The organism is Mycobacterium sp. Panama NTM2, from assembly GCF_054355555.1.
Window position 1 is genome coordinate 2676123 of the sequence record NZ_CM135953.1, and the last position, 115343, is coordinate 2791465.

Below are 115343 nucleotides of genomic sequence, written 5' to 3' on the forward strand. Positions count from 1 at the left end.
CCAGCAGCGTCTCTTCCCCGCGGAAGTGGATGATCGGCGAGAACCCGCCGACCGCCTCGAACGCCGAGGCCCGCACGATCGCCGAGCACGCCAGGAAGCCCAGGATCGACGGGCCCGGCAGCGCCGGATCGTGGCCCAGTGGACTTGAGGCGAGCTCGGCCACGATCGGGTCCTCGCGACCGCTCGGCATGACCAGCGTGCGCGCCGCGAGCACCGCGAGCGTGGGATACGCGTCGAAGAGCTCCTCCGCGAGGCCGATCGACGCCGCATCCCACCAGGAGTCGTCGTCGCAGAACGCCACGTACGGGGTCGATGCCTCGACCGCGCGGGTCACACCGACGTTGCGGCCGACGGCGCCGAGGTTCTCGGCGAGCTCCACGACGGTCAGCCGTCCGTCGGCCTCGTCGGCGAGGTGGCGCGCCTTCTGCACCGAGTCGTCCTCAGAGCCGTTGTCCACCAGAATGATCGGAGAATTTGTCGTGTCGAGCAGTCGCCGCAGCACCGCGGCGAGTTCGTCGGATCGGTTGCGGCTGGCGATGACGAACGAGGTGCGGGCACCAGGTGAGCGCGAAACCATGAGCGGTGGTGCTACCCCGGGAACCGAGCCCCAAACCGTGGCAGCACAGGTGCTGGTCACCGGCGGCGAAGGATTCCTCGGTCGGCATCTGTGTGCCCGCCTGGCCGCAGACGGCGCCGACGTGGTGGCCGTCGACAATCTCTCGACCAGTGCTGCGCGCAACACGGACCGGCCCGCCGGGGTGCACTTCGTCGCGCACGACATCATCGATCCGCTGCCGGAAGCGTTGGCGTATCGGCATTTCGACATGATCTTCCATCTGGCGTGCCCCGCGTCGCCGCCGGACTACCTGCGGTTACCGCTGCAGACCCTGCGGGCCGGCGCGCTGGGCACCGCGACGGTGCTCGACCTGGCCCGCCGCTGCGGCGCCCGGGTGGTCCTCGCGTCGACCAGCGAGGTGTACGGCGACCCGCTCGAGCATCCGCAGCACGAAAGTTACTGGGGCAACGTCAATCCGATCGGTCCGCGCAGCGTGTACGACGAGGCCAAGCGCTACGCCGAAGCGCTCGCGTTCGCGCACCACCGCGAGCTCGGCACCGACATCGGGGTGGCGCGGATCTTCAACACCTACGGACCGGGCATGCGCCCCGACGACGGGCGCGCGGTGCCCACGTTCTGCCATCAGGCGCTGCAGGGTCGCCCGCTCACCGTGGCGGGGGACGGCACCCAGACACGATCGCTGTGCTACGTCGACGACACCGTCGCCGGTCTGATCGCCCTGGCCCGGCACCCGGTCGCCGGACCCGTGAACATCGGCAACCCGGTGGAGCTCGCGGTCCTGCGGATCGCCGAGATCGTCCGCGATCTCGCCGGTGCCGACGTGCCGATCGATCACGGACCGGCCGCCGCCGACGATCCCCGGCGCCGCTGCCCGGACATCACCACCGCCCGCGAGCTGCTCGGCTGGTCTCCGACCGTGAGCTACGAAGACGGCCTGGCGCGGACCCTCGACTGGTTCCGCACCGCGCTGGCCTCCCACAGCAGCGATGCCGCGCTGCCCGCTGCCCAGGCCAGGTGAAGGAGACAACTCATGCGAATCCTCGGTATCAACGCGGTGTTCCACGATCCCGCCGCCGCCCTGGTGATCGACGGCCGGATCGTCGCCGCCGCGGAGGAGGAACGGTTCTCCCGCCGCAAACACGGCAAGCAGGCCGTACCGTTCTCCACCTGGGAGCTGCCCGTTGCCGCCGCGCGGTGGTGCCTGGCCGAGGCCGGCATCGACGCGGCCGACATCGACGCGGTCGGCTACTCCTACGATCCGGCGCTGATGGCCGACGAATCGGGCCAGACCGATGGCCTCGACCGCGACTGGGAGTACCTGCGCACGCTGTATGCACAGCGCGCCGCCCGCTTCCTCGCCACCGCGCTGCCGGGCCTCGACCCCGCCGTGGTGCGCCATGTCCGCCACCACGTCGCCCACGCCGCGTCCACCGCGCTGGCCTCGCCGCACCCCGACAGCGCGGTGCTCGTCGTCGACGGCCGCGGGGAGCGCACCTCGATGCTCGCCGGTGTCTACCGCGACCACAAGCTCGACGTGCTGGCCACCCAGGAGCTTCCGCACTCGCTGGGCCTGCTCTACGAAAGCCTCACCGAACACCTGGGTTTCGCGCGCTCCAGCGACGAGTACAAGGTCATGGCGATGGGCTCCTACGGCAGCCCCCGGTTCATCGACGCGATGCGGGAGCGGGTCTACGCCTGCCCCGACGGCGGCTTCCGCACCGAGCCGATCACCTGGACCGACTTCGCGCCCGTCCGCACGACCGGTGGACAGGTCGGTGCGCTGGACCGGCCGGACCCCGTGCACGCCGACCTCGCCTGCAGCGTGCAGCAGGTGGTCGAAGAGGTGCTGCTCGACCTGGTGTCCTGGCTGCGCGAGCGGGTCGACAATGACGCGCTGTGCCTGGCCGGCGGCGTCGCCCTCAACTGCGTGGCCAACACCCGCATCCACGCCGAAAGCGGCTTCGACCGCATCTGGGTGCAGCCCGCCGCCGGCGACTCCGGCACCGCACTGGGCGCCGCGCTGGCCCTCGCCGCCGACGAGGGGGAACCGATCGCACCCATGGGGTCGGCGCAGCTGGGTCGCGGATGGACCGACGACGAGATCCGCGCCGTCCTCGATCGCGCGGCGCTGCGCTACGAACGACCCGACGACCTCGCACGGACCGTCGGCGAAGCGCTGGCCGACAACCAGCTCGTCGGCTGGTTCCAGGGGCGTGCGGAATTCGGGCCCCGCGCGCTGGGCGGCCGCTCCCTGCTGGCCGACCCGCGCCGGCTCGACAACCTCGAGCGGCTCAACGACGTCAAAGGCCGCGAACAGTTCCGGCCCGTCGCCCCGATGGTGCTGGCCGACCGCGCCGGTGAGATCTTCCGCCGCGGTCCGCTTCCCAGCCCGTACATGCTGTTCGTCCACGATGTCGCCGACGAGTGGCGCGACCGCATCCCGGCCGTCACCCACGTCGACGGCACGGCGCGGGTGCAGACCGTCGACGAGAGCCTGCCGTTGCTGCACGCCACCATCGGTCACTTCGCGCGGTGCACCGGTGTGCCGGTGCTGGTGAACACCAGCTTCAACACCGCGGGCCGACCGATGGTCGACAGTCCGGTCGACGCGCTCGAGTGTTTCGGCAGCGCCCCCATCGACGTTCTCGTGCTGGGCCCCTTCCTCCTGCGGCGACCCCGATGAACCACGACGTCACGATCGTCATCCCGACCATCGGTCGGGAGTCTCTGCAGCGCTTGATCACCGGCCTCGATCGCAGCGACGGGCCCCGCCCGGCGCGCGTGATCGTCGTCGACGACCGGCCCGGCGGGCACACCCTCACGCTGCACTCCGAACTGCCGGTCAAGGTGCTCGAGAGTGGCGGGCGGGGACCGGCCGCGGCGCGCAACGTCGGCTGGCGCGCATCCGACACGCCCTGGGTGTGCTTCCTCGACGACGACGTCCTGCCCACGGCCCCATGGCTTTCCGCGCTGGATCAGGATCTCGCGGCGGCGGACGCGGTGGGTGCTGCAGGCTCGCAGGGCCGGCTCGACGTGCCGCGCGAGACCACCGGGCGCCCCACCGACGACGAACAACGCACGCTGCGTCTGGCCACCGCGCAATGGATCACCGCCGACATGGCCTTCCGGCGCGACGTGCTGGTGCAGGTCGGCGGCTTCGACCAGCGCTTCCCGCGCGCCTACCGGGAGGACTCCGACATCGCGCTGCGCATGACCGCCGCGGGCCATCACATCCTGCGCGGCAGCCGCCGCTGCCTGCACCCGGTAGCGCGCGCGACCTGGCGGACGTCGCTGCGTGTCCAGATCGGCAACCGCGACAACGCGCTGATGCGCCGCAAATTCGGGGCCACCTGGCGTGACCGCATCGGCGAGGGCCGCGGCCGACTGCCCGCGCACGCCGCCTCCACCGTGGTGCTCGCGGCAGCGGCGCTGGCCGCGGTGACGGGTCGCCGCCGCGTCGCCGCCGGTGCCGGTGTGGCGTGGACGGGCCTGACCGCCGACTTCGCCGCCCGCCGCCATCTGGCCGGGTCCCGCACCGTGGCCGAACTCGGGCCGATCGTCGCGACGAGCGCTCTGATCCCGCCGCTGGCGGTGTGGCACCGGGCGGTCGGTGCCTGGCAGCACCGCCATGCGCGAACCGATCCGCCGCTGGCGGTGCTGTTCGACCGCGACGACACACTGATCGCGGACGGCCCGTACCTCAACGACCCGCGGGGCGTGCACCCCGTGCCCGGCGCCCGCCGCGCCCTCGACCGGCTGCGCCGCCGCGGCCTGCTACTGGCTGTCGTGACCAACCAGTCCGGCGTCGCGCGCGGGCTGATCACCACCGAACAGCTCGGAGAGGTGAACGCCGAAGTCGTCGGACGACTGGGAGCGTTCGACGAGTGGCAGGTGTGCCTGCACGGCGAGGACGACGGCTGTGCGTGCCGCAAACCCGCCCCGGGCATGGTGATCGCGGCTGCCGCGGCGCTCGGTGTGCCGCCGGCACGCTGCGTAGTGATCGGTGACACCGGCGGCGACGTCGGCGCGGCGCTGGCTGCGGGTGCCCGGGCGATCCTGGTGCCCACGGACCGGACGCTGACGCCCGAGATCGAGGCGGCGCAGGCGGACCCGCGTGCGGCGGTGGCGGCGACGCTGACCGCCGCGGTGGACATGGTGCTGCAGGAGGCGCGATGAGCACCGCGCTGGTGGCCCGCCTCGACAGTGCGGGCGACGTGCTGATCACCGGTCCGGCGATCCGCGCGGTCGCGCAGCGCCACGACCGGGTGGTGATGCTGGCAGGGCCGCGGGGGCGCGCTGCCGCGGAACTGCTGCCCGGGGTGGACGAGATCATCGAATGGCAGGCGCCGTGGGTGGATTTCGACTCGCCCGAACTCACCGCCGCACACGCCGACGATCTGCTCAAGCAGCTGCGCGACGTGGCCCCCGATCGCTGCTACATCTTCACCTCGTTCCACCAGTCACCGCTGCCGCTGGCGTTGTTGTGCCGGATGGCCGACATCGGCTGGGTCGGGGCGATCAGCGTGGACTATCCGGGCAGCCTGCTCGACCTGCGCCACGACGTCGCCGACGACATTCCGGAGCCGCTGCGCGCCCTCTCGCTCACCGAGGCCGCGGGATGTGCTCTGCCGCAGGGTGATACCGATGCACTGCGGGTCACCGGCATCGCTGCGCTGCCGCAGTGGCTGCGGGACCGTGTCGGCGCGGGCGAGTACGTGGTGTTCCATCCAGGCGCCGCAGTTCCCGCGCGGAGGCCCGGCGCCGACCGCAGCCGGGCGATGGTCGCCGCGCTCGTCGCCGCCGGACACCGCGTGGTGGTCACCGGCGGCCCGGACGAGCGCGAGCTGACCGCGCACGTCGCGGGCGCGCACTCCGATACCGCCGCCGGTGCCGTCGACCTCGGTGGGGCGACGACGCTGGCCGAACTCGCCGCGGTCCTCGCCGGCGCCCGGGTCGTGGTGGCGCCCAACACCGCAGCCGCCCATCTCGCCGCCGCGGTCGGCACGCCGGTGGTGTCGCTGTTCGCGCCCGTCGTGCCCGCATCCCGGTGGGCGCCGCACGGTGTCCCGGTCACCGTGCTCGGCGACCAGGCGGCGCCCTGTCGCGGCAGCCGCGCCCGGGTCTGCCCGCTGCAGCGGCACACCTGCCTCGACGACATCTCCGACCGCGCGCTGCTGGAGGCAGTGCACGCCTACGCGCAGGGAAGGAAAGCACCATGATCGCAAGCCATTTCGACGATCTGATCGGCGCCGTCCGACGCACCAGCGGTGACATCGGTCAGGTGCAGGGGTGGGGGCACCAGCTCGCCGGTGTGCTCACCGACGGGGGCCGCCTGCTGGCGTGCGGCAACGGTGGCAGTGCTGCTGAAGCCCAGCACCTGACCGCGGAACTGGTCGGCCGGTTCGCCGCCGAACGTCGCCCGCTCTCGGCGATCGCGCTGCACGCCGACACCTCCGCGCTGACCGCGGTGGTCAACGATTACGGCGGCGACGAGATCTTCGCGCGCGGGGTGCGCGCCCACGGCCGCCCCGGTGACGTGCTGATCGCGTTGTCGACGAGCGGCACCAGCCAGAACGTCTTGACCGCGGTCAAAGCCGCGAGCGAGATCGGGATGACGACGTGGGCGCTCACCGGACCGGCGCCCAATCCGCTGGCCGCGACCTGCACCGAGGCGATCTGCGTGGACGCACCGTCCACCGCGACGGTGCAGGAGGTTCACCTGCTGCTCGTGCACGCGCTGTGCATGGCCGTCGACGAACGCATCCTCGGCGCGGTGCCCTCATGAGTTCCGCACCCCTGGTGATCGTCGGTGACACCCTGCTCGATGTCGACATCGACGGCAGCGCAACACGATTGAGTCCCGAGGCCCCCGTACCGGTCGTCGATGTCGAGCGGGGCTGGCACCGCCCGGGCGGCGCGGGTCTGGCCGCGCTGCTGGCCGCCCGCACCCACGACCATGTCGTCCTGGTCACCGGGATCGCCGACGACGCGGAGGGCCGGCGGCTCGCGGACCTGCTGACCTCGGCCGGTGTGCGGCTGCTCGCGCTGCCGATGCGGGGAACCACCGTCACCAAGACGCGCGTGCGCGCCGGCGGACAATCCCTGCTGCGTATCGACCGCGGTGACGCCGTACCGGTGCCCGGCTCGCTGCCACCGGGCGTCGCCGACGTGCTCGCCGACGCCGGCGGGATCTGCGTGGCCGACTACGGCAGGGGAGTGGCGGCGCTGCCCGCGCTGCGCGATGCGGTGGGCGCTGCGGCGGCCACCACCCCGGTGGTGTGGGACCCGCACCCGCGCGGCGCCGAACCGGTGCGCGGGTGCCGGCTCGTCACGCCGAACGACGGCGAGGCACAACACTTCTGCGGCGCAGACCGCAACCCCGGCGAGGTGCTGCGGCAGCGCTGGGGTGCGCACGCCGTGTGTGTGACGCTGGGGGCGCGGGGAGCCCGGGTGGTCGATGCCGACGGCGCGCGCACCCACATCGGCATACCCGCCCAGGCCGCGGCCGGGCCCGTCCGCGCGGACACCTGCGGTGCCGGCGACCGGTTCGCCGTCGCCGCCACTGCGGCACTCGCCGACGGCGCCGACACCGTCGCCGCCGTGACCGCAGCGGTGGACGCCGCCGCCCGGTTCGTCGCCGCCGGCGGTGCCGCCGGCGTGTCGATCCCGGCCCCGGCCGCGCAGGGCAGCCCGGTCGCCGACACAGGGCGCGACGTCAGCCATGACGCCGCCGACGCCGTCACCCTGGCCGAACGCCTGCGCGCCGACGGCCGCACGGTGGTGGCAACCGGCGGGTGCTTCGACCTGCTGCACACCGGGCACATCCGGTTACTGCGCACTGCACGGGAATTGGGTGACGCGCTGATCGTCGTCATCAACTCCGACGATTCCGTGCGTGCCCTCAAGGGCCCCAGCAGGCCGGTGATGCCCGCCGAGGACCGTGCCCGGGTGCTCACCGCGCTGGCGTGCGTCGACGCCGTCGCCGTCTTCGACGATGCGACGCCGGAACGCATCCTCGAGACCCTGCGGCCCGACGTCTGGGTCAAAGGGGGCGACTACACCGTCGACGACCTGCCCGAAACCGCCGTCGTGACCCGCCACGGCGGCGATGTCGTGATCGTGCCCACGGTCGCCGGCTACTCCTCATCCGCTCTGATCGCCGCTGCGCGGTCGGACCTCACGAAAGGTGAATCATGACCTCTTCCGCCACCCGCTCACCCGGAGCCGTGCTGATCACCGGAGGTGCTTCCGGACTCGGCGCCGCGGTCGCCGAAGCCGTTGCCGCACAGGACGGTACCCCCCTGGTGTTGGACCGCGCCCGGCCGATCGGTGACGTCGCCCACGTGTGCGCCGACCTCGCCGACACCGACGCCGTCGACGCGGCGGTGGCCACGCTCGCCGAGCAGGCGGGCGGACGCATCGACGGCGTGTTCACCGCCGCGGGCATCGACTCCTGCGGCACGTTGCGCGAGGTGCCGGCCAAGGAGTGGGAACAAGTCGTCGTGGTGAACCTGCTCGGCACCGCGGCCGTCATCCGCTCCGCCCTGCCGTATCTCACGACCGGCCAGAGTCGCATCGTCACCGTGGCCTCGACGCTGGGCATCAAAGCGGTCAGCGATGCCACGGCCTATTGCGCTTCGAAGTTCGGCGTGGTCGGCTTCACGCGCGCCCTGGCGGCCGAACTGGCCGGCGAGATCGGCGTGACCCTGCTGATCCCCGGAGGCATGCACACGCCGTTCTTCGACGGCCGCACCGAGCAGTACAAGCCGCCCGCCGACGCCGTCCTGAACCAGCCGGCCGACGTCGCCCGAACTGTGCTGTTCGCGCTGACCCAGCCGCCCGGCTGCGAGATCCGCGAACTCGTCGTGTGCGCCTCGACGGAATCCTCATGGCCCTAGACGCGGCTGCAGAGCCGCGCACGATCGTGGTGCTGCGGGCACTCGGGCTCGGCGACCTACTCACCGGCGTTCCCGCGCTGCGCGGGCTGCGCCGCCGCCATCCCGGCGCACGCATCCTGCTGGCCGCACCCGGGCAGTACCGCGATCTGGCTCTGCGCTCCGGTGCCGTCGACGACATCGTCGACACACCGGGTCTCGGCCCGCTGGCCGGGGCGCCGAGGGAACCCGACCTCGCGGTCAACCTGCACGGCCGCGGGCCACAGAGCATCAGCGCCCTCGCCGCACTGCGACCCGCCCGGCTGCTGACCCACCACCACGAGGCCCACCCCGAGGTCCCCGGGCCGCCGTGGCGGGCGGAACTGCACGAGATCGACCGCTGGTGCGCGCTCCTGCATTGGGCCGGGATCGACTGTCGCCCCGATGATCTCGCGCTCGACCGGCCGCAGGGCTATCCCGACAACTCCGGGGTCGTCGTGATCCATCCCGGCGCCGCCGCCCCGGCCCGGCAGTGGCCGCCGCACCGATTCGCCGCGGTGGCCGCGGCCCTGGCCGATGAGGGCCACCGCGTCGTGGTCACCGGCTCGCCCGCCGAAACGGATCTGGTGCAGGCCGTGGTGCGCAAGGCCGGGCTGCCCCGCTCGGCGGTCTGGCCGGCGTCGGGTCTGCTCGCGCTCGTCGCACTGATCAGCGACTGTGCACTGCTGATCTGCGGCGACACCGGTGTCGGGCACGTGGCCACCGCCACCGGCACGCCGTCGGTGCTGTTGTTCGGCCCCACCCCGCCGGCTCTGTGGGGTCCGCGCGGCAACGACCGCCACGTCACGCTGTGGGCCGGTGACCGCGGCGATCCGCACGGTCGCACCCCGGACCCCGGTCTGCTGCAGCTGACGGTGCCCCGGGTACTCGACGCCGCCCGCGCCGCACTGGTGGCCTGCCGATGAGCCTGCGCATCGGTGTCGTCGGTGTCGGATACGTGGGCCTCACCACGGCCGTGTGTCTTGCGCGCGACCACGACGTCGTCGCGGTCGACATCGACGACCGTAAGGTGGCGAGCCTGGCGTCGGGGGTGGCGATCATCGACGAGGCGGATCTGCCGGCGCTGCTGGAGAGCATGCTGGACCGCGGCCACCTCGCGTTCAGCACCGATCATCGGGCGCTGGCCGACCGCGACGTGGTGTTCGTCTGCGTCTCGACCCCCAGCGGGCCCGAGGGCGCCGCCGACCTGCGGGCCCTCGACGCCGCCACCGCGACGCTGGCCACCGTGCTGCGCCCCGGCGCGGTCGTCGTCGTGAAGTCGACGGTGCCGGTCGGCACCACCCGCGGCGTCGCCGACCGTCTGCGCCCCTGCGGGATCGGCGTGGTGTCCAGCCCCGAATTCCTGCGTGAGGGCCGCGCGATCGCCGACTTCACCCACCCCGACCGCGTCGTCGTCGGCGCGGACTCCGGCAGCGACGCCGCCCTGGTGTGCGCCGCCTACGGCGCGGACCCCGCGACGGTGCTGCACATGAGCCCGGAGAGCGCCGAGCTGGCGAAGTACGCGAGCAATGCGTTCCTGGCGGTCAAGCTCTCCTACACCAATTCCCTTGCCCAGCTGTGCCATTCCTACGGCGCCGACATCGCCGATGTCACCGCATGTATGGGCGCCGACCCGCGCATCGGCGCGGGCTTCCTGCAGCCCGGCCCCGGCTGGGGCGGCTCCTGCCTGCCCAAAGACACTGCAGCGCTGGTGCATTCAGCGCACGCCCGCGGTGTCTCGGTGGCCGAAGTGGAGGCGGCGCGCCACACCAACGCCGTCCAGCAGGTGCGCATCCTGGCCGCTCTGGAGCGGGCGATGCCGTGTGCCGTCGACGGTTGCCGAATCACAGTGCTGGGGTTGACGTTCAAGGCGGCCACGAGCGACACCCGCGACTCACCGGCGCTGGCGATCAGTGCACACCTCACGGCGGCCGGCGCCCACGTGTACGGCTACGACCCGCAGCTGCCCGCCATCGATCCCGCCGTGCTGCACGCAGCCGGCGTCACCGGTGTCGACGATCCCTATCGGGCGGCGAAGTCGGCGGATGCCGTCGTGGTGCTCACCGAGTGGCCGCAGTTCCGCGACCTGGACTGGGCGACGATCGCCGAGCAGGCGCCCGGGGCCGTGGTGTTGGACGCGCGAAATCTGCTCGACCGCACGGTCATCGCCGCCACCGGGCTGCGCTACCTGGGCAACGGCCGCGCCGACGGCTTCTAGGCCGGCTGCTCGTCCATCGCCACGCCGGTGGCCTGGAAGTACACCCGACGGGCGATCTCGACCGCGTGGTCGGCGAAGCGTTCGTAGAACCGGCCCAGCAGCACCATGTCCGCCGCGACCAGCGGGCCGTGCTGCCAGTGCGGGGCGGCCACCCGCCCGAACAACTGCCGGTGCAACTCGTCCATCCGTTCGTCACCCGCGCAGATCCGCTCGGCGAGCGCGGCGTCGACCGAGCCGACCGCGTCGCGCGCCTGCGCCGCCATCCGCACCGCTGTCGCGCCCATCTCGGTGAACAGATCGGTGAGTTCGGGTGGCGTCGCCGGCAGCGGGTGACTTCGCGAGGCGGTGCGCGCCACGTGCGAGGCCAGCGCGCCCATCCGGTCGGCGTCGGCGCCGATGTGCAGGGCTGCCACCACCGTGCGCAGGTCACGCGCCACCGGCGCCTGCAGCGCCAGCAACCGGTAGGCGCGGTCGTTGACCGTCACGCCCAGCGACGTCAACTGATGGAGCTCGGTGCGCAACCGGCGGGCCTGGTCGGCGTCGGCGGCCAGAAGTGCGGTGGTCGCCGACCGCATCATGGTCGAGGCGCGGTCGCACATCTGGGCGAGGTCGGCCACCAGAGCGTCGAGCGTGTCGTGGAATTCGTTGCGCATGGGTACCCCGCAATCCGCCGGTGCGATCAACGGCGAGGGCCACGTACCCGCTCGAGTCGCCACCAAACCACGTCTCGAGGCGGGTAAATTCACCCCGTGGCGGTGGCCCGCGACGATCAACGAGCCACGACGATGTTCCAGCTAGGTGCAGCAAGGTGATGTGTGAGCGAACCCGACAACGAGGCCGAGACCTTCGAAGATCTGCTCCGCTTCCTGCGTGACGCGCGCGGATTCGACTTCACCGGCTACAAGCGGACCTCCCTGATGCGCCGCGTGCGCCACCGCATGGAGCAGGCCGGCTTCAGCACCTTCGAGGAGTACCTCGACGCTCTTCAGGCCAGCGCAGACGAGTTCGCCGCCCTGTTCAACACGATCCTGATCAACGTGACGAGCTTCTTTCGGGACGCGCAGGCGTGGGATTACGTCCGTGACGAGGTCATCCCGACCATGCTGGCGCAGCGCGGCCCCGGCGACCCGATCCGGATCTGGAGCGCCGGGTGCGCGTCCGGGCAGGAGGCCTACACGCTGGCGATGCTGCTGGCCGAGGCGATGGGGGTCGACGACTTCCGGCAGCGCGTCAAGATCTACGCCACCGACGTCGACGAAGAGGCGCTCGCGGAGGCCCGCATGGCCTCCTACGACGCGCGGGCTGTCGAATCGGTGCCGCCGCGGCTCCTCGAACGGTACTTCGATCCGGTCAACGGCCGGCACGTCCTGAGCAAGGATCTGCGCCGGTCGGTGATCTTCGGCCGCAACGATCTGGTCCACGACGCCCCGATCTCCCGGGTGGACCTGCTGGTGTGCCGCAACACCCTGATGTACTTCAACGCAGACACCCAGGCCAACGTGCTCAGCCGGTTGCACTTCTCGCTCGCCCCGCGCGGGGTGCTGTTCCTGGGTCACGCCGAGATGCTGCTCAGCCACACCGATCGCTTCACCCCGATCAACCTCAAACACCGCTTCTTCCAGAAGTTGCCCTCGTCGGTCGACGCGGTCGCCTCCTACCGGTCGCCTGCCTTCGGGGATCGCCGCCACGAGGTGTCGGCCCTGGAATCGATCCGTGACCTGGCGTTCCACGCCAGTCCGGTCGCGCAGATCGTCGTCACCGGCGACGACACGGTGGCGATGATCAACCAGCAGGCCGAGGCCACGTTCGGATTGTCCGGGCGCGACATCGGCCGGCTGCTGCGCGACCTCGAAGTGTCCTACCGCCCGGTCGAGCTGCGCGGCTACGTCGAGCAGGCGAAGGTGGAACGCCGGTCCGCGCGCATCCCCGACGTCTCCTGGCAGCGTCCCGGCAGCGACGACGTCTGGTTCGAGATCCACGTGAACCCGCTGGTCGACGGCCAGAACGGACTGGTCGGCATCTCGATCGTGTTCTTCGACGTGACCGCCACGCGCGCGCTGCTCGACAAGGTGGTGCTCACCAACAGCCGGCTGGAAACCGCCTACGAGGAACTGCAGTCCACGAACGAGGAACTCGAGACGACCAACGAGGAGTTGCAGTCCACGGTCGAGGAACTCGAGACCACCAACGAGGAGCTGCAGTCCACCAACGAAGAGCTCGAGACGATGAACGAGGAGCTGCAGTCCACCAACGACGAATTGCACACCATCAACGACGCACTGCGCGAGAGCAGCCTCGAACTCGACGAGACCACGGCGTTCCTCGACTCGATGATCACGTCGGTCCGCTTCGGGTTGAGCGTGGTCGACCGGCAGACCCAGGTGCTGGTGTGGAACCGCAGCTGTGAGGAGCTGTGGGGCCTGCGGGCCGACGAGGCGATCGGCCGCCCACTGGCCGACCTCGACGTCGGCCTGCCCATCGGCGAGGTGAAGCCACTGATCGGCCAGGTGTTCGTCGACCCCGACGCGGTCGAGGAGACGACCGTCGACGCGGTCACCCGGCGCGGACGCGACGCGCGGGTCCGCGTGTACTGCTCGGCGTTTCGCGCCGCCGACGGTGCGGTCAACGGGGCGCTGCTGCTGATGCAGGTGATCGAGCAGGCCGACTAGACCGACCGACCCACGCCGGAACGGCTACGAGGCGGGCGTGCGCGGGGCGTAGCGCAGGATCGCGGCGATGCCGTCGCGCGGGCTCAGCCGTTCGTCCATGCCGAGGAGATCGGCGTCGATGGCGACCGCGGCGAACGGGAGCGCCTCATCGGCACGCACCGTCACCGTGACCGGCGATCCCAGTTCGGAGAGCACCTCGGGGGTGGGGGCCACCGTCGTCGCGGAATCACCCACGACCACGGTGGCCTCGGCGAGATCCCCGATGATCAGCGTCTCCACCGCACCCTCGCGCAGCGCCGCGCACACCCCGTCCAGGCCCTCGGTCGCCAGCCCCGAGCGACGGTTGATCTCGGCTGACACCCGCTGTGCCGCATCATCGATGACGTCGACCCGGCGAAGGCGCAGATGGGTGTCGATGTCGTGGGCCAGCGCGTCGGCGTCGACGCTGCCGCGTGCCCCCGCATTCACCTCGACGACCCTCTCGGCCACCCGCTGCGGCAGCGTGGCCACCAGATCCGCGCGCGAGCGGACCTCGCCGACGACGAACACCACATCGGGATCGGCGTCCTCGAATGTCGCGGTGACGTCCTCGGCGACCTCCTGCACGTTCTTGCGCCGCGCTTCGTCGGCGGTGCGCTGCGGGTCTCCGTAGCCGGCGTTCTCGGCACCGGAGGCCTTGTGCACCGGGTAGCGGTCACCCTCGACGCTGATGGCCTGCGTACGCCCACCACGGTGCACGCTGATGTCGGCCCCGGCGTGGTCGACGGCCACCGTCAGATACGGCGGGTCGTCGACGCCGTGCACGACGGCCGGCACCAGATACGGCAGGGACGACAGGCGCACGAGTGTGGTGTCCGGCGGCCGGATCAGTCGCTGATCGAGATGCACCCTGCCCTGCGAGGCGATCACCGCGCGGCCACCGCGGCCCACCGCCGCGGGGGCCCCGGTGAGCGCTTCTCGCACGGTGCCGACGAGCTCGTCGGCGGCACCTTGGCCGGCGAGGTCCTCTTCGACGGCCCGCCAGCGCAATTCGGCCTGCTTGACCGCATCGGCGGTGTCGTGACTGTCATCGACGTAGACGGAGGCGAACGGCCCCGGTGCGTCGATCAGAGAGCGGAATCTGTTGGGCTGCATACGGGCAGGGTGCCCACCGCGGGCCGCGACAAACGATCACCTACGCATCACACCCGCTGCCAACCGCAGGTCGGAAACCAGTGACGCCAACGATTGCTCCCGCGCCTCCGCGGGACCGCGTAGCACCGCCGACGGGTGCAGGGTCGCGATGACCGCGGGGTCGGCCTTCTCCGGGAGACGCAACACCTCACCGCGGTGGGCTGTCAGGCGAAAGTCGTTTCCCAGCAGCGACTTCGCAGCGGTGGCGCCGAGACAGACCACGACCTCCGGGGCGATCGCCTGCAGTTCGGCGAGCAGCCAGGGCCGGCACGAGACCACCTCGGTGCGACTCGGAGTCTTGTGGATGCGGCGGGTACCGCGCTCGGCGGGCACGAATTTGAAGTGTTTGACGGCGTTGGTCACATAGACCGATCCGCGGTCGATTCCCGCCTCCTCCAGCGCCGTGTCGAGCAACCGTCCGGCGGGACCGACGAACGGTTCACCGCGACGGTCCTCCTGATCGCCGGGCTGTTCGCCGACCAGCATCATGTGCGCCCCGGCCGGTCCGTCGCCGAAGACGGTCTGCGTGGCGTGCGAGAACAGATCGCAGCCCCGGCAGGCGCGGGCGGCGGCGGCGAGATCACCGAGATCGGCATTCGGCGGCAGGAAGTCCGCGGCGGTGACTGAGGGCTTGACGGAGGGCATGCAGGCCGGGTACCCACGGCGCCGGGAGCATCACGAAAAGTCCGTCCTACGAAGTGTTCCGCCTCGCTTCCGGAATCCGTGGACGTCGCCTGGGCCGCAATGCGAAGTCGTTGCCGACACCCGAGCGCACCCGCGTTTTCGGGACATACTTGTTCGCGGGGGTCCTCGATCCCCAGTGCGGATGGTTCAACATCGAAGCTGTTCGCCTCTTCGAATCAGTACTGCACAGGAGGCGCCACACGATGACACATGACCCCGATAACGCGACGCTGCACGACGCGTTCGTCGCCCTGCATCGGCTGCCCGACGACTCGCCCGCGCGCGAGCGGTTGCGCACCCGCATCATCGAGCAGTGCCTGCCGATCGCGGAACGCATCGCCCGCCGCTATGACCGGCGCGGTGAGACGCACGACGACCTCGTCCAGGTGGCGCGCGTCGGATTGATGAACGCGGTGAACCGCTTCGATCCGACGGCCGGTCCTGAGTTTCTCTCCTACGCCATTCCCACCATGATGGGCGAGGTCAAACGGTACTTCCGCGACTGCAGCTGGTCGGTGAACGTACCGCGCCGCCTCAAGGATCTCTATCCCGCCCTCGGCCCACTGACCGCGGAATTGACCCAGCGGCTGGGACGGGCGCCGACAGCGGGCGAACTCGCCGACGCGCTGGGCGTGGACCACGGGGAGGTCGTCGAAGCGCTCACCGCCGCAGCAGGTTTCAAGCCCCGATCGTTGGACTACACCTCTCGCAACGAAGACGACGGGCCCACGTTGGTCGATCGGCTCGGACAGCCCGACCCCGGAATCGACTTCATCGAGGACCGCGATGCGCTGCGTGCTCAGCTCGAGACGCTGCCCGCCCGGGAGAAACGGATCATCGTGCTGCGCTTCTTCGAGTCCCTGACGCAGAGCGAGATCGCTACCCAGCTGGGTATCTCGCAGATGCACGTGTCCCGGCTGCTCACCCAGTCGCTGTGCCGGCTCCGCGACGGCATGCTCGACGACCGGCCGCACGCGAAGGTGGCCTGACTCTTCCCGAAACACCGTCGGTGCGCGACGCGGTGGTGTCGGTCGGGTTCGGTAGGGTCTGCGCCGTGACAACGAGCTCCGCGCCGACCCGCCGCCCGACCGTAACCGCCCGTCTCGCTGCGGAACTGGCGGTCGGAGAAGATCAGGTCAGCGCCGCGGTCCGGTTGCTGGACGAAGGCGCGACCGTGCCGTTCATCGCCCGCTACCGCAAGGAGGTGACCGGCAGCCTGGACGACGGTCAGCTGCGTACGCTCGCAGACCGGCTGAGCTACCTGCGCGAACTCGACGAGCGCCGCGAGGCCGTGCTCGCCTCGATCCGCGAGCAGGGCAAACTCACCGACGCCCTCGTCGAGGCGCTGCTGACCGCCGAGACCAAGGCGCGGGTCGAGGACATCTACCTTCCGTACAAGCCCAAGCGCCGGACCAAGGCCCAGATCGCACGGGAAGCCGGGCTCGAGCCGCTGGCCGAGCGATTGCTCGCCGATCCCACGCTGACCCCGGAGAAGGCCGCCGCGGAATTCGTCGGGCCCGAGGTGGTCGACGCCGCCGCGGCACTCGACGGCGCCCGGCACATCCTCGTCGAGCGGGCCGCCGAGAACGCCGAACTGGTCGGCCAGGTGCGCGAACACTTCTGGCAGCACGGCGCGGTGCGCTCCCGCGCCGCCTCCGACGCCATCGCCGCGACGCCCAAGGCGCAGAAGTTCTCGGACTACTTCGACTTCGCCGAGCCGTTGACCGCGATGCCGTCGCACCGGGTGCTCGCGGTGCTGCGCGGCGAGAAGGAAGAAGTGCTCGCGCTGACCGTCGACGGCGGCGACGAGGCCGAGTACCAGGCGATGATCGCCCGGGCGCTCGAGGTGGACCTGACCGCAGGCGCCGCCGCCACCCCGTGGCTGGCCGGCGTCGTCGGGTTCGCCTGGCGCACCCGGCTCTCGGTCTCGGCGTCGGTGGACGCGCGGGTCCGGCTGCGGCTGCGTGCCGAGTCCGACGCGGTCACCGTGTTCGCCCGCAACTTGAAGGATCTGCTGCTCGCAGCCCCGGCCGGCAACCGCACCACGCTCGGACTGGACCCCGGTTTCCGCACCGGCGTCAAGGTGGCCGTCGTCGACGGCACCGGCAAAGTGCTCGACACCTGTGCCGTCTATCCGCATCAGCCGCAGAAGCAGTGGGATGCCGCCAAAGCCACGCTGGCCGCGTTGGTCGCGCGGCACGGCGTCGAGCTGATCGCGATAGGCAACGGCACCGCCTCACGCGAGACCGACGCGCTGGCCACCGAGGTGATCGCCGAGATCCGCGCTGCCGGCGCCGCAGCACCCACCAAAGCCGTCGTCAGCGAAGCAGGCGCCTCGGTCTACTCCGCGTCGGCGTACGCCGCACACGAGTTGCCCGACCTCGACGTCACGCTGCGCGGAGCGGTCTCCATCGCGCGCCGCCTGCAGGATCCGCTGGCCGAGCTTGTCAAGATCGAACCGAAATCCATCGGCGTCGGCCAGTACCAGCACGACGTGACGCCCGGCATCCTGGCCCGCAGTCTCGGCGCGGTCGTCGAGGACGCCGTGAACGCGGTCGGGGTCGACGTGAACACCGCCTCGGTGCCGCTGCTGGCCCGGGTGTCCGGTATCACCGAGACACTCGCCGAGTCGATCGTCGCGCATCGCGACCGCACCGGTCCGTTCCGCAATCGGAGTGCATTGCTGAAGGTGCCTCGGCTCGGGCCCAAGGCGTTCGAACAGTGCGCCGGCTTCCTCCGCATCCGCGACGGCGAGGATCCCCTCGACAGCTCCGGGGTGCATCCGGAGTCCTACCCGGTGGTGCACCGCATCCTCGACCGGGCCGGGGTGACGCTGGCCGAGATCATCGGCAATCAGCGTGCGCTGCGGTCCGTGCGGCCCTCCGAGATCGCCGACGACCGGTTCGGCGTGCCCACCGTGACCGACATCCTGGCCGAACTCGAGAAGCCCGGCCGTGATCCGCGGCCGGAATTCACCACGGCCAGCTTCGCGGCCGGCGTGGAGAAGGTGGCCGACCTGAAAGAGGGGATGATCCTCGAGGGCGTGGTGACCAACGTCGCCGCGTTCGGCGCCTTCGTCGACGTCGGCGTGCACCAGGACGGTCTGGTCCACGTGTCCGCCATGTCCGACCGCTACGTGTCCGATCCGCACGAGGTGGTGCGCTCGGGCCAGGTCGTGCGAGTGAAGGTGGTGTCCGTCGACGTCGAGCGGCAGCGGATCGGGCTCAGTCTGCGGCTCGACGAGAAAACCCGCGCCCCGCGCAAGGAGTCGACACCGCGGCAGGGGCCGCGACGAGGCTCCGACCAGCGGCCGCGCCGCGAGGGCGGCAACGATCGGCGGGGGAGCGGCAGCACGGGAGGGTCGATGGCGGACGCGCTGCGCGCCGCGGGTTTCGGGCGGTGAGCCGGGCGCTCGATCAACCCAGGTAGACGGGACCGGCAGGATAACCGCCGCCGACTGTCGCGATGTGCACGTGGTTGTAGTGGTTGGCGTTGTCAGAACCGAGATCGGTCATGCCGTGCGGGGCGCCGTGGGTCGGGTACATGGTCTGCCGCCAGATGACGTGCGCGACGCCGAGGCGGTCGGCGTTGCTCAGCGCGAACGCCACGATCGCGTTTCCGAGTGCAATGCCTTCGGCGGAGCTGTAGTCGGGGATCATCACGTCGACGGCGAGACCGTCGGGGTGCCACCGCAGCGCATCCGGGCGCACTCCACCGATGCGCTGGATCTCCGGGAAGATCGCGCTGACCGCGCGGGCCACCAGGATGGTCTTGACCTGCATTCCGGTCTCGGAGCCGACGGTGCTGGGCAGAGCGGCGTCAAGGGTGCGGTGCATCGACCGCGAGGCGGCGAGCCGCAGGCCGTCGTCGGCGGGTGTGCTGCGGTACTCGGGGATCGGTGACGGAAGGGCAACCAGCGACGTGCAGCACGGTGCCATCGATGGAGACCCAGCCGGGGCTGGATCCGGTGTGTGAATCGAGTCGGCTCCAGAACACAGCAGCGCCAGCGCGGGGAGCGCGACCGCGGCGGCAGGCGCCGCCCACCGAGGACGGCGCCTGGTGGCTAAGCGGTGTCTGCCCACGGGCCTGCACCTTACCGCGCCGTCAGGGGTGTCCAGCAATTCGGTCGTGATGCCGATAGGTCTGCCGTTGCCCTGCTGTGCGCAGCCGGAGGTTCGAAACCGCTGCTCACGCAGTTGGCGCGCGGGATCTCGCGGGTGGCGTTAGGCTCGCCGTTGGCGGCCTCGGTGTGGCCGGTGTAACACCGGATCCAGGTCGCCCGATGAACCACAGACACCGGCTTCGACACCCGAAGGAGATGCCGTGGGCGCAGTTCTGGGGTTGTCGTTGACCAGCACCGAGGTCACCTGGGCGCTGGTGGACGAAGCCGAGCGGACCGTCGTCGACCACGACTCGCTGGAACTCGACGGCGGTTCGGAGACCGGCACCGACATCGCTCGTCTCGCCGCTCGCGGCGGCCACGGCCTGGCCCGCGCCTGCGGGCTCGACGTCGAACGGTTGCGGCTGGTGTGGACGCCCGATGCCGAGGCGCGGGGCCGGCGACTGCGTACCGATCTGCGCTCGCTGGGCGTGACCGTCGATGCCGTGCCGCTGGTCTGCGCGACCCGGGTGCTCATCGACCCTCAAGACTGCGACATCCCGCCCTTGGTGGCGCTCGCCTACGGTGCCGCGTTGGCCGAGGTGGACCCCGCCGAGGCGATCACCGTGGCACTGCCTCGTGTCGCCACGCGCCGGAAGAGGCCCGTGCGGGTGCTCGCCGCCGCGATCGGGGTGGCCGCTGCCGCTGCCGTCGGCGCAGTCTTCCTGACCGCGGGATCGGTGCCGGAGGTCGAACCGGCGGCGAGCGCGGCGGCCGCACCCGCCGCTGCTGAACCTGGATGGGTCAGCGTCACGGCGCCGGTGGACGCTGCCGCAGAGCCTGCACTCAAGTTCGTCACCGCTCCGTCGCCGACCTACGCCGCGGCTCCGGTGCGCGTCGCCGCACCTGCGGCTCCGGCTGCACCCAAGGCGCTTGCCGCACCGGCGCCCGCGGTCGTGGCTGCACCCGAGGCGCTTCCTGGCCCCGACGCACTTCCTGCCCCCAACGCGCTTCCCGGCCCCGCACCGGTTGCATCCCCCGAGGGACCCGAGGCGCCTGAGGCGATTGCGACGAGCGGCACGCCGACGGCGCCCTCGTCCGCACCGCACCTCCCGGTCGACGATCAGCAGCACCTGCCCGGCGCGGAGCCGCTCGTCGCACCGCTGCCCGGCCCCGACCTCGAGGCACCCGCGCTGCCGGACACGGAGATGACAGTTCCGGTGAATGTGTTCACTGCGTTGCCCTGACGCGTTACCGTCGAGGCCGTGACAACGGTCCCTCAGATGACGCGTGACGATGTGGTCGGCGTGGCTCGTGGCATGAGAGAGCTGGTGCGTGAGGAGGCTGCCGAGTCGGAGCGCCGGCGCACCCTGAGCAGCAACGTCGTCGACGCGATGTGGTCGACAGGTTTGATGTCGGCGTTCAACCCCGCGTCCGCGGGCGGAGTGGAGCCCTCGTTCGCCCAGATGATCGAGACGTGGATCGAAATGGCTTGGCAGGACGGCTCTTTCGGGTGGGTCGGGATCGCCAATCTGCCGTCGTCGTTCGCCGCGGCGACGTACCTGCCCGACGACGGATTCGCTGAGGTCTTCACCGCGCACGACAACCACGTCACGATGGGCGGGCAGTTCTTCCCCAACGGCCAAGGCGTCGCGGTCGACGGCGGCTACCGACTCACCGGCTCGTGGAGTTTCGGCTCCGGCACCGGGCACGCCGAATACGTCGCTGCCGGTTTCCTGCCGATGGTCGACGGCGAGATGCAGTGGATCAGCGAAGGCGTGCCCGACATGCGGGTGGCGATCGTGCCCCGCGCCGACGTCCAGTTCAACGACGGCTGGCATGTGCAGGGGCTCAAGGCCACCGGCTCCTACGACTACGCCATCGACGATGTGTTCGTGCCACATGGCCGCACGTTCGCGCTGTTCACCCGCGAGCCGCTGCGGGGCACCTCGCCCGCGACGCGGATGGGCATGATGCCGGTGACCGCCGCCGGGCATGCCGCCTGGGCGCTCGGGGTGGCCAAGAGCATGCTCGACGACGTCGCCGACCTCGCGGCGACCAAATTCCGGATGAGCGACATGGCAGCACTGGCGACGCGGCCGACGTTCCAAAAGGGCCTGGCCCGGCACGTCGCCGCATGGCGGGCAGCGCGGCTGCTGGTGCTCGACGCGTTCGGCACGGCCGAGGCCGCCGTCGCGGCGGGCGACGACCTGACCCCGACGATGCGGGCCGATATGCGGGTGGCAGCGGTGCACGCCACCGACACCGCCCGGGAATGCGCGGAGTGGGCCCACCTGGCCGCCGGCACGACGGCCATCCGCGAGGGCAGCCGGCTGGAGCGCGCGTTCCGCGACATCTACACCGGCACCCAGCACGCCTTCATCAGCGAGAAAGTCGCGATCGACGCCGCCCAAGTGTGGCTGGGCATCGTCGAGGACCAGTTCGGGCTCTGACTCAGTCCGACTCAATCGTCAGTGATGTTCGCCCGCGGATCTGAGGTCAACCCGCCCGCATAACTTCACTTGATCGTATAGCTGAAGTTAAAGTCGGAAAGTGACTTCACTTCGTCCCACGACCTACGAGGACGTCCGCTGGGAGCCGCAGGGCGGACGCCACAGGAATGGGGCGCGACCTCGATACGGGATGTATCGCCCTGCCGTGCCCGCGGCCATCGCCGACCTCACTCTGGATCTGCCGTCGCAGGTGTTGGCCGAGGCGGAATCCGCGAGCCGCGAGATAGCACGCTTCGATGCGGAGCTCGGCGGCGAGATAGCACCTTTTGCTTCTGTGTTGCTGCGGTCGGAGTCTGCGGCGAGCTCGCAGATCGAAAACCTGACCGCCACCGCGCGCGCCATCGGCGAGGCGGAGCTGCCCAACGGTAAGTCCAAGCGAAACGCTGAAATGATCGTCGCCAATGCCGCTGCGATGCGTGCAGCGCTCGCCCTCTCCGACACCGTCGATGCCGACGCCATCCGGGCGATGCACAGGGCGTTGATGGCCGACGATCCATTGCACACGCCAGGGGAATTCCGCACCGAGCCCGTGTGGATCGGAGGCGGCTCGACTCCGATCGGTGCGACGTTCGTCGGCCCGCGCCACGAGCTGATCCCCGAGGCGATAGGCGACCTCATCGCTTTTGTGCACCGCGCCGACGTTTCGACGCTGCCGCAGATCGCGGTGGGCCATGCACAGTTCGAAACCATCCACCCGTTCACCGACGGAAACGGCCGCACGGGCCGCGCTCTGGTGCAAGCGCTGCTGCGCAACAAGGGCTTGACTCGCCAGGTGACCGTGCCGGTCTCAGCCGGGTTGCTGGCAGACACCGACGCGTACTTCGCCGCGTTGACCCGTTACCGCGACGGAGACGCTGCGCCGATTGTCGAATGCTTCTCCCAGGCCACCGTCCTGGCCATTGCCAACGGGCGACAACTGGTCACCGAACTCCGCGATATCCGCGACGGGTGGAACGAGGTGATCGCCGCGCGATCGGACTCCGCGGTGTGGAGGGTGGCAGACTTGCTGACCCGTCGCCCGGTCGTGAATGCCGCGCTGTTGGCGCAGGAGCTCGGCATCGAGTCCACCAACGCACACCGCTACCTCAACCCGCTCGCCGAGGCGGGGATACTCGTCGAGGCAGCCAGCGGGCCTCGTAACCGGGTATGGCGTTCGCCCGAAGTGCTTGCCGCACTTGATGCTTTCGCCGCACGCGCCGGCCGGCGACGCTGATGGGCGAAACACCTGGGGATCAAACCGCCTCTGGGGATACCTCGCCCACGGTGATCAGATCGGAGAACACCTGCGTCCACACCGGGCGGCGCACACGGTGCTGATCGGCGACGGTGAAGCCGGCGTCGGTGAACAGCCGCCGCATCGCCGCCGGGTCCGGCGCGTCGTAGGCCGGCAGGCGCACCGCGGGCAACAGATCGACCGGCACCAGCCGGCGCGGGCTCAGCGTCGCCACCGCCGCGACACCACCGGGCGCGAGCACCCGGTGGAACTCCCGCAGCGCCGCAGGCTGATTGAACCAGTGGAACGCCGACGTGCTCACCACCGCGTCGAGGCTGCCGTCGGCGAACGGCAGCTGCTCGGCGGGCGCCCGTACCCACTGCACCGCACTGGAGCGGCGGCGCGCCTCGGCCAGCATGCCGTCGGACATGTCGACCCCGGTGACGCGCGCGCCCTGGACTTCCCGGGCGATCCGGTCAGCGAGAATGCCCGTGCCGCAACCGATGTCAGCGATCAGATGAGAGCCGTGCGCCTGCAGAAGGGCGATCACCTCATCCTGGGCCGGCCGGTAGACCCACCGCTGCACCACCGCGGTGTCATAGATCGGCGCGGCGAAACCCCAGAACCCCGTGACGGCCTCGTTGAACCGTCTGCGGGTGGTCGACGTCATGGCTGGCGGGCGGCGTCCAGAACCGACAGTTTCTCCGGACAGTAGGTGCGCAGACCCGCGCCGATGAACTGGTAGGTCTGTTCGGTGGTGGTGCCCTTCTCCATGTTCATCTGGATGAAGCGCGCCGTGGCGAACACATCGGGGTCCACCCCGGTGTAGAGCCGCTTGCACATGATCTTGCCGATCCAGGCGTTGTAGTCCTTCTGCCCGTAGATCCCGTAGACGTGCAGCTCGTTGGCGAAGTCGGTGTCCGGGTCGGCCATCGCGGGTGCCGCGGCACCCATCGCCCCGACCGTCAACGCCGCCGCAGCGATCCCCATCAGAACTCGTCTCATGTCCTCACTCCTTCTGCCGGATCACTCTGCAAGCCACCGGGTCTCGGCCACGGCACCGGAACGGGACGCCGTCGCACCCGTTGCGGCCACCAGAACCACGGGCCCATCAGCGCCGCGATCGCGGGCGTCATGAACGCTCGGATCACCAACGTGTCGAACAGCAGCCCCAGCCCGATCGTCGTACCGACCTGCCCGATGATGGTCAGCTCACTGACCGCCATCGACATCATCGTAAGCGCGAACACCAATCCCGCGGCCGTGACGACGGAACCGCTGCCGCCCATCGCGCGGATGATGCCGGTGCCGATGCCCGCGTGGATCTCCTCCTTCAACCGGGAGACCAGCAGCAGGTTGTAGTCGGCGCCGACGGCCAGGAGGATGATCACCGCCATCGCCAGCACCATCCAGTGCAGCGGCTGACCCAGGATGTGCTGCCAGAACAGCACCGACAGCCCGAACGAGGCGCCCAGCGAGATCACCACCGTGCCGACGATGACCGCCGACGCGACGATGGCGCGGGTCAGGATCAACATGATGATGAAGATCAGCCCCAGTGCGGAGATGCCTGCGATCAACAGGTCGTAGTTGTTGCCGTCCTTCATGTCCTTGAAGGTGGCCGCGGTACCACCGAGGTAGATCGTCGAGCCCTCCAGCGGGGTGCCCTTGATCGCCTCCTTCGCGGCGTTGCGGATCTTGTCGATCCGCGCGATGCCTTCGGGAGTCAGCGGGTCACCCTCGTGGGCGATGATGAACCGCACCGATTTGCCGTCGGGGGACAGGAACTGCTCCAGGCCGCGCTGGAAATCCTTATTGTCGAAGATCTCCGGGGGCAGATAGAACGAGTCGTCGTTCATCGAGTCGTCGAACGCCTCGCCCATGGCGTCGGCATCCTCTTGTTGCGCCGCCATCTGGTCCTGCATGCCCTTTTGCGACTGATACATCGTCAGCATCATGGACTTCATGGTCTTCATCGTGGAGATCATCTCGGGCATCAACGCGACCATCTGCGGCATCAGGGTGTCCAGCCGCTCCATCTCCGGGATGATCTCCCGGAAGTCGTCGCTCATCACGTTGATGCCGTCGAGCGTGTCGAACACCGAGCGGATCGCCCAGCACACCGGGATGTTGTAGCAGTGCGGTTCCCAGTAGAAGTAGTTGCGGATCGGCCGGAAGAAGTCGTCGAAGTTCGCGATGCTGTCACGCAGCGCCTCGATGTCGACGTACATCCCCTTCATCTTGGTGACCATCGAGTGCGTGACTTCCGACATCTGCTTGGTCAGGCCGGACATCTTCTCCATCGTGGCGATGGTCTTGTCCATCTCGGCGGCCTGATCGAGCATGTCGGCCATCCGGTCCTGCATGTACTTCTGGTTCAGCCGCTGGGTGGTGCCCTGCATGCTCATCTGGAACGGGATCGACGTGTGCTTGATCGGCTTGCCGTCGGGCCGGGTGATGGCCTGCACACGGGCGATGCCCTCGACCCGGAACAGCGCCTTGGCGATCTTGTCGATGACCAGGAAGTCCGCCGAATTGCGCAGGTCGTGATCGCTTTGGATCATCAGCAGTTCCGGATTCAACCGGGCCTGCGAGAAGTGCCGGTCGGCGGCGGCGTAGCCCTCGTTGGCCGGCAGATCGGCGGGCAGATAGTTCCGGTCGTTGTAGTTGGTCTGATAGCCCGGCAGCGTCAGCAAGCCCACCAGCGACAGCGCGATGGCGCCCACCAGGATCGGGCCCGGCCAGCGCACGATCGCGGCGCCGATCTTGCGCCAGCCGCGGATGCGCATGGCGCGCTTGGGTTCGAGCAGGCCGAAGCGGGTGGCCAGCGAGATGATCGCCACCATCAGCACGACGCCGGCGAGCACCACGATCACCATGCCGATGGCCAGCGGCACACCCAGGGTCTGGAAGTAGGGGAGCCGGGTGAAGCTGAGGCAGAACGTCGCACCGGCGATCGTCAGGCCCGATCCGAGCACGACGTGCGCGGTGCCGTGGAACATCGTGTAGAAGGCGGTCTCTTTGTCTTCGCCGACACTGCGCGCCTCCTGATAGCGACCTATCAGGAAGATGGCGTAATCGGTGGCCGCGGCTATCGCGAGCGTGACGAGCAGGTTCGTGGCGAACGTGGAGAGCCCGATGATCTCGTGGTAGCCGAGGAAGGCCACCAGCCCACGCGCGGTCGCCAGCGCCAGCACCACCATCGCCAGGGTGATCAGCACTGTGACGATGGAGCGGTACACCAGCAGCAACATGATGATGATGACGGTGAACGTGGCCGCCTCGATCATCCTCATGCTGCGGTCACCGGCGATGTGCTGATCGGCCGCCAACGCGGCGGGCCCCGTCACGTAGGCCTTCACACCCGGCGGCGGAGGCACGGCTTCGACGATCTTCTGGACCGCCTCGACCGACTCGTTGGCCAGCGATTCGCCCTGGTTACCGGCGATCTTCACCTGGACGTAGGCGGCCTTGCCGTCATTGCTGGTCGACCCGGCCGCGGTGAGCGGATCACTCCAGAAGTCCTGCACCGACTGCACGTGCGTGGTGTCGGCCTCGAGCTTCGTGACCATCTGGTCGTACCAGGCGTGGGCCTCGTCGCCCAGCGGTTTGTCGCTCTCGAAGACGATCATCACCGAGCTGTCGGAGTCGCCCTCCTCGAACGCCTCACCGACCTTCTTCATCGAGATCAGCGACGGCGCGTCGTCGGGGCTCATCGACACCGCGCGCTGCTGTCCGACGACCTCGAGCTGCGGGACGACGGTGTTCAAGATGATGATCACCGCGACCCAGCCGAGCACGATCGGCAGCGCCAGCGTGCGGATCAGTCGCGGGATGAGCGGCCGGTGCGGACGAGAAGGCGGGTGGGCGTCGGTCGGGGCGTCGTGAACGGGTGCGCTCATGCGGACTTCACGAAGCAGAAGGTCTGAGCGTTGAGCCCGGTGGTCGTCTTCTCGTCACGCAACTCGTCGTCAACCAGGATCCGGCACGTGATCGAACTGCCGTCACCCTGAGCCACGATGTTCGGGGCCGCGGACGGCTCGGTCGTCGACAGGGTCAGCGACCACGGCAACGCCGCGTTGTCCACGCGCTGCGGCTTGGCGTCGAGATCGAAATAGTTGATGTCGGCGTAGCTGCCGGTGCCGGTGATCTCGTAGCGGACCACCTTGGGATCGAACGGCTCAGGCAGGTCGGCGAAGTTGCGCGGCGTCTCGATGATGCCCTCGGAACCGAAGAACGTCCGGATCCGGGAGACGGTCAGACCGGCGACGACCACGACGAACACGATCAGCAGCGGTAGCCACACCTTCCTGGCAACCTTCATCACGACCTGCGTCTCCCGATCTGCTCCCGGCCCGTGCCGCGCAATGTATTCCCTGGCCTCGTGCGGTATTCCGGCGATAGTAACTTAGCCGGTATAACTTCTCATCGGACACACAGTAGATCAAGTCAGTGTGGTGCCGCTAACTACATCGCCGCCGGTGCGCTACGCGTCACAGATGTGAAACGCCTGCCTCACTCCGCCGTGTCGCCGCCCGTGCCGGGCTCGACGTCGGCCGCCGCGTCCTGTCGAGAGGCGTCCAGCACGCTGACCGCGATGCCGTAGGGAAGGAAGCGGACCCGACGCGTCGGGTCGGTGTTGTCCTTGTTGGCGCGCAGAGCATCGAGTTCGGTGGGGAACACCTGCTCGATGTGTGCGCCGCCGGCCGCGTCGACGGTGAAGATCGCCCACACGCCGTCACCGGTCTCGCCGGCTGTCTCGGGCCGGCGCGGCCGCCCGCCGCGAGCGAGGTCGTCGAACAGCACCGACCAGCCGGCGCGCTCGCCCGACGTCGTCATGAACTTGCCGAGTGCATCCCGCAAACCCTCGCCGGCATCGCGGATCACCCGGTCGAAGTCCTCCGGATCGAAGCCGAAAGGTCCGTTACCGCTCATGGTCGCCTCCTCGCAGGCTGTGACGCGCACAGCAGATGCCTCCAGTGTGCCTGTGCCGGCGGGGTCAGTCGACTGCCGGTGCCGGCGAGTGGTAGGCAACCGTATGGCCTCATCGCGTGCCGACGTCCTGTCGGCCGCCCAGCGTTCCCTGGCCGCCGCCGGCGCGCACGACCGCCCCGGCTGGCTCGGACTGTTCACCGCCGACGGCAGGGTCGAGGACCCCGTCGGCTCGGCTCCCCACCGCGGCCGCGCCGCGATCGGGCACTTCTACGACACGTTCATCGGCCCACGCGAGATCACCTACGACCTCGACGCCGACCTGGTTGTCGGCACCACGGTGCTGCGCGACCTCACCCTGGCGGTGCGGATGTCGCCGACGCTGACCATGCACGTGCCCACGTACATCCGCTACGACATGGCACACACCCCGGACGGGCTCCGGATCGCGGGACTGTCCGCCTACTGGGAACTGCCCGCGATGATCCGCCGGTTCCTGCGCGGCGGCTTCGGGGCGTTGCCCGCCGGCCTGACCTTGGGTCGCGCGATGGCCACCCACCAGGGCGTGGGCGGCAGTGTCGGCTTCCTACGCGGGTTCGAGGGCACGGGCAGCGGCGCCGGGACAGCCTTTGCGCAGGTACTCGAGGATGCCTGCGCCGGTGACGAGGTGGGGCTGCGGCGCCGCACCGCGGGCGTGGTGATGACCGCCGGGGACGACGAACCGCGGACCGCCTCCGACCTCGCCCGGCTGCTCTCGGGTGCCCGCTGGGACAAACGAATCCGCTCCGGTCGATCCGTCGTGGCTCGGGTGCACACCGCCGACCGCCCCGCGATCCTGATCGGGGAGTACCGGGCCCGCGGAGCCTCCCGCGCACAGCTGAGCCGGCTGCGCATCTTCACCGACACCGACTGAGCCCCAGAACGGCGGTGTTGTCGCCTCCGGCGCGGCGAACGTGAGAACGTAGCAGGACCATGGACACCACCTCCCGCGCTGCCACGACGTACATGAGCTACGAAGAGTTCGGCCGTCGGTTCTTCGAGGTCGCGGTGACCGAAGAACGGGTGGGCGAGGCGATCGGGCAGATCGCCGGCGACGCCTTCGAGATGGGACCGATCGCCCAGGGGCCGGGCCGGCTGGCCAAGGTGACGGCCAAGGTGCGCATCTTGACGCCACGGGTGAACCGCCGCGTGGCCGAGGAGATCACGTTCGCGATCCGTATCCCGCTGGAGATCGACATGGTGGTCGATCTGCGCATCGACAAACCCAGGTTCATGGTGTTCGGCGAGATCTCGCTGCGCGCTGTGGCCCGCGCCGCCGAACCGCTGCTGCTGATCATCGACGTCGAGAAGCCGCGTGCCAGCGACATCGCGATCCATGTGACGTCGAAATCGCTGCGGGGCGAAGTGGTGCGCATCATCGGCGGTGTGGACGCCGAGATCAGACGGTTCATCGCGGCGCACGTCGCGGGTGAGATCGACAGCCCGGAGTCGCAGAAGGCCAAGGTCATCGACGTCGCGCATGAACTCGACACGACGTGGACGGGAATCTGAGCCCGGGTCAGCCGACGAGCTGGGTCAGTTCGGGCCGTCGCGGACCGCGGGTATCGCTGACCGACCTGCCCCGCAGGTGGTTCCACAGCCAGGGCATCAGCATGTTCTGCGTCCACAGCGCCTGCGAGTAGGCGCGCGACCGCAGCGACGGCGGGGGGGCCGTCGGATCCGCGGTGGCCCAGGCGGGGGAGCTGCCCGGTAAGGCGAGCGCCTCAGCCGCCGCGTCGGCGAAGAGTTGGTGCCCGCGCGGGGAACCGTGCACCCGGTCCGGGCTCCACGTGTCGGGTTGGGTCATCGACGGCGCCCGGTACAGGTCGACCAGCGCGAAACCGTGCCGTGCGGCGGCCGAACGGATCACCTCGTTGATCGCGAGGACCCGGCTGCCCAGCACACGCCCGATCGGCAGGATCCGGGCGAGGTCGGGGAACGTCGTCGTGACCACCGTCGCGCCGGATGCCGCCAGCGCGCCGTGCACCTCATCGAGTTGGGCCAGCGCCCGCTCGAAACCTGTTCCGGGACGGGTCATGTCGTTCATGCCTATGCACAGGGTGATCAGGTCGGCGCCCATCGCCACCGCTGCCGGCAGTTGAACGTCCGCCACATCGCGGATCTGGTTGCCGCGCACCGCCAGGTTCGCGTACTGCAGACCAGGCCGCAGCTCATCGAGCCGCTCGGCCAGCCGGTCGGCGAACCCCCGCAGTCCCGCCGCATCGTCGCCGTCCCACAGTCCCTCGGTCTGGCTGTCGCCGAGGGCGACGTAGCGGCTGTATCCGGTGTGAGCGACCACGACAGCAGACTCTAACGCGACCGGCCCAGCCGGGTCAGGTTCAAGACCATGCCGACGCTGAGCTGAGTGATGCTGTCCTCCAGGCGTTTCCGGTCGAGCTCAGCACGCCATTGAGGCAGTGTGGCCGTCACCCGGACCACCCGGGGCGCGAACTCGACCCCGGTCAGCGTCAGGCCATGGGCCAGCTCGGGCAGCCTGACCGGGTAGGCCGGGGTGCGCGCCGGCAGCCGCCAGCGCCTGGTGCCCAGGGCCACCGTGTGGGCCTGCAGCCACAGTGTCGAACCGTCGACGCCGACATCGACCTCGACATGGCCGAACCGGGGCCTGCGGGCGAACCGGATGCGGGCCACCCCGTCCTCGTCGACCTCGCCGGCCAGCCGCGGCGCCGCCCGCCCGAACAGGTCGTCCACCATCGGTGCCGGCACCTCGAGCGTCACCTCCACCGGGGCGGCCACCAGCGTGGGCGGCGCGCCCGGCCGCACGTGAACATTGTGCAGGATCACGGTTGCGGTGTTGAGAACGCCACCCTGCCAACGGATGTCGGAGGCGACCAGACGAACGTCGGTGAGCTGGCCGACCGCCAGGCCGCGCACGTCGAGCCGCGAATCGAACCGCGTGACGGTCAGCGCGAGATCGCCGTCGTCGAGGCGAACGGTGATCCGGCGCCCGAGAACGAGGCGGCGGACCGTCACGAACAGCGTGCGATAGGCGGCTGCGGCGCCGCTGTTGACCGGGACCATGGTGGTCGCCGACCACAGCGAGGTGAGCATGCGCCGCGTGGGACGGGTCATCGCGTCCATCCTTGCACGGGCTATCGTCGGTTGTGTCTTCCCGCAAGCCCTCGCGCAGCGCCGGACTCCTGCTCTACCGAGAGGGGGAGAATGGGCTCGAGGTGCTGCTGGGCCATCCGGGCGGGCCGTTCTGGGCGCGCAAGGACGACGGCGCATGGTCGATTCCGAAAGGCGAGTACGACGAGGGCGAAGATCCCTGGGCGGCCGCGCAACGTGAGTTCGCCGAGGAGATCGGTACGCCCGCGCCGGCCGGGCCGCGCGTCGAGCTGCCGCCGGTGCGTCAGTCCGGCGGCAAGGTCGTCACGGCGTTCGCGGTGCGGGGCGACCTCGACGTCAGCGCCGCCGTCAGCAACACGTTCACGATGGAATGGCCGCCGCGGTCGGGGCGGATGGCGGAGTTCCCCGAACTCGACCGGGTCGCCTGGTGGGACCTCGAGACAGCGCGCGTGAAACTGCTCAAAAGTCAACTGCCGCTGCTGGATGCGCTGATCGAGGCCGTGGTCGACGGTCGGGATTAGAGGTCCAGGGTCAACGGTCCGCTGCCGCGGGACACGCAGGTCAACATCATGCCGGCCGCCCGTTCGGGGTCGGTGAGCAGCGTGTCACGATGGTCCACCGCGCCGTCGAGGACCCGGACCCGGCAGGTGCCGCAGAATCCCTGCTGGCACGAGTAGGGTGCCGAGATCCCGGCCCGCTGCAACGCCGCCAACAGGGTCTCCTCGGCACCCACGGCGATCGTGGTACCGGTCGACGCCACGCTCGCGTCGAACGGGCTGCCGTCCTGCACCGGAGCTGCCGCGAACCGTTCGAAATGCAACTCCACGTCGGCGCGGTCCACCACCGCCGCGCGCACTGCCGTCAGCATCGGCGCCGGACCGCACGCGTACACCGCGGTGCCCGCCCGGCAATCACCGAGAAGCGTTGCCGCCGAGGGTAATCCGTTCACATCATCGGTGCGGATCGCCGCGCCGAGGGCGGCCACCTCGTCGACGAACGGCAGGCTGTCGCGGCTGCGGCCGGTGTAGATCATCGACCACTCCACGCCGAGGTGCCGCACCGCCCGCAGCATGGGCAGGATCGGGGTGATCCCGATGCCGCCGGCGATGAATCGCACACGGCGGGTGGGGGATCCGTGCCCGGGCACCGTCAGCGGAAACGCGTTGCGCGGGCCGTGGGTGTGCACCACGGCGCCGGGAGACAGGGCGTCATGGCATTCGACCGACCCTCCGCCGCCGTCAGGGATGCGGCGCACCGCGATGCGGTACTCGCCGGACTCGGCCGGGTCGCCGCACAGCGAGTACTGGCGGATCCGGCCACTCGGCAGATGCACGTCCAGATGGGCACCCGGATACCAGCGGGGGAGCGCGGCGCCGTCGGCCGCGCCGAGCGTGAACTCGACGACGTCCTGATCGTGGGCCACCACCCGCCGCCCGCGCACGGTGAGCGCCAGCGTCGCCCGCCCCTGCCTGCTCGGCGGACGGATCCGGCGCGTCGCGGTGACGGAGAACAACCGCGCGAATCCCGCGCTGGCCAGCGCCAGCACCGGGTCGTGGCGGCTGCGGCCCGATGCGCTGGGCGGCGTCTGCCGGTAATGCTTGCCGATCACGGACGTCACAGATGAGCCGCGCGCGCCGCCGGCGAGCTCGCCAGGTAGGCGACCGCTTGCGCGGTGGACCCGAACTGCTCCGGGGAATAGCCGCGCCGGAAGTAGGTCAGAGTGCTCGATCCGAACAGCGAGCGGTAGCGCGGCAGCAGGCCCAGCTTTGAGTCGCGCATCCGCATCCGGTTGAAACCCCACCACGACGCCGTCACCGCGGGGTCGGTCTTGACCAGGTACCACGCGGTGCGCTGGAAGAACACGAACAGCATGGACGCCGCGACCGTCATCGCCCGGATGCGGGACAGGTAGCTGTCGTGGAAGTACGTCGCGACGTCGTGGGCGACACTGCGGTGCTCGACCTCCTCGCTGCCGTGCCAGCGGAACAGGTCGGTCAGCGTGGGATCGGCACCGTGGTCATCCCAGGTGCAGTTCAGCGCGAAATCGCCCATCACCGCGGTGTAGTGCTCGATCGCGGCGATGAGCCACAACCGCTCGCAGAGATGGTTCAGGCGCACGCCGGGGTCGGCGGAGTCGACCGGCGCGAGCACCCGGGAGAAGACGTGCTCGACCTGCGCGAGGATCGGACCCGGGTCGACGCCGCGTTCGACCATGAACTCGTGCAGGATCGCGTCGTGCACGTCGGCGTGCGTGGCCTCCTGACCGATGAACCCGCGGATGTCGTCGGCGAGATTCGGATCGGTGACCATGGGCAGCGCCTCGTTGAACGTCTGCACGAACCAGCGCTCACCCGCGGGCAGCACCAGGTTGAGCACGCTGATCACGTGCGAGGCGGCCGGATGGCCCGGAATCCAGTGCAGCGGAACATCGCTGACGTCGAAATCGACCTTACGGGCCTGGATCTGCACAGGCCCGGGATCGATGTCGTCGACGGTCGCGGCGTCGCGGCGGGGTCGCAGCATGTCGAGGAGTTTACGACGAACACCGCTGTTGATGGGACCGTGGGTCCCGGGTAATCAGCTCAGCCGGCAGGCAGCGGCTGGCCGGGGATCGCCGGCCCGCCGGGGATCTGCTGCGGCGCTCCGGCGACGGGAGCACCGGCACCGGGGGCCCCGGCGATCGGCACGACCGGCGTCGGCGTCACGGTGGTCACGCCGTTGGCGCCGACGGTGGGTCCGCCCACCGGGCCCTGCGCCTTGATCTGGTCGGCGGCGGCCTGCGTGCAGTCCAGCGACAACAGCATCCGGCCGCCGCTGGTGACCTTCTGCTGATCGACGAGGCACGCCGACTGCGGCAGCACGCTGCCCCGGGAACCGCCGAAGTAGGCCTTGATGCCCTGGCTCTTCAGGATCGCCAGCGCGCGACCGTACTGCTCACCGGTCACGTTGTACGGGCTGGGCGCCCCCGCCGGCTGAGACAGCGCGGCACCGGCCCCGACCAGGGCGATCGTTCCGGCGGCCACCAGGCCACCGCTGAACACGGCGAGCTTTCTCACGACAACTCTCTCCTCGGGTCGGCGACGCGGTGCGAACATATCGCAGCGGTGACGATTGTGAAACCGCTGCAGGGGCCGCCCGCGTTACAGGCCGCCGCGACCGACGGTGTCATGTGACGGTCACGGGAGCTCGGCCGCGGCGCGCATGACGTCGCACAGTGCCGCGGCGCGGGCGTCGTCGAACAGCGCGTCGAGCAGCACCGGGCGGCCGTCGGGCGCGGCCAGCGGCACCCGCCAGTTCGGGTACTCGTCGGTGGTTCCGGGTTGATTCTGGGTCCGGGTCTCACCGACGGCGTCGGCCAGCGACATCGCCAGCAGGCGCGACGGACTACGGCCCAGATAACGGTGCAACGCGATGACAACCTCATCGACATCGATATCGACATCGACAACGACACCTGGGTCCGACTGCTCGGCGAGCAGGCCCACCCGGCGCAACTCCGCGAGCCAGGCGTCGCGATGCGCGCGGTCGGCCGCCCATTCCTGCTCGGCGGGGCGGGTGAGAAGGCCCAGCTCGTCACGCAGCCGGACGTGTTCGCCCACCAGATAGCCCGCGGTGGGCGGTAGGTCATGGGTGGTGACCGCCGACAGACAGGCCTGCCGCCACTGCTCGGCCGGCAGCGGCGCACCGTCGGAACCGGCCTCGAACCACAGGATCGAGGTGCCGAACAGACCCCGGTCCCGCAGGTAGTCACGCACCCAGGGCTCGACGGTGCCCAGATCCTCGCCGACGACGACCGCACCCGCCCGGTACGCCTCGAGCGCGACGATCCCGATCATCGCCTCGTAGTCGTAGCGCACGTAGGTGCCTTCGGTCGGCGCGACGCCCGCGGGAATCCACCACAGCCGGAACAGTCCGATGATGTGGTCGATGCGTACGCCGCCGGCGTGGCGCAGGGCCGCGGCCACCAGCGCGCGGAACGGCTCGTAGGCGACCTCGGCAAGCCGGTCGGGTCGCCACGGCGGCTGCGACCAGTCCTGCCCCAGCTGGTTGAACTCGTCGGGCGGCGCGCCCGCGGTCACGCCGAGGGCCAACACGTCCTGCAGCGCCCACGCGTCGGCACCTGCGGGGTCCACCCCGACCGCGAGGTCGGCCATCACGCCCACCTCCATACCCGCACCCACCGCGCTGGCCTGCGCCGCGGCGAGCTGCTCGTCGAGCAGCCACTGCAACCAACGGTGGAAATCGACCGCGGCGGAATGCTCCGCGGCGAACGCGGCGACCGCCTCACTGCGCGGGTGCCGCAGTTCCTCCGGCCAGGCGCGCCAATCGGACCCGTACTGTTCCGACAGCGCGCACCAGGTGGCGAAATCGTCGAGTGGGGTTCCCTCTCGCCGGCAGTACCCCTGATAGGCGAGCTCCCGGCCGCGACTGAACGGAACGAGGTAAACACTCTGCAGCGCAGCGCGTTTGGCCTCCCATGCACGGTCGCGATCGATGCTGTGCGCCCGGGCGGCGCGGGCCTGCACCCGCGCGTGCGCCTTCCGCACCCGGCCGCGGTGGCGCAGGTAGGCGTACTCCGGCACGGCTTCCACGCGCAGGTACAGCGGATTGACGAATCGGCGCGATGTCGGCAGGTACGGCGAGGGCTCCATCGGCGGAGTCGGGGCGGCCGCGTGCAGCGGGTTGACCAGGATGAAGCCGGCGCCGTGCTGTCCCGCCGACCACACGGCCAGATCGGTCAGATCGGTCAGATCGCCGACGCCCCAGGACTTCTCGGAGCGCACACTGTAGAGCTGGGTGGACAGCCCCCAGAGCCGGCGGGCACCCATGCGCACCGGGGTGGCGATGTGCGACGGCGTCACTATCACCGTCACGGCGGTGTCGAACGCGCCGACCCGCAGGTGCACCCGGTGATAGCCGAGCGGCAGGTCGTCGGGCAGTTCGAAGGTCGCCTCGCCGACCAGGCGGCCGTCGAGATCGTAGGGAGGCCGGTTGTTCTCGAGCTGTCGCAGACCGTCGCGACGGGTGCCGTCCTCGAGCTGCAGCCACACGTCCACGGGGTCGCCGTGGGTGACGTGCACCCAGAACGGCGTCGCCGTCGCCGCCCGCGCGACGATCGACGCGGGCAGCGACCGCGCCCAGTAGGCCCGGTCGTGTGCGGTCAGAGCGGCCGTCCGCTCGTCGTCGGTTCCCGCCGCGACGCCCAGGGCGCCCAGCACAGCCACGAGCGTCGTGTCGGGCACGGCGACGTGGCGACCCGACCAGTCCTGGTACTCGGTGGCCACGCCGTACCGGGCGGCCAGGGCGAGCAGCGACGAACGGTCCTCGGGCATCGGCATGGACATGCGCGCCATCTTGCCGCGTCGGCACGGCCGCGTCGCAGCGACCGCCCGGTCCGCCGGTAGGGTCACAGCCACCATGGCGCCCCACCCGCTCGACGGCGGCCAGGCGCGCGACCGGCGAGCCCGGATCGCGATCGGCGCCGTCTTCCTCACCAACGGTGCACTGTTCGCCAACCTGTTGCCGCGGCTGCCCGAGGTCAAGACCGACCTGGGGCTGTCGAACGCGATGCTCGGCGGCTCGGTAGCCGCATTCTCGGCGGGCGCCCTGATCGCCGGCCCCGCCGCGGCACTGCTGATCCGGCGCTACCAGTCGGCCCGCGTGAATCTCGGCACCACCCTGATCCTCGCGGGGTTCATCGTGATGGCCTCGGCTGCGCCCAGCGCCGTCACGCTCGCCGCGGCGCTCTTCGTCGCCGGCGCCGCGGACGCGATCACCGACGTCGCGCAGAACGTGAACGCTCTACGGCTGCAACGACAATACGGGCGCTCGATCATCAACTCCCTGCACGCCGTCTGGGCGGTGGGAGCAGTGGTGGGCGGGCTGATGGCCGCGGGCGCGATCGCCGTGCACCTGCCGCGGACCGTGCACCTGGGCCTCTCAGCCGCACTGTTCTGCGCGGTGGCGGCCGCGGCGTATCCGTTCCTGCTGCACGGACCCGACCACGAGGACCGTCCGAGCGGCCACGGCGGCCCCGCTCCTGCGGGCGGGGCCGTGTATCTGGTCCTGCTGGCGTTGGTCGGCATCGCGATCGCGGGTGCCGCCGTGGAGGACGCCGGCAGTTCCTGGGCGACGCTGTACCTGCGGGACGGCCTGGGTGCCGCCGGGCCGGTGGCGGCGTTCGGCTACGTCGCCCTGGTCGGCGCCATGTGCATCGGGCGATTCATCGGCGACCGCCTGGTCGACCGTTTCGGTGACCGCGCCGTGGTGCGGGCCGGCGGGGTGGTCACGGCGATGGGGATGGGCGCCGCGCTGGCGTTTCCGTCGGTGCCGGGCAGCATCGCCGGATTCGCCGCGGCCGGGTTCGGCGTGGCGACGGCGGTGCCTGCAGCGATGCGCGCCGCCGACGAGCTTCCCGGGCTGCGCGCCGGCACCGGTCTGACGATCTTGACCTGGCTGATGCGCGTCGGTTTCCTCGGCGCACCTCTGATCGTCGGTGTCGTCGCCGACGCGGCAGGGTTGCGCGTCGGGCTGTTGATCGTCGTGACGGCGGGTATCAGCCTGCTGGCCCTGGGCGGTGTGTTGAGCGGCAGAGCTGGACGATGACGCCGAGCAGCGCTGGTACAGTGGCGTACCGGGGCGAGTACCGGGGGCCCACGCGCCCTTCGATCGAAGGAGATCCACTGAGATGACCGCGGAAGCACGCTCCGACGAGACCCGCAGCACCGCGAGTGGTCATCCGGTGGTCGACACCACTCACGGGCCGGTCCGCGGTGTCGACGACGGCACGTTCGCGTCCTGGAAGGCGGTCCCCTACGCCTCCCCGCCCGTCGGCGACCTGCGCTGGCGTGCGCCGGTGCCACCGACCGCCTGGAAGGAACCGCGCGACGCCTCCCGTGTCGGGCCGGCCTGCCCACAACCGACCGACCCGCGCATTCCCCTTCCCCTCGGCGCTCCCCAGGGCGAGGACTTCCTCACCCTCAACGTCTGGGCGCCGTCGGGCACCGAACCGGGAGCCGGCAAGCCGGTCATGGTGTGGGTGCACGGCGGGGCCTACATCCTGGGTGCGGCCAGCCAGCCGCTCTATCACGGCGGGCGGCTCGCCGCCGACGGCGACGTCATCGTGGTCACCGTCAACTACCGGCTCGGAGCGCTGGGCTTTCTCGAGCTCGCCGCGCTCGATGCCGATTCCGAGCGCTTCGCCACCAACGTCGGACTGCGCGACGTGCTCGCCGCGCTCACCTGGGTGCGGGACAACATCGCCGGTTTCGGTGGAGATCCGGGCCGGGTGACCCTGTTCGGCGAATCGGCCGGCGGCGGTGTGGTGACCACACTGCTCGGTGCACCTGCGGCCAAGGGGCTGTTCCACGCCGCGATCGCGCAGAGTTCGCCGGTGACCTCCTCCTACGACGCCGAACAGGCCGGCCGCATCGCGGCGCGGTTCCTCGACGTCGTCGGGGTGGGCCGTGACGAACTGTCCCGGCTCGCCCGGCTGCCCATCGGGGCGATCGTGGAGGCGTCGCGCACGGTGTTCAACGAGGTCCCGGTGCGCACCCCGGGCCGGCTGGCCTTCGCGCCGATCGTCGACCGCGACCTGGTGCCGGACTATCCGATCCGGCTCGCCCAGACCGGGCAGACGCACCCGGTGCCGCTGATCATCGGCACCAACCGCAACGAGGCGGCGCTGTTCCGCTACATGAAGCTGCCGCTCCTGCCGATCAAGGCCGATGCGATCCAGGCGATGTTCGCCCAGATCGCGGCCGAACAACCGGAGCTGACACTGCCCGAGCGGGCGCAGCTCGAAGGCATGTATCGCGGGAGGCGGGCGGGCAAGGGCCTGGGGCTGGCCAGTGACCTCGGCTTCCGGATGCCCTCGATCTGGTTCGCCGACGGTCATCGGGCGACCGCACCCGTGTACCTGTACCGCTTCGACTTCGCGACCCCGATGCTGCGGGTGCTCCGGATGCCCGCCGCGCACGCCACCGAACTGCCCTTCGTATGGGGCAATCTGGGCGCGGGGCGCAAGGATCCGATGTTCGCGCTCGGTGGCCGCGCGGCCGGCGCCGAAGTGTCGCGGCGCATGCGGGCCCGGTGGACCGGCTTCGCCCGCGACGGTGTTCCGGGCACACCGGCGGCCGCGCCGCACTGGCGCCCCTACGACGGCGCGCGCGCCACACTGGTGATCGACAGGCATGACGCGGTCGTCGACGATCTCGATGCGCCGGTTCGCCAGGCCTGGGGCGACGACGTGCTGAGCTTCCGGTAGGAGACCTCGAGTGGCCTCAGCGGAGTTCCTCACCGTGCTGCCGCCCGCGATGCGGGATCCGGTCCTGTTCGCCATCCCGTTCTTCCTGCTGCTGCTCGTCATCGAGTGGGTGGCCGCCCGCAAGCTCGAACACGTTGTCACAGAAGGTGATCGACAGGATCGGCCCGGCGCGGGGTCCTACCTGGCACGCGATGCGTGGGCGAGCATCTCGATGGGGCTGGTCTCGGTCGCCACGATGGGCGCATGGAAGTTCCTGGCGTTGCTCGGGTACGCGGCGATCTACACCTACCTGGCCCCGTGGCACCTGCCGGCGACGCAGTGGTACACCTGGGTGATCGCGCTCCTCGGGGTGGACCTGCTGTTCTACTGGTATCACCGCATCGCCCACCGGGTCCGGCTGATCTGGGCCACCCACCAGGCGCACCACTCCAGCGAGTACTTCAACTTCGCGACCGCACTGCGGCAGAAGTGGAACAACAGCGGTGAGATCGTGATGTGGATTCCGTTGCCGCTGTTGGGTGTTCCGCCGTGGATGGTGTTCTTCAGCTTCTCGGTCAGCCTCGTCTACCAGTTCTGGATCCACACCGAGCGGATCGGCACGCTGCCGCGGCCCGTCGAATTCGTGTTCAACACCCCGTCGCATCACCGGGTGCACCACGGCATGGACCAGCTCTACCTGGACCGCAACTACGGCGGCATCCTGATCCTGTGGGACCGGCTGTTCCGGACCTTCCAGCCCGAGGTGTTCCGTCCGCGCTACGGACTCACGAAGCCGGTGCACACGTTCAACATCTGGCGGTTGCAGACCCGCGAGTACGCCGCGATCGGTCGCGACGTCCGGGCGGCGCGCCGCGTGCGCGACAAGCTCGGCTACGTCTTCGGTCCGCCCGGCTGGCGCCCGGCAGACCAGCCCGGGGCGCTCCCCGAGGCCCATGTCAGCCCGTAGTCTGCGCAGTGTGCAGACAGTCTTCGACGCCCCGGTCGACCCCGCTCTCGTGGACCGGTCCCTGGCCGGCAGCACGCTGGGCTCGGTGTGGCTGGACCCCGGGTCGGTCCAGCGTCCGCATCACCCGCCGCTGTCGGGGCCGCTGACCGCTGACCTGCTGGTCGTCGGCGGCGGCTACACCGGACTGTGGAGCGCGCTGCACGCCGCGCGCCGCCACCCCGACCGCCGAGTCGTGCTCATCGAAGCCGACCGCATCGGGTGGGCCGCCTCCGGCCGCAACGGCGGTTTCGTCGACGCCAGCCTGACCCACGGTTACGAGAACGGGAAGGCGCGCTGGCCTGACGAGATCGAGGCACTCGAGGCGATGGGCCTCGAGAACCTCGACGGCATGGCCGCCGAGATCGCCGAATTCGGCCTGGACACCGAGTGGCAGCGCACCGGGATGATGACGGTGGCCACCGAACCGTATCAGGTGGAGTGGCTCACCGAGGCGGCCGCCGACGATCACGGGAAGTTCCTCGACACCGACGCGGTGCGCGCCGAGGTTGCCTCCCCGACATATCTGGCCGGCCTCTACAGCGCCGAGGACTGCGCAATCGTCAACCCGGGCAAGCTGGCCCTCGAACTCGCCCGTGCCTGCCGGGAAGCCGGCGTGGAGATCTTCGAGCACACCACCGCACGCCAGATCCACTCCGGCGGGGCGGCACTGCGCGTCGACACCGATGGTGCGGCGCTGACCTGCCGACAGATCGTGTTGGCTACCAACGTCTTTCCCAGCCTGCTGCGCCGCAACCGCCTCCACACCGTGCCGGTCTACGATTACGTGCTGGCCACCGAACCGCTCACCGACGACCAACTCGACCGCATCGGGTGGCGGCGTCGCCAGGGGATCGGTGACTCGGCCAACCAGTTCCACTACTACCGCCTGACGATGGACAACCGCATCGTCTGGGGCGGCTACGACGCGGTGTACCACTTCGGGCGCAAGGTCAAGTCCAGCTACGAGGACCGCACCGACAGTTACCGCCGGCTGGCCGCGCACTTCTTCCTCACGTTCCCCGCCCTGTCCGACGTCCGCTTCACCCACCGGTGGGCCGGTGCGATCGACACGAACACGCGGTTCTGCGCGCACTGGGGGACCGCGCGCGACGGCCGGGTCGCCTACGTCAACGGGTTCACCGGCCTCGGTGTCGGGGCGGCCCGCTTCGCCGCCGACGTGTGCCTCGACCTGCTCGACGGGCTCTCCACCCCCCGTACCCAGCTGGAGATGGTGCGCCGCAAGCCGCTGCCGTTCCCCCCCGAGCCGATCGCCAGCGCCGGCATCCAGGCCACCCGCTGGTCACTCGACCGCGCCGACCACAACGGCGGCCGGCGCAACCTGCTGCTGCGCGGACTCGACGCGGTGGGGCTCGGCTTCGATTCCTGACGCTCGATCCGGCCCGCCCCCCGCCGGAGCCGGCCGTGCGGGTGTAACGCCCCGTTATCGACCCGCGATGAGCCAGTTACACCGTCAGCGCACGGGGGTAATCACCTCCTCATCGTGAGCGGCGGTCGCCGAGAACTCACCCGGGGAGAGTGGAGGGGCCGTGCTGAACAGACTGCCGCGTCGCCTGTCATCGCGTCATCGCATGTCGGTTGGCATGTCGTCCGCCGTTCTCGCGCTGCTGGCGCTGCTGATGCCGGCCGTCCCCGCCGGCGCGCAGCCCGACCCGCTGGTGCACCCCGGCATGGAGATCCACCAGGACTCCGTGCTGTGCACGCTCGGCTACGTCGACCCTGCCACCCGCACCGCGTTCACCGCCGGCCACTGCCGGGCCTCGGGCACCGTGACCGACAAGACGGGCACCGTGATCGGCACCCAGGGCTCCTTCCGTGACAACACCCCCGACGGCATGACCGTCGACACCAACCATCAGATCGCCGACTGGGAGGTCATCCACCTGCTGCCGTCGGCCACCATCAACAACGTGCTGCCGAGCGGCAAGGCACTGGTCACCGATGCCGCGGTGGTGCCCGTCGCCGGGATGCCGGTCTGCCACTTCGGCGTCGTGACGGGGGAGAGCTGCGGCACCGTCGAGGCCGTCAACAACGGGTGGTTCACGATGGCGAACGGCGTGGTCAGTCGCAAAGGTGACTCCGGCGGGCCGGTGTACACCACCACGCCTGACGGCCGCACCGTTCTGATCGGCGTCTTCAACAGCACGTGGGGCACCTACCCGGCCGCCGTCTCCTGGCAGACCGCCAGCGCCGAGGCCCGCGCCGACATCATCTCGGCGGCCTCCGCCGAGATCACGCCGGTCTCCGCCCAGCCCTAATCCGACAGCGCGAACACCGGGATCGACGGCGCCACCGCGCGCACCTGCGCATCGGTCGAGGCCGGTGTCAACCCACCGATGTGGCCCTTGACCTGCCAGTACCACCGATCGAGATATCGCCGGAGCAGCGCCGGTTTCGCGTCGTCGGCGAGCTCGGCCACGTGGCGGGTCCGAGCGTTGCGGCGGGAGCCGATCTCGACCTCGCCCGCGGCACGGACGTTGCGCGCCCACTGGGTGTTGCCGCGCGGCGAGACCAGATAGTCGCGGCCGTCGACGGTCAGCAGATTGATCACCACCTGACGCGGCTCACCGCTGGCGCGGCCCCGCACCCGCAGTGCAGTGCTGCCCTGGATGCTGACCCCTCTCTCGGCCAGCCATCGGATCGCAGCGTTGAACGCGCGTGCGCTCGGCCCCGGGACGTCGTAACGGGTGGCGGTGTGGCGGTCGGTCATGTCGGAACTCCTCATCGTCGGCGCAGAGAGCACTGCTCTCGAAACTGTGACACGACCCCGGCTGAAATTCAAGAGCAGTGCTCTCGGATGTGCCACACTGGCTGCCGTGGGCAAGCGCGAGGACAGCAGGGCGAAGATCGAGGCGCGGATCGTCGAGATCGGCCGACGCCACCTGATCACCGACGGTGCCGCCGGGTTGTCACTGCGGGCGGTCGCCCGCGACCTCGGCATGGTGTCCTCGGCCGTGTACCGCTACGTGGCCAGCCGCGACGAACTGCTGACGCTCCTGCTGATCGACGCCTACACCGAACTCGCCGACGCGGTCGACGAAGCGCACCGCAGCGCGGGTCCGGACTGGCGGACACAGCTGGCCGCCGTCGCCCGCGCGGCCCGCACCTGGGCGCTCGAGCAGCCCGCGTGCTGGGCGCTGCTGTACGGCAGCCCGGTGCCCGGCTACCACGCACCCGCGGAACGCACCGTCGGGCCCGGCACCCGGGTGATCGGGACCCTGTTCGGAATTCTCGACGACGCCGTTGCCGCCGGCGCGATCGCTGGACCCACAACGCCTGCGCCACAACCACTCTCATCGGATTTCGGCAAACTCAAGGCCGAGTTCGGGGTGACGCTCGACGATGCCACGCTGGGCCGGAGCTTCCTGCTCTGGGCGGCACTCGTCGGCGCGATCAGCCTCGAGGTATTCGGCCAGTACGGCGCCGACACCCTGACCGACCCCGCGATGCTCTTCGACACCCAGGTGCAGCTGCTCACCGAGATGCTGACTCAGTAACCCCGACTGCCGCCCGGCGACGTCACGAAGCCGTGCTCGCCGTAGTGGCGATCCCGCGGGTCCGCGGTGTCAGCCGGCCAGGACGCCGGCTTGGCCGCGTGGCAGGCGAGCGTCTCGGCGTCCGGGACGGCGCACACCACGCCGTTGCCCGCGTCGAAACGCGAGCCCACCGGCAGCAGCGGCGGCTCGGAACCCGGCGTTGATCCGGCCGGCCCCATGTCGGAGCTGAACATCGCTTCGTGGGTCAATGACACCGAGACCGTCGTCACGTCGGTCCCCGCCAGCGGGCCGGAGCAGACGATTCCGAGGTCGGGGATCAGACTGTCCTGGCACCGAGCGCCTGCGGGGGTGCGAAAGATCCACCCGGAGGTGCTCGGATGGGCTCCGAACACCTGGTACGGCGCCGGATCGACCGCCGGATATGCCGTCAGGTCGACCTCGGCGGGCAGGGCATGTGCGGGGATGGCGCCGGCGAGCAGGCCGGCACACACCAGCACGGGCGCGGCGAGACGAGCCGGGGTGCGCATGCAGTGATCATCGCGGCGGTCAGCGTTGTCGTTAGCCCGCCAAAAATAGAACGCGTTCTAGCACCGGCGGTCGGCTGACGATATTCTCGACTCGATGCTTGACCAGACACCTGTCCAGATCGCCTGGGTGACGCGGGACCTCGACGCGACCGAGGCGGCACTCACGGCCATGTTGGGGGCTCGCACCTGGGTGCGTATGGCGGGCGTGCACTTCGGGCCGGACTCCTGCACCTACCGCGGCCGCCCCGCCGACCACGTCGCCGACGTCGCGCTGAGCTACGCGGGGGACACCCAGCTCGAGCTGATCTGTCCGGTGCGCGGGCAGAGCATCTACACCGAATTCCTCGATTGCGGCGGTCCCGGCCTGCACCACGTGTGCCGGGCCGCACCCGACCTCGAGTCGTTCGACGCCGCGGTGGCCGCCGCCGAGCGCGACGGCACCCCGGTCGCGATGGCCGGCACCATGGCCGGCATGCGGTTCGCCTACCTCGAGGCCCCCGACGCCGGCGTGCCCTACATCGAAATCGCCTACATCCCCGACGACCTCGCCGCGTTCTTCGACCACATCAAACAGGAGCAGAAGTGAGCTTGCCCATCCCCGACACCGTCCGCGCAGCCGACGTCACCTCCTGGTCCGACGAGACGGACGTCGTCGTCATCGGGTTCGGCATCGCCGGCGGCTGCGCCGCCGTCAGCGCCGCCGCAGCCGGCGCGCGGGTGCTCGTGCTGGAGAAGGCCGCCGCCGCGGGCGGCACCACCTCGATGGCGGGCGGTCACTTCTACCTCGGCGGCGGCACCGCGGTGCAGCAGGCCACCGGCCATCCGGACACCCCCGAAGAGATGTACAAGTACCTGGTCTCGCAGTCCCGCGACCCCGAGCACGACAAGATCCGGTCCTACTGCGAGGGCAGCGTCGAGCACTTCGACTGGCTCGAGGCGCTGGGCTTCCAGTTCGAGCGCAGCTACTACCCCGGGAAGGTCGTCGTACCGCCCGGCACCGAGGGACTCTCGTACACGGGCAACGAGAAGGTCTGGCCGTTCTGCGAGCAGGCCGTCCCGGCGCCCCGCGGCCACTCGGTGCCCGTACCCGGCGAACTCGGCGGCGCCGGCATGGTGATCGACCTGCTGGTCGCCCGCGCGCAGGAGCTGGGCGTGCAGTTCCGGTACGAGACCGGGGCGACCGCGCTGGTTCTCGACGACGACGGCGCCGTGGCCGGGGTGCGCTGGAAGCACTTCGGCGAGACCGGCGACATCAAGGCCAAGGCCGTCGTGATCGCCGCGGGCGGCTTCGCGATGAACGCCGAGCTGGTGGCGGAGTACACCCCGGCGCTGGGAGCCGAACGCAAGACCAAGCACCACGGCACCGTCGCCCCCTACATCCTGGGCAACCCCAACGACGACGGCCTGGCCATCGGGCTCGGCGTCTCGGCCGGCGGCGTGGCCACCCACATGGATCAGCTGTTCATCACCGCCGCGGCGTACCCGCCGGAGATCCTGCTCACCGGCGTGATCGTCAACGCCGAGGGCGAGCGGTTCGTCGCGGAGGACTCCTACCACGCCCGAACCTCGGCATTCGTGCTCGAACAGCCCGATCAGGTGGCGTACCTGATCGTCGACGAGGCGCACATGCAGATGCCCGAGATGCCGCTGATCAAGTTCATCGACGGCTGGGAGACCGTGGCCGAGATGGAGGAGGCGCTCGGCATCCCGGCGGGCAACCTCGCCGCCACGCTGGACCGGTACAACGCCCACGCTGGGCGCGGTGAGGATCCCGACTTCCACAAGCAGCCCGAGTACGTCGCCGCGCAGGACACGGGCCCGTGGGCGGCGTTCGACCTCTCCCTGGGCCGCGCCATGTACTCCGGGTTCACCATGGGCGGGCTGAAGGTGTCCATCGACGGCGAGGTGCTGCGCTCCGACGGCAGCGCGATCGAGGGTCTGTACGCCGCCGGGGCGTGCGCATCGAACATCGCGCAGGACGGCGTGGGCTACGCCAGCGGAACGCAGTTGGGCGAGGGGTCGTTCTTCGGCCGCCGCGCGGGGCGGCACGCCGCCAGCCGGGCCACGGCCGCCGTCGTCTGATCGTCAGACCCGGGCGGGCTCCTCGCCGATCACCCCGAGCTCCCACGCGCCCTCGCCGAGCAGCTTCAGCTCCCGGGTGTGGTGACGCTGCAGGCTGCTGCGGTGGCTGACGCTGACCAGGATGGTGTCGGGCAGCCGGGTGCGCACCAGCTCGTACATCGAGAGTTCCAGGCCCTCGTCGAGCGCCGAGGTCGACTCGTCTAGGAACACCGCCTTGGGCCGCGTCAGCAGGATGCGGGCGAACGCGATGCGCTGTTGCTCGCCCGGGGAGAGCACCTTGGCCCAGTCCTGGACCTCGTCGAGGCGATCGGCCAGGTGCGGCAGGGCGACGGTACGCAACGCGTCCCGGAGCTGGTCGTCGCTGAGGTCGCCGGTGTTGTTCGGATAGGACACCACCGCGCGCAGATCGCCCAGCGGCACGTACGGCATCTGCGAGAGGAACATCGTCTCGTTCTCGTCGATCGGGTAGGTCAACCGGCCTGACGTGAACGGCCACAGCTGGGCCAGGCTGCGCAGCAGCGTGGTCTTCCCGGTGCCGGACTTGCCGGTCACCATCAGGCATTCGCCCGGCTCCAGGCGTAGGTCCACGGGTTTGAGCAACTGCTTGCCGTCCGGGGTGCGCACCTCGACCTTCTCGAGGGTGACGTTCTGGCCGGTGCAGCCGGCGACGTCGAGGTGCGGCAGCGCCCGGCCCTGCTCGTCAGCCGTGACCAGGCCGTCGAGACGGATGATCGCGGCCCGGTAGCCGGCGAACATGTCGTAGGCATTGCGGAAGAACGACAGGCCGCCCTGGATCGCGCCGAAGGCCGACGCCGACTGGTTCAGCGCGCCGAGCGGGATCTCCCCGGCCGCGAAGCGGGGGAACTGGACAAGGTAGGGCAGCGGCACGATGAGCTGGCCCATCGACCAGTTCCAGCCGTTGAAGCGCAGCGACCGGTTCACATAGCGCCGGTAGTTGGTGACGACCGGGGCGAAGAGTCGGCGCAGCCCGGACCGCTCGGCGGCCTCACCCCGGTAGAACGCGACGGCCTCCGACGCGTCCCGCAGTCGCACCAGCGCGTACCGGAACGCCGCGTTGTACTTCTCGTTGAGGAACGACAGTCCGATGATCGGGCGGCCGATCCAGAACGCGACGATCGTGGCGAACAGCACGTAGCCGATGGCGATCCAGAAGATGGCGTGCGTCAACGTGATCCCGGCGACGGTCAGTGGCCCCGACAGGTTCCACAGGATCGCGGTGAACGAGATCACCGAGATGACGGCCGAGATCGCGCCGAACAGAAGCGAGTTGCTCGAGCCGTAATACGGCAGGTTGGGCTGCGGGCCGTTGGTGGCGGTGAAGATGTCGATGTCGGACTGGATGCGCTGATCCGGGTTGTCGATGGTCTCGTCGATGAACCGGGCCCGGTAGTAGGCGCGGCCGTTCAGCCAGTCGCCGGTCAGCCGGTCGGTCAGCCAGGCGCGCCAGCGCAGGCAGAACCGTTGGAACAGGTACATGTCGAGCAGCAGCTGGGTGATCGACAGCGTGGCCAGGATGCTGAAGATGAGAATCGTCGACCAGAACCCGTCGATGCCGGACTGCCTGACCTCTTCGTTGCCCGAGGTCAGGCCCTGGACCACCACCTGGAAGCTGGTCAGAAGGTCATTGCTCTGGTAGGTGAACAGCACGTCGAGGCGCACGTTGATCAGCACCGAGGCCAGCAGAACCGCCAGGTAGGCCCAGACCTTGATGCTGTCGCGGCCGGTGAAGTACGCGCCCGAGATGCGCCAGAACTGTCGACCCCACGTGGTGAACCGGCCGACGAGCAGCAGCACGACCAGCGTCGCGACCGCGGCGTACAGCCACCCCTTGGCTATCCAGGCAAGAGAGACCCACAGCTGATCGCCCCAGTCCAGCGTCGGGGTGAACATTTCCTCCATGCGGGCAAGGTACCGCGCGAAACTGCTGGGGGCGTTGCGGAGCCGTCAACCCGATGGTGCGAGTCGCTCCAGCCGCCACTCACCGTCGCCGAGCAGGGAAAGCCGGCGATCGTGCATCGGGTGGACGGTGGCACGGTGACTCACGCTGACCACGATGGTGTCCGGCAGGCGCTCCCGTATCAGGCGGTAGAGTATCTCCTCGAGTCCCTCGTCCAGCGCAGAGGTGGACTCGTCGAGGAACACCGCCCGCGGCTGAGCCAACAGGACCCGGGCGAACGCGATGCGCTGCTGCTCGCCGACCGAGAGCACCTTGGCCCAGTCCTGGGCCTCGGCGAGGCGGATCATCAAGTGCGGCAACGCCACATCGCGCAGCGCCGCCTGCATGGCCGCGTCGTCGAAGGTGTCCGGCGACTGGGGATAGGCCACCACGGTGCGCAGCTCACCCAACGGCAGGTAGGGCAGCTGTGGGACGAACATCACCCCGTCGCGTCCACCGGGAAGGCGTACCTCGCCCGAGGCGTAGGGCCACACCCCGGCCAGGCTCGCCATCAGCAGCGACTTGCCGATGCCCGACGGCCCCGTGACGACCAGTGACTCCCCGGGTTCGAGGGCGACGTCGAGCGGGTGCAGCAGCGGGCTGCCGTCGGGCCGGCGTACCGCGACCCCCGACACCTCCACGCGACCGTCGGGGGAGTCCGACGGGCACACCGGCGTGAACCTGCCCGCCCGGGCGTTCTGGTCGGCCAGCCCGTCGAGCCGGATGATGGCCGCGCGGTAGCTGGCGAACTGGTCGTAGGCGTTGCGGAAGAACGACAGATTGTCGTGGATCGCGGCGAACGCGTTCGACGACTGCCACACACCGCCGAACGAGATGCGTTGCGCGAACAGTCCCTGGGCCTGCACGAGCCACGGCAGCGGGTTGATCGCCTGGCTCATCGACACGTTCCAGCCGAAGAACAGCATCATGCGGTTCAACCAGTGCCGGTAGTTGTCCATCACCGCATCCAGGCGCCGGCCCAGCACGGTGCGTTCGGCGGCTTCGCCTCGGTAGAGCCCGATCGCCGCGCCCCCGTCCCGCACCCGCACCAGCGCGTACCGGAAGCCCGCGTTGCGCAACTCGTTCACGTAGTTCAACCGGATCAGCGGTCGCCCGATCGCGAAGGCGACGAGGGTGGCCACCAGCACGTAGACCAGCACGATCCAGAACAGGGCACGCTGCAGTGTCAGCCCGCCTACGGTCAGCGGCTCGGACAGCTGCCACAGGATCACCCCGAACGACAGCACCGACAGCACGGCCTCCACGGCGCCGAACAGCAGAGTGTTGCCCGAGGTGAAGATCGGATTGTTGGTGTCCCCGCCGACCCCGGTGGTGAACACGTCGACGTCCTGCTGGATGCGCTGATCGGGGTTGTCGATCGGCCGGCTGCCGAACTGCGCCCGGTAGTAGGCCAGCTCACCCAGCCATCCGTCGATGAACTTCCTGCTCAACCAGATTCGCCACCGCATGATGAACCGCTGCGTGACGTACATGTCGAGCAGGAGGCGCACGATGTAGCACGCGGCCAGCACGGCGAAGACCACCATCGTCGCCCAGAATCCGGCGATGCCGCTGGACCGGTCCGGGCCCGAGGAGAACGCGATCTGCAATGCGGTGAACAAGTCGTTGACGTAGTAGGTCAGCAGCACGTTGATGCGGACCGAGATGATCACCGACAGCAGCAGCAGCGCCACCACCGCCCAGACTTTCCCGCTGCCGGGGCCGGTGAAGTACCCGCGGGTGACACGCCAGAACTGACGCCCCCACTCGGTGAAGCGGCCCAGCATGACGAGCACCGCCACCAGGCACAGCGCGGTCACCACGAACGTCGTCGCCACCCAGATCGCCGAATTGAGCCATTCGCGGCTCCAGTCCAGCGTCGGCACGAACGTGTCGGTGTCCACGGTGCGCGCCCCCCTTCCGCACGGCCCGGTCTGCGGCGAAGCTACCGCAGGCCGGCGGCGTCGTCGCGCACGCCGCGCGCACCGGGGATCGGCATCGGGATCTGCGGGTGGGCGGGAGTCACGACGGGGAATCCGAGGGCTCCCGCGTACCGTGATCATGTGGCACGCACCTCATCGAAGACGTCGTCCCCGGCCGCCGATGCTGCCAAGGACACGGCACCGTCGAAGAAGCCGAGCGGACGCTTGTCGGGACGCTTCTGGAAGCTCCTGGGAGCCAGCACGGATCGCAACCAGAGCCGCTCGATGGACCAGGTCCGGGCGGCTGCCGATTTCGACGCCAAGGCCGCCGATCTCGACGACGAGAAGCTGACCAAGGCGGCCACGCTGTTGCAGCTCGAGGATCTCGCCGATTCGGCCGACATCCCGCAGTTCCTCGCGATCGCGCGGGAGGCCTCCGAACGCGCCACCGGCCTGCGCGCCTTCGATGTGCAGCTGCTCGGCGCGCAGCGGATGCTGGCCGGCGACGTCGTCGAGATGGCCACCGGCGAAGGCAAGACGCTCTCCGGCGCGATCGCCGCCGCCGGTTACGCGTTGGCCGGCCGCAGCGTGCACGTCATCACGATCAACGACTACCTGGCCCGCCGCGACGCCGAGTGGATGGCGCCGCTGATCGAGGCCATGGGACTGACCGTCGGCTGGATCACCGCCGACTCCACCGCCGACGAACGGCGCGCCGCCTATCAGTGCAACGTCACCTACGCCTCGGTCAACGAGATCGGCTTCGACGTGCTGCGCGACCAGTTGGTCACCGACGTCGCCGATTTGGTGTCCCCGAACCCCGACGTCGCGCTGATCGACGAGGCCGACTCCGTCCTCGTCGACGAGGCATTGGTGCCGCTGGTGCTGGCCGGCACCAGCCATCGCGAGGCCCCGCGCCTGGACCTGATCCGGTACGTCGGCGAGCTCACCGACGGCGTCGACTGGGCCACCGACGCCGAGGGCCGCAACGTCCACCTCACCGAATCGGGCGCGCAGAAGATCGAGGCCAAGCTCGGCGGGATCGACCTGTACTCCGAGGAACACGTCGCCACGACACTCACCGAGATCAACGTCGCGCTGCACGCGCACGTGCTGTTGCAGCGCGACGTGCACTACATCGTCCGCGACAACGCCGTGCACCTGATCAACGCCTCCCGCGGCCGCATCGCGACGCTGCAGCGCTGGCCCGACGGGCTGCAGGCCGCGGTCGAGGCCAAAGAGGGCATCGAGACCACCGAGACCGGCGAGGTGCTCGACACCATCACCGTGCAGGCGCTGATCAACCGCTACCCGACGGTGTGCGGGATGACCGGCACCGCGCTGGCCGCCGGTGAACAGCTGCGGCAGTTCTACAAGCTGGGCGTCTCGCCGATCCCACCGAACACCCCCAACATCCGCGAGGACGAACCCGACCGCGTGTACGTCACCGCTGCGGCGCGCAACGACGCGGTGCTCGAACACATCACCGAGATCCACGAGAGCGGCCAGCCCATCCTGGTCGGCACCCGCGACGTCGCCGAATCCGAGGACCTGCACCGGCGGCTGGTCAAGGCCGGCATCCCCGCGGTCGTGCTGAACGCCAAGAACGACGAGGAGGAGGCCGCCGTCATCGCCGAGGCCGGCCAGCTCGGCGCGGTCACGGTGTCGACCCAGATGGCCGGCCGAGGCACCGACATCCGGCTGGGCGGCTCGGACGAGAAGAACCACGATGCCGTCGCCGAACTGGGCGGGCTGCACGTCATCGGCACCGGGCGGCACCACACCGAGCGGCTGGACAACCAGCTGCGCGGGCGCGCCGGACGCCAGGGCGACCCCGGCTCCACAGTGTTCTTCTCCAGCTGGGAGGACGACGTGGTGGTCTCGCACCTCGACGCGGGCAAGTTGCCGCTGGAGTGCGACTCGGACGGCAAGGTGCTCAGCCCGAAGGCCGCGACCCTGCTCGAACACGCCCAGCGCGTCGCCGAGGGCAGGCTGCTCGACGTGCACGCCAACACCTGGCGCTACAACCAGCTGATCGCCCAGCAGCGCGCGATCCTCGTCGAACGCCGAGATGCGTTGCTGCGCACCGAGACCGCGCGCGAAGAACTCGCCGCGCTGTCCCCGCAGCGCTACGAGAGCCTGCTGGAGGAGCTGGGTGAGGGCGGCGAGGAGAAGCTGACCAAGATCTGCCGGCTGATCATGCTCTACCACCTCGACCGCGGCTGGGCCGATCACCTGGCCTACCTGGCCGACATCCGGGAGAGCATCCACCTGCGCGCGCTGGGGCGGCAGAACCCGCTCGACGAATTCCACCGCCTCGCCGTCGATGCGTTCGGGTCGCTGGCCGCCGACGCGATCGAGGCCGCCCAGCAGACCTTCGACACCGCGCCGTCCATCGAGGACGAGCCCGGGGTGGATCTGTCCAAGCTGGCGCGCCCGACATCGACGTGGACGTACATGGTGCACGACAACCCGCTCAACGACGACACCCTGTCGGCGCTGAGCCTGCCCGGGGTGTTCCGCTAGGTTCTACGCATGGCTCGCGGGTCCGAACCGGGGGACACCCCGGCACCGCGCGACCGGGTGCTGACGATCCCGAACGTGTTGTCGGTGCTGCGGCTCGTCCTGGTTCCGGTGTTCCTGGTGCTGCTGCTGGTCACCCACCAGACCGGCTGGGCGGTGGCGGTGCTGATGTTCAGCGGCGCGTCGGACTGGGCCGACGGCAAGATCGCCCGGCTGTTCGACAACCAGTCCTCGCGGCTGGGCGCTCTGCTGGATCCTGCCGTGGACCGCATCTACATGGTCGTGATCCCGATCGCGCTGGCGCTGGCCGGAATCGTGCCGTGGTGGCTGGTGCTCACGCTGCTGGGCCGCGATGTCGTGCTCGCGACGACGCTGCCGCTACTGCGCAGCCGCGGGCTGACCGCACTGCCGGTCACCTACATCGGCAAGGCGGCGACGTTCGCGTTGATGTCCGGCCTGCCGCTGGTTCTCCTCGGCCAGGGCGATGCGGGCTGGCAGCCGCCGGTGCTGGCGTTCGGGTGGGGTTTCGTGATCTGGGGCACGGCGATGTACCTGTGGTCGGGGGTGCTCTACCTCATCCAGGTCGGCATGGTCGTGCGGTCCATGCCGACCTCGAGGCCCGGGGGGACCGGGGTGCGGGCGTCGTGACCCAGCTGGGCGGCTTCGACCCGTCGTCGGGGCGCAACGCGCACCGGGCGGGGGCGCCGACGCTGATCCCGGTGCCGTCGCTGCTGCGCTCCCTGCTGTCCGAGCATCTCGACCCGGGCTATGCCGCGGCCGCGCAGTCGCCGCGCGGGCGCACCGACCGGTGGTGGCAGCTGGTCGCGGCGGCGCTGGTCGCCACGGTGTTCGCGCTGGCGTGGTCACAGGCGCGCGCGACGGCGCCCGGCGTGCGCGAATCCCAGCAGGTCCTGGTCGCCAGCGTGCGCGCCGCCGAAGCCGCCACCGACGCGCTGACCGCGCAGCGCAACAGCCTCGCCGCCTCCGCGGATGCACTGCGGCGCAGCCGCCTCGCCGGCGATGCGACGGGCCGGCAGCTGCTCAGCCAGCTCGACGAGGCGAGCTTCGCCGCGGCCGCCACCCCGGTCATCGGGCCCGGCCTGACCGTCACCGTCACCGATCCCGGCGTCACCCGCGATCTGACCGACGTGGCCACGCAGCGGGTCGAGGGCAGCAGGCAGGTCATCCTCGACCGCGACCTGCAGCTGGTGGTCAACTCACTGTGGCTGGCGGGAGCCGAAGCGATCTCGGTCGGCGGTGTGCGCATCGGGCCCAACGTGACGATCCGCCAAGCGGGGGGCGGCATCCTGGTCGACAATCAACCCATCAGCAGCCCCTACGCCGTCGTCGCCGTCGGCCCGCCGCACGGGATGGCCGACGCCTTCGACCGCAGTTCGGGCCTGCAGCGCCTGCGGCTGCTCGAGGCCTCCTACGGCGTGGGCGTGACCGTGGCCGCCGGTGACGGCCTGACCCTACCCGCCGGCTCCGTGCGAGACCTGACCTTCGCCAAAGGACTGCAGTGATCGGAATCGTCGCCCTGGTCATCGGCATCGTGATCGGTGTCGTGTTCCACCCCAGCGTGCCCGAGGTGATCCAGCCCTACCTGCCCATCGCGGTCGTCGCCGCGCTCGACGCCGTGTTCGGCGGGTTACGCGCCTACCTGGAGAACATCTTCGACGCCAAGGTGTTCGTGGTGTCGTTCGTCTTCAACGTCCTGGTGGCCGCGCTGATCGTCTACGTCGGCGATCAGCTCGGCGTGGGGACGCAGCTGTCCACCGCGATCATCGTGGTCCTGGGCATCAGGATCTTCGGCAACGCCGCGGCGTTGCGGCGCCGGCTGTTCGGAGCCTGACATGACCGATCCGGAGAAGCCGGAACCCCCGGCCGACCATCACGGCCGGCACGAGATGCCGCCCGCCGAGCAGGCCTCGGCGTGGGGCCGGCTACGCCTCACATCGCCGAACAGACCACGCAGCGGCGTGTTCGGCGTGCTGGCGGTGCTGCTGTGCCTGGTGCTCGGCATCGCGATCGCCACCCAGGTCCGCCAGACCGACTCCGGCGACGCACTCGACACGGCCCGGCCCGCCGACCTGCTGGTGCTGCTGGATTCCCTGCAGCAGCGCGAAGCCGCGCTGAACTCCGAGGTCACCGATCTGCAGCGCACGCTGTCAGAGCTGCAGGCCTCCGGCAGCAGCGACCAGGCGGCGATCGAGAACGCCCGCGCCCGGCTCGCGGCGCTGTCGATCCTGATCGGAACCGTGCCCGCGACGGGTCCGGGCGTCACGCTCACCATCGCCGATCCGTCGAAAGGCGTGGCCGCCGAGACCATGCTCGACGTCATCAACGAGTTGCGTGCCGCAGGCGCCGAGGCCATGGAGATCCGCGGCGCGACCGCAGGCGGCGGGCAGACGGCGGTGCGCGTCGGGGTCGACACCTGGGTCGTCGGTTCGGCGGGCGCGCTGGTGGTCGACTCCACCACGCTCAATCCGACGTATTCGGTTGTCGCTATTGGCGATCCGCCGACGCTCGCGGCGGCGATGAACATTCCCGGCGGCGCGATGGACAGCATCGAACGCGTCGGCGGATCGATGGTGATACAACAGTCCGACCGGGTCGACGTCACCGCCTTGCGGCAACCGAAACCCCGCCAATACGCTCAGCCCGTCAAGTGACGCGACCACCGGAGGTCGCGTGAACAATCGAGGAGCACAGTGACCGAGATCCCCGCCGACCTGTCCTACACCGAAGAGCACGAGTGGGTGGCGAAGACAGGTGACGACACGGTGCGCGTCGGTATCACCGATTTCGCGCAGTCGGCGCTCGGCGACGTGGTGTTCGTCCAGCTGCCCGACGTCGGCGCGGAGATCGCCGCGGGGGAGTCCTTCGGTGAGGTCGAGTCGACCAAGTCGGTGTCGGACCTCTACGCCCCCGTCACCGCGAAAGTCGTTGCGGTCAACACCGATCTGGACGCCAACCCGCAACTGGTCAACTCCGACCCGTACGGCGACGGCTGGCTGGTGGAACTGCAGGCAGACGGCGAGTCGCTGCAGACCGCGCTGGCAGCCCTGCTCGACGCGGAGGCCTACCGCGGCCACGTGACCGACTGAGGGTTGTTAGGGTCGCAGTCGACCAGTAAGCGGATCCGGCCGTGGTGGACCCAATGCGGTCCGCTGCGCGGTACGGTCGACACCAGCGGCGAGACAGCTGGAGGTCCCGGCCGGAGATCGCCACAGCAGCCAGTGAGGAGCAGCGGGTGACGGAAAAAGACTTCACATCGGGGGCCGACTCTGACGAAGTCACCGTGGAAACGACATCGGTGTTCCGCGCCGACTTCCTCAACGAGCTCGACGCTCCGCCCGCCGCAGGCGGCGAGAGCGCAGTCTCCGGCGTGGAGGGCCTGCCCGTCGGGTCGGCGTTGCTGGTGGTCAAGCGTGGACCCAACGCGGGCTCGCGCTTCCTGCTCGACCAGCCCACCACCTCGGCGGGCCGCCACCCCGACAGCGACATCTTCCTCGACGACGTCACGGTCAGCCGGCGCCATGCCGAGTTCCGCCTCGAGAGCGGCGAGTTCCAGGTCGTCGACGTCGGCAGCCTCAACGGCACCTACGTCAACCGTGAGCCCGTCGACTCGGCCGTACTGTCCAACGGCGACGAGGTGCAGATCGGCAAGTTCCGCCTGGTGTTCCTGACCGGACCCAAGGACGACGACGGCAGCGCCGGCTGACCCGGACTGACCTTCTTCTCGATCGCAGCGACCAGCGATGACCCAACCCGAGGCCTCGGGGCAGGCACTGCCCGGGATGTCGATCGGGGTCGTGCTCGACACGTTGCGGGCGGACTTCCCGGACGTCACGATCAGCAAGATCCGCTTCCTGGAAGCGGAGGGTCTGGTGACGCCGCAGCGCACGGCGTCGGGTTATCGCCGGTTCACCGCATACGACTGTGCGCGGCTGCGATTCATCCTGACCGCCCAGCGCGATCACTATCTGCCGCTGAAGGTCATCAAGGCACAACTCGACGCGCAGCCCGACGGCGAACTGCCGCACAGCCCGTCGGCGTACGCGACGCGACTGACGCCGGTGGGGGCGACGGACAGCGAGCACGACGCTGACCATTACGGCGTCCCGGCTGCGCCGGCGCAGGCGCGATTGAGCCGGGACACCCTGCTGGAACGGTCCGGTGTGAGCGACGAGCTGCTCACCTCGCTGGTGAAGTCGGGCGTGATCACGCCGATCTTCAAGGGCGCGGGCACCGTGTTCTTCGACGAGCACTCGGTGGTGATCGCGCAGTGCGCTCGCGCGCTGGCCGATTACGGCGTCGAGCCACGGCACCTGAGGGCCTTTCGGTCCGCGGCCGACCGGCAATCCGACCTGATCGCCCAGATCGCGGGCCCGGTGGTCAAGGCAGGTAAGGCCGGCGCCCGTGACCGCGCCGACGACCTAGCACGGGAAGTCGCGGCGTTGGCCATCACGCTGCACACGTCATTGATCAAATCGGCCGTACGCGACGTTCTGGATCGCTGAGGACTAGACTCGACCCGACGGTTTTTTCGTCTCCGCCGGCCCCTTCGGGCCGGGCGGCTACAGCGCAACACCGGTGCGGAGGGTAGGCACAGATGGGTGAGGTTCGCGTCGTCGGAATCCGTGTGGAGCAGCCGCAGAACCAGCCCGTGCTGCTGCTCCGCGAGGCCACCGGTGACCGCTACCTGCCGATCTGGATCGGGCAGTCCGAAGCCGCCGCGATCGCCCTCGAGCAGCAGGGTGTCGAGCCGGCCCGCCCTCTGACCCACGACCTGTTCCGCGATGTCATTGCCGCGCTGGGGCATTCGCTCAAAGAGGTTCGCATCGTCGATCTGCAGGAGGGCACCTTCTACGCGGATCTGATCTTCGACCGCGACATCAAGGTCTCCGCCCGGCCCTCGGATTCGGTGGCCATCGCACTGCGCGTCGGGGTGCCGATCTATGTGGAAGAGGCGGTGCTGGCCGAGGCCGGGCTGCTGATCCCCGACGAGAACGACGACGAGGCCCCCGGCGCCGTGCGCGAGGACGAGGTCGAGAAGTTCAAGGAGTTCCTCGACTCGGTGTCGCCCGACGACTTCAAGGCCACCTGAGCCGGGCGACCTGAGCGAGCACCTAAACCGACCTGATGGTCACGGATGCGTCTCGTCCTGTTCGACACGCGCAGCGCGTATCCGACCTCACCGGATTCGGCGGCGATACTTGGTTCCGACGGGCAGTCACAGCAGGCGTCCAAGCGTATGCTCGAACCGAGTTCGGGCTGGGATAACGTGCGCCCACGAGACGACGCGAGTTTCGATCGGCGAGAGGATTCGACACGTGGGAGACACGCCACGCCAGGAAGAATTGGACCTGAACACCGGCGCGCCCGCGGACACCCTGCCGCGGGTCGCCGCTGAGCCGGTCCAGGCGGGCCTGTTCCCCGATGACTCGGTGCCGGATGAACTCGTCGGCTATCGCGGGCCCAGCGCCTGCCAGATCGCGGGGATCACATACCGCCAGCTTGACTACTGGGCACGCACCTCCCTGGTGGTCCCCTCGATCCGCGGCGCCGCGGGCTCGGGCAGCCAGCGCCTGTACTCGTTCAAGGACATCCTCGTCCTCAAGATCGTCAAGCGATTGCTCGACACCGGCATCTCCCTGCACAACATCCGCGTCGCCGTCGACCATCTGCGTCAGCGCGGAGTGTCCGATCTGGCCAACATCACCCTGTTCTCCGACGGCACCACGGTCTACGAGTGCACCTCGGCCGAGGAAGTGGTGGATCTGCTGCAGGGCGGCCAGGGTGTGTTCGGGATTGCGGTCTCCGGCGCGATGCGCGAGCTGACCGGCGCGATCGCCGACTTCCCGGGAGAGCGCGCCGACGGTGGCGAATCGATCTCCGCACCCGAGGACGAGCTGGCCTCGCGGCGCAAACATCGCGACCGCAAGATCGGCTGACACCGCACCCGTGCAGGCGGGCCGGTAGACTCGGCGGCGCATCGCCCTCACGCGGGAGAGTTCCGTGGCCGCCAGCCACGGGCGCCGAAGGAGCAACACCTCTCCGTCAACCTCTCAGGCCCCCGGACCGCGTCAGGCCCCGATGCCTCTGGAAAGCGGTGCGACGCACCCGCCCATGGGGAAAGGCAAGCCGGCTCGGGGATCCCCGCGAGCCGGGCGCCGAATCTCTCAGGCAGCCCGGGCCGGGCGGACGACAGAGGGGGAGGCGCCGGTACGCCTGCGCGCCTCGCGCCCCGAACGTCGGGAGATCCCGTGTCGAACACCACCGATCAGTCCGCCCCCCGCGAACTCACCTTCGTCGACCGCCACATCGGCCCCGACGCCGACGCCGTCGCCACCCTGCTGGAGACCATCGGCGTCGCCTCCCTCGACGAGCTGGCCGCCAAGGCGCTGCCCGCCGGCATCCTCGACTCGCCGACCGACGGGCTGGCACCCGGCCTGGACCACCTGCCCCCGGCGGCCACCGAAGCCGAGGCGCTGGCCGAACTGCGCGCGCTGGCCGACTCCAACACAGTTGCGTTGTCCATGATCGGACAGGGCTACTACGACACGCTGACCCCGCCGGTGCTGCTGCGCAACATCCTCGAGAACCCGGCCTGGTACACCGCTTACACCCCGTACCAGCCGGAGATCAGCCAGGGCCGCCTCGAGGCGCTGCTGAACTTCCAGACCATGGTGACCGATCTGACCGGCCTCGAAGTCGCCAACGCCTCGATGCTGGACGAGGCCACCGCCGCCGCCGAGGCCATGACGCTGATGCAGCGCGCGGTGCGCGGCTCGTCCCGCCGCCTCGCCGTCGACGTCGACGTCTTCGCTCAGACAGCCGCCGTGCTGTCGACGCGCGCGCAGCCGCTGGGCATCGAGATCGTCACCGCCGACCTGCGCCAGGGCCTGCCCGAGGGTGACTTCTTCGGCGTCATCGCGCAGCTGCCCGGCGCGAGCGGCGCCGTGCACGACTGGAGCACGCTGGTCACCGAGGCCCATGACCGCGGCGCGCTCGTGGCGATCGGGGCCGACCTGCTGGCGCTGACGCTGATCGCCCCGCCGGGAGAGATCGGCGCCGACGTGGCGTTCGGCACCACGCAGCGCTTCGGTGTGCCGATGGGCTTCGGCGGCCCGCACGCCGGATACCTGGCGGTGCACGCGCAGCATGCGCGGCAGCTGCCCGGCCGCCTCGTCGGGGTGTCGGTGGACGCGGACGGAGCGCCGGCCTACCGGCTGGCCCTGCAGACGCGTGAGCAGCACATCCGCCGCGACAAGGCGACCAGCAACATCTGCACCGCGCAGGTGCTGCTCGCGGTGATGGCCGCGATGTACGCCAGCTATCACGGCGCCGACGGGCTGCGCGCCATCGCGGCCCGCGTGCACGACCGCGCCCGCGCGCTGGCCGGCGGCCTGACCGAGGCCGGCGTCGCGGTCGTGCACCCCGCGTTCTTCGACACCGTGCTGGCCCGGGTGCCCGGTCGGGCCCGCGAGATCGTCGACGCCGCCAAGCGCCGCGGCATCAACCTGTGGTGCGTCGACGACGACCACGTGTCGGCGGCGTGCGACGAGGCGACCACCGAGGCGCACGTGGCCGACGTGCTCGCCGCCTTCACCGGCGGCGCCACCGCGGTGCCCGCCGCCCGGTCGGGCGCCGAGATCGCCACCCGCACCTCGGACTTCCTCACCCATCCGGCGTTCACGTCCTACCGCACCGAAACCGCGATGATGCGCTACCTGCGCTCGCTGGCCGACAAGGACATCGCGCTGGACCGCAGCATGATCCCGCTGGGCTCGTGCACGATGAAGCTGAACGCAGCCGCCGAGATGGAGCCGATCACCTGGCCGGAGTTCGGGCGGCAGCACCCGTTCGCGCCTGCCGGGGACACCCCGGGACTGCGCCGCCTGATCGCCGACCTGCAGGCCTGGCTGACCGGCATCACCGGGTACGACGAGATCTCGCTGCAGCCCAACGCCGGATCGCAGGGCGAGTACGCCGGTCTGCTGGCCATCCAGGCCTTCCATATCGCCAACGGGCAGGCGGAACGCAACGTGTGCCTGATCCCGTCGAGCGCGCACGGCACCAACGCGGCGTCGGCGGCGCTGGCCGGCATGAAGGTGGTCGTGGTCGCGTGCCGCGAGAACGGCGACGTGGACCTCGACGATCTCCGGGCCAAGATCGCCCAGCACGCCGAACGACTGTCGGCGCTGATGATCACCTATCCGTCCACGCACGGCGTCTACGAGCACGACGTCGCCGACATCTGCGCCGCGGTGCACGACGCCGGCGGTCAGGTCTACGTCGACGGCGCGAACCTCAACGCGCTCGTCGGGCTGGCCCGGCCGGGCAAGTTCGGCGGCGACGTCAGCCATCTGAACCTGCACAAGACGTTCTGCATCCCGCACGGCGGCGGTGGCCCCGGCGTCGGCCCGGTCGCGGTGCGCGCGCATCTGGCGCCGTACCTGCCCGGACATCCGCTCGCCCAGGAGCTGGGTCAGGACTACACCGTGTCGGCGGCGCCCTACGGGTCGGCGTCGATCCTGCCGATCACGTGGGCCTACATCCGGATGATGGGCGCGGCCGGCCTGCGGTCGGCGACGCTGGTCGCGATCGCCTCGGCCAACTACATCGCCCGTCGGCTCGACGAGTACTACCCGGTGCTCTACACCGGCGAGAACGGCATGGTGGCCCACGAGTGCATCCTCGACCTGCGCGGCATCACCAAGGCGACCGGCGTGACGGTCGACGACGTGGCCAAGCGGTTGGCCGACTACGGCTTCCACGCGCCCACGATGAGCTTCCCGGTGGCCGGGACGCTGATGGTGGAGCCGACCGAGAGTGAGTCGCTGGCCGAGGTCGACGCGTTCTGCGAGGCGATGATCGCGATCCGCGCCGAGATCGACAAGGTCGGTTCGGGGGAGTGGCCCGCCGAGGACAACCCGCTTCGCGGCGCGCCGCACACCGCGCAGAGCCTGCTGGTCGACGACTGGGCGCATCCGTACACCCGGGAGCAGGCGGCCTACCCGCTGGGCCATGGCTTCCGGCCGAAGGTGTGGCCGCCGGTGCGGCGCATCGACGGCGCGTACGGCGACCGGAATCTGGTGTGCTCGTGCCCGCCCGTGGAGGCCTTCGCGTAGAGGCGTCTCGGAGTCGTTAGGGTGTCCCGGTGACACAGCCCAGGTTGTTCATCTTTCCGCACGCCGGCGGTTCCGCGCAGTACTACGTGCCGTTCGCGAAGACGTTCACGATCGACGTCAAGCGGACCGCGGTGCAGTACCCGGGACAGCGCGGCAAGCAGGATTTCGCATCGTTCACCAGCCTGCCGGCACTTGCCGACGAGGTGGTGACGATGGTGTCCCCGGATAAAGACCACGGCGGTCCGGTGTTCTTCTTCGGGCACAGCATGGGCGGGCTGCTGGCGTTCGAGGTGGCGCGCCGGTTCGAGGAGGCGGGCCGGCCGATCAGCGGACTGTTCGTGTCCGCGGTGGCCGCGCCGGGCCATGTCGGATACGAGGACATCCCCGACGACGACGAGGGGCTGCTCGGCGCGGTGAGCACGATGACCGGGGCCAATCCCGAGTTCATGAAGAACCCGGAGTTCGCGGCGGCGATCCTGCCGACGCTGCGCGGGCTGAAGGCGATCGCGTCGTACAGCTGCCCACCCGAGGTGCGGCTGTCCGGCCCGATCCACGCCTACTTCGGCGACGACGACGAGGTCGCCACCGCGGCGAAGGTGGCGCCGTGGGCCGAGCGGACCCGCTCGGAGTTCACGGCGCGGGAGTTGCCGGGTCATCACTTCTACCTCAATGACCGACTGGGCGACGTGGTGCCCGACATCGAGGCGAAGATCCTGGCGAGGACCGCGCGACAGGCTTGACGGGCCCTGTGGTCTTGGCCACACCGGGGCTCGTTCGGGGCACTGTTCCCGACGACCGGGGCGAGTCGCGGAGCACATCGGCTCGATGGGCAGGGCATGTCCGTTTTGCCTTTCCGGGGCTGGTCAGAGCTGCAACTTACCGGTGAGTCAGAAGCGAACTCGACGCGCGCGTGCAGATTCCGCAAACCCTTTACGCGCGCGTCAACGCAAGCGGAGCACGGCGTTGCGCTGCCGCGGCCGGTGCTTCGCATATCGGACCTGCCCGCTTCTGAGCAACCGTCCGCCCGTTAGTGAGGTGGACGTTTGCCGAGCTGGCAACATTGCGAGAGTTGCGTCGGGAATAAAATCGGCCGTCGATACAGCGCGTTTCCGGCGAAATCGGGGCCGATTGCGCGACTTCCCTCTGGCAAGCACTTCGTGGTCTAATCCTTGGTCGGATTACACGACATTTGTGACAGCTCGGTGTTAGCCTTCGGCCAAGCGGGGGATGCGCGGCCATGGGCCGGTGTCCGGTATGCCACACGGCAACGGGGCCGGGACGCAGGATCTTTGAGATGAAAGGACGTCGCCATGCCTTTGCTTGAGTCGACCATTCCTGGCCTCCTCGCCGAGCGCGCTCGGCAGCAGCCCGATGATGCGGCGTACACCTTCCTCGACTTCGACGTGGACCCCAACGGTTACGCCGAAACCCTGACCTGGTCGCAGGTTCACCACCGCGTCCAGGTGGTCGCGGCGGAACTGCTGCGGCACGGCAGCAAGGGGGACCGGGCCGCCATTCTCGCGCCGCAGGGCCTCGAGTACATCGTCGCGTTCTACGGCGCGATGGCCGCGGGCATGATCGCGGTACCGCTGCCCGTGCCGGCGATGGGCCAGCTCGACGAACGCGTCAACGGTGCGTTGCGGGACTGCCAGCCGACCGCGGTGCTGACCACCTCGGCGGTGGTCGGCGAGATCCTGACCTACGTCGGCAACCTGCCCGGCGGCAATCCGCCGGCCGTCGTCGAGGTCGACGCACTGGACCTCGATTCCCCGGTGACCCCCGAGGTCAACGTCGGGCCGCTGCCCAAGACCGCCTACCTGCAGTACACCTCGGGCTCCACGCGCGCTCCCGCCGGCGTGATCATGACCCACCAGAACGTCATCGCGAACGTCAAGCAGGTGTTCGACGACTACATGGAGCACCGCAACGGCGTGCCGCCGCGCGACATCACGATGGTGTCGTGGCTGCCCTTCTACCACGACATGGGGCTGATCCAGGGCGTCTTCGCGTCGCTGCTGACCCCCGACGAGGACGCGGGCGGCGCGCTGCACGGCCGCCCCGCGATCGTGATGAGCCCGGTCGCGTTCCTGCAGAAGCCGGCCCGCTGGATCCAGCAGCTGGCGCTGAACAGCTGCGCCTGGTCCGCCGCCCCGAACTTCGCGTTCGAGCTGTCGGTGCGTCGCACCACCGACGCCGACCTCGAGGGCATGGACCTGGGCGGTGTGCTGGGCATCATCAGCGGTAGCGAGCGCATCCACTCGGCGACTATTCGCCGCTTCAACGAGCGGTTCACCAAGTTCGGCATGCCCGCGACGACGGTGCTGCCGTCCTACGGGCTGGCCGAGGCGACCCTGTACGTCATCTCGGCACCGATGGGTCACACCCCTTCGACCGTGCGCTTCGACTACGAGAAGCTGGCCGCCGGCCACGCCGAGCGCTGCGGCACCGAATCCGGCACCGAGCTGGTCACCTACGGCGCCCCGCGGTCGTCGACGATGCGCATCGTGGACCCGGAGACGTGCGTCGAGAACCCCGACGGCAAGGTCGGCGAGATCTGGATCCACGGTGAGCAGGTCGCGATGGGCTACTGGAGAGATCCGGTCAAGACCGAGCGCACGTTCAACGGGCAGCTGGTGAACCCGTCGGAGGGCACGCCCGTCGGTCCGTGGCTGCGCACCGGTGACCTCGGCGTCATGAGCGAAGGCGAGATGTTCATCATCGGGCGCATCAAGGACATGCTGATCGTCGACGGCCGCAACCACTACCCGGACGACATCGAGGCCACCATCCAGGAGATCACCGGCGGCCGCGTCGCAGCGATCTCGGTACTCGACGACACCAGCGAGCAGCTCGTCGCCGTGGTGGAGCTGAAGAAGAAGGGCACCTCCGAGGCCGAGGCGCTGGACAAGCTCAAGGCCGTCAAGCGTGAGGTCGCCTCGGCGATCAAGAAGACCCACAGCGTGCGGGTCTCCGACTTGGTCCTCGTCGCTCCGGGTTCCATCCCGATCACCACCAGCGGCAAGATCCGGCGCTCGGCCTGCGTGGACCGCTACCGCTCAGACGAGTTCAGCCGGTTGGACGTCACTACATGACCTCTGCTTTCGACGAGGATGCACTCCGGCACTGGTTGGTCGACTACCTGGTCACCAACATCGGATGCAGCCCTGACGAAATCGATCTCGATGCTCCGCTGAACGACCTCGCCGTCGGGTCCAGTGACGCCGTGGTGTTGACCGGCGAGCTGTCCGAGCTGCTGGGTCGCACGGTGTCACCGGTCGAGTTCTGGCAGTACCCGACCATCAACGCGCTGGCGAAGTTCTTGACCGGCGGCGAAGTGGATCCTCTCGAAGGTGCCACCGGGGCGGTCAACGCGGCGCGGGAGAGCGGCCGAGCCGACTACGACGACGCGATCGCCGTGGTCGGGCTGGGGCTGCGACTGCCCGGTGGCGCTGACATGGACGGCAACATCGAGGGGCCCGAGCAGTTCTGGGAGTTCCTCTCCGAGGGCAGGTCCGCGGTGCGCGAGGTCCCCGCCGACCGCTGGGAGTCGTTCCGGATCGACTCGCCCGAGGCGGCCGCCGCGCTCGCCGGTACGACCCGGTGGGGCTCGTTCCTGCGCGACGTCGACGCCTTCGACGCGGAATTCTTCGAGATCTCGCCGAGCGAGGCGGACAAGATGGACCCCCAGCAGCGGCTGCTGCTGGAAGTCACCCACGAGGCGCTCGAGCACGCCGGTATCCCCGCCCACAGCCTGCGCCACACCCAGACGGGCGTGTTCGCGGCGGCGTGCCTGGGCGAGTACGGCTACCTGTCGACCACGGATCTCGGCGATGTGGACTCGTGGTCGGGCACCGGCGGCGCGCTGTCGATCATCGCGAACCGGGTGTCCTACTACTTCGATCTGCGTGGCCCGTCGATGACCATCGACACCGCGTGCTCGTCGTCGCTGGTGACGATCCACCTGGCGTGCCAGAGCCTGCGGGCCGGCGACTCGGACGTCGCGTTGGCGGCCGGGGTGAACATGGTGCTGTCGCCGGCGGTGACGCGCAGCTTCGATCAGCTCGAGGCGATGTCGAAGACCGGGCAGTGCCATGCGTTCGACGCCGCCGCCGACGGGTTCGTCCGCGGCGAGGGCTGCGGCGTGGCGGTGCTCAAGCGGCTCTCCGACGCCCAGCGTGACGGCGACCGCGTGTTGGCGGTGATCCGCGGTTCTGCGGTCAACCAGGACGGCCGGTCCAACGGGTTGATGGCGCCGAACCCGGCCGCGCAGATGGCCGTGCTGCGGTCGGCCTACGCCGCCGCGGGTGTCGAGCCGCGCGAGGTCGACTACGTGGAGGCACACGGCACCGGCACGCTGCTGGGTGATCCGATCGAGGCCCGTGCACTGGGCACGGTGCTGGGGCGCGGCCGCGCCGCCGATGCTCCGCTGCTGCTGGGCGCGGTGAAGTCCAACCTCGGGCATCTGGAGGCCGCAGCCGGGATCGCCGGGTTCGCCAAGGCCGTGCTGGCGTTGCAGCACGACACGATTCCAGCCAACCTCGGCTACCAGAATCCCAACCCGCACATCCCGTTCGACAACCTGCGCCTCCGGGTGGTCGCCGAGCACACCGAGTGGAAGCGCAACGGTCGACCGCGCCGGGCCGGGATCTCGTCGTTCGGCTTCGGCGGCACGAACGCCCACGTCGTCATCGAAGAGGCACCCCGATCGGGCGCACCCGCCCCCACCCCCGAGCCGGCCGTGACCACGCTCGTCGTGACGGGCCGCACGCCGGAGCGCGTCGCCGCGCAGGCGGGGATGCTGGCGGAGTGGATGGCCGGTGCCGGGGCGGAGACGTCGCTCGCCGAGATCGCCCACGCGCTGAACCACCACCGCTCCCACCACACCAAGTTCGCCACGGTGGCCGCGCGCACCCGCGCCGACGCGATCGCCGGCCTGCAGGCGCTGGCGGCCGGCCAGTCCGCGCCCGGCGTCGTCGGCCCGCACATCGGTGCCTGCAAGCCGGGCACGGTGTTCGTGTACTCGGGACAGGGGTCGCAGTGGGCCGGGATGGGTCGGCAGTTGCTGGCCGATGAGCCCGCGTTCGCGGCCGCGGTGGCCGAGATCGAGCCGGTGTTCGTCGAGAAGGTGGGCTTCTCACTGCAGGAGATCCTCGCCGAGGGCCGCCCGGTCAGCGGCGACGCCGAAGTCCAGCCGGTGCTCATGGGCCTGCAGCTGGCGTTGACCGAGCTGTGGCGCTCCTACGGGGTGCACCCCGACGCGGTGATCGGGCATTCGATGGGCGAGGTGACCGCCGCCGTCGTCGCCGGCGCGCTGAGCCTGGCCGACGGGTTGACCGTGATCGCGGCCCGCTCCTCGATCATGTCGCGGCTGGCCGGCCAGGGCGCCGTCGCACTCGTCGAACTCGATCCCGACGCCGCCGAGGCGCTGGTCGCCGACTATTCGAGCGTCGAGATCGCCGGGTTGGTGTCGCCTCGGCAGACCGTCGTCGCGGGTCTACCCGACGAGGTCGACGCGGTCATCGCCGCCGTCAGCGCGCAGGACCGCTTCGCGCGCCGGGTCAACATGGAGGTCGCCTCGCACACCGCGCTGATGGACCCGGTGCTGCCGCATCTGCGCGAGGCCTTCGCCGCCATCACCCCGCGCACCCCCTCGATCCCGTTCCTGTCCACCGTGCGCGACGAGCAGGATCCGGTGCTCGACGCCGACTACTGGGTCGCCAACGTCCGCCGGCCGGTGCAGTTCAGCCGGGCCGTGACGGCCGCCGCGCAGGAGATCGGCACGTTCGTCGAGATCAGCGCGAACCCGATCCTGACCTACGCGATCGCCGACACGCTCACCACAGGTCACCACCACGCGCTGGGCACGCTGGTCCGCGACGGCGACGACACGGTGTCGTTCCACACCACGCTCAACGCCACCCACACCACACATCCCCCCGAGACCGAGCACCCCGCGCATCCGGGCGGCCCACGCGTCGCACTGCCGACCACGCCGTGGCACCGCACCCGGCATTGGGCGATCCGCAAGCCGACGTCCACGGGCGCCAGCGCCCCGCTGCCGGGCACCGTGCTGGGCGGCCACACGACGGTCGCCGGCCCGCAGCCCGGACATCTGTGGCAGGCCCGGCTCACGGCGCAGGCCCGGCCGTATCCGCACCCCCACCGGTTCGCCGGCGTAGAGATCGTGCCGCTGGCAGTGCTGCTGCAGACGCTGGCGCTGGCCGCCGACCGGGTGGGTGCCGCCGCGCTCGCCGACGTCCGGTTCGAGTTCCCGATCGCCCTCGACACACCGCGGGTGGTGCAGGTCTACGCCGACGCGGACGTGCTGACGATCTCGTCGACCACCGGTGACGACAGCCAGGACCGTCAGTGGGTCCGGCACGTCAGCGCGCGGATCAACCGGGAGCCCGTCGGCCCCGCCGATCCCGCCGACTCGAACGTGGCGGGCTATGACCCGAGCGCGCTGGCCGAACTGCATCAGGCCTGGGGGATCGACGGCCTGGCCTACCCCTGGACTGTCGACGGGCATGCGCAGGAACGCGGCGAAGCCCGCACGGAGGTGACGTTCGCCGACGCGCCGGCAGCGCCGCTGGCCGCTGCGCTGGACGCCGCCGTCAACCTGGGTCGCCTGGTGGACGCGTCCACACCCGGTCTGATGGTGCCGGCCGCGATCGAGCTGTTCGTCGTCGGGCAACCGGGGACGGGGCGCGGCACCGTCGTCAGCCGCCACCGCGGCCGAGACGGCGATGACCTCGTCCTCGACCTGTCCGTCGAATCCGCCGACGGCACGGTCGTCGCCGACCTGCGCGGCGTCCGCTACGTCGCCGTCGACGTCGACGAGGCGGCTCCGAGCGCCGCCGAGCCGCGCCGGATCGCCCACCGGCTGGACTGGCAACCCTGGACCGCGGATGCCGCGGGCACCGACGCAGGACCCGTCGCGGTCGTCGGCGCCGGCGCGCTGGCCGAGTCACTGCGCGCGGCGGTCGGCACCGACACCGAGGTGGCGCAGGCCCGTTCGGTCGTCTACGTCGCCGACTCCGACGGACCCTCGGCCCAGGAGACCGCGGTCCGGCTCACCACCGAGGTGGCCGGCCTCGTCGCCACGCTCGCCGATCGGGACCCGCGTCACCCCGCCACGCTGTGGGTGATCACGCACGGTGTCTTCGAGTCGGCCACCGAGTCGGCGCTGCGGCAGAGCCCGCTGTGGGGGCTGGCCGGCGTCATCGGCGCCGAGCAGCCACAGTTGTGGGGCGGCCTGATCGACGTGCCCGAGGCGGACACGGATGCCGAAACGCTGGCTCCCACGCTGACGGGGTTGCTGTCGAGCCCGGTCAAATCGGTGGCCGTGTGGCGCGACGGCAGCCTGCTCACCCCGACACTGGCCGAGATCACCGACGCGCCCGTCCGCGAGCCGCTGCACTGCCGGCCCGATGCCGCCTATCTGATCACCGGCGGCATGGGTGCGCTGGGTCTGCTGATGGCCGGCTGGCTCGCCGATCACGGCGCACGCCGCATCGTGCTGGCCGGCCGCACCGCTTTGCCGCCGCGACGCGAGTGGGCGCAGGTGTCGGAGCCGGAGCTGCGGCACAAGATCGACGCGATCCAGGCATTGGAGCTGCGCGGCGTCAGCGTCGACACCGTCGCCGTCGACATCGCCGATCGCGACGCGGTGGCAGCGGTGCTGGACCGTCGGGATGCCGACGGCGCGCCGCCGATCCGCGGCGTCATCCACGCCGCCGGCATGACCGAGGCGCAGCTGCTCACCGAGCTGGAGCCTGAGCGCGTGCACCGCACCGTGTGGCCGAAGATCGCCGGCGCTGCGGTGCTCGCCGACCTGTTCCGGCCTCAGGCTCTCGACTTCCTGTACCTGGCCGCGTCCGCGGGTGCGGTGTTCGGCATCCCGGGTCAGGGCGCCTACGCCGCGGGCAACGCCTACCTCGACGCGCTGGCCCGCGCCCGGCACGTCCAGGGCGACAACACGGTCAGCCTGGACTGGGTCGCCTGGCGCGGCCTCGGGTTCGGCAACGAGGCCCAGGTCGTGGTGTCCGAGCTGGAGCGGGTGGGCTCACGTCCGGTCGCAGCGGGCGAGGCGTTCGCGGCGTGGGACCACGTCACCCGGTTCGACATCGACCAGGTCGTGATGGCCCCGATGAGCTCGGCGCACGACGCGGCCGCGGTCACCGGTGACGCCCATCGGCCCTCGGCGCCGACGCGGAACTGGGCGGCGCTGGATCGCGACGAGCTGCTCGACGAGCTGCGCGACGGGTTGCGCGGCATCCTCGCCACCGAGCTGCGCCTGCCGGAGAACGACGTGCTCACGGATCGGCCGTTCGCCGAGATGGGCCTGAACTCGGTGATGGCGATGTCGATCCGCCGCGAGATCGAGAAGCTGGTGGGGCTGGAGTTGTCGGCGACGATGCTGTTCAACCACCCGACGATCGACAGCTTCGCCGGCTATCTGGCCCAGCAGCTCAACCCCGAGGCCGGCGGCGACGAAGCCGCGGTCGCCGACGATGACGACGAGGACAGCCTGCTGGACTCCCTGTTCGACAGCGTCGAATCGAACTGATCGCGCGAGCATGCCGATGCGACGGAACCACCAGAATTTCCCGGATCGACCCGACGCGCGAGACCATGTCGGGAGATGTTTGCGAAAGGATCACTGATGCCAGCATTGACGGCGCCCACCGTGACGACCATTCCCGCGCTCCTCGCCGACCGTGCGCAGCAGCAACCCGACGATGACGCGTACACGTTCTTCGATTACGAGGCCGACCCCGCAGGCATCTCCGAGACGCTGACCTGGTCCGAGGTCCACCACCGGGTCCGCGTGGTGGCCGCGAAGCTGGCCACCCTCGGCTCCCCGGGCGACCGCGCCGTGATCCTCGCGCCGCAGGGCCTGGAGTACATCATCGGTTTCCTGGGCGCCATCGAGGCCGGCTTCATCGCGGTGCCGCTGACCATGCCGCAGCTGCGTCAGCACGACGAGCGCGTCACCGGCGCGATGAAGGACTCCCAGCCCGTCGCCGTGCTGACCACCTCCGCCGTCGTCGACGACATCCGCCACTACGGTCAGCTCGACCGTCAGCGCGCGCCGAAGTTCCTCGAGGTCGACACGCTGGACTTCGATTCGCCACTGCGCCCGGCCGCGCCGGCGGCGCTGCCCAAGACCGCGTACCTGCAGTACACGTCGGGCTCGACCCGGCTGCCCGCCGGTGTGGTGGTCAGCCACCGCAACGTGCTGGTCAACGTCGCCGAGCTGCTCACCGACTACTACGAGGCCTATCCGGAGGGCCGGGCGCCCGAGGACACCACGGTGGTCTCGTGGCTGCCCTTCTACCACGACATGGGCCTGATCGTCGGTGTCTTCATCCCGATCATGCTGGGCACCCCGGCGGCTCTGATGAGCCCGATCTCGTTCATGCAGAAGCCCGCGCGGTGGATGCAGCTGCTCGGCTCCCATCCCAGCGCGTTCACCGCGGCGCCGAACTTCGCGTTCGAGCTCGCCGTCAAACGCACCAGCGACGACGACATGGCCGGCAAGGACCTCAGCACCGTGGCCGTGATGATCAACGGCGCCGAGCGCGTGCACGGCACCACGGTCCGCCGGTTCAACGAGCGCTTCGCCGCGTTCGGCCTCTCCGATGCCGCGATGCGGCCGTCGTACGGTCTGGCCGAGGCGACGGTGTACGTGGTGGCGACCGCGGGCGGCCGGCCTCCGACGGCGGTGCGCTTCGACTACGAGAAGCTGGCCGCGGGGCAGGCGGTGCGCAGCGAGGTCGCCGACGACGGCACCGAGCAGATCGGTCTGGGCGTCCCGCGGTCGACGACGGTGCGGGTGGTCGATCCCGAGACGCTGACGGAGAACCCCGCCGGCAGGATCGGTGAGGTCTGGCTGCACGGCGAGCACGTCGCCGGCGGGTACTACCAGAACCCCGAGCTGACCCAGAAGCTGTTCTCCGGGCAGCTCGCCGAGCCCAGCGCCGACACCCCCAAGGGTCCGTGGCTGCGCACCGGCGATCTCGGCGTGATGTTCGACGACGAGCTCTACATCGTCGGACGCATCAAGGATCTGCTGATCGTCGACGGCCGCAACCACTACCCGGACGACATCGAAGGCACGGTCGCGGAGTTCACCGGTGGTCGGGTCGCGGCCATCTCGGTGCCCGACGGCGCGAGCGAGAAGCTGGTGGTGATCGCCGAGTTGAAGAAGCAGGTCGATCCGGCGCAGCTGGAGGCGGTCACCCAGCAGGTCACCTCGGCCATCTCGATGACCCACAGCGTGCGGCTCGCCGACTTCGCGCTGGTGCCACCTGGCTCGCTGCCGCTGACCACCAGCGGCAAGGTGCGCCGCGCGATGAGCGCAGACCTCTACCGCGACAACAAGTTCCAACGGTTGGACGCCACTAGATGACCTCTGCTTTCGACGAGGCTGCGGTTCGTCGCTGGTTGACCGACTACCTGGTTGAGAACAACGGTTGCAGTCCTGAGCACATCGCGCGCGGCGCCTCGATGCACGACCTCGGGGTCGGCTCGCGCGACGCCGTGGTGCTCACCGGTGTGCTGTCGGAGTACCTGGGCCGGCCGGTGTCGCCAGTGGACTTCTGGCAGTACCCGACCGTCGACTCGCTGGCGAAGTTTCTCACCGGCGGCGAGGTGGAGCCGGTCGAGGGGCCGGTCGGCGTGCGCTCCGGTGGATCGTCCGACGAGCAGATCGCAGTGGTCGGGCTCGGCCTGCGGCTGCCGGGCGGGGCCGAGGCCGACGGCAACATCGAGGGCCCGGACGCGTTCTGGGACTTCCTGACCGAGGGCCGGTCCTCGGTGGTCGAGGTGCCTGCCGAGCGGTGGGCACCGTTCGACGACGGCACCGCCGACGGCGCGACCGCGTTGGCGAACACCACCCGCTGGGGCTCCTATCTGCGCGACGTCGACGCCTTCGACGCCGAGTTCTTCGAGGTGATCCCGCGCGAGGCGATGCGGATGGATCCGCAGCAGCGGCTGCTGCTCGAAGTCACCCACGAGGCGCTGGAGAACGCCGGCATCCCCGCCGACACCCTGGCCGAGACCCGCACCGGCGTGTTCGCGGGTGCCAGCGCCGCGGACTACGCACAGCTCGGCGCGGCCGACCTGGGCGCCATCGACGCCTGGTACAGCACCGGCGGATCGATCAGCATCATCGCCAACCGCATCTCGTACTTCTTCGACTTCCGCGGCCCGTCGGTCACCATCGACACGGCGTGCTCGTCGTCGCTGGTGGCGATCCACCTCGCCTGCCAGAGCCTGCGGACCGGGGATTCCGACGTGGCACTCGCCGCCGGGGTGAACCTGTTGCTGTCACCGGCGGGCACGCGCAGCCTGGACCAGGCCGACGCGATGTCGAAGACCGGGCAGTGCCATGCCTTCGACGCCGCCGCCGACGGGTTCGTCCGCGGCGAGGGCTGTGGCGTGGCGGTGCTCAAGCGCCTCTCCGACGCCCAGCGTGACGGCGATCGGGTGCTCGCGGTGATCCGCGGATCTGCGGTCAACCAGGACGGCCGGTCCAACGGGCTGATGGCACCCAATCCCTCCGCGCAGATGGCGGTGCTGCGCGCGGCCTACACGGCCGCCGGGGTGGAACCCCGCGAGGTCGACTACGTGGAGGCACACGGCACCGGCACGCTGCTGGGTGATCCGATCGAGGCCCGCGCATTGGGCACGGTACTCGGCAAGGGTCGGCCCGCGGACCGGCCACTGCTGGTCGGCGCCGTGAAGTCCAACCTCGGCCATCTGGAGGCCGCAGCTGGGATCGCCGGGTTCGCCAAGGCCGTGCTGGCGTTGCAGCACAACACCATTCCGGCCAACCTCGGCTACCAGACCCCGAACCCGCACATCCCGTTCGACAAGTTGCGGCTGGCCGTGGTGGCCGAGCACACCGAGTGGGCGCCGGCCGGGCGGCCGCGCCGGGCCGGGATCTCGTCGTTCGGCTTCGGCGGCACGAACGCCCACGTCGTCATCGAGCAGGCGCCCGTGACCGTGCCGGCCGACGTGCCGGACGAGACCCCGGTGACCACGTTGGTGGTGTCGGGTCGTACGCCGCAGCGAGTCGCCGCGCAGGCGGGGATGCTGGCGGAGTGGATGGCCGGTGCCGGGGCGGAGGCGTCGCTCGCCGACGTCGCGCACGCGCTGAACCATCACCGCTCCCAGCACCCGACGTTCGCGACCGTCGCGGCACGCACCCGCGCCGACGCGATCACCGGTCTGCACGCGCTGGCGGCCGGTGAGTCCGCCGCCGGCGTCATACCGGCCGGGGGAGTCGTCCCGAAGCCGGGCACGGTGTTCGTGTACTCGGGGCAGGGGTCGCAGTGGGCCGGGATGGGTCGGCGGTTGCTGGCCGATGAGCCCGCGTTCGCGGCCGCGGTGGCCGAGATCGAGCCGGTGTTCGTCGAGAAGGTGGGCTTCTCGCTGCAGGAGATCCTCGCCGAGGGCCGCCCGGTCAGCGGCGACGCCGAAGTCCAGCCGGTGCTGATGGGCCTGCAGCTGGCGTTGACCGAGCTGTGGCGGTCCTATGGCGTGCATCCGGATGCGGTGATCGGGCATTCGATGGGTGAGGTGACCGCGGCCGTCGTCGCGGGGGCACTGTCCCTGGCCGACGGGCTCGCCGTGATCGCGGCCCGCTCCTCGATCATGTCGCGGCTGGCCGGCCAGGGCGCCGTCGCGTTGCTCGCCGTCGACGAGGACACCGCCGCCGCGCACATCGCCGCGCACGACAGCGTCGAGATCGCCGGCTATCTGTCGCCGCGCCAGACCGTGGTGGCGGGCCTGCCCGATGAGGTCGACGCGGTCATCGCCGCGGTCACCGCGGAGAATGCGTTCGCCCGCCGCGTCAACATGGTCGTCGCGTCCCATACCGCGCTGATGGACCCGGTGCTCGCCGACATCGGCGCCGCGCTGGCCGACATCACGCCGGCCGCGCCGACGCTGACGTTCCTGTCCACGGTCACCGACCCGACGCAGACCCCGACGCTGGACGCGGACTACTGGGTGGCCAACGTGCGCGAGCCGGTCCGGTTCAGCCGCGCCATCCTCGCCGCGGCTGCCGACCACGGCACCTTCGTGGAGGTCAGCCCGCACCCGACACTGGGTCAGCCGATCGCCGCCACGCTGGCCGACGAGGCAGGCATCCTGTCGCTGGGCACGCTGGCCCGCGACGCTGACGACACCGTCACGTTCCACACCAACCTCAATGCCACCCACACCACCCGGCCACCCCAGACGCCGCACCACGGCGAGCCGCACGTCGTGCTTCCCGCCACCCCCTGGCAGCGCACCCGGCACTGGGTGGACGTCCGGTCGGCGCACCGTGTCCCGGCGAGCCGACCCGGGGCACTGCCCGCAGACACCGTGGTGCCGGCCGAGTGGTTCTGCGAACTCACCTGGCCGGTGAAGCCGCTCGCCACCCCCGGCACCGATGCCCCGGCCGGCAGCTGGGTGGTGGTCGGCGACGACCGCATCGGCGCCGAGATGGCGCGCCGCCTCGGATCGCCCGTCGTCACCCGGGGCGCCGACGCCGACGACCTGGCGCAGGCGCTTTCGGGCGCGACCCACGTCCTGTTCGCGCCGGCTGAGCGCGCCGGTGACGAGCTCGGATACGACCTGTTCGACGGTGCCCGCGCACTCGCTGCGGCAGCGGCCGAGCAGCCGGCACCGCCGACGCTGTACCTGCTCAGCCGCAACGCCCAGCCGGTCAGCGAAGGGGATCGCGCCAACCCCGCACAGGCAGTGCTCTGGGGTCTGGGCCGCACGCTGGCTCTGGAGCATCCCGAGATCTGGGGCGGGCTGATCGACGTCGACGCCTCGGCGCCGGCCCCGGTGACGGCCCGTCTGGTGCTCGCCGAGGCACACGCCGGAGACGGCGAAGACCAGGTGGTGTACCGCGCCGGCGAGCGCCGCGTGGCACGGCTGGTGCATCAGCTGCCGCGTGCCGGCGGGGCGCCACTGAACCCGGACAAAGCCCACCTGGTCATCGGCGCCACCGGCAACATCGGGCCGCGGCTGATCGAGGAGCTCGCCGCGATGGGCGCGACCACCGTTGTCGCCGTGTCGCGGAACCCCGGCACCCGGCTCGACGAGCTGGCCGCGCGGTTGGCGGCGCAGGGCACCACCGTGGTCACCGCGGCGGCCGACGCCTCCGACGGCGCGGCCCTGGGCGCGCTGTTCGAGCGGTTCGGCGGGGACCTGCCTCCGTTGGGCGGTGTCTACCTGGCGGCGATGAGCGGCGGGCCGGTGACGCTGGCGGACATGACCCGCGACAACGTCGTCGCGATGTTCCGCTCCAAGATGGACGCGGTCAGCCACCTCCACGAGCTGTCACTCGCTCAGCCCGTGGAGCAGTTCGTGCTGTTCTCGTCGATCTCGGGTGTGCTCGGTTCGCGCTGGCTGGCGCACTACGCCGCGACGACGACGTTCCTCGACACCTTCGCCTACGCCCGGCGTGCCGCCGGCCTGCCGGCGTGCGCGATCAACTGGGGGCTGTGGAAGTCGCTGGCCGACGTGCAGACCGGCTTCGAGAAGCAGGCCACCGCGGAGTCCGGACTTGAGCCGATGCCCGACGACATCGCGATCTCGGCGCTGCGCCTGGTCACCGGGCCCGGCGCACCCGCCCGGGCGACCGTGGTCGCCGCCGACTGGCCGCGCCTGGCGGCGGCGTATCACACCCGCGCCCAGCTGCACATCCTCGACGAGCTGCTCGACGGTGACGACGCCGCGGCGACGCTGACCGGGGACACCGCGTTCCGGACCGCGCTGCGCGATGCACCGGCCGAGCACCGCAGGGATTTGCTGGCCGATCACGTCGTCGCGCAGGTGGCTGCCGCGATGGGCCTGGCCTCGGCCCACACGCTGGACCCGACGGTCGGCTTCTTCCAATTCGGCATGGATTCGCTGATGAGCGTAACGTTGCAGCGCTCGCTGAGCGAAAGCCTGGGGGAGGTCCTGCCCGCGTCGGTCGTCTTCGACTATCCGACCATCGAGGCGCTCACCGATTATCTGGCGTCGGTGCTGCCTGAGATAATCGAGACCGCCGGTAACGACGACGAGGTCGCCGGCAGCCCCGATGCTGACGCGATCGGGGAACCCGAGGACGCCTACGACGACCTGGCCGAGGACGAACTGCTGGCCAGGCTCTCGGAACGATTGAATTGAGTGTGATGACCGCAAGCTCAGGATCGCCCGGTTCGGGCGCCGCGCCGGACCGTCGGGCGATCATCACCGAGGCGCTGCGCAAGCTCGACGATCTGTCCGCGAAGCTGGCGGCGGCGCAGAAGGCCGAGACCGAGCCGATCGCCGTCGTCGGCATCGGTGCGCGCCTGCCCGGCGGCGTCGCCGACGCCGATCAGTTCTGGCAGTTCCTGCTCGACGGCGGCAACGGCGTGATCCGGGTGCCTGCCGACCGCTGGGACGCCGACGAGTTCTACTCGCCCGACCACAGCGTCCCCGGCACGATCTGCAACCGCGAGGGCGGCTTCCTCACCACATGGAAGCCCGACGAGTTCGACGCGGAGTTCTTCGCGATCTCACCGCGCGAGGCCGCCGGCATGGACCCGCAGCAGCGGCTGCTGATGGAGGTCGCGGTCGAGGCGCTGGAGAACGCCAACATCAGCCCCCGCAGCCTGCGCGGCTCGTCGACCGGCGTGTTCGTCGGTCTGACCGCCAACGACTACTTCCGCTCGGTGATCGGCGTACTCGAACCCGAGGAGATCGACCCCTACATCCCGTTCGGCAACGCGCCCAACTTCGCCGCCGGCCGGCTCTCCTACTTCCTCGGCGTGCGGGGCCCGGCCGTGGTCAGCGACACCGCGTGCTCCTCGTCGCTGGTGTCGATCCACCTGGCCTGCCAGAGCCTGCGCCGCGGCGAGAGCGACCACGCGCTGGCCGCCGGGGTCAACCTGATCCTGAGCCCGGAGAACAACATCGCGTGCTCGCGCTGGGGCATGCTCTCGCCCGCGGGCCGGTGCGCGACGTTCGACGCCGACGCCGACGGCTATGTGCGCAGTGAGGGCTGCGGCGTCGTGGTGCTCAAGCGGCTGTCCGACGCACAGCGCGACGGCGACCGGGTGCTCGCGGTGGTGCGCGGGTCGGCGGTCAACCAGGACGGCGCCAGCAGCGGCCAGACCGTGCCCAACGGGCCCGCCCAGCAAGAGCTGATGCGCACGGCGCTGCGCAACGCCCGGCTGGAGCCCTCCGACGTCGACTACGTCGAGGCGCACGGCACCGGCACCGGGCTGGGTGACCCGATCGAGCTCGACGCGCTCTCGGCCGTCTACGGCGACCGCAAGGACGCGGCGCCGCTGGTGCTCGGCTCGGTGAAGACCAACCTCGGCCACCTGGAATCGGCGGCCGGTGTCACCGGCTTCATCAAGACCGTGCTGAGTCTGCAGCACGGGTTCATCCCGAAGATGCTGCACTTCTCGACGCTGACCCCGCAGGCCGGGGAGGGTGCGAAGAAGTTCCACATCGCCGCCGAGCCGACGCCGTGGCCCGCCCATGAGGGTCCGCGCCGCGCCGCGGTGTCGTCGTTCGGCGTCAGCGGAACCAACGCCCACATCGTGCTGGAGCAGGCCCCGGAGTCCGAATCCGTTGCGCCACAACCGGAACCGCCGGTGAGCACGCTGGTGGTGACCGGCAAGACCCCGGCGCGCGTCGCATCGCTGGCCGGCGCGCTGGCCGACTGGCTCGACAGCCCCGCCGCCGCCGAGGTCAGCCTGGCCGACGTCGCCGAGACGCTGAACCATCGCCGCGCCCAGCACCCCCGCTTCGCGACCGTCGCCGCCACCGACCGCACCCAGGCCGTCGCCGGCCTGCGCGCGCTCGCCGAGGGCTACCCCGCCCCCGGCGTGGTGCCTGTGCACGACGGCGCCTGCGGAACCGGCGCCAAGCCCGGCACCGTGTTCCTCTACTCCGGACAGGGTTCGCAGTGGGCCGGCATGGGCCGGCGATTGCTCACCGACGAGCCCGCGTTCGCCGCCGCCGTCGACGAGCTCGAACCAGACTTCGTGGCCCAGGCCGGCTTCTCGCTGCGCCAGACGCTGGAATCCGGCGAGACCGTCGTCGGTATCGACCGCATCCAGCCGGTGCTGGTCGGTGTGCAGTTGGCGCTGACCGCGCTGTGGCGCTCCCACGGCGTCGTCCCCGACGCGGTGATCGGCCACTCCATGGGTGAGGTGACCGCGGCCGTCGTGGCCGGGGCGTTGAGCCCCGCCGATGGGCTGAAGGTGATCTCCACCCGGTCGCGGCTGATGAAGCGGCTGTCCGGGCAGGGCGCGATGGCGCTGCTCGAGCTCGACGCCGCCGCGGCCGAGGAGTTGATCGCGGGCTACGACGGGCTGACCGTCGCGGTGTACGCCTCGCCGAACCAGACCGTGATCGCCGGTCCGCCGGACCAGGTCGACGCCGCGATCGCCGTGGTCGACGCGCAGGACAAGCTCGCTCGCCGCGTCGATGTGGACGTGGCCTCGCACCACCCGATCATCGACCCGATCCTCGAGGACCTGCGGACCGAGCTCGCGACGCTACAGCCCCGCACGCCGACCATCCCGGTGCTCGTCACCACCGACGGCCGGCCCACCGACGGCACCAATGTCTTCGACGCCGACCACTGGGTGGCCAACCTGCGCAACCCGGTGCGGTTCGCCCGCGCGGTCGCCACCGCCGGTGCCGACAACACCGTGTTCGTCGAGGTGAGCCCGCATCCGCTGCTCGGGTATGCGATCAAGGACACGCTCGCGGCCCTCGTCGGAGACGAGAAATCAGGCCCGAGCCATCACCACAGCATCGCGACGTTGCAGCGCGACGCCAACGACACCCTGACGTTCCGCACCAACCTCAACGCCACCCACACGACCCGGCCGCCGAAGACGCCGTCTCGGCCCGGGCCTCGCGTGCAGATCCCCACCACGCCGTGGCATCACGCGCACCACTGGATTCAGACGGCAGCCATGCGCGCGGCCGCCGGTGCGCCGGCAGGGGCTGCCGGGGCTTCGGAGGCGCCCGCTACCCACGCCGAGGGCGGCTACCACGAGTGGATGCACGAAGTGACCTGGCCGGTGCGCGATCTCGCACCCGGGCGCGTCGACGGCGGCATCGCCGTGATCTCCGACGACGCCGAACTCGCGGCCGCGCTGAACGGCCGTTCGGTCGGCCTCGACGCGCTCGACGGCATGGGTTCAGCAGATGTCCTGGTGTACGCGCCGGCGGTCCCGGCGCAGCGCTTCGACGCCGCCGCCGCGTACCAGATGTTCGACGAGCTGCGCCGGATCGTCGTCGCACTCGCCGAAACATCTTCCGCGCCAAGGCTTTTCGTCGTCACCCGCAACGCCCAGCCGGTGGCCGAGGGCGACCGGGCCAACCCGGCGCACGCGGTGCTGTGGGGTCAGGGTCGCACGCTGGCCCTGGAGCATCCCGAGTTCTGGGGCGGGCTGATCGACGTCGACGAGACGCTGCCCGCCGAACTTCTGGGCGCGTACCTGCACGCCGAAGCCGCAGAGGCGCTCGGGGGCGCGGGCACCGACCGTGACGACCAGGTGGTCTACCGGGCGGGGGAGCGGCGGGTGCCGCGCCTGGCGCCCCGCGCGCTGCCCGCCGTCGCGGTGAACCGGCTGGAGAACAACACCAGCCACCTGGTCGTCGGCGCCACCGGCAACGTCGGTCCGTACCTGATCCGCCAGCTCGCCGACATGGGCGCGGCGACCGTGGTCGCGGTGTCCCGGCGCGGCACCGGCCTGGCCGACCTCGCCGCGGAAGTCGCCGCCAAGGGCACCACGCTGGTCGAGGTCGCCGCCGACGCGGGCGACGATGCGTCGATGGCGGCGGTGTTCGAGCGCTTCGGCGCGGACCTGCCGCCGCTGGACGGCGTCTACCTGGCCTCGCTCGCGGGCGGTGAAGCGCTGCTGACCGACATGACCGACGACGATCTGCGGCCGATGTTCCGGGCCAAGGTCGACGCGGCCGCCGTGCTGCACAAGCTGTCGCTGACCACGCCGGTGCGCCGTTTCGTGCTGTTCTCGTCGGTCACCGGGCTGCTCGGGTCCCGCGCGGTCGCGCACTACACGGCGGCCAACGCGTTCGCCGACGCCTTCGCCTATGCGCGGCGCGCGCTGGGCCTGCCGGCCACGGTGGTCGACTGGGGGCTGTGGAAGTCCTGGTCGGACGCCCAGCCGCAGATGAAGGCCGCGGGGCTGGAGCCCATGCCCAACGACGTCGCGATCCGCATGCTGCCGACGGTGCTCAGCCCGCAAGCCGGCACGCAGATCGTGCTCGCAGGCGCCGACTGGCCGCGACTGGCCGAGGCCTATCGCATGCGTGCCGCGGTCAAGGTGCTCGACCGCCTGGTCGCGGGGCCCGGCGAGGACGCCGATCTGTCCGCGGTGCCCGCCGCTGAGTGGGGCACGGTGCTCGGTGAGCCGGCCGAATCGGCCGACCACGAGCACCTGTGGCGGGCGCGACTGCTGCCCGGCGAGCGGACCTGGGCGAACGCGCACCGGGTGCGCGGTGTCGAAGTGGTGCCCGTCTCGGTGGTGCTGCACACGCTGTCGGCGCTCGCCGAGCGCGTCGGCGGTGACCGGATCGCCGGCGACGTCCGGTTCGAGTACCCGATCCTGGCCGACGCGCCGAAGGTGATCCACGCCGTCGCCGACGGCGACGCGCTGACCATCTGGTCCAGCGCCACCGCCGACGCCGCCCCGCAGCGCTGGACCCGGCACGCCAGTGCCACGTTGACCGCCGCCCCGCAGCAGCCGCGGCAGGGCGATCAGAGTCCGGTCGGCACCGTGTTCGACGGCGCGGCCATCGAGGACATGCAGCGCGCCTGGGGTGTCGAGGGCCGTCCGTTCACCTGGACCGTCGCCGACGCCACCGCGACGACCGCCGGCGCACGCGGCACCGTCGAGGTGCCCGACACCGAGTCGCCTGCCGCGGCCCTGCTGGACGCCGCGGTGCACGTCGCCCGCCTCGCCGACGCCGACAACGCCGCGCTGCTGCTCCCCGCCGGCGCCGAAAGCCTCGCGGAGTCGAACGACGCAGCTGCGGGCACGGCCACCATCGAGGTGTTCCGGCGCGACGGTGACGGGGCCGCTCTGGTCGTCGATGCGCAGGTCACCGGCCCCGACGGCACCGTCTGGGTGGACGTGCGCGGTCTGACCTTCGCGCCGGTCGAGTCGGCCCCGGCCCCCGCGGTCAGCGAAACCGCGTCGGCAGCAACCGAATTCATCGACTGGTCGACGATGTCGGCGAAGGAGACGGTGGAGACGCTGCGGGTTCGGCTGCGCGCCATCCTGGCCCGCGAGCTGGGCATGCCGGAGACCGCGGTCGACGTCGAGTCGGCGTTCCCCGAGCTGGGCCTGGACTCGATGATGGCGATGAACCTGCTCCGCGACGCCAAGGCGCTGGTGCGCATCGACCTGTCCGCGACCATGCTGTGGAACCACCCGTCGATCGCGCAGCTGTCGGAGTTCGTGGCCGAGCTACTCGCCCCGATGCAGCAGGCCTCGCCCGAACCGGAGGACGAGCCCGGAGAGGCGGACGACTCCGACGAGTTCAGCCTCGACGACCTCTTCGACAGCATCGAATCTTCCGTCGAGTCGGCCAACGCCGGCAGTGAGGGCACCATCTGATGACGACCCCCAAGCCAAAAACCCCCAACATCAAAACCACCTTCGACCGGATCTCGGCGATGTCCGCCGAGCAGCGGGACAAGCTGGCCGAACAGTTCGAGAAGGCCTCGCGCGTCGCCGGTGCCGAGCCGATCGCCGTCGTCGGGATCGGCTGCCGGCTGCCCGGCGGTGTCACCGGACCCGAGAGCTTCTGGAAGCTGCTGGAGAGCGGCACCGACGCGGTGACCGAGGTGCCCGCCGACCGCTGGGACGCCGAGGCGTTCTACGACACCGACATGAGCGTGCCGGGCCGGATGCCGACCAAGTGGGGCGCCTACCTCGAGGACATCACCGGCTTCGACGCCGATTTCTTCGGCATCACTCCCCGCGAGGCGATGTCGATGGATCCGCAGCAGCGGGTGGCGCTCGAGGTGGCGTGGGAGGCGCTGGAGAACGCCGGCTACGCACCCGATCAGCTGGGCGAATCCCGCACCGCGGTGATGCTCGGCGTGTACTACAGCGAGTACCACAACGCTTCGCCGGAGAACGCCGACGCGATCGACGCCTACTCGGCCACCGGCAACGCGCACAGCGTCACCGTCGGCCGCATCGCCTACCTGCTCGGCCTCAAGGGCCCGGCGGTCGCGGTCGACACCGCGTGCTCGTCGTCGCTGGTGTCGATCCACCTGGCCTGCCAGAGCCTGCGGATGCGCGAGAGCGACCTCGCCCTGGCCGGTGGTGTCAACCTCAACTTGCGCCCGGAAACCCAATTGGCGCTTGCCAAGTGGGGCATGCTGTCCCCGCACGGGCACTGCTACGCGTTCGACTCGCGCGCCGACGGGTTCGTGCGCGGTGAGGGTGCAGGCGTGGTCGTGCTCAAGCGGCTCACCGACGCGGTGCGTGACGGGGACCGGGTGCTGGGCGTCATCCGCGGTTCGGCGGTCAACCAGGACGGCCGGTCCAACGGGCTGACCGCACCGAACGCGCCGTCGCAGCGCGACGTTCTGACGCGGGCGCTGAAGTCGGCCGACGTCGCTGCGGGCACCGTCGACTACATCGAATGCCATGGCACCGGAACGGCTCTGGGTGATCCGATCGAGTTCGACGCGCTGGCCGCCATCTACGGCAAGGGCGACGTGCCCTGCGCGCTGGGCACCGTCAAGACCAACATGGGCCACCTCGAAGCGGCTGCCGGCGTGGCCGGGTTCATCAAGACCGTGCTCACGCTGGCGCACGGCACGATCGCGCCGAACCTGAACTTCGACAAGTGGAACCCGCAGATCGATCCGAAGCCGACGCGGCTCTACGTGCCCACCGAGGCGACGCCGTGGCCGGCCAGCGACCACCCGCGCCGCGCGGCCGTGTCCTCGTTCGGCTTCAGCGGCACGAACGCCCACATCGTGCTCGAGCAGGGTCCCGAACCCGCGCCCGCCACCGCCGAGGCCCCGGCCGTCACCACGCTCGTCGTGTCCGGCAAGACCCCGGCCCGGCTGGCCGCCTCGGCCCGGTCGCTGGCCGACTGGCTCGCCGGCGACGGCGCGTCGGTGCCGCTCACCGACGTCGCCTACACCGTCAATCACCACCGCAGCCGCTACCAGACCATCGCGACGGTCTGCGCCCGCACCCATGACGAAGCCGTCACCGGTCTGCGGGCGGTGGCCGCCGGTCAGCCCGCACCCGGCGTGATCGGCGCCCACGACGCCCGCCTCGGTAAGGGCACCGTGTTCCTGTACTCCGGGCAGGGCGCGCAGTGGGCCGGCATGGGCAAGGCGCTGCTCGCGGAGGAGCCCGCGTTCGCCAAGGCCGTCGACGAGCTCGAGCCGGCATTCGTCGACAAGGTGGGCTTCTCGCTGCGCCAGACGCTGGAGGCCGGGGAGCCGGTCGTCGGCATCGACCGGATCCAGCCGGTGCTGGTCGGCATGCAGCTCGCGCTGACCGAGCTGTGGCGCTCCTACGGCGTGGAGCCCGACGCGGTGATCGGCCACTCGATGGGCGAGGCCACCGCCGCCGTCGTCGCCGGAGTGCTCACTCCCGCAGAGGGTTTCGACATCATCGCCACCCGAACCCGGCTGATGAAGCGGCTCTCGGGCCAGGGCGCGATGGCACTGCTGGAACTCGACCCCGCCGCGGCGGAGAAGCTGATCGACGACAAGCCGGACGTGACCATCGCGGTGTACGCCTCACCGAAGCAGGTCGTCATCGCCGGCCCGCCCGAGCAGGTCGACGAGCTCGTCGCCACCGTCGACAAGCAGGGCCGGCTGGCCCGCCGCGTCGAGGTGGACGTCGCATCGCACCACCCGACGATCGATCCGGTGCTGCCGGAGCTGCGGGAGGCGCTGGCGTCGCTGACGCCGGCCGCCCCGAAGATCCCACTGTTGTCCACCGTGGCCTACACCGGTGACGCACCGCTGTACACCGCTGACTATTGGGCGGCCAACCTGCGCAACCCGGTCCGCTTCAGCCAGGCCGTGCACGAGGCCAGCGCCGAGAACAGTGCGTTCATCGAGATCAGCCCGCACCCGCTGCTGTCCCATGCGATCAGCGACACCCTCGCCGCGCAGTCGGTCAGCAAGCGCTTCCACGTCGGCTCCACGGTCAATCGGGACACGCCCGAGACGCTGGCTTTCCACGCGCAGCTCGCGGCGGTCCGCCCGCCCGCGGTCAGCGCCGAGGGCGCAGCGGGCCGGCTCGTCGACGTGCCGCCCACGGCGTGGCAGCACGAGCCGTTCTGGCTCAGCGACCGCGCGGGCACCCCGCAGTACGCGGGCTCGCACCCGCTGCTCGGGGTGCACGTCGAGCTTCCGACGGGCAACGGCCACGTCTGGCAGTCCGACGTGGGCACCGATGCGCACCCGTGGCTGGCCGACCACGTCGTGCACGGCCTGCCGGTCATGCCCGGCGCCGGTTTCGCCGAGATCGCGTTCGCCGCTGCGCAGGAAGCGCTCGGGCGGCCCGCCACCGGTGTGGCGGTCTCCGTCGAGGTCGAGCAGATGCTGCCGCTGGACCCGAAGACTCAACTGACCACCCAGGTCACCGCCGGTGACGACGGCGTCCAGCGGGTCGAGATCCACTCCCGTTCCGACGCGGGCTGGACCCGGCACGCCGTCGGCACCATCGCCGCGGCCGAGCCCGAGACGCCGGGCAAAGTGCTGCCCGCCGACGGGGCCACCCCGGTGTCGCCGGCCGACTTCTACACCGCACTGCGGCGCACCGGCGCCCACCACGGGCCGGCGTTCGCGGCGCTGACCCGCATCGCCCGCTCCGCCGACGCCGCCGACACCGAGATCGAGCTGCCGGAGTCGGTGACCCCGCAGCGCGGCATCACGCTGCACCCGGTGCTGCTCGACGCGGCGCTGCAGGGCCTGGCCGCCGCGATGAGCGACGCGACGCTGGCCGATTCCGGTGAGGACACCTACCTGCCGGTGGGCTTCGGCACGATCCGGGTCTTCGCGGAGCTGGGCCGCCGGGCGCGGTGCCGCGCCGAACTCGTCAGCGTCGCCGACAACGGTGACGCCACCGGTCGGGTCACGCTGACCGACGACACGGGCGCCGTGCTGGCCCGCGTCGACGACGTGGCGCTCAAGCGGATCCAGCGCCGCACGGTGCCACTTCCGTTGTCGCAGAAGATCTTCGACTCGCGCTGGGTCGAGGCCGCTGCGCCCGCCGCGCAAGCGGTCACCGGCAGCTGGCTCGCGCTGGCCGACGGCGCCGCGGGCCAGGCGGCGGCGCAGGAGTTCACCGAGCGGTTCGGTGGCCCGACGCGACGCGTCGTCACCGCCGATCTCGGCGACGAGTCGGCGGTGCGGGAGGCGTTCGCCACCGCGACCGCCGATCCGGATCTGCCTCCGGCCGGCGTCATCGTGTTCTGCGATTTCGACACCGACTCGGCGGACGCCGGGCTGGCGCACGCCCGCGACGTGATCTGGGGAGTCGCCGGGACGGTCCGCGCGATCGTGGGCAGCTGGCACGGCAAGGCGCCGCGCCTGTGGCTCGTCACCTCCGGTGGTCTGGTGACCGCCGCGGCGGACGGCCCGGGCAATCCGGCCGCGAACAGCCTCAAGGGTCTCGTCCGCGTGCTGGCGTACGAACATCCCGACCTGAAAGCCACGCTGCTCGACACCGGCGCCGACGATCCGGCCGGCGCGCTGAGCACCGAGATCGAGGGCAACTCCGCCGACGACGTCGTCGCATGGCGCGGCGGTACCCGCCTGGTGGAGCGGCTCGCCCGCGCCGCGCTGCCCGCCACGCCGGGGCAGCTGACGGTCCGCGCCGACGGCAGCTACGTCGTCACCGGCGCGCTCGGCGGTGTCGGCATGGCCGTCGTGCGCTGGCTGGTCGGCCACGGCGCAGGCAGGCTCGTGCTCAACGGCCGCAACGGGCCGTCCGACGAGGTGGCCGCCGAGCTCGACACGCTGCGGCAGCGCGCCGAGATCGAGGTCGTCACCGGCGACATCGCGGCTGACGGCGTGGCCGGGCGACTGGTCGCGGCGGCCGAGGAGACGGGCAAGCCGCTGCGTGGGCTGATCCACTCGGCTGCGGTCCTCGAGGACGAGATCTTCGTCGGCATGACCCGGGAGAGCCTGGACACCATCTGGGCGCCGAAAGCCCTGGGTGCGCTGCGCCTGCACGAGGCCACCGTCGGCAAGGACCTGGATTGGTGGGTGGGCTTCAGCTCGATCGTGTCGCTGCTCGGTTCGCCCGGGCAGGCGGCATACGCGGCCGCCAACGCCTGGCTGGACGGCCTGGTGGCGGCGCGGCAGGCGGCGGGACTGCCCGCCATCGCGGTCAACTGGGGCCAGTGGGCCGACGTGGGTCTGGCCAGCACGCTGCGGTTCTCGGTGCTCGACCCGATCAGCCCGGCCGAGGGCGTCGACGCGCTCGGCGGGGTCATGGCCGCCGGTCTGCCGCGCGTCGGCATCGCCCGGCTGCGGCTCGACCGTGCCGCGGCGGCGTTCCCCGAGATCCACCAGATCGGGTTCTTCACCGACATGGTGGGTGAGCTGCAGACCGACGACATCGACGAGGACTGGGGCGGCGCCGACGCGCTCAAGGCGATGGACGCCGCGGAGGTGCACCGTGTCGTGGTGGCCCGGCTGCGCCGAAGGATCTCGGCGATCATGGGTTACTCCGACGACAGCGCGGTCGACGTCGCGCAGCCGCTCACCGAGCTCGGGCTCGACTCGCTGATGGCGGTGCGGATGCGCAACACGATCCGCGGTGACTTCGGCGTCGAACCGCCGGTCGCGCTGCTGCTGCAGGGCGCGACACTGACCGACCTCGCGGTGGACCTGATCCGACAGCTCGGGCTGGAGGAGCAGGAGTCCGCCGAACGACCCAACGCCCTGCGCGAGCGCGCCCAGCAGCGTGCCGCCGCGCGTCAACGTGCCGCATCGCGGCGAAAGGTAGGACCACGATCGTGACGAGCAGTACGGGCGAGCAGGACTTCCCGGACAACGCGATCGCCGTCATCGGCATGGCCGGGAAGTTCCCCGGCGCGGATTCGGTGTCGGCGTTCTGGCGCAACCTGCGCGCCGGGGTCGAGTCGATCGTCGACCTGTCGGAGAGCGAGCTGCTGGCCAACGGCGTCACCGAACGCGCGCTGGCCAACCGCGGCTACGTCCGCCGGGCCGGGTTGATGCCGGGCATCGAGGAGTTCGACGCGGACTTCTTCGGGTTCACGCCGTACGCGGCGCGGATGCTCGACCCACAGCACCGGTTGTTCCTGCAGGCGGTGTTCCACGCCCTCGAGGACGCCGGCTACGACCCGCAGGGTCTCGAGTCGACCGTCGGCGTGTTCGGCACCAGCAGCTCCAGCGGCTACCTGCTGCACAACCTGATGTCGAACTTCGACCCGATGATGGTGATCGGGCAGGGCGCCAGCTTCGAGATGGTGAACCTGAGCCTGCAGAACGACAAGGACCACCTCGCCACCCGCGTCGCCCACCAGTTCGACTTCCGCGGCCCCGCGCTGTCGGTGGCCACGGCATGCTCGTCATCGCTGGTGGCGGTGCATCTGGCGTGCCAGTCGATTCTCAACGGCGAATGCGACATCGCGCTGGCCGGCGGCTCGTCGCTGCGCATCCCGCACCACGTCGGCTACTGGTACGAGCAGGGCGCGATGGTGTCGCCCACAGGGCAGTGCCGGCCGTTCGACGTGCGGTCCGACGGCACGATCTTCGCCAGCGGCGTCGGCGTGGTGGTGCTCAAGGCGCTGGCCGACGCGATCGACGACGGTGACCGCATCCACGCGGTGATCCGCGGATCGGCGCTGAACAACGACGGTGCCACGAAGATGACCTACGCCGCGCCGAACGCGCTGGGCCAGGCCGAGGTCATCGCCGAGGCGCACGCGATCGCCGGGGTGGACGCGTCGTCGATCACCTACGTCGAGACGCACGGCACCGGGACCCCGCTCGGCGATCCGATCGAGGTGGAAGGCCTGCGGCAGGCGTTCGAGCTGGCCGAGGAGACCCGCAGCGCGCCCTGCTACCTGGGCTCGGTCAAGTCGAACATCGGCCATCTGGAGACCGCGGCCGGCATCGCCGGGCTGATCAAGGCGATCCTGTGCCTGGAGCACAAGGCGATCCCGGCGACGCTGCACTACACCAGCCCCAACCCGGAGCTGCACATCGACCGCGGGCCGTTCCGGATCCGCACCGCCGACGGCCCGTGGGAGTCCGACGGCATTCGCCGCGCGGGTGTCAGCTCGTTCGGTGTGGGCGGCACCAACGCCCACATCGTGCTCGAAGAGGCGCCGTACTCGGCAGCTCCGACGCCCAGCGCGAAGCCGCAGGTGCTGGTGCTCTCGGCCCGCACGCAGGAGGCGCTGGCGCAGTCACGCGCAGCGCTGGCGAGCGAACTGGCCGACAGCGACGAGATCAGCCTGCCCGACGCCGCCTACACGCTGACCCGGCGCCGCAAGGATCCGTTCCGGCTCGCCGCGGTGGTGCACGACCAGGCCAACGCGGCGACGGTGCTGTCCGCGGCCGAGACGGACAACGTCTTCGAAGGTCAGGGGGTCCCGGACGCGGAGGAGTCCGGCGACCGGGTGGCCTTCCTGTTCCCGGGCCAGGGTGCTCAGCACATCGGCATGGCCCGCGGCCTCTACGACACCGAGCCGGTGTTCGCCCGTCACTTCGACGAGTGCGTGGCCGGGTTCAACGAGCTGATGGGTTACGACCTGCGCGCCGAGATCTTTGACGGGGTGGGCCGCAACCTCGAGCACACCGACCGTGCGCAGCCCGCGCTGTTCACCGTCGAGTATGCACTCGCGAAGCTCATCCAGTCCTACGGTGTGGAGCCCACGGTCATGGTGGGCCACAGCATCGGCGAATATGCCGCCGCCACGATCGCCGGGGTGTTCGACCTCGACACCGCGATCAGGGTCGTCGCCAAGCGCGCACAACTCATGCATGCCGCCCCGCGCGGCGTCATGGTCGCGGTGCCGCTGAGCCCGCAGGCCGTCGCCGAACATCTCACCGGTGACGTGGACGTCGCGACCATCAACGATCCCGGCAGCTGTGTGGTGGCCGGCAGCGAGGACGCGATTCGCACCTTCCAGGCCGCGTTGGCCGAGAAGGGCGTCGCCGCGCGCCGGGTCCGCACGTCGCACGCGTTCCACTCGCGGTTGATGGATCCGGTGGTCGCCGAGTTCGGTGCGTTCCTGTCCTCGGTGACGCTCAACGAGCCGCGAATCCCGTTGCTGTCCAACATCACCGGCACCACGATGTCGGCGGCCGAGGCCACCAACCCGAACACCTGGGCGCGTCAGATCCGGGCCACGGTGCGCTTCGCCGACGAGCTCGACCTGCTGCTCTCCGCTCCGGACCGGGTGCTCGTCGAGGTCGGTCCGGGCGGCACGCTGACCTCGTCGGCGGGCCGGCACCCGCGCTGGTCGGAACGCCACCGGGCGGTGCGGTTGATGCGTCATCAGGCGCAGAACCGCAGCGACGGCGACACGTTCCTGCTCGCGCTGGGCCAGTTGTGGGCGGCGGGTGTGGACGTCGACTGGACGCCGGCTTGGAGCCCAGCCCAGAACGCCGACGCGGAGCCACACCTGGTCACGCTGCCCGGCTATCCGTTCGCCAAGCAGCGGCACTGGGTCGAGCACAACGCCAACGCCGCATGGCTGGGCGGCGCCCCGGCGACCAACGGTCTCGCCGGCGACGCCTCGGCGCCGGCGACCGCACCGGCCGCCGCCGGTGGCGCCTCGTCGGTCGAGACGGTGCTCGCGCAGGTGTGGGCACAGTGCCTCGGCCTGCCGGACATCGACCGCAACGCCAACTTCTTCGAGATCGGCGGCGACTCGCTGATCGCGATCAGCGTCGCGATGACCGCGGGACACCGCGGGCTGGACCTCACACCGCAGGATCTCTACGAGAACCAGACGGTGTCGTCGCTGGCCAAGGTGCTCACCGCCCGGTACGCCGAAGGCGGCCTGGCCCGGCAGACACTCGACGACGTCGTCACCCCGCCGGTGCCGCCGAACGTCGCCTACTTCCTCGAGCACGGTCTGCGCGACGTCGGCCGCTGGCGCACCCCCGTGGTGCTGGGCCTGCGCGCCGACATCGGTGAGGACGACGTCCGCGCGGTGCTGGCCGCCGTCACCGCGGCCCACGACGCGCTGCGCGTGCACCTGGTCGAACGGGCGGGCACCTGGGAGCAGCACATCGCCGACCCCGGTGAGTTCACCGAGCTGATCGTCCGGACCCTGCCCGACGGCGTGGCAGCCGGCAGCCCGCAGGAACGCGAGGCCGTGCAGGCGGCGTTGGACGAGCAGGTGCGCGAGCACCAGCTGCTCACCGCGCCGCTGACCGCGACGTTCCTGCGCGGCGCGCATGGCGGCCGGTCGTCGCTCGCGCTGACCCTGCACGGGGTCGCGAGCGGTCCGGGTGACGACGGCACCTCCCGCGACGTCCTGCTGACCGACCTGGTCACCGCGTTCTCGCAGCGGATGGCGGGGGAGGAGATCACCCTCGCCCCGGTCCCGACGTCATGGCGGGAGTGGTCGCAGCGCTGCGCCGGGCTGGCCACCCACCCGGCGGTCCTGGACAGCCGCGACTACTGGCTTCAGGTCGCCCGCGCCGCCACGGTCACCGTGGCCGGCCCGGAGCCGACCGAGCGCCCCGGCGCCGACGACCTGGTGCGCCTGTCGAGCGCGCTGTCGCCCGCCGAGACCGGGGAGATCGACGACACCCGGCGGCGGCTGCGTCTCCCGGTCGAGGAGATCCTGCTGGCAGCCCTGGGCCGGACCGTGGCCGCCACGGTCGGCGAGGGCACCGTGGCCGTCGACCTCGGCGGCCGCGGCCGTTCGGTGCTCAAGCCGGACGTCGACCTGCAGCGCACCGTCGGGTGGTTCTCCACCCTGCACCCGGTCGCGCTGCCGGCTGCGCAGCAGACCAGCGCGTCGGCACTGCTCGACGATGTGCGGGAGACGCTGAAGGCGGTGCCGCACTACGGCATCGGCTACGGGCTGCTGCGCTACCTGTACGCGCCGACCGCCCGGGCGTTGGCGGACACCCGCTCGGCCGACATCCTGTTCACCCACGTGGGCACCATCCCCGACGTCCCGGCCGATCAGCCCGAGGACGCCGCGGTCCGCTTCGACACCGACACCGCGATGCCGATCAGGGACGCACTGCCCGGCCTGGGGCATGCACTGGAGTTGCGGGTCTACCGCTCGGCCGGGGTGCTCTACACCGACTGGTGGTACGACAGCCGCCGACTGGGCCCCACCGATGTGGAATCCTTTGCCCGGCACTACTCGACCGCACTGCTGGAGATCACGCGGGAAGCGCTGGCCGCCGAGGACGCGGATGCGGCCGGAGACGAGCTGGCGCTCGTCGATCTCTCGTGACACGGCTCAACCGGGCAGGAGGAGCTCATGTCCCGCTCTGACAAGGCGGTCGTCGTCGCCGGCATCCGCAAGTCGTTCGGCTCGGTGGTGGCACTGCGAGACGTCAGCTTCGAGGTGGGCCGCGGCGAGGTGCTGGGCCTGCTCGGCCCCAACGGCGCCGGCAAGACCACGACGGTCAACATCCTGTCGACGCTGATCACCCCCGACAGCGGGCGCGCCCTGATCGCCGGCCACGACGTCGTCGCCGATCCTGCCGGGGTGCGGCGCTCCCTGATGCTGACCGGGCAGTACGCCGCGCTCGACGACATGTTGACCGGCCGGGAGAACCTGCTGATGTTCGGCCGGCTGCAGGGTCTGAAGAAGAAGGTGGCCAAGGAGCGCGCGCTGGAGCTGCTCGAGCAGTTCGATCTGGTCGAAGCCAGCGACCGTCCGGTCAGCACGTACTCCGGCGGCATGAAGCGGCGCATCGACATCGCGTGCGGGCTGGTGGTCCGTCCCGAGGTGGTGTTCCTCGACGAGCCGACGACGGGTCTTGATCCGCGCAGCCGCCAAGCGATCTGGGAGCTGGTCACCGACTTCAAAGAGGCCGGGATCGCCACCCTTCTGACCACGCAGTACCTCGAAGAGGCCGATCTGCTCAGCGACCGGATCATCGTGATCGACAAGGGCACCGTGATCGCCGAGGGCACCGCCGACCAGCTCAAGGAGCGCACCGGCGGCACCTACTGCGAGATCGTGCCCCGCCACATCGCGGACCTTCCGGAGGTGGTGCGTGTGCTCGGCCCGCTGCTGCCGCAGGCCAACCGCGCCGCGCTGACCGAGACCTCGGACCGCATCTCGATGCCGGCGCAGGAGGGTCCGCGCACGCTGATGGCCGCGCTGACCAAACTCAACGAGGCCGACATCGAGTTGATGGACATCGCGTTGCGCCGCCCGTCGCTCGACGAGGTGTTCCTGGCGCTGACGGGTGATCACCCCCGGGATGCAGGCGAGCGCACCGAGGTTCCGGCGGCGGGCGCCTACGCGTGAGCGGGGCAGTCTCGACCGCACCCGCCCGGTCCACCGTTCCGGCGGCCTCCCGGCCGCCGGTGCGCGCGCTGCAGCAGTGGTGGGTGCTCACGGTCCGGATGATCATCCCGACGCTGCGCAACGGCGAGTTGGCGACGCAGATCATCGGATCGATCGTGTTCACGATCGGCTACTACCTGCCTCTCAAGCAGATGATGGGCCAGGTCCAGCCGCTGTCGAGCTACGCGCAGTACCTGACACCGCTGATCATCCTGCAGGCCATCTGGTTCGCGGCGGTCTCCGCCGCGTTCCGCTCGGCCACCGACTCGGTGCAGGGCATCAACCGGCGGTTCCGCGCGATGCCGATCCCGGCGATCATGCCGCTGGCCTCCCGGTTGACGGCCAGCATGTACCGCTGCGTGATCGCGCTTGTCGTGTCGGTGGCGTGCGGCCACGTCATCGGGTTCCGGTTCCACGGCAGTGTGTGGCACACCCTCGGATTCGCCGGCCTGGTGCTGCTGATCGGCGCCACGCTCGCCGTCATCGGAGACCTCATCGGCATCGCCACCCAGAACCCCGAGGCCACGGCACCGATGATGCTGGTGCCGCAGCTGACTCTGGGGCTGGCATCGGTGGGTCTGCAGCCGGTCGAGCAGTTCCCCGACTGGATTCAGGGCTTCGTCCGCAATCAGCCGCTGTCGCAGTGGGTCTACGGCCTGCAGGCGTTCGCCGGGGACACCACCGACGCGGCACCGGAGGTGACCTGGGCCGTCCTCACCCCGGGACTGGCGTGGGCGGTGGGCGCCGGGGTCGTCGCCGTCGTCCTGCACCGCATCGTCAGCAGGAGGAGGCGGTGATGGCGGTCTCGCAGACGGTTCCCGAGCCCGTCGCGAAGGCGCCGTACCGGTCCGGCCGGCATCGCGACGCCCGGGTGTGGGAGAACTCGCCGCGACGGCTCGTTCCGCAGGTGCTGCTGCTGACCTACCGCATCCTGCGGCGGTGGAGCCGCGATCCCGCGACGCTGGTGCAGTCGCTGGTGATGCCCGCCGGGTTCCTCGCCGCGCTGGACATCGTCTTCGGTGACGTCATCAAGCAGGTGAGCGGGCAGAGCGGCCTGTACGGGCAGGTTCCGCTGGTCGCCCTCGTGGGCGGGATGACCGGAGCGATCATCGGGGCGATCAGCGTCATGCGGGAACGCGACACCGGTCTGCTGTCGCGGTTCTGGGTGGTGCCGATGCACCGCGCCGCCGGACTGCTGTCGCGGATGCTGGCCGAGTGGGTCCGCATCGTGGTGATCACGCTGGTCGTGATGTGTGTCGGGTTCGCGCTGGGGTTCCGGTTCGAGCAGGGCCTGCCGGCGGCGATCGCGTGGGTGTTCATGCCCGCGATGTTCGGGGTGGCGTTGTCCGCGGCGGTGCTGACGCTCGCGCTCTACTCGTCGAGCACGCTGGTCCCGCAGGCCACCGACATCGTGGTCGCGGTGCTGATGTTCTTCTCGATCGGATTCGTTCCGCTCGACCAGTACCCGAAGTGGTTGCAGCCGTTCGTGGAGCACCAGCCGGTCAGCTATACGATTAAGGCGATGCGCGGCCTGTCACTGGACGGGCCCATCGCCGAACCGGTCCTATTCACGGTGCTGTGGTCCGCCGGCATCTTCGCGGTGTGCGCGGTGCCGCTGGCCATCGGCTATCGCAGGGCCAGCCGCCGCGGGTGACCCCGCTTTCGACGCACAGGGAGTTGTGACAGACGTGTATCCGACCTCCGGGATCCGCAAGTTGGCGCGCAGCGAGGAGATGTTCGCCGAGACGCACAACTTCATCGGCCTGGCGGCGCACGTCACGGGACCGATGGACGCCGACGCGCTCTCGGATGCCTTCGATGCGCTCATCGAGGCGCATCCCGTGCTCGGTGGGCATCTCGAGCAGTTGCCCGACGGCAAGTGGGAGATCGTGCTCGACGATCTGATGCACTCCGGCATCGAGGTGGTCGAACTGACCGGCGACCAGCCGGCGCCGCCGCTGATCTTCGACCAGACCCAGTCGCTGGTGCACCTGCGCCTGACGATCCGTGACGGTGTGGCTCAGCCGACGCTCTACATCCACCACAGCCTGGCCGACGGTCACCACCAGTTCAGCCTCGTCGAGGAGCTGTTCTCCACCTACACCGATCTGGTCACCACCGGGACCACCAAGCCGGTCACGGTGCATCCCGCGCCGGAGCCGCTGGAGGTCATCCTGGCCAGCCGTGGTGTCGAGAAGAGGCCACGCTCGGGCCTGGAACGCCTGCTGGCGGCGATGTTCGCCTACGAGCTGCCGCCGTCACGCCGGGCGCCCTCGGAGACCAATCCGGTGCTGCCGCAGCTGGTTCCGATGGAGTACTGCACGCTGTCGGAACAGGACACCGAGAAGATCATCGGGTTCTGCCGGGCCAACAAGCTGGGCCTGAACAGCCTGCTGTCGGCGGCGGTGTTGATGGCCGAGTGGCAGGTGCGCAACACCCCGAACATCCCGGTGCCGTACGTGTATCCGGTCGATCTGCGCTACCTGCTGACGCCGCCGGTGTCGGCGACCGAGAGCACCAATCCGGTGGGGATCGCGACGTATCTGGCGGAAATCCATCCGGGCACCGATGTGGCGGCGCTGGCCCGCGACATCAACGACACCTACAAGAAGGACATCGCCGAGGGCGTCATCCAGCAGAGCTTCCTGCACTTCAGCCCGCAATACGTCGGCAATCCGCCCGGGCTGCCCGATGTGGTGATGTTCACCGACAACGGCATCGTGCCGCCGCTGCGCACGCCGCCGGACATGGAGGTGGCCGCGAGCCACGGCGAGTTCTATTTCGCGGTCGGCGCGGGCATCGAGATCTACACGTCGAAGATCTTCAACGGGCAGTTGATGATCGAGTACCACAGCCACGGCCCCGATCGCGACAAGTCGATCGCCGCGATCGAGGCCCAGCTGCACGGCATCGTGGCCAAGCAGGCCGCGAGCACGGGCGCTTAGGTGCCGAACGCGTAGCGATGGTATTGCAACGAGGTACGCAGCGGCGGCACCGCCGCGACGAGGCGTTTGAGCGCGTGCATCCCGCGACCGGTGCGGGCGTAGGTGCTGGCGTCGAAAAACGTTGCCGCCGAGAGCAAGCGGATGTCGGGCAGCTTGTCGAGGATCTGCTGGGGGTCGTTGACCGCCCAGTACAGCACCGAGCCGGAGGTGCGCACCAGCGACTGGCTCTTCTGCGATTTGATGGCCAGCCAGTTGAAGAAGTCGATCTGCAGCTCGCCGGTGCCGAAGCGGTCGACGAACCGGCGCAGCAGCGCGATTCCCTCGTCCTCGGTCAGGTACATGCTGATGCCCTCGGCGATCAGCAGTGTCGGCCGGTCGGCGGGAATCTGCTCGAGCCACTGCGGTTCGGTGGCCGGCGTGGCGATCAGCTCGTAGTTGTCGCGGCTGGGGTAGATCTGCTCGCGCAACGCGATCACCTGCGGGAAATCGACGTCGTACCACCGGACGCCGGGCCCGGGGTCGACGCGGAACACGCGGCAGTCCAGCCCGCAGCCCAGGTGTACGACGGTGCACTCCGGGTGCGCGGCGATGAACTGCCGCACCCAGATGTCGTACTGCGCGGTGCGAACGGTGAACAGCGGCGCCCACTTCGGCGTGATCTCCAGCTCACTCCAGTCGAAGTCGAGCTTGCCGATCGCGGCCTTGGCGAAGGTGTCACCGAGGATGGGCTGATCGAAGTCGGCGTCGAGTGCCTTGAGGTACAACGTGGACAGCATCGTCTTCGCGGGGCCGCTCAGATTGACCGCAACTTTGTCGTTCACGTGTGTGAGGCTATGCGCTCGAGGCCCGGCGTGGCACGTCGGGTTGGAAAGGCTGGGGTTGGGAAGGCCAGGAAAGGATGTGCCGGAGTTGGCTGAATCACCGAAGGTGCTGCTGCTCTACTACAGCTACACAGGGCAGGCCAAAAAGGTGCTCGACGCCGCGGCCGAACGGTTCCGCGCCCGCGGGTACGAGGTCACCGAGGCGCCGATCGAGTTCACCGATCCGCGCTATGCCGAGCGGTTCTCCCGCTTCCCGATGCGCCGGGTGTGGCCGGAGTTCCTCGGCATGCTGCCCGCGCAGACGCTCAAGCGCACCGGCGACATCCGCACCCCCGAGGCGGTGCGCACCGGGTCCTATGACCTGATCTGCATCGGGTCGCCGACGTGGTGGGACACCGTGTCGATGCCGTTGCGCACGTTCCTGATGTCGCATGAGGCCCGGCCGGTGTTGGATGGCAAGCGATTTGCGGTGTTCGTGGTGTGTCGGCGCAAGTGGCGTAAGAACCTCGCCGGGGTCCGCAAGCTGGCCGAGAAGAAGGGCGGGCGCTACGTCGACGGGATCCACTTCACCTATCCCGGCGGGGAGCTGCCGTCGATGCTGTCGCTGACCAGCTACCTCGGGTCGGGGGAGTACAAGGAGCGCTACCTGGGCATGAAGCTGCCCCCCACCAACATCAACGATGAACACCTCGAAGAGGCACGGCGATTCGCCGACCGCGTCGCCGACAAGGTGTTCGGTCGAACACCCTCGGAGCGTCCGTAGTGGCGCGTCCGTTCGACGTGAGCGCCGAGGCGAGTGCCGAGGTCGCCGACGTGCTCGCCGCCTTCGCCGCCAGGGACTACTGGCTGGCCCGCCTGGCCGCCTACGGCGGTGATTCGATGACGCTGGATTCCTTGACCGTCGACCCCGACGGCGCCGTCGTCGTGCAGACCACGCAGGATCTGCGCCAGGACATGCTGCCCGGCCAGATCGGCCGGATGTTGCCGGGGAACACCTCGATCACGCGCAGGGAATCCTGGCGGCCCGGCGCCGACGCGGGGGAGGCACACGGCGAGTTCGCGATCACGGCCCGCGGGGTGCCCAGCTCCGGGTCGGGAACCATGGTGCTGCAGGCGATTCCGACGGGCTCGCGGCTGCGCGTGCGGGGCACGGTCGAGGTGCGGATTCCGATGATGGGCGGTCGCATCGAACGCTACGTCGCCGAGCTGATCGCCCGCGACGTGCCGCAGATGCAGCAGTTCACCGCGTCCTGGATCGCCGGGGAGGCGTAGCCGTGCCCGAACCGATCCCGAGCGCCGAGGACGCGCTGGCCCGGCTCTCCATGCCACTGGTCGAGGCGATGATGACCCAGCGCGCGATCCGGCGGGTGCGCCCCGATCCGGTCGACGACGCGATCGTGCTCAAGTGCATCGAGCTCGCGTTGCGGGCGCCCACCGGAGCGAACGGGCAGAACTGGGAGTTCGTCGTCGTCAAGGACCGGCGGATCAAGAAGAAGCTGCAGCGTCGATACCGGCTGGCGTGGCGGGCTTTTCACCGTACGTCGATTGCCGACATCGCGTCCTACGACGAGGAGATGGCCAAGAGCGTCAAGGCCATCGAATGGCAGCTGGAGCACTTCACCGAGATTCCGGTGTTGGTGATCGCGTGCCTGCGCCTCGGCGCGAGGGAGGGCAAGGTGCCGTTCGTGCCGATGCCGCACGCGGCCGCCTCGGCGTTCTTCGGTTCCATCTACCCCAGCGTGCAGAACCTGCTGCTGGCGGCCCGCTCGATGGGGCTGGGCGCTTCGCTGATCACGTTGCCGCTGTGGAATCTCACATCGGCGCGCCGGATCCTCGGGCTACCGATGGACGTCACGCCGTGCGCGGTGGTGCCGCTCGGCTGGCCGAAGGGCCGGTACGGCCCGACCACGCGCAGGCCGGTGGACGAGGTGGTGCACCTCGACCGGTACGGCAACCGCGCGTGGTTCGGACCGCGTCGCTGAGCGGGATCTAGTCGGAGCCGCCCGAATCGCCGCCGCCCGAATCGCCGCCGCCCGAATCGCCTGAGCCGCTGCCCTTGTCGGCCTTGCTGCTCGCCGATGTGCCGGCTGTGCTCTTCGCCTGACGGTCGGCGTTCTTCGCCGCCCGGGCGCTCTTGCGCTCCGACGCGCTGTCCTCGGCCTGCTGCTTGGCGGACTCGAATTTCTTCTGCAGCGACGCGACCGTGTCCTTGACGCTGAACGTGCCCTTGCGCCCCGACTGACCCCCGGTGGACGCATCGGCCTGGTCGCTGGATTCCTCGGCTGTGTCCGGGGCCTCGGTCGCCTCGGGTGCCGTGGCCTCCTCGGTGGTCTTCTCGGTGGTCTTCTCGGTGGCCTTTTCGGTGGTCTCGACCACCGGCTCCGTGGTGACCGCCGGCGTCGGCGGGGCGGTCTGTGCCGGCGCCTGCACCTCGGTCTTGGCCACCTTCAGCGTGTTCAGGCCGACCAGAGTGGTGGTCGCGGTCTCGGGAGCGCCGCCGGGCCAGCCTGTCGGATTGTCCGGGTAGTCCTTGTCCTCGACGGCGGGGTTCTCCGGCTTGGGGATGAACAGCTTGACGAACGTCTCGATTTCCCGCACGGCCAGCCAGTCCGGCACGTGCCCGGTGACCTGCAGTGCCGCAGCGAGATTGGCGCTGGCGGTGACGAAGTCGTACATCGTGACGGGTCGGAACGCCTGCGGCTCGCCGGTGAAGTAGTCGGCGACGGACTTGATGACCTCGAAGCGGTCCAGCTTGATCGTCTTGCCCGACCACTCGGTGGGCTTTCCGTCGACGGGATTGATGACCTCACCGAAGGTGTAGCCCTCCGGGGAGTAGAACTTCCACATCGGCACCGTGAACATCGACTGCAGCATGCCGATGGGGTCGGTGCACTCGAACGCACATCCCTCGTGCATCGGGAGATTCGCAGCGGCCCACCAGTTCAGGTGCTCGCCGAGCGGGCGCGACAGCGCCGGGAACGGCACCAGCATGTCGACGAAGCCTTCGAGCATCTCGGGGTTCGCCGGGTCCCAGCCCCACACGTTGTTGGGTTGGGAGACTTCCCAGCTGCCGCTCTCCGCCATCGCGTCGGCGAAGCGCTGAATGCCGAACACGAGATTGGCCGGGGTGTTGAGCGCTGCCATGAACGCGTTGGCCGGAATGTTGGCCACGGAACCGGTCAACGCGACGTCGGCGTCGCGCACGACGATCGTGTGCGGGGTCGGGGTGACGGGACCGACGGCGATCAGGCCGGCCCCCACCAGGGCAACGCCCGCGGTGGCGTACGGACGCAAAGCTGTGTGCATCGAGAATCCTTCTGTGGTCGAGGTGACGGCAGCATAGAACCCGCTCCCCGTATGCGGCGGACGAATGCGACCGTAGCAAAGTAACGATAGACGGTGACGGCACGGTCGTGTGCAAAGACCACGAAAAGCTGTACGACGAGTTCGGCGCCGCTGGCGTGCGCCGAGCGGCACGCCTGACCTCGCTGGCAGAGGCGGCAAAATTGACCTGACGGCAAATAATCACCGGGCGTGCCGGCCCCGCCCACGTCACGCCGACCGCACGCAGCAATGTAACGAAACCCGCTACTGCGGCGATGTCAGCTAACTCGCGTGCCCGAGTGTCTGGTCAGAGTTTCTTCAGTCCGCGCAACACGGTGCCGAACGGTCCACTGGCCGCGACCGCCTTGCGCAGCCGCGGATTGAGCTGACTGGCGTTCATGACGAGCAGGTAGCGCAGCCCGTGGTCTCGCCACTCGGCGATCTGGTCGAGCACCTCGTCGGCCGTGCCGCAGAAGGTGATCTCCCGCATCAACGACGGCGGCACCGCCTTGGTGTAGGCGAGCGCGCTCTCGTAGTCGATGGTCTGCGGGACGAGATCCTGGACACCGGAGAAGTCGGCGCCCAGCGGGTGCACGGCGCCGTGGCGGGCCCACGTCTCGGCCGGCGCGGCCAGTGCCGACGATTTCAGGATGACCCCGTCGAGTGCCTCGTCGACGTCGTCGCGGGTGCGGCCCACCACGACGGCGCGGTTCAGCGCCGGGACGATCGCGGCGGGGTCGCGGCCGGCGTCGGAGGCGACGTCGTGCACGACGCTCAGGGAGCGGGCGTAGTCGGCGGGCCGGGACACGGTGAACGGCACCCATCCGTCGGCGTGCCTGCCGGTGATGCGCAGCATGCGGGGGCCCTGCGCGGCCACCCACATCTCCGGCCACGTGCCGCGGTAGGGCGGCAGATCGAACACCGCATTGTGCAGCGGGAAGAACTCTGAATCCCGGGTGATCGGTTCACCGCCGGAGTTCCACAGCGCGCGAATCGTCGCCACGGCCTCTTCGAACCGCGCCACCGGCTTCTCCCAGGGCACGCCGTAGGGCTCGTTGCCCTCGCGTTCGCCGACCCCGATGCCGAGGAGGGCGCGACCCTTGGTGAGCAGGTGCAGGGTCGCGGCGGCCTGGGCGGTGACCGCCGGGTTGCGCCGGGAGGCGTCGGTGACGCACACACCCAGCCGCAGCCGGGTGAAGCGGTTGCGCGCGGCCAGGTGTCCGAGCATCGTCCAGGGTTCCAGGATCGCGTCGATCTTGGGCACCAGCTTGGCTCCGACGCCGAGGTGCTCGGGGGTGGCCAGCGAGCGGGGGATCAGCGAGTTCAGGTGATCGCCCACCCACAGCGAGTCACCCCCGTTCATGGCCACGGTGGCGCCGGCGAACCGGGTGGCCGCGGTCGGCGAGAAGCGGGTGTTGACGATCCCGTCGAGCAGCCCGAATCGCAGCCCGCCGGTGGATGTTCCGTCTCGTCGGGCGCCGAATCTCATAGGAGGAACCGTACTATCAGGGGCGCTACCCGCCTGCCCGACCGGATCCGAGGAGACCATGCTCGAGGTGCTCGACCGGGGTGAGGCGAGCGCCGCCCATCCGGTTCCGCTGCTGTTCGTCCACGGCGCCTGGCATGCCGCGTGGTGCTGGGACGAGAACTTCCTGGGCTGGTTCGCCGATCGCGGCTACCGGGTGCTGGCGCTGAGCCTGCGCGGTCACGGCGCGAGTGGCACGGACAAATCCCTCAACGACTGCACCTTCGACGACTTCGAAGCCGATGTCGCGACGGTCGCCGCGACCGTGAAGACGCCGCCGGTGCTGATCGGGCACTCCATGGGCGGTTTCGTCGTGCAGAAGTATCTGGAGTCCCACGACGCGCCGGCAGCGGTGCTGATGGCGTCGATGCCGCCACAGGGCTACCTGCGGTCGGGGTTGCGCTGGCTACGCCGGCACCCCTGGCACTTCGCGAAGATGTCGGTGACGCGCCGGACGCTGCCGTATGTCAGCACTCCCGAGTTGGCGCGGGAGCGGTTCTTCTCGCCGCACACCCCCGAGGACCTGCTGCTGCGGTATGCGGGGCGACTGGGGGAGGAGAGCGCACGCTCGGGCACCGACGGGATCTTCAACCGGCCGCATCCGGAGCGGATCCGGACCCCGATGCTGGTCCTGGGCGCAGATGACGACGGGGCGGTCACCCGCGCGGAGGTCGAGGCGACCGCGCGGGCGTACCGGACCGAGGCCGAGTTCTTCCCGCGGATGGGGCACAACATGATGCTGGAGCCGGGTTGGGAGGCCGTGGCGGCCCGCATCGACGCGTGGTTGACCGCGCAACGGCTCTGACACCGGCGGCCGCACGGCCTCCGGCAAAGCATCGCCGCACCCGGGCCACAACCACTTGTTTGCGCTTTCACATTGCTGACGAGACCGCGGAGACCGGTCATATTGACGTCGCCGACAGCCGCAAAGCCTGATCAGCCAGCGCATTTCGACGGGGCAGCGCCGGCACGCCGAATCGCCCGCCGAGTGCGCCAGGCACGCAGAACGGGCCCATCGTCGCGGACACATGTGACGGCGTAGCAATTTCTCGTTAGCTGGACACCTGCATCACACTTCGGTACTGTCATCGTGATCTCGTCGTGACCCGTTACGCGAGAGCCCTGAGCACGTCCGACGAGAGGGATGCACACATGCAGTCAGCGTTGCGGCCGTACGTCACGACAGGCGTTGCGCTTGTCGGGGCGTCGTTGATCGCGGCGGGGTCGGTATTGCCGGTCGAGGCGGCGGTCAGCGCCGCCCAGGAGCGCACGATCTCGTCGATGGACGTGAGCCTGGTGGCCGCGTCGACGGGTCTCAAGCCCGGCCAGTCCTACGCCAACATCATTCCGAACCTGTTCAACGCGGTGCTGAGCATCCCGCGTGCCGAGATCGACGGCATCAACCGCTTCTCCGCCGCGATGGAGGAGAGCAAGAGCTGGTGGGTCTACAGCGACGTCAACGTCCTCGGGTGGGATCCGCCGAACGAGGAGATGACCAAGGGCTTCGTGGACATGCTCCTGCCCTTCAAGCCTTACTCGGAGCAGGCCGGCATCGCCACGTTCCTCTGGTTCGCCGCGAACTTCCCGATGGATGCGGGCTGCTCCGGCCTGCCGCCGTGTCCGCACCCCGAGAGCATCCTCAGCCACATGTTCCAGGTGGCCCCGTGGGAGTTCTACACCGGTGACGGCTACACGTTCGGCGATGTGATCAACCCGGTCAGCGAGAACGAGACCTATTGGGGTCAGGAGCTCGGCGAAACGGGTGAGAAGACCCCATGGTCGAACACGACCTGGCTGCTCGACCCGAACGCCGGCTGGAACGCGACCTGGGACTACCTGCTCGACGATCCCGAGCCGGTCGACTTCCCGTCCGGCAAGGAGATCTGGGACACCACGGTCCGGCTGACGTCGGCGCTGTGGAAGAGCTGGTACCCCTTCGTGCCGCAGAGCACGCTGTGGAACCCGCAGATGTCGCTGTCGGCCTACGTGCTGCGCCCGTTCGCGAAGGTGCTCTGCCCGACCTGCAACCCGGCAGATCCGTTCATGCCGACGGACTGGAAGCCGGGCGACGACATCCCGCCGAACAGCTACGTGCCGCTGAAGTACAAGAAGAACTACGGCGAGGACGGCAAGTGGATCGGGCCCAAGCCCGGCGAGGAAGACACGTCCACCGCGACCGCGCTGCTCGCGTCGAAGACCACGCCCGCGGTCGAGACGTCCGTCGAGGAGCCGACGAAGGACGCCTCTACCGACGCGGTGAAGCCGGCCAAGAAGAACGATTTCCTGGCCAACGCGATCCAGAACCTCACCGACAAGTTCAACCAGGCCAAGACCGACGACACCAAGACCGACACGGTCGAGGCCGGTGCCACGGACACCGACAAGGGCGAGGTCAAGGAAACCCCCGCCACCGAGGTCACCCCGGTTGCCGACAAGACCGACGACACGTCGTCTGACGACACCGCCAAGCCGGCCAAGAAGTGGTCGTTCGGCAAGGACCGCAAGGCCGCCGACACGACGAAGGCCGACGCAGGTGCCGACACGACGAAGGCCGACGCGAAGAGCGATGCCGCAGGGTCGAAGTCGTCGGACAACGCGGCACCGGCCAAGAAGGCGCCCAAGTTCGGCAAGCGTGACGCGGGTGGCAGCGGCTCGGGTGCCAAGGCAGGCGCGGACAAGTCCGACGGCGGTGACAGCAAGTAGGAACGGGACTGCGATCGCCCGTACTATCGCCACGTGAGTACCGAGCAATACGACGCTGTCATCGTCGGTGCAGGATTCGGTGGGATGGGTGCCGCGATCCAGCTCAATCGGCTGGGGTACCGCCGGATCGTCATCCTCGATCGGGAAGACGATCTCGGCGGTACCTGGCATGTCAACCGGTATCCGGGTCTGACGGTCGACGTCCCATCCACCACGTATTCGTATTGGTTCGAGCCGAACCCGTACTGGTCGCGGCTCTACGCTCCCGGCGCTGAGCTCAAGACCTACGCCGAGCACGTCGCCGACAAGTACGACCTGCGGCGCTACATGCGCTTCAACACCACGGTCGACGGGGCGCGCTGGGACGAGGAATCGCAGACCTGGCAGGTCTCGCTGCAGGGCGGTGAGACGATCCGCGCGCAGTTCCTCATCCTGGCGACCGGATACCTGAGCCAGCCGAAGAAGCCCGACATCCCCGGCATCGAGGACTTCGCGGGCACGGTGCTGCACGCCCAGGAATGGAACGACGGTTACTCGCTGCGCGGGAAGAAGGCCGCGATCATCGGAACGGGTTCGACCGGTGTGCAGTTGATCCCCAAGCTCGCCGAGGACGTCGCCGAGCTGACCGTGTATCAGCGCACCCCGATCTGGGTGATGCCGAAGTTCGACCTCTCGTTCGGCCCCGCCGCCCAGAAGTTGTTCGCGAGATTCCCTGTGGCACAACGGCTCCTGCGGATGTCCAGCGATCTGTTCATGGACGTCATGGTGACCATCGCGATGTGGAAGTTCCGGCAGTTCCGTCCGGTCAACAGCGCCGCGGCGGCCATCGGCGCCCTGCACCGCTACCTGTCGATCCGGGACCGGGAGCTGCGGCGCAAGCTCACCCCGAATTACGACTTCGGCTGCAAGCGCCCGACGCTGTCGAACGTGTATTACCGCGCGCTCAACAAGGCGCACGTGCACCTGGAGACGGCGGGCATCGAGCGGATCGATCCCGACGGGATCGTGACCACCGACGGCGTCAAGCGCACCGTGGACACGTTGGTTCTGGCCACGGGCTTCGACGTGTGGGAATCAAACCTGCCCGCAATCCCGGTGATCGGCCGGGAGGGCCGCGACCTCGGAAAGTGGTGGCGGGAGAACGGGTTCCAGGCCTATGAGGGCATGACGGTGCCGATGTTCCCGAACATGATCAACCAGGCGAGTCCCTACGCGTGGGTGGGCATGTCCTGGTTCGACACCGTCGAGTACCAGATGCGGCACATGAAGCGGTTGTTCGGCGAGCTGCAGCGCAGCGGCGGCCGCGCGTTCGAGGTCACCGAGGCGGCCAACGACCGGTTCCTCGATCGCATGCTGACCCTGCTCGACGACTCGGTGTTCCGGCTCGGAGATTGCACCAATTCGCGGTCGTACTGGTTCAACAAATCCGGCGAGGCGCCGCTGTTCCGGCCCACGTCCATCCGACAGGCCGTCAAAGAGCAGGAGCATTTCCCGCTCAGCGATTACCAGATAGCCTGACGCCCCCGACGAACGAGGTGACACCATGACAGCGGCCACCACGGATCCGGTGAAGCTGCCACCCGGCCCGCCCCTACCCAAGCTGGTTCAGGGCGCGTATGTGCTCACGGCCCGCTACGGCTCCATCGCGGCGCTGGGCCGCCGTTACGGTTCCACGTTCACGCTCAAGGTGCCGGTGTTCGGCACCACGGTGGTGATCAGCGATCCCGCGCTGGTGAAGGAATTGTTCAGCAGCAGCCGCGAATTGATCGGGCGGCCGCAGAACAACCTGGGGGGTGACGTGCTCGGCCCCGGCTCCATCTTCAACCTCGAAGGGGACGCGCTCCTCGCCCGCCGCAAGCTGCTCCTTCCGCCGTTCAACGGCAAGAACATGCGTGCCTACGAGAGCATCACCGAGCAGGAGGTGCTGCGCGAGATCGGCTCCTGGGCCGAGGGAGTCGAGTTCCCGACCGTCGACCCGATGATGCGGATCACGCTCAACACGATCCTGCGAGCGGTGTTCGGCGCCGAAGGCGCCGAGCTCGACGAGATGCGTGAGCTGATGCCCAAGGCCGTCGAGTTCGGATCGAAGATCGCGCTGATGCCGTCCGTCGTGCGCAAGGACGTCGGGCCGTGGAGCCCGGGCGGGAAGTTCGCCGGTTACCGACGCCGGATGGACGAGCTGCTGAAATCGCTGATGAGCCGAGCGCGATCGGACCCGGACTTCGCCGACCGTGGCGATGTGCTGTCACTGCTGCTGCAGGCTCGCTACGACGACGGCGCACCCATTCCGGACAACTACATCGTCGACGAGCTGCTCACCATGCTGGTGGCCGGGCATGAGACGACCTCGACGCAGTTGGCCTGGACCATCGAACGCATCCGTCGCCATCCGGACCTGCTGGTCCGGCTCACCGACGAGGTCGACGCGGGCGGTAACGAGCTCCTGCTGGCCACCATCGCCGAGTCGCAGCGCACCCGGCCGGTGCTGACCGCGGCGCTCCGGCGGGCTCGCACGCGAATCCAGCTGGGGGAGTGGATCATTCCCGAGGGCGCCACGATCCTGGCGAGCACCCAGCTCGCGATGGCCGCCGAGAGCAGCTTCCCCGACGCCGAGCGCTTCGACCCGGACCGCTTCGTCGGCAAGCCGCCCAACCCCTTCGCGTGGATCCCGTTCGGCGGCGGCATGATGCGATGCATCGGAGCCTCCTTCGCCACGATGGAGATGGAGGTCACGCTTCGTACCATCCTGCGTGAGTTCCGCATCGAGCCGACCACCGAACCCGACGAGAAGCCCCACAGCCGCGGCGTGACCGTCACACCGGGCCGGGGTGGCCGCGTCGTCGTGCACCGCCGCACACCGGCCGGACCGCGCGCCGCCGATTCGGTCTCGGCGGGCAACGGCGAGAGCCGCTAGAACCGGTAGGACAGCACCCGCGCCTTGCGGGCGATCGCGGGGATGCGGTGGGAGAGCCGCGCGGCAAGACGCAGCCCGCGGGGGAATGCCGCGGCTTCGGGCCGCTGCATCACGCTCTGCTCGTCGCGAAGGCGCAGGGCGGGATTCCAGGACTCCGGGCGGCGGGCGTCGGCGAATCCGGGGAAGTTCCACTGGTTGTGCGGCGAGTTCGTCTTCCGTGAGGTGGCCAGCCGACCCAGCAACCGGTTGGCCCGGCTCACCGGTCCGTAGTCGTTGAACGCGAGCACGCCCGTCGCGAAATGTGTTGTCACGTCCGAGAACAACGCCTTCACCGCCGGCTCGTCGAGGAACGCGATCAACCCGTCGGCGAACACGACGGCGGGCCGGTCCGCCGGAATCTGATCGGCCCAGCCTCGGGCGGTCAGATCGGTGGGCATCGGATGGTCGGCCGGATGGGCCGGCAGCACGTCGGCGCGCAGCGCCAGCACGGCGGGCGTGTCGACGCTGTACCAGTCGACTCCGGCGCCGGGGTTCACCCGGTGCACAGCCGACGACAGACCCGCCCCCAGATCGACCACCACGGCATCTGGATGTTCTGCCAGGAACGCGCTGATGAGCTCGTCGAGAATCTTGGCGCGCAGAGCCACCAACGGCACCACGCTGGGGGTGGCGGCGAGGCTGGTGAAGTCGTAGTCGATGGCACCGACGGTGTCGAGCGCCCACCGATCGCCGAGGATCGGCCGCGGCGCGCGCTGGTCGAGTGCGCGGCAGTATTCGGTCAGCAGAGCGGTCTGTTCGAGCGGTGCGAGATGGCTGACGTCCATGACATCAGCCAAGCACAGCCGGCTCGGTCACTGCGTCGCAGAGGTGCTGTCCGCGCTCGCTGCGGTATGTGACGCACGGGTGTGCCGATCGAAGAGACGCGCGAAGGGCCGCTTGCGGGTCGCTGTGCGATCCGCGGCCTCCTTCTTCGCGGTGGATTTCTCCGCGACAGTCGTGGCGGGGGCGGCCGGGGCGGTCTCCTGTGCGAGATCGTCTCGCTCCGTTGGCTCGTCGGCAGCGGCGACCTCGGGCTGGACGACCTCGGGTTCGGCGTCAGCCGGCTCCGCAGGCTCGGCCGCGCGCACCTTTCGCACATCCCGCGCAGTGGTCAGCGCTGTCACCAGGGGGGTGGCTGCGCGCGTCTGTGGCTGGGGCTCGGGGTTGGGCTCGGGGGTCGGTGGCACGACCGGGGGGAGCAGGTCCACCGGCCAGCCGGGGGAGTCCGGAAGGTAGGACCGGTCATAGCCCTTCTCGATCTTCGCCTTCAGGGGACCGTTGAGTTCGTCGGCGAGCTTGTCGAGTCCCATTTTGCGCAGCGGATCGAGCAGCGGGATGTTCTCCGTCGGAACGAACACGTAGATCGTGTTGCCCTCTTTCCAGACGTAGTTCGCCGGATCGTAGATGTCGATGTCGTCGTAGTTGACGTGGATGTTGGTCAAGCCGGCGTTGGCGTTGAGGAATGCCAGCAAGTTCATCGGGTTGTCCGGCCAGTCGGAGGCTCGGTCGTATTGCCGTGTCACGTCGATGATGTCGTAGTCGGTGGCCGGCGTGACCGAGCCGAGCCGCCGGTGCGTTCCGCCGTACTTGCGGTCCGGGTTGCCGATGAGCACGAAGCTCATCTGCTCCCGCGTCGGCACGCCCTCGGTTCCGGCATGGTCTTCGAGCCACTGTCCGACTACGCGTGCACCCTGGCTGTACCCGAACACCACCATGGGGTTGGTGAAGTCGGTGGCGGCGAGGACCTTCTGGAGGTCGTCGGCGCCGGTATAGCGGTCGAGATAGGGGTAGGCGACCGGCGAGCACGTGCGGGTTCCGGTGCACATGATGCCGCCGTGGTCGTCGCTGTTGTCCCCGGGATAGAGCGCCAAGGTCACGACTTTGAGCTGATCGGGCAGGGCCGCGATCGCCTCGGGTGCCGTCGCGAGGCTGGGCACGCCGACAGCCAGCGGGGCGATGGCAGCCGCGGCGGCCACCGCGACCCAGCGCCGGGCAGATCGCTTAGCTGATCTGTTCATGTGGTGCCCCTGTTCTCCCCGGCGCTGCAATTTGCTACGTAGCGCACACCCTACTCGCAGTCCAGATGACAACAGGGATGTTCAGCTGTGAGTTTCGCAGATGACACCGGAGGTGACATGGGGTGTCATCATGATTGCCGGGCGTGAGAGGTTTGAGGATGCGCAGAGGTGGGTAACGGGTTTGCCCGCGAGTCAGAGTTTGCCGGCGACGAAGTCCGCTGCCTGGTCCACCATTCCGTTGTCCACGTAGGCGAAGTGCGCCGGCAGGCTCAGCCCCTTCGAGCAGAACAGATCGTCGAGGGCGCACATGTCGATCGACCGCGGGCCGTAGGTGGTGCTCATCGCCGGCAGAGGTCCGCCGCCCTTGACATCGCGCAGCGGATTGCCGAACACCGCGATGGCTGCGATGTGGTCGGAGAGATGCGCGGGCAGGGGAGTAGGCGTGTAGTGGCCCAGCGGCTGCGGGTCCACCGTGATCAGATCGATGACGCCGGCGCCCTGGGACATGCCGCCTAGCACCAATCTCGTCGATGGACAGTTGTCGGCCATCCACTGCACACGGGCAGTGGCATCCGCGGCACCGGCGGGCGCCGACTTGTCGAAATCGAAGCCCGCGGGGTAGTTCACGGCATAGGCGCCCACGGACCGGTCACCGACGCGCGAGCGCAACGCATCGACGAAGGCGTCACCCACGAACCCGAGGCCGGGGTCTGCCCCGGTGCCCCGGGCGAAGATCACCTCGATGTCGGGGCAGGGCTGCGCCTGCGCTGCCGGAGCGCCGACGACCCCGGCCAGCAGCACCGTCGACGCCAGAATCACTGCTCCGAGAACGCCCCTGACGTGTCGCACACCCATACGACCATGCTAGCGATCGCATTCACAGGAACCTCTGACGTCGCTCTGACCTGCAGCGTCAGGCGAAGGCGTAATGACTGAGCGGGAAACTCTCGTTCTCGCGGTTCGTTTCGTTGGTGGAGGCGGGCCGCACGAGGGTCTCCCCGCTGGGACTGAAGTAGTACGACCTCGATCGCGCGCAATCGCCCTGCCGGAACACGGTCTTGCCGAGCTTCGCCGACATCCGTTCGCGGAAAGCCGTATTGGCCTCCTCGGTGACCTCGAAAGCGCGCGCACCCCGGCGCTGCAACTCGCCGAACAGCCGGTCCATGTGCCGCATCTGGTATTCCATGGTGTTGAAGTACGACAGGCCGCTGGAGGCATACGGACCGGCCAGCATGAAGAGGTTGGGGAACGCAGGCACCGTGACGCCCTGATACGACTGAAATCCGTTGTCGCGCCACCACTTCCCGAGGTTGCGGGCGTCGCGGCCGATAAGTTCGATGGCCGGGATGTTGGCCTCCCAGATGTCGAATCCCGTGCACAGGACCAGCGTGTCGATCGTGGTCTTGGTGCCGTCGCACGCCACGATGCCGTCGGAGACGATCCGCTCGATTCCGGCGGTCTGCAGATGGACGTGCGGTTCGGCCAACGTGCGGTAGTAGGAGTTCGAGTAGGTGGGTCGCTTGCACCCGAAATCGTAGTCAGGGGTCAGCTTCGCCCGCAGACTCCTGTCGCGGATCGACAGGAAGCGATGCAGCGCAGACAGGTACGACGCGAAGACGTTGAGTTGCCGGAAGTACTTGTAGTTGACCACCGACAGGATCATCATCACCTCGAGATTGGCATCCGTGGTGAAGCGGAACGCGCGCTGCAGCAAGGGGATACGGGCAAACAGCCGGCGGACGAACGGCGGGATGGCGAAGTCCATCTTCGGCACGACGTGGATCGGCGTGCGTTGGTACACCGTCAGGTCGGCCGCGGTCTTCGACAACTCGGGGATCAGCTGCACCGCAGTCGCTCCGGTGCCGATCAGACCGATCCGCTCACCGGCGGGGGAGTAGTCGTCGTCCCAGTCCATGCTGTGGATGACGCGGCCTTCGAAGTCGGCGATGCCCGGGATGTCGGGATTGCGCGGCTGGGACAGGTATCCGGTCGCGGTGATCAGAAAGCGTCCGGTGAGGGTCTCCCCGTCCGACAGAGTGACCTGCCAGAGCTGGTTCTCCTCGTCCCACCGGGCACCGTCGACCGGGGCATTGAAGCGCATGTGCCTGCGCACGTCGTACTTGTCGGCGACGTGATCGGCGTACTCCTTGAGCTCCGAGCCGGGGGCGTAGAGCCGGGACCAGCGCGGGTTGGGTTCGAACCAGTAGGAGTAGGTCGGCGACGGGATGTCGACGGCCAGCCCGGGGTAGTGGTTGACGTGCCAGGTGCCGCCCAGGTCGTCCTCGCGATCGACGATCAAGATGTTGTCGTAACCCATCTTCTTCAGCTGGATCGCGGCACCCATTCCGCCGAACCCGGCGCCCACGACGATCGCGTCGTACTGCGGGGAATCCATGGACATCAACGCTACCTCACAGCAAATAGATCATCGGGCCACAGCAGTTTAGGCCGCCGCCCGCGGCCGCGCTCACCGTCACATCCGCCCGGCCGGTCACCGACACCACGAAGCCCCGACCAATGGCCGGGGCTCCGGGCGGGTGTCTGAAGGCTTCAGGCAGCCTCGAGTTCCGGGGAGGGCTTACTCCGAGGAGCCGGAGGAGTCAGACGACCCAGATCCATCGGACGACGAGTCGTCCTCGGCAGCCTGCTGGCGGGCTGCCTTCCGTGCTTCGCGCTTGGCGGCCGCCTCCGCCTTCGCCGTGGCCCTGGCCTCGGCACGGGCCGCCTTGGCTTCCGCCCGCTTCGCCTTGGCCTCCGCCCGGGCCTCGGCCCGTGCGTCGCGGCGATCCTGTGCCGTCACCTTGGGCTCCGGCTGGGCCTGTCCCGCCGACGCGTCCTCGCCGGTGGTGCTAGGGGCATCCGACGCGTCAGAGACGGCCTCGACTTCGGGTGCGGCGATCGCGGCGACCTTGACGGCGGGGGCGGCATCGTAGCGGCTGTAGCCCTTTTGGATCTTGGCCTCGAGTTCGGCCTCCTTGGGCTTCAGCCACGGCATCAGCTGCACCAGCGGCAGCGCGGCGGTGGGAACCAGGTAGTGCTCGGTGACACCGCCCTTGGCGTTGACGGTCTTCTCGTAGTACATCGTCCCCTTGAGCGCTTCCAGCTCCGCCATCGAGGTCGTGTACATGACTGGCACGTGAACGACGATCGAGCCGGCTATCGCGTTGGCCATGGCCAGGAAGTTCCACGGGCGGTCGGGCATGTCGGCCATGCCGTCGTACTCACCGGTGATCACGACCACGTTGAAGGGCGTGACAGGCGGCGGCTGGTAGGTGTAGTCGTACTTCGAGCTGTACTTGGCGTCTTTGATCAGTTCCTGGCGGCTGGAATCCTCGACGACGATGAACGTCACCTTCGAGGGGTCGGGCATCGTGCCCTCTTCCATCCACTGGCGCATCACCTCGTTGACCACCAGCGAGCCGGCCGACAATCCGACGACCGTGACCTTGTCCGTGGGCGCAGAGAGATTTCCGACGGCTGTGTCGATCGCAGCGTCCAGATTCGGGATGCCGACGCGAATCGACGCGCCCAGTGTCATGTCGCCCTTGCCCGAGTACGGCCCGGCCTCTGCCGGCCACGTCACCGATGTCCGAACATCGTTTTTGAAGGCGCCCTCGAGCAGCGGCTTCATCAACGTGTCGTCCATGGATTTGATTTTGATGCCGCCGATGATCACCGCGGTGCTCACGGCACTGGCTCCCGTGGCAGTGGTCAGCGCTAGCGCGATAGAGGCAAAAGCGGTGCCACAGGCAACACCGGCTTTGCGAATGGTGTTCTTCATGACATCTCCCCGAATTGAAACGATTGTCGACTCGCCGTGCTCGGCGCGACATGAGCATATTGCGCGTCCGTCAACAAGTTCGTAGCAAAAACCCAACATTTCCAATTTATGCAATTCGGGCAAAGTGGTCGTCTATTGCTGTTATCCATTGTTTATGGTTTCTCTACGTTAGTAGAGAATTTACGCTCACGACGGCAGGAAAAGGCACCGGTCATCACGCCCGGGAGGAAAAAGACTCGCTGAACGGGCTTTCAGTAGGCAGAATGCTCCACCGCTGGCATTCGCGAGCGAAAATTACGTTACTGTAACTATCGCCGGCTCTGTATTAGTAGAGCGAGCGGTCGAGATGTTGCTGACACCTGGTCGGCTAAAAAAAATTTTTGGTCTGTACCATCACCCACAGCACACCTTTGCCGCTGCGTGGACGGCGGGTGAACATTGCCTCGCCCTCGAACCACGCCGTCAGCTCCGGTCACGCTGTCGGCAATACCCAAACTGACTCTCGAGTAACAAACGGATTCCACGGAGCAAACCCAAGTGACACGCGGCGCCACCCAGCAATCGACGGTGAGCTTGCCGAGGCCCCCGGCATCTGACGCCGCCGTCCGCCCACGGCGGAGGTGTTTCCAGGCAAAAGCCCTGTTGCACAACACTTTTGGCATCCTCGACGGGTTCCTCGACGCGTGCTGTTCCGCGTGGCATCGTCGGCGCGCAGCTGGCGGGGTGACAACGCCGGAATAGCCACAGCGGCGCAACATGCCCTTCGCAGGGGAAGTTTCAGTTACCGCGCGTTTGCTAGGTAGCCACGCAAAAAGTAGTTGCGTGCGGTAACGTCCGCGACGGTCGACGCGCCGGCATCGCGTCGGCGAGAGAAGCGCAGTCGTGGCCCTCAGGCACTGGCCACGAGCCCTCTCGCTCCCGGCGCTCGCCCAATCCGCTCCACCCCCGGCTCTACCCCCAGCAGTTGACCCGTCATCTGACGACAGCACAGTCGTCTCTTCGGAAGGAATGTGGCGTGAAACGAGCGACCAAGGCAGTGATGACCGCAGCGGCACTGCCGATTGCGGCGACACTCCCGCTGACGTTCGGCGGCGCAGCGATGCCGGCCGCTGCCGCCGCTGCCGCCGCGGCCACGTCTTCGGCCTCGTCGGTGATCCCGCCCGGCCCTGCCACTGTCTTGCATCATGGTCCGACGCCGTGGGACATGGCCGACAACCTCGGCGGGGCGCTGTGCGAAGCGCCGAAGGTGTGCAAGGAGGTCCGCTACGACTGGATTCAGCCGTACGGACCCATCGAGTTCGGTGTCACCGAGAACGTCAACCGTCTCGATTGGGCGATCCATCACGTCGGGACCGATCCCAAGATCGTCTACGCGTTCAGCGGGGGAGCGCGCATCGCGTCGGTGTGGCTGCAGGATCACGCCGAGGACAAGGACGCACCAGCACCGGAGGATCTGTCCTTCGTGCTGCTCGGTAACGGCGGCCGCAAGTACGGCGGAGTCAACGGCTGGTTCTGGGGGGATCTGTTGCGGACCCCGACCGACACCCAGTACGACGTCGTCGACGTCGCCGGCGAGTACGACCCGATCGCCGACTTCCCGACCAACCCGTTCAATCTGCTCGCGGTCGCCAACGGTGTCGCGGCCTTCGTCTACGTCCACCTGCGCTACGACGAGGTCGACCTCGACGATCCGG

Annotated in this window: 85 protein-coding genes and 1 riboswitch (2 of these 86 cut by a window edge); of the genes, 57 read left to right on the forward strand and 28 right to left on the reverse strand. The window is 69.8% G+C overall.

What is annotated here, in order from left to right; translation table 11 throughout:
- Nucleotides 1-577, reverse strand: the 5' portion of a protein-coding gene (locus tag ACXYX3_RS12800; protein WP_458611921.1) for a glycosyltransferase family 2 protein. 317 nt of this gene lie to the left of the window's left edge; only the first 577 of its 894 coding nucleotides appear in the window; its start codon is at nucleotides 575-577; its stop codon lies off the left edge, out of view.
- Between ACXYX3_RS12800 and ACXYX3_RS12805 the strand changes: the two genes are divergently transcribed.
- Genes ACXYX3_RS12805 through ACXYX3_RS12845 form a run of 9 tightly spaced genes read left to right on the forward strand, consistent with a single transcriptional unit; the run spans nucleotide 576 to nucleotide 10708 of the window.
- The gene (locus tag ACXYX3_RS12805; protein WP_458611922.1) at nucleotides 576-1595 is read left to right on the forward strand and encodes a UDP-glucuronic acid decarboxylase family protein; all 1020 of its coding nucleotides are present in this window, start codon (nucleotides 576-578) and stop codon (nucleotides 1593-1595) included. The genes ACXYX3_RS12800 and ACXYX3_RS12805 overlap by 2 nt on opposite strands.
- A gap of 12 nt (nucleotides 1596-1607) precedes the next feature.
- The gene (locus ACXYX3_RS12810; RefSeq protein WP_458611923.1) at nucleotides 1608-3260 is read left to right on the forward strand and encodes a carbamoyltransferase family protein; all 1653 of its coding nucleotides are present in this window, start codon (nucleotides 1608-1610) and stop codon (nucleotides 3258-3260) included.
- A complete protein-coding gene (locus tag ACXYX3_RS12815) occupies nucleotides 3257-4753 on the forward strand; it encodes an HAD-IIIA family hydrolase (protein WP_458611924.1) in 1497 nt (498 codons plus the stop codon). Before ACXYX3_RS12810 ends, ACXYX3_RS12815 begins: the two co-directional genes overlap by 4 nt.
- Nucleotides 4750-5796, forward strand: coding sequence for a glycosyltransferase family 9 protein (locus ACXYX3_RS12820; protein ID WP_458611925.1), 1047 nt, complete (start codon nucleotides 4750-4752; stop codon nucleotides 5794-5796). Before ACXYX3_RS12815 ends, ACXYX3_RS12820 begins: the two co-directional genes overlap by 4 nt.
- The gene (locus ACXYX3_RS12825) at nucleotides 5793-6362 is read left to right on the forward strand and encodes a D-sedoheptulose-7-phosphate isomerase (protein ID WP_241206698.1); all 570 of its coding nucleotides are present in this window, start codon (nucleotides 5793-5795) and stop codon (nucleotides 6360-6362) included. The genes ACXYX3_RS12820 and ACXYX3_RS12825 overlap by 4 nt, the downstream gene beginning before the upstream one ends.
- Nucleotides 6359-7774: a D-glycero-beta-D-manno-heptose 1-phosphate adenylyltransferase gene (gene rfaE2, locus ACXYX3_RS12830; protein WP_458611926.1), complete on the forward strand. Its 1416-nt coding sequence runs from the start codon at nucleotides 6359-6361 to the stop codon at nucleotides 7772-7774. The genes ACXYX3_RS12825 and rfaE2 overlap by 4 nt, the downstream gene beginning before the upstream one ends.
- The gene (locus tag ACXYX3_RS12835; RefSeq protein WP_458611927.1) at nucleotides 7771-8475 is read left to right on the forward strand and encodes an SDR family oxidoreductase; all 705 of its coding nucleotides are present in this window, start codon (nucleotides 7771-7773) and stop codon (nucleotides 8473-8475) included. Before rfaE2 ends, ACXYX3_RS12835 begins: the two co-directional genes overlap by 4 nt.
- Complete coding sequence (locus ACXYX3_RS12840) at nucleotides 8466-9416, forward strand: glycosyltransferase family 9 protein (protein WP_458611928.1); 951 nt, start codon at nucleotides 8466-8468, stop codon at nucleotides 9414-9416. Before ACXYX3_RS12835 ends, ACXYX3_RS12840 begins: the two co-directional genes overlap by 10 nt.
- The gene (locus tag ACXYX3_RS12845; RefSeq protein WP_458611929.1) at nucleotides 9413-10708 is read left to right on the forward strand and encodes a UDP-glucose dehydrogenase family protein; all 1296 of its coding nucleotides are present in this window, start codon (nucleotides 9413-9415) and stop codon (nucleotides 10706-10708) included. The genes ACXYX3_RS12840 and ACXYX3_RS12845 overlap by 4 nt, the downstream gene beginning before the upstream one ends.
- Here ACXYX3_RS12845 and phoU read toward each other — a convergent pair.
- On the reverse strand, nucleotides 10705-11424 hold the full coding sequence (gene phoU, locus ACXYX3_RS12850; RefSeq protein ID WP_308192977.1) for a phosphate signaling complex protein PhoU: 720 nt from the start codon (nucleotides 11422-11424) through the stop codon (nucleotides 10705-10707). The genes ACXYX3_RS12845 and phoU overlap by 4 nt on opposite strands.
- Nucleotides 11425-11523: 99 nt before the next feature.
- Between phoU and ACXYX3_RS12855 the strand changes: the two genes are divergently transcribed.
- Nucleotides 11524-13377, forward strand: a complete 1854-nt coding sequence (locus ACXYX3_RS12855; RefSeq protein WP_241206693.1) for a CheR family methyltransferase — start codon at nucleotides 11524-11526, stop codon at nucleotides 13375-13377.
- 24 nt (nucleotides 13378-13401) lie between these two features.
- Here ACXYX3_RS12855 and ACXYX3_RS12860 read toward each other — a convergent pair whose 3' ends face one another.
- Together ACXYX3_RS12860 and ACXYX3_RS12865 are read right to left on the reverse strand one after the other, a co-directional pair.
- On the reverse strand, nucleotides 13402-14511 hold the full coding sequence (locus ACXYX3_RS12860) for an Rv2629 family ribosome hibernation factor (RefSeq protein ID WP_458611930.1): 1110 nt from the start codon (nucleotides 14509-14511) through the stop codon (nucleotides 13402-13404).
- A 36-nt stretch (nucleotides 14512-14547) separates the two neighbouring features.
- Entirely contained in the window at nucleotides 14548-15195 is a 648-nt protein-coding gene (locus ACXYX3_RS12865; RefSeq protein ID WP_458611931.1) for a UdgX family uracil-DNA binding protein, read from the reverse strand.
- 242 nt (nucleotides 15196-15437) lie between these two features.
- On the opposite strand from ACXYX3_RS12865, the gene ACXYX3_RS12870 reads away from it, so the two are divergent.
- Together ACXYX3_RS12870 and ACXYX3_RS12875 are read left to right on the forward strand one after the other, a co-directional pair.
- Complete coding sequence (locus ACXYX3_RS12870; RefSeq protein ID WP_458611932.1) at nucleotides 15438-16223, forward strand: SigB/SigF/SigG family RNA polymerase sigma factor; 786 nt, start codon at nucleotides 15438-15440, stop codon at nucleotides 16221-16223.
- A gap of 65 nt (nucleotides 16224-16288) precedes the next feature.
- A complete protein-coding gene (locus tag ACXYX3_RS12875; protein WP_458611933.1) occupies nucleotides 16289-18637 on the forward strand; it encodes a Tex family protein in 2349 nt (782 codons plus the stop codon).
- A gap of 13 nt (nucleotides 18638-18650) precedes the next feature.
- Here ACXYX3_RS12875 and ACXYX3_RS12880 read toward each other — a convergent pair whose 3' ends face one another.
- Nucleotides 18651-19316: a VldE C-terminal domain-containing protein gene (locus ACXYX3_RS12880; RefSeq protein ID WP_241206688.1), complete on the reverse strand. Its 666-nt coding sequence runs from the start codon at nucleotides 19314-19316 to the stop codon at nucleotides 18651-18653.
- Between the two features lie 241 nt (nucleotides 19317-19557).
- On the opposite strand from ACXYX3_RS12880, the gene ACXYX3_RS12885 reads away from it, so the two are divergent.
- From ACXYX3_RS12885 to ACXYX3_RS12895, 3 genes are all read left to right on the forward strand, one after another.
- On the forward strand, nucleotides 19558-20580 hold the full coding sequence (locus ACXYX3_RS12885) for a DUF7159 family protein (protein WP_458611934.1): 1023 nt from the start codon (nucleotides 19558-19560) through the stop codon (nucleotides 20578-20580).
- Between the two features lie 36 nt (nucleotides 20581-20616).
- Nucleotides 20617-21786 carry an acyl-CoA dehydrogenase family protein gene (locus ACXYX3_RS12890; protein ID WP_458612071.1) on the forward strand — a complete coding sequence of 390 codons (1170 nt, stop codon included), beginning with the start codon at nucleotides 20617-20619 and terminating at the stop codon, nucleotides 21784-21786.
- Between the two features lie 100 nt (nucleotides 21787-21886).
- Nucleotides 21887-23059 (forward strand): Fic family protein, encoded by a 1173-nt coding sequence (locus ACXYX3_RS12895; protein WP_458611935.1) that lies wholly within the window; start codon nucleotides 21887-21889, stop codon nucleotides 23057-23059.
- A gap of 19 nt (nucleotides 23060-23078) precedes the next feature.
- Here the strand turns inward: ACXYX3_RS12895 and ACXYX3_RS12900 are convergent, their stop codons facing one another.
- The 5 genes from ACXYX3_RS12900 to ACXYX3_RS12920 form a co-directional block, all read right to left on the reverse strand.
- Nucleotides 23079-23729, reverse strand: coding sequence for a class I SAM-dependent methyltransferase (locus ACXYX3_RS12900; RefSeq protein ID WP_458611936.1), 651 nt, complete (start codon nucleotides 23727-23729; stop codon nucleotides 23079-23081).
- A complete protein-coding gene (locus ACXYX3_RS12905; protein ID WP_241206683.1) occupies nucleotides 23726-24064 on the reverse strand; it encodes a DUF732 domain-containing protein in 339 nt (112 codons plus the stop codon). The genes ACXYX3_RS12900 and ACXYX3_RS12905 overlap by 4 nt, the downstream gene beginning before the upstream one ends.
- Nucleotides 24061-26961: an MMPL/RND family transporter gene (locus tag ACXYX3_RS12910; protein ID WP_458611937.1), complete on the reverse strand. Its 2901-nt coding sequence runs from the start codon at nucleotides 26959-26961 to the stop codon at nucleotides 24061-24063. Before ACXYX3_RS12910 ends, ACXYX3_RS12905 begins: the two co-directional genes overlap by 4 nt.
- Nucleotides 26958-27383 carry an MmpS family transport accessory protein gene (locus ACXYX3_RS12915; protein WP_458611938.1) on the reverse strand — a complete coding sequence of 142 codons (426 nt, stop codon included), beginning with the start codon at nucleotides 27381-27383 and terminating at the stop codon, nucleotides 26958-26960. Before ACXYX3_RS12915 ends, ACXYX3_RS12910 begins: the two co-directional genes overlap by 4 nt.
- Before the next feature lie 191 nt (nucleotides 27384-27574).
- Nucleotides 27575-27994 (reverse strand): hypothetical protein, encoded by a 420-nt coding sequence (locus tag ACXYX3_RS12920; RefSeq protein WP_241206680.1) that lies wholly within the window; start codon nucleotides 27992-27994, stop codon nucleotides 27575-27577.
- A 103-nt stretch (nucleotides 27995-28097) separates the two neighbouring features.
- On the opposite strand from ACXYX3_RS12920, the gene ACXYX3_RS12925 reads away from it, so the two are divergent.
- Both ACXYX3_RS12925 and ACXYX3_RS12930 read left to right on the forward strand, forming a co-directional pair.
- Nucleotides 28098-28904 carry a nuclear transport factor 2 family protein gene (locus ACXYX3_RS12925; protein WP_458611939.1) on the forward strand — a complete coding sequence of 269 codons (807 nt, stop codon included), beginning with the start codon at nucleotides 28098-28100 and terminating at the stop codon, nucleotides 28902-28904.
- A gap of 59 nt (nucleotides 28905-28963) precedes the next feature.
- Entirely contained in the window at nucleotides 28964-29542 is a 579-nt protein-coding gene (locus ACXYX3_RS12930; protein WP_241206678.1) for a hypothetical protein, read from the forward strand.
- Between the two features lie 7 nt (nucleotides 29543-29549).
- On the opposite strand, the gene ACXYX3_RS12935 is transcribed toward ACXYX3_RS12930, so the two are convergent.
- Both ACXYX3_RS12935 and ACXYX3_RS12940 read right to left on the reverse strand, forming a co-directional pair.
- The gene (locus tag ACXYX3_RS12935; protein ID WP_241206677.1) at nucleotides 29550-30329 is read right to left on the reverse strand and encodes an SGNH/GDSL hydrolase family protein; all 780 of its coding nucleotides are present in this window, start codon (nucleotides 30327-30329) and stop codon (nucleotides 29550-29552) included.
- 11 nt (nucleotides 30330-30340) lie between these two features.
- Nucleotides 30341-31120 carry a hypothetical protein gene (locus tag ACXYX3_RS12940; RefSeq protein ID WP_458611940.1) on the reverse strand — a complete coding sequence of 260 codons (780 nt, stop codon included), beginning with the start codon at nucleotides 31118-31120 and terminating at the stop codon, nucleotides 30341-30343.
- Between the two features lie 32 nt (nucleotides 31121-31152).
- Here ACXYX3_RS12940 and ACXYX3_RS12945 point away from each other — a divergent pair, with 32 nt between their 5' ends.
- Nucleotides 31153-31638 (forward strand): NUDIX hydrolase, encoded by a 486-nt coding sequence (locus ACXYX3_RS12945; RefSeq protein WP_458611941.1) that lies wholly within the window; start codon nucleotides 31153-31155, stop codon nucleotides 31636-31638.
- Here ACXYX3_RS12945 and ACXYX3_RS12950 read toward each other — a convergent pair.
- The 4 genes from ACXYX3_RS12950 to malQ all read right to left on the reverse strand — a co-directional run bounded on the left by ACXYX3_RS12950 (nucleotide 31635) and on the right by malQ (nucleotide 36450).
- Nucleotides 31635-32735 (reverse strand): PDR/VanB family oxidoreductase, encoded by a 1101-nt coding sequence (locus ACXYX3_RS12950; RefSeq protein WP_241206674.1) that lies wholly within the window; start codon nucleotides 32733-32735, stop codon nucleotides 31635-31637. The two genes, ACXYX3_RS12945 and ACXYX3_RS12950, sit on opposite strands and share 4 nt — an antisense overlap.
- Entirely contained in the window at nucleotides 32732-33640 is a 909-nt protein-coding gene (locus ACXYX3_RS12955; protein WP_458611942.1) for a metal-dependent hydrolase, read from the reverse strand. The genes ACXYX3_RS12950 and ACXYX3_RS12955 overlap by 4 nt, the downstream gene beginning before the upstream one ends.
- A 59-nt stretch (nucleotides 33641-33699) precedes the next feature.
- Nucleotides 33700-34173, reverse strand: coding sequence for a hypothetical protein (locus tag ACXYX3_RS12960; protein WP_458611943.1), 474 nt, complete (start codon nucleotides 34171-34173; stop codon nucleotides 33700-33702).
- A 120-nt stretch (nucleotides 34174-34293) separates the two neighbouring features.
- Nucleotides 34294-36450 (reverse strand): 4-alpha-glucanotransferase, encoded by a 2157-nt coding sequence (gene malQ / locus ACXYX3_RS12965; RefSeq protein WP_458612072.1) that lies wholly within the window; start codon nucleotides 36448-36450, stop codon nucleotides 34294-34296.
- Between the two features lie 85 nt (nucleotides 36451-36535).
- Between malQ and ACXYX3_RS12970 the strand changes: the two genes are divergently transcribed.
- The 5 genes from ACXYX3_RS12970 (at nucleotide 36536) to ACXYX3_RS12990 (ending at nucleotide 42644) form a co-directional block, all read left to right on the forward strand.
- On the forward strand, nucleotides 36536-37723 hold the full coding sequence (locus ACXYX3_RS12970; RefSeq protein WP_458611944.1) for an MFS transporter: 1188 nt from the start codon (nucleotides 36536-36538) through the stop codon (nucleotides 37721-37723).
- Between the two features lie 82 nt (nucleotides 37724-37805).
- Nucleotides 37806-39383 (forward strand): carboxylesterase/lipase family protein, encoded by a 1578-nt coding sequence (locus ACXYX3_RS12975; RefSeq protein WP_458611945.1) that lies wholly within the window; start codon nucleotides 37806-37808, stop codon nucleotides 39381-39383.
- Nucleotides 39384-39432: 49 nt separating this feature from the next.
- Entirely contained in the window at nucleotides 39433-40329 is an 897-nt protein-coding gene (locus ACXYX3_RS12980; RefSeq protein WP_458612073.1) for a sterol desaturase family protein, read from the forward strand.
- Nucleotides 40330-40339: 10 nt separating this feature from the next.
- The gene (locus tag ACXYX3_RS12985) at nucleotides 40340-41755 is read left to right on the forward strand and encodes an NAD(P)/FAD-dependent oxidoreductase (protein ID WP_458611946.1); all 1416 of its coding nucleotides are present in this window, start codon (nucleotides 40340-40342) and stop codon (nucleotides 41753-41755) included.
- Between the two features lie 214 nt (nucleotides 41756-41969).
- A complete protein-coding gene (locus ACXYX3_RS12990) occupies nucleotides 41970-42644 on the forward strand; it encodes an Rv1815 family serine proteinase (protein WP_458611947.1) in 675 nt (224 codons plus the stop codon).
- On the opposite strand, the gene ACXYX3_RS12995 is transcribed toward ACXYX3_RS12990, so the two are convergent.
- Nucleotides 42641-43096 carry a nitroreductase/quinone reductase family protein gene (locus ACXYX3_RS12995; RefSeq protein ID WP_458611948.1) on the reverse strand — a complete coding sequence of 152 codons (456 nt, stop codon included), beginning with the start codon at nucleotides 43094-43096 and terminating at the stop codon, nucleotides 42641-42643. The two genes, ACXYX3_RS12990 and ACXYX3_RS12995, sit on opposite strands and share 4 nt — an antisense overlap.
- A gap of 106 nt (nucleotides 43097-43202) precedes the next feature.
- On the opposite strand from ACXYX3_RS12995, the gene ACXYX3_RS13000 reads away from it, so the two are divergent.
- Nucleotides 43203-43883 carry a TetR/AcrR family transcriptional regulator gene (locus ACXYX3_RS13000; protein ID WP_458611949.1) on the forward strand — a complete coding sequence of 227 codons (681 nt, stop codon included), beginning with the start codon at nucleotides 43203-43205 and terminating at the stop codon, nucleotides 43881-43883.
- Here ACXYX3_RS13000 and ACXYX3_RS13005 read toward each other — a convergent pair.
- A complete protein-coding gene (locus tag ACXYX3_RS13005; RefSeq protein ID WP_458612074.1) occupies nucleotides 43877-44314 on the reverse strand; it encodes a hypothetical protein in 438 nt (145 codons plus the stop codon). The genes ACXYX3_RS13000 and ACXYX3_RS13005 overlap by 7 nt on opposite strands.
- Nucleotides 44315-44504: 190 nt before the next feature.
- Here ACXYX3_RS13005 and ACXYX3_RS13010 point away from each other — a divergent pair, with 190 nt between their 5' ends.
- Nucleotides 44505-44996, forward strand: coding sequence for a VOC family protein (locus ACXYX3_RS13010; protein WP_458611950.1), 492 nt, complete (start codon nucleotides 44505-44507; stop codon nucleotides 44994-44996).
- Nucleotides 44993-46492: an FAD-binding protein gene (locus ACXYX3_RS13015; RefSeq protein WP_458611951.1), complete on the forward strand. Its 1500-nt coding sequence runs from the start codon at nucleotides 44993-44995 to the stop codon at nucleotides 46490-46492. The genes ACXYX3_RS13010 and ACXYX3_RS13015 overlap by 4 nt, the downstream gene beginning before the upstream one ends.
- A 3-nt stretch (nucleotides 46493-46495) precedes the next feature.
- On the opposite strand, the gene ACXYX3_RS13020 is transcribed toward ACXYX3_RS13015, so the two are convergent.
- Entirely contained in the window at nucleotides 46496-48403 is a 1908-nt protein-coding gene (locus ACXYX3_RS13020) for an ABC transporter ATP-binding protein/permease (protein WP_458612075.1), read from the reverse strand.
- A 54-nt stretch (nucleotides 48404-48457) separates the two neighbouring features.
- Nucleotides 48458-50353, reverse strand: a complete 1896-nt coding sequence (locus tag ACXYX3_RS13025) for an ABC transporter ATP-binding protein/permease (RefSeq protein ID WP_458611952.1) — start codon at nucleotides 50351-50353, stop codon at nucleotides 48458-48460.
- A 243-nt stretch (nucleotides 50354-50596) separates the two neighbouring features.
- Between ACXYX3_RS13025 and secA2 the strand changes: the two genes are divergently transcribed.
- The 23 genes from secA2 to ACXYX3_RS13140 all read left to right on the forward strand — a co-directional run bounded on the left by secA2 (nucleotide 50597) and on the right by ACXYX3_RS13140 (nucleotide 96524).
- Nucleotides 50597-52897, forward strand: coding sequence for an accessory Sec system translocase SecA2 (gene secA2, locus ACXYX3_RS13030; protein ID WP_241206701.1), 2301 nt, complete (start codon nucleotides 50597-50599; stop codon nucleotides 52895-52897).
- 9 nt (nucleotides 52898-52906) lie between these two features.
- Nucleotides 52907-53542: a CDP-alcohol phosphatidyltransferase family protein gene (locus ACXYX3_RS13035; protein ID WP_241206660.1), complete on the forward strand. Its 636-nt coding sequence runs from the start codon at nucleotides 52907-52909 to the stop codon at nucleotides 53540-53542.
- A complete protein-coding gene (locus ACXYX3_RS13040; RefSeq protein ID WP_458611953.1) occupies nucleotides 53539-54417 on the forward strand; it encodes a DUF881 domain-containing protein in 879 nt (292 codons plus the stop codon). The genes ACXYX3_RS13035 and ACXYX3_RS13040 overlap by 4 nt, the downstream gene beginning before the upstream one ends.
- Nucleotides 54414-54746: a small basic family protein gene (locus ACXYX3_RS13045; protein ID WP_143818167.1), complete on the forward strand. Its 333-nt coding sequence runs from the start codon at nucleotides 54414-54416 to the stop codon at nucleotides 54744-54746. Before ACXYX3_RS13040 ends, ACXYX3_RS13045 begins: the two co-directional genes overlap by 4 nt.
- A gap of 1 nt (nucleotide 54747) precedes the next feature.
- Nucleotides 54748-55566, forward strand: a complete 819-nt coding sequence (locus ACXYX3_RS13050; RefSeq protein WP_241206658.1) for a DUF881 domain-containing protein — start codon at nucleotides 54748-54750, stop codon at nucleotides 55564-55566.
- Nucleotides 55567-55605: 39 nt separating this feature from the next.
- The gene (gene gcvH, locus ACXYX3_RS13055) at nucleotides 55606-56001 is read left to right on the forward strand and encodes a glycine cleavage system protein GcvH (RefSeq protein WP_241206657.1); all 396 of its coding nucleotides are present in this window, start codon (nucleotides 55606-55608) and stop codon (nucleotides 55999-56001) included.
- Nucleotides 56002-56147: 146 nt separating this feature from the next.
- Nucleotides 56148-56618 carry a glycogen accumulation regulator GarA gene (garA, locus tag ACXYX3_RS13060; protein ID WP_241206656.1) on the forward strand — a complete coding sequence of 157 codons (471 nt, stop codon included), beginning with the start codon at nucleotides 56148-56150 and terminating at the stop codon, nucleotides 56616-56618.
- A 37-nt stretch (nucleotides 56619-56655) separates the two neighbouring features.
- Complete coding sequence (ftsR, locus tag ACXYX3_RS13065) at nucleotides 56656-57417, forward strand: transcriptional regulator FtsR (RefSeq protein ID WP_458611954.1); 762 nt, start codon at nucleotides 56656-56658, stop codon at nucleotides 57415-57417.
- Nucleotides 57418-57509: 92 nt separating this feature from the next.
- Complete coding sequence (locus tag ACXYX3_RS13070) at nucleotides 57510-58004, forward strand: bifunctional nuclease family protein (RefSeq protein ID WP_241206654.1); 495 nt, start codon at nucleotides 57510-57512, stop codon at nucleotides 58002-58004.
- 226 nt (nucleotides 58005-58230) lie between these two features.
- Nucleotides 58231-58851 carry a MerR family transcriptional regulator gene (locus tag ACXYX3_RS13075; protein ID WP_221362162.1) on the forward strand — a complete coding sequence of 207 codons (621 nt, stop codon included), beginning with the start codon at nucleotides 58231-58233 and terminating at the stop codon, nucleotides 58849-58851.
- A gap of 42 nt (nucleotides 58852-58893) precedes the next feature.
- Nucleotides 58894-58991, forward strand: a riboswitch (glycine riboswitch).
- A 172-nt stretch (nucleotides 58992-59163) separates the two neighbouring features.
- Nucleotides 59164-62031, forward strand: a complete 2868-nt coding sequence (gene gcvP, locus ACXYX3_RS13080) for an aminomethyl-transferring glycine dehydrogenase (protein WP_458611955.1) — start codon at nucleotides 59164-59166, stop codon at nucleotides 62029-62031.
- 29 nt (nucleotides 62032-62060) lie between these two features.
- Complete coding sequence (locus ACXYX3_RS13085) at nucleotides 62061-62771, forward strand: thioesterase II family protein (protein ID WP_458611956.1); 711 nt, start codon at nucleotides 62061-62063, stop codon at nucleotides 62769-62771.
- 570 nt (nucleotides 62772-63341) lie between these two features.
- The gene (locus ACXYX3_RS13090) at nucleotides 63342-65123 is read left to right on the forward strand and encodes an AMP-binding protein (RefSeq protein ID WP_241206651.1); all 1782 of its coding nucleotides are present in this window, start codon (nucleotides 63342-63344) and stop codon (nucleotides 65121-65123) included.
- On the forward strand, nucleotides 65120-70600 hold the full coding sequence (locus tag ACXYX3_RS13095) for a type I polyketide synthase (RefSeq protein ID WP_458611957.1): 5481 nt from the start codon (nucleotides 65120-65122) through the stop codon (nucleotides 70598-70600). The genes ACXYX3_RS13090 and ACXYX3_RS13095 overlap by 4 nt, the downstream gene beginning before the upstream one ends.
- A 96-nt stretch (nucleotides 70601-70696) precedes the next feature.
- A complete protein-coding gene (locus ACXYX3_RS13100) occupies nucleotides 70697-72445 on the forward strand; it encodes an AMP-binding protein (protein ID WP_458611958.1) in 1749 nt (582 codons plus the stop codon).
- On the forward strand, nucleotides 72442-77211 hold the full coding sequence (locus ACXYX3_RS13105) for an SDR family NAD(P)-dependent oxidoreductase (protein WP_458611959.1): 4770 nt from the start codon (nucleotides 72442-72444) through the stop codon (nucleotides 77209-77211). Before ACXYX3_RS13100 ends, ACXYX3_RS13105 begins: the two co-directional genes overlap by 4 nt.
- 5 nt (nucleotides 77212-77216) lie before the next feature.
- Entirely contained in the window at nucleotides 77217-82676 is a 5460-nt protein-coding gene (locus tag ACXYX3_RS13110; RefSeq protein WP_458611960.1) for an SDR family NAD(P)-dependent oxidoreductase, read from the forward strand.
- A gap of 29 nt (nucleotides 82677-82705) precedes the next feature.
- A complete protein-coding gene (locus ACXYX3_RS13115; RefSeq protein ID WP_458612076.1) occupies nucleotides 82706-88075 on the forward strand; it encodes a type I polyketide synthase in 5370 nt (1789 codons plus the stop codon).
- 53 nt (nucleotides 88076-88128) lie between these two features.
- A complete protein-coding gene (locus tag ACXYX3_RS13120) occupies nucleotides 88129-92511 on the forward strand; it encodes a type I polyketide synthase (protein WP_458612077.1) in 4383 nt (1460 codons plus the stop codon).
- Between the two features lie 27 nt (nucleotides 92512-92538).
- Entirely contained in the window at nucleotides 92539-93540 is a 1002-nt protein-coding gene (locus ACXYX3_RS13125) for an ATP-binding cassette domain-containing protein (protein WP_458607799.1), read from the forward strand.
- Complete coding sequence (locus ACXYX3_RS13130) at nucleotides 93537-94376, forward strand: ABC transporter permease (RefSeq protein WP_241206644.1); 840 nt, start codon at nucleotides 93537-93539, stop codon at nucleotides 94374-94376. Before ACXYX3_RS13125 ends, ACXYX3_RS13130 begins: the two co-directional genes overlap by 4 nt.
- Complete coding sequence (locus ACXYX3_RS13135; protein ID WP_458607800.1) at nucleotides 94376-95233, forward strand: ABC transporter permease; 858 nt, start codon at nucleotides 94376-94378, stop codon at nucleotides 95231-95233. The genes ACXYX3_RS13130 and ACXYX3_RS13135 overlap by 1 nt, the downstream gene beginning before the upstream one ends.
- A gap of 34 nt (nucleotides 95234-95267) precedes the next feature.
- On the forward strand, nucleotides 95268-96524 hold the full coding sequence (locus tag ACXYX3_RS13140) for a phthiocerol/phthiodiolone dimycocerosyl transferase (RefSeq protein WP_458607801.1): 1257 nt from the start codon (nucleotides 95268-95270) through the stop codon (nucleotides 96522-96524).
- Here ACXYX3_RS13140 and ACXYX3_RS13145 read toward each other — a convergent pair.
- Entirely contained in the window at nucleotides 96521-97345 is an 825-nt protein-coding gene (locus ACXYX3_RS13145) for a class I SAM-dependent methyltransferase (protein ID WP_241206641.1), read from the reverse strand. The two genes, ACXYX3_RS13140 and ACXYX3_RS13145, sit on opposite strands and share 4 nt — an antisense overlap.
- Before the next feature lie 88 nt (nucleotides 97346-97433).
- Here ACXYX3_RS13145 and ACXYX3_RS13150 point away from each other — a divergent pair, with 88 nt between their 5' ends.
- From ACXYX3_RS13150 to ACXYX3_RS13160, 3 genes are read left to right on the forward strand one after another with little or no spacing between them, the layout of a single operon-like run.
- Nucleotides 97434-98108 carry a flavodoxin family protein gene (locus ACXYX3_RS13150; RefSeq protein ID WP_241206640.1) on the forward strand — a complete coding sequence of 225 codons (675 nt, stop codon included), beginning with the start codon at nucleotides 97434-97436 and terminating at the stop codon, nucleotides 98106-98108.
- Nucleotides 98108-98617, forward strand: coding sequence for a DUF2505 domain-containing protein (locus tag ACXYX3_RS13155; RefSeq protein WP_458607802.1), 510 nt, complete (start codon nucleotides 98108-98110; stop codon nucleotides 98615-98617). The genes ACXYX3_RS13150 and ACXYX3_RS13155 overlap by 1 nt, the downstream gene beginning before the upstream one ends.
- A gap of 2 nt (nucleotides 98618-98619) precedes the next feature.
- Nucleotides 98620-99327: a nitroreductase family protein gene (locus ACXYX3_RS13160; RefSeq protein WP_241206638.1), complete on the forward strand. Its 708-nt coding sequence runs from the start codon at nucleotides 98620-98622 to the stop codon at nucleotides 99325-99327.
- A 7-nt stretch (nucleotides 99328-99334) separates the two neighbouring features.
- On the opposite strand, the gene ACXYX3_RS13165 is transcribed toward ACXYX3_RS13160, so the two are convergent.
- Nucleotides 99335-100651 carry a hypothetical protein gene (locus tag ACXYX3_RS13165; RefSeq protein WP_458607803.1) on the reverse strand — a complete coding sequence of 439 codons (1317 nt, stop codon included), beginning with the start codon at nucleotides 100649-100651 and terminating at the stop codon, nucleotides 99335-99337.
- Nucleotides 100652-100976: 325 nt separating this feature from the next.
- Nucleotides 100977-102158, reverse strand: a complete 1182-nt coding sequence (locus ACXYX3_RS13170) for an LLM class flavin-dependent oxidoreductase (RefSeq protein ID WP_458607804.1) — start codon at nucleotides 102156-102158, stop codon at nucleotides 100977-100979.
- 58 nt (nucleotides 102159-102216) lie between these two features.
- On the opposite strand from ACXYX3_RS13170, the gene ACXYX3_RS13175 reads away from it, so the two are divergent.
- The 4 genes from ACXYX3_RS13175 (at nucleotide 102217) to ACXYX3_RS13190 (ending at nucleotide 107811) form a co-directional block, all read left to right on the forward strand.
- Entirely contained in the window at nucleotides 102217-102999 is a 783-nt protein-coding gene (locus ACXYX3_RS13175) for an alpha/beta hydrolase (RefSeq protein WP_458607805.1), read from the forward strand.
- A gap of 347 nt (nucleotides 103000-103346) precedes the next feature.
- Nucleotides 103347-104897 (forward strand): hypothetical protein, encoded by a 1551-nt coding sequence (locus ACXYX3_RS13180; RefSeq protein ID WP_458607806.1) that lies wholly within the window; start codon nucleotides 103347-103349, stop codon nucleotides 104895-104897.
- Between the two features lie 33 nt (nucleotides 104898-104930).
- Nucleotides 104931-106415 (forward strand): flavin-containing monooxygenase, encoded by a 1485-nt coding sequence (locus ACXYX3_RS13185; protein ID WP_458607807.1) that lies wholly within the window; start codon nucleotides 104931-104933, stop codon nucleotides 106413-106415.
- A 25-nt stretch (nucleotides 106416-106440) separates the two neighbouring features.
- Nucleotides 106441-107811: a cytochrome P450 gene (locus ACXYX3_RS13190; RefSeq protein ID WP_458607808.1), complete on the forward strand. Its 1371-nt coding sequence runs from the start codon at nucleotides 106441-106443 to the stop codon at nucleotides 107809-107811.
- On the opposite strand, the gene ACXYX3_RS13195 is transcribed toward ACXYX3_RS13190, so the two are convergent.
- The 5 genes from ACXYX3_RS13195 to ACXYX3_RS13215 all read right to left on the reverse strand — a co-directional run bounded on the left by ACXYX3_RS13195 (nucleotide 107808) and on the right by ACXYX3_RS13215 (nucleotide 113772).
- A complete protein-coding gene (locus ACXYX3_RS13195) occupies nucleotides 107808-108635 on the reverse strand; it encodes a class I SAM-dependent methyltransferase (RefSeq protein WP_458607809.1) in 828 nt (275 codons plus the stop codon). The genes ACXYX3_RS13190 and ACXYX3_RS13195 overlap by 4 nt on opposite strands.
- 27 nt (nucleotides 108636-108662) lie before the next feature.
- The gene (locus tag ACXYX3_RS13200; RefSeq protein WP_458607810.1) at nucleotides 108663-109868 is read right to left on the reverse strand and encodes a PE-PPE domain-containing protein; all 1206 of its coding nucleotides are present in this window, start codon (nucleotides 109866-109868) and stop codon (nucleotides 108663-108665) included.
- 192 nt (nucleotides 109869-110060) lie between these two features.
- On the reverse strand, nucleotides 110061-110723 hold the full coding sequence (locus ACXYX3_RS13205) for a cutinase family protein (RefSeq protein WP_241206629.1): 663 nt from the start codon (nucleotides 110721-110723) through the stop codon (nucleotides 110061-110063).
- 58 nt (nucleotides 110724-110781) lie between these two features.
- Nucleotides 110782-112263, reverse strand: a complete 1482-nt coding sequence (locus ACXYX3_RS13210; RefSeq protein WP_458607811.1) for a flavin-containing monooxygenase — start codon at nucleotides 112261-112263, stop codon at nucleotides 110782-110784.
- A 183-nt stretch (nucleotides 112264-112446) separates the two neighbouring features.
- Nucleotides 112447-113772, reverse strand: coding sequence for a PE-PPE domain-containing protein (locus ACXYX3_RS13215; RefSeq protein WP_458607812.1), 1326 nt, complete (start codon nucleotides 113770-113772; stop codon nucleotides 112447-112449).
- Nucleotides 113773-114664: 892 nt separating this feature from the next.
- On the opposite strand from ACXYX3_RS13215, the gene ACXYX3_RS13220 reads away from it, so the two are divergent.
- Nucleotides 114665-115343: the 5' portion of a PE-PPE domain-containing protein gene (locus ACXYX3_RS13220; protein WP_458607813.1), read on the forward strand. It continues 734 nt past the right edge of the window; 679 of the gene's 1413 nt are visible here — the first part of the coding sequence; its start codon is at nucleotides 114665-114667; its stop codon lies beyond the right edge, outside the window.

Coding starts and splice junctions, on each gene's coding strand:
- ACXYX3_RS12805 (WP_458611922.1), top strand. CDS start 576: ATGAGCGGTGGTGCTACCCCGGGAACCGAGCCCCAAACCGTGGCAGCA.
- ACXYX3_RS12810 (WP_458611923.1), top strand. CDS start 1,608: ATGCGAATCCTCGGTATCAACGCGGTGTTCCACGATCCCGCCGCCGCC.
- ACXYX3_RS12815 (WP_458611924.1), top strand. CDS start 3,257: ATGAACCACGACGTCACGATCGTCATCCCGACCATCGGTCGGGAGTCT.
- ACXYX3_RS12820 (WP_458611925.1), top strand. CDS start 4,750: ATGAGCACCGCGCTGGTGGCCCGCCTCGACAGTGCGGGCGACGTGCTG.
- ACXYX3_RS12825 (WP_241206698.1), top strand. CDS start 5,793: ATGATCGCAAGCCATTTCGACGATCTGATCGGCGCCGTCCGACGCACC.
- rfaE2 (WP_458611926.1), top strand. CDS start 6,359: ATGAGTTCCGCACCCCTGGTGATCGTCGGTGACACCCTGCTCGATGTC.
- ACXYX3_RS12835 (WP_458611927.1), top strand. CDS start 7,771: ATGACCTCTTCCGCCACCCGCTCACCCGGAGCCGTGCTGATCACCGGA.
- ACXYX3_RS12840 (WP_458611928.1), top strand. CDS start 8,466: ATGGCCCTAGACGCGGCTGCAGAGCCGCGCACGATCGTGGTGCTGCGG.
- ACXYX3_RS12845 (WP_458611929.1), top strand. CDS start 9,413: ATGAGCCTGCGCATCGGTGTCGTCGGTGTCGGATACGTGGGCCTCACC.
- ACXYX3_RS12860 (WP_458611930.1), bottom strand. CDS start 14,511: ATGCAGCCCAACAGATTCCGCTCTCTGATCGACGCACCGGGGCCGTTC.
- ACXYX3_RS12865 (WP_458611931.1), bottom strand. CDS start 15,195: ATGCCCTCCGTCAAGCCCTCAGTCACCGCCGCGGACTTCCTGCCGCCG.
- ACXYX3_RS12870 (WP_458611932.1), top strand. CDS start 15,438: ATGACACATGACCCCGATAACGCGACGCTGCACGACGCGTTCGTCGCC.
- ACXYX3_RS12890 (WP_458612071.1), top strand. CDS start 20,617: ATGACGCGTGACGATGTGGTCGGCGTGGCTCGTGGCATGAGAGAGCTG.
- ACXYX3_RS12900 (WP_458611936.1), bottom strand. CDS start 23,729: ATGACGTCGACCACCCGCAGACGGTTCAACGAGGCCGTCACGGGGTTC.
- ACXYX3_RS12905 (WP_241206683.1), bottom strand. CDS start 24,064: ATGAGACGAGTTCTGATGGGGATCGCTGCGGCGGCGTTGACGGTCGGG.
- ACXYX3_RS12910 (WP_458611937.1), bottom strand. CDS start 26,961: ATGAGCGCACCCGTTCACGACGCCCCGACCGACGCCCACCCGCCTTCT.
- ACXYX3_RS12915 (WP_458611938.1), bottom strand. CDS start 27,383: ATGAAGGTTGCCAGGAAGGTGTGGCTACCGCTGCTGATCGTGTTCGTC.
- ACXYX3_RS12920 (WP_241206680.1), bottom strand. CDS start 27,994: ATGAGCGGTAACGGACCTTTCGGCTTCGATCCGGAGGACTTCGACCGG.
- ACXYX3_RS12925 (WP_458611939.1), top strand. CDS start 28,098: ATGGCCTCATCGCGTGCCGACGTCCTGTCGGCCGCCCAGCGTTCCCTG.
- ACXYX3_RS12930 (WP_241206678.1), top strand. CDS start 28,964: ATGGACACCACCTCCCGCGCTGCCACGACGTACATGAGCTACGAAGAG.
- ACXYX3_RS12940 (WP_458611940.1), bottom strand. CDS start 31,120: ATGACCCGTCCCACGCGGCGCATGCTCACCTCGCTGTGGTCGGCGACC.
- ACXYX3_RS12955 (WP_458611942.1), bottom strand. CDS start 33,640: ATGCTGCGACCCCGCCGCGACGCCGCGACCGTCGACGACATCGATCCC.
- malQ (WP_458612072.1), bottom strand. CDS start 36,450: ATGCCCGAGGACCGTTCGTCGCTGCTCGCCCTGGCCGCCCGGTACGGC.
- ACXYX3_RS12970 (WP_458611944.1), top strand. CDS start 36,536: ATGGCGCCCCACCCGCTCGACGGCGGCCAGGCGCGCGACCGGCGAGCC.
- ACXYX3_RS12975 (WP_458611945.1), top strand. CDS start 37,806: ATGACCGCGGAAGCACGCTCCGACGAGACCCGCAGCACCGCGAGTGGT.
- ACXYX3_RS12980 (WP_458612073.1), top strand. CDS start 39,433: ATGCGGGATCCGGTCCTGTTCGCCATCCCGTTCTTCCTGCTGCTGCTC.
- ACXYX3_RS12990 (WP_458611947.1), top strand. CDS start 41,970: ATGTCGTCCGCCGTTCTCGCGCTGCTGGCGCTGCTGATGCCGGCCGTC.
- ACXYX3_RS12995 (WP_458611948.1), bottom strand. CDS start 43,096: ATGACCGACCGCCACACCGCCACCCGTTACGACGTCCCGGGGCCGAGC.
- ACXYX3_RS13010 (WP_458611950.1), top strand. CDS start 44,505: ATGCTTGACCAGACACCTGTCCAGATCGCCTGGGTGACGCGGGACCTC.
- ACXYX3_RS13020 (WP_458612075.1), bottom strand. CDS start 48,403: ATGTTCACCCCGACGCTGGACTGGGGCGATCAGCTGTGGGTCTCTCTT.
- ACXYX3_RS13035 (WP_241206660.1), top strand. CDS start 52,907: ATGGCTCGCGGGTCCGAACCGGGGGACACCCCGGCACCGCGCGACCGG.
- ACXYX3_RS13050 (WP_241206658.1), top strand. CDS start 54,748: ATGACCGATCCGGAGAAGCCGGAACCCCCGGCCGACCATCACGGCCGG.
- ftsR (WP_458611954.1), top strand. CDS start 56,656: ATGACCCAACCCGAGGCCTCGGGGCAGGCACTGCCCGGGATGTCGATC.
- ACXYX3_RS13070 (WP_241206654.1), top strand. CDS start 57,510: ATGGGTGAGGTTCGCGTCGTCGGAATCCGTGTGGAGCAGCCGCAGAAC.
- ACXYX3_RS13090 (WP_241206651.1), top strand. CDS start 63,342: ATGCCTTTGCTTGAGTCGACCATTCCTGGCCTCCTCGCCGAGCGCGCT.
- ACXYX3_RS13095 (WP_458611957.1), top strand. CDS start 65,120: ATGACCTCTGCTTTCGACGAGGATGCACTCCGGCACTGGTTGGTCGAC.
- ACXYX3_RS13100 (WP_458611958.1), top strand. CDS start 70,697: ATGCCAGCATTGACGGCGCCCACCGTGACGACCATTCCCGCGCTCCTC.
- ACXYX3_RS13105 (WP_458611959.1), top strand. CDS start 72,442: ATGACCTCTGCTTTCGACGAGGCTGCGGTTCGTCGCTGGTTGACCGAC.
- ACXYX3_RS13110 (WP_458611960.1), top strand. CDS start 77,217: ATGACCGCAAGCTCAGGATCGCCCGGTTCGGGCGCCGCGCCGGACCGT.
- ACXYX3_RS13120 (WP_458612077.1), top strand. CDS start 88,129: ATGGCCGGGAAGTTCCCCGGCGCGGATTCGGTGTCGGCGTTCTGGCGC.
- ACXYX3_RS13125 (WP_458607799.1), top strand. CDS start 92,539: ATGTCCCGCTCTGACAAGGCGGTCGTCGTCGCCGGCATCCGCAAGTCG.
- ACXYX3_RS13135 (WP_458607800.1), top strand. CDS start 94,376: ATGGCGGTCTCGCAGACGGTTCCCGAGCCCGTCGCGAAGGCGCCGTAC.
- ACXYX3_RS13165 (WP_458607803.1), bottom strand. CDS start 100,651: ATGCACACAGCTTTGCGTCCGTACGCCACCGCGGGCGTTGCCCTGGTG.
- ACXYX3_RS13170 (WP_458607804.1), bottom strand. CDS start 102,158: ATGAGATTCGGCGCCCGACGAGACGGAACATCCACCGGCGGGCTGCGA.
- ACXYX3_RS13175 (WP_458607805.1), top strand. CDS start 102,217: ATGCTCGAGGTGCTCGACCGGGGTGAGGCGAGCGCCGCCCATCCGGTT.
- ACXYX3_RS13180 (WP_458607806.1), top strand. CDS start 103,347: ATGCAGTCAGCGTTGCGGCCGTACGTCACGACAGGCGTTGCGCTTGTC.
- ACXYX3_RS13190 (WP_458607808.1), top strand. CDS start 106,441: ATGACAGCGGCCACCACGGATCCGGTGAAGCTGCCACCCGGCCCGCCC.
- ACXYX3_RS13195 (WP_458607809.1), bottom strand. CDS start 108,635: ATGGACGTCAGCCATCTCGCACCGCTCGAACAGACCGCTCTGCTGACC.
- ACXYX3_RS13200 (WP_458607810.1), bottom strand. CDS start 109,868: ATGAACAGATCAGCTAAGCGATCTGCCCGGCGCTGGGTCGCGGTGGCC.
- ACXYX3_RS13205 (WP_241206629.1), bottom strand. CDS start 110,723: ATGGGTGTGCGACACGTCAGGGGCGTTCTCGGAGCAGTGATTCTGGCG.
- ACXYX3_RS13210 (WP_458607811.1), bottom strand. CDS start 112,263: ATGGATTCCCCGCAGTACGACGCGATCGTCGTGGGCGCCGGGTTCGGC.